General features: G+C 58.5%; 118 protein-coding genes and 4 tRNA genes (1 of these 122 running past the window's edge). 44 read left to right on the top strand and 78 right to left on the bottom strand.

Annotated features, from left to right (window positions below; genetic code table 11):
- The 13 genes from exaC to BK662_RS17380 all read left to right on the top strand — a co-directional run.
- Nucleotides 1–794, top strand: the 3' portion of a protein-coding gene (exaC, locus tag BK662_RS17445) for an acetaldehyde dehydrogenase ExaC (protein WP_123359079.1). Its footprint begins 727 nt before the window's first position; the window shows 794 of its 1,521 coding nt (coding positions 728–1,521); its start codon lies beyond the left edge, outside the window; it ends in the stop codon at nt 792–794.
- A 265-nt stretch (nt 795–1,059) separates the two neighbouring features.
- Nucleotides 1,060–2,430: an ethanolamine permease gene (gene eat, locus BK662_RS17440; protein WP_123359078.1), complete on the top strand. Its 1,371-nt coding sequence runs from the start codon at nt 1,060–1,062 to the stop codon at nt 2,428–2,430.
- 202 nt (nt 2,431–2,632) lie between these two features.
- The gene (locus BK662_RS17430; protein ID WP_123359076.1) at nt 2,633–4,027 is read left to right on the top strand and encodes an ethanolamine ammonia-lyase subunit EutB; all 1,395 of its coding nucleotides are present in this window, start codon (nt 2,633–2,635) and stop codon (nt 4,025–4,027) included.
- Nucleotides 4,028–4,035: 8 nt separating this feature from the next.
- Complete coding sequence (eutC, locus tag BK662_RS17425) at nt 4,036–4,860, top strand: ethanolamine ammonia-lyase subunit EutC (RefSeq protein ID WP_185047147.1); 825 nt, start codon at nt 4,036–4,038, stop codon at nt 4,858–4,860.
- 112 nt (nt 4,861–4,972) lie between these two features.
- A complete protein-coding gene (locus BK662_RS17420; RefSeq protein ID WP_095054599.1) occupies nt 4,973–5,434 on the top strand; it encodes a GNAT family N-acetyltransferase in 462 nt (153 codons plus the stop codon).
- Nucleotides 5,435–5,773: 339 nt separating this feature from the next.
- Nucleotides 5,774–6,430, top strand: a complete 657-nt coding sequence (locus tag BK662_RS17415; protein ID WP_123359074.1) for a DedA family protein — start codon at nt 5,774–5,776, stop codon at nt 6,428–6,430.
- A gap of 6 nt (nt 6,431–6,436) precedes the next feature.
- Nucleotides 6,437–7,249, top strand: a complete 813-nt coding sequence (locus BK662_RS17410; RefSeq protein WP_123359073.1) for a M90 family metallopeptidase — start codon at nt 6,437–6,439, stop codon at nt 7,247–7,249.
- A 113-nt stretch (nt 7,250–7,362) separates the two neighbouring features.
- Nucleotides 7,363–7,890, top strand: coding sequence for an inorganic diphosphatase (gene ppa, locus BK662_RS17405; RefSeq protein WP_007894323.1), 528 nt, complete (start codon nt 7,363–7,365; stop codon nt 7,888–7,890).
- Nucleotides 7,891–8,127: 237 nt separating this feature from the next.
- Entirely contained in the window at nt 8,128–8,874 is a 747-nt protein-coding gene (locus BK662_RS17400; protein ID WP_123359072.1) for a S24 family peptidase, read from the top strand.
- Between the two features lie 784 nt (nt 8,875–9,658).
- The gene (locus tag BK662_RS17395; protein WP_007894317.1) at nt 9,659–9,901 is read left to right on the top strand and encodes an exodeoxyribonuclease VII small subunit; all 243 of its coding nucleotides are present in this window, start codon (nt 9,659–9,661) and stop codon (nt 9,899–9,901) included.
- On the top strand, nt 9,898–10,785 hold the full coding sequence (gene ispA, locus BK662_RS17390; protein WP_123359071.1) for a (2E,6E)-farnesyl diphosphate synthase: 888 nt from the start codon (nt 9,898–9,900) through the stop codon (nt 10,783–10,785). Before BK662_RS17395 ends, ispA begins: the two co-directional genes overlap by 4 nt.
- A gap of 91 nt (nt 10,786–10,876) precedes the next feature.
- Nucleotides 10,877–12,775: a 1-deoxy-D-xylulose-5-phosphate synthase gene (dxs, locus tag BK662_RS17385; RefSeq protein ID WP_123359070.1), complete on the top strand. Its 1,899-nt coding sequence runs from the start codon at nt 10,877–10,879 to the stop codon at nt 12,773–12,775.
- A 152-nt stretch (nt 12,776–12,927) separates the two neighbouring features.
- Nucleotides 12,928–14,811: a TonB-dependent receptor domain-containing protein gene (locus BK662_RS17380; RefSeq protein ID WP_123359069.1), complete on the top strand. Its 1,884-nt coding sequence runs from the start codon at nt 12,928–12,930 to the stop codon at nt 14,809–14,811.
- A gap of 120 nt (nt 14,812–14,931) precedes the next feature.
- Here the strand turns inward: BK662_RS17380 and BK662_RS17375 are convergent, their stop codons facing one another.
- The 12 genes from BK662_RS17375 to nrdR all read right to left on the bottom strand — a co-directional run bounded on the left by BK662_RS17375 (nt 14,932) and on the right by nrdR (nt 23,892).
- The gene (locus BK662_RS17375) at nt 14,932–15,732 is read right to left on the bottom strand and encodes a cobalamin-binding protein (RefSeq protein ID WP_123359068.1); all 801 of its coding nucleotides are present in this window, start codon (nt 15,730–15,732) and stop codon (nt 14,932–14,934) included.
- Nucleotides 15,732–16,151 carry an MFS transporter gene (locus BK662_RS17370; RefSeq protein ID WP_123359067.1) on the bottom strand — a complete coding sequence of 140 codons (420 nt, stop codon included), beginning with the start codon at nt 16,149–16,151 and terminating at the stop codon, nt 15,732–15,734. Before BK662_RS17370 ends, BK662_RS17375 begins: the two co-directional genes overlap by 1 nt.
- Complete coding sequence (gene ribA / locus BK662_RS17365; RefSeq protein WP_027924335.1) at nt 16,148–16,765, bottom strand: GTP cyclohydrolase II; 618 nt, start codon at nt 16,763–16,765, stop codon at nt 16,148–16,150. The genes BK662_RS17370 and ribA overlap by 4 nt, the downstream gene beginning before the upstream one ends.
- A gap of 234 nt (nt 16,766–16,999) precedes the next feature.
- The gene (locus BK662_RS17360) at nt 17,000–17,737 is read right to left on the bottom strand and encodes a substrate-binding periplasmic protein (protein WP_123359066.1); all 738 of its coding nucleotides are present in this window, start codon (nt 17,735–17,737) and stop codon (nt 17,000–17,002) included.
- Between the two features lie 23 nt (nt 17,738–17,760).
- On the bottom strand, nt 17,761–18,264 hold the full coding sequence (locus BK662_RS17355) for a phosphatidylglycerophosphatase A family protein (protein ID WP_008073949.1): 504 nt from the start codon (nt 18,262–18,264) through the stop codon (nt 17,761–17,763).
- On the bottom strand, nt 18,261–19,226 hold the full coding sequence (gene thiL / locus BK662_RS17350; protein ID WP_123359065.1) for a thiamine-phosphate kinase: 966 nt from the start codon (nt 19,224–19,226) through the stop codon (nt 18,261–18,263). Before thiL ends, BK662_RS17355 begins: the two co-directional genes overlap by 4 nt.
- Nucleotides 19,227–19,408: 182 nt before the next feature.
- Complete coding sequence (gene nusB / locus BK662_RS17340; RefSeq protein WP_038981348.1) at nt 19,409–19,909, bottom strand: transcription antitermination factor NusB; 501 nt, start codon at nt 19,907–19,909, stop codon at nt 19,409–19,411.
- Nucleotides 19,906–20,382 (bottom strand): 6,7-dimethyl-8-ribityllumazine synthase, encoded by a 477-nt coding sequence (ribH, locus tag BK662_RS17335; RefSeq protein ID WP_003228649.1) that lies wholly within the window; start codon nt 20,380–20,382, stop codon nt 19,906–19,908. The genes nusB and ribH overlap by 4 nt, the downstream gene beginning before the upstream one ends.
- A 91-nt stretch (nt 20,383–20,473) precedes the next feature.
- Complete coding sequence (gene ribBA, locus BK662_RS17330; RefSeq protein WP_007906834.1) at nt 20,474–21,565, bottom strand: bifunctional 3,4-dihydroxy-2-butanone-4-phosphate synthase/GTP cyclohydrolase II; 1,092 nt, start codon at nt 21,563–21,565, stop codon at nt 20,474–20,476.
- 16 nt (nt 21,566–21,581) lie between these two features.
- The gene (locus tag BK662_RS17325; RefSeq protein ID WP_123359064.1) at nt 21,582–22,250 is read right to left on the bottom strand and encodes a riboflavin synthase; all 669 of its coding nucleotides are present in this window, start codon (nt 22,248–22,250) and stop codon (nt 21,582–21,584) included.
- A gap of 47 nt (nt 22,251–22,297) precedes the next feature.
- The gene (gene ribD, locus BK662_RS17320) at nt 22,298–23,431 is read right to left on the bottom strand and encodes a bifunctional diaminohydroxyphosphoribosylaminopyrimidine deaminase/5-amino-6-(5-phosphoribosylamino)uracil reductase RibD (protein WP_123359063.1); all 1,134 of its coding nucleotides are present in this window, start codon (nt 23,429–23,431) and stop codon (nt 22,298–22,300) included.
- Nucleotides 23,428–23,892, bottom strand: coding sequence for a transcriptional regulator NrdR (gene nrdR / locus BK662_RS17315; RefSeq protein WP_007906838.1), 465 nt, complete (start codon nt 23,890–23,892; stop codon nt 23,428–23,430). Before nrdR ends, ribD begins: the two co-directional genes overlap by 4 nt.
- Nucleotides 23,893–24,009: 117 nt before the next feature.
- On the opposite strand from nrdR, the gene BK662_RS17310 reads away from it, so the two are divergent.
- The 3 genes from BK662_RS17310 to trxA all read left to right on the top strand — a co-directional run bounded on the left by BK662_RS17310 (nt 24,010) and on the right by trxA (nt 26,191).
- Entirely contained in the window at nt 24,010–24,474 is a 465-nt protein-coding gene (locus BK662_RS17310; protein ID WP_123359061.1) for a YbaY family lipoprotein, read from the top strand.
- Nucleotides 24,471–25,127, top strand: a complete 657-nt coding sequence (locus tag BK662_RS17305) for a class I SAM-dependent methyltransferase (RefSeq protein WP_123359060.1) — start codon at nt 24,471–24,473, stop codon at nt 25,125–25,127. Before BK662_RS17310 ends, BK662_RS17305 begins: the two co-directional genes overlap by 4 nt.
- A gap of 191 nt (nt 25,128–25,318) precedes the next feature.
- Nucleotides 25,319–26,191 carry a thioredoxin gene (gene trxA / locus BK662_RS17300; RefSeq protein ID WP_007906841.1) on the top strand — a complete coding sequence of 291 codons (873 nt, stop codon included), beginning with the start codon at nt 25,319–25,321 and terminating at the stop codon, nt 26,189–26,191.
- A 143-nt stretch (nt 26,192–26,334) separates the two neighbouring features.
- Here trxA and BK662_RS17295 read toward each other — a convergent pair whose 3' ends face one another.
- Nucleotides 26,335–26,682, bottom strand: a complete 348-nt coding sequence (locus BK662_RS17295; RefSeq protein WP_050681906.1) for a hypothetical protein — start codon at nt 26,680–26,682, stop codon at nt 26,335–26,337.
- A 135-nt stretch (nt 26,683–26,817) separates the two neighbouring features.
- Here BK662_RS17295 and BK662_RS17290 point away from each other — a divergent pair, with 135 nt between their 5' ends.
- The 5 genes from BK662_RS17290 (at nt 26,818) to BK662_RS17270 (ending at nt 31,030) form a co-directional block, all read left to right on the top strand.
- Nucleotides 26,818–27,420: a DUF2796 domain-containing protein gene (locus BK662_RS17290; protein ID WP_123359059.1), complete on the top strand. Its 603-nt coding sequence runs from the start codon at nt 26,818–26,820 to the stop codon at nt 27,418–27,420.
- A 166-nt stretch (nt 27,421–27,586) separates the two neighbouring features.
- Entirely contained in the window at nt 27,587–28,297 is a 711-nt protein-coding gene (locus BK662_RS17285) for an ABC transporter ATP-binding protein (RefSeq protein WP_123359058.1), read from the top strand.
- Nucleotide 28,298: 1 nt separating this feature from the next.
- Nucleotides 28,299–29,564 carry an ABC transporter permease gene (locus tag BK662_RS17280; protein ID WP_123359057.1) on the top strand — a complete coding sequence of 422 codons (1,266 nt, stop codon included), beginning with the start codon at nt 28,299–28,301 and terminating at the stop codon, nt 29,562–29,564.
- 11 nt (nt 29,565–29,575) lie between these two features.
- Nucleotides 29,576–30,094, top strand: coding sequence for a DUF3299 domain-containing protein (locus BK662_RS17275; protein WP_123359150.1), 519 nt, complete (start codon nt 29,576–29,578; stop codon nt 30,092–30,094).
- Between the two features lie 237 nt (nt 30,095–30,331).
- Complete coding sequence (locus BK662_RS17270) at nt 30,332–31,030, top strand: OmpW/AlkL family protein (protein ID WP_123359056.1); 699 nt, start codon at nt 30,332–30,334, stop codon at nt 31,028–31,030.
- Between the two features lie 176 nt (nt 31,031–31,206).
- On the opposite strand, the gene pgnE is transcribed toward BK662_RS17270, so the two are convergent.
- Both pgnE and BK662_RS17255 read right to left on the bottom strand, forming a co-directional pair.
- On the bottom strand, nt 31,207–32,136 hold the full coding sequence (gene pgnE, locus BK662_RS17260; protein ID WP_123359055.1) for a UDP-N-acetylglucosamine epimerase PgnE: 930 nt from the start codon (nt 32,134–32,136) through the stop codon (nt 31,207–31,209).
- A complete protein-coding gene (locus BK662_RS17255) occupies nt 32,129–33,013 on the bottom strand; it encodes a sugar nucleotide-binding protein (RefSeq protein ID WP_123359054.1) in 885 nt (294 codons plus the stop codon). The genes pgnE and BK662_RS17255 overlap by 8 nt, the downstream gene beginning before the upstream one ends.
- A gap of 309 nt (nt 33,014–33,322) precedes the next feature.
- Here BK662_RS17255 and BK662_RS17245 point away from each other — a divergent pair, with 309 nt between their 5' ends.
- Nucleotides 33,323–37,639, top strand: coding sequence for a DEAD/DEAH box helicase (locus BK662_RS17245; protein WP_123359052.1), 4,317 nt, complete (start codon nt 33,323–33,325; stop codon nt 37,637–37,639).
- Nucleotides 37,640–37,775: 136 nt separating this feature from the next.
- Here the strand turns inward: BK662_RS17245 and BK662_RS17240 are convergent, their stop codons facing one another.
- Complete coding sequence (locus BK662_RS17240; protein WP_123359051.1) at nt 37,776–39,896, bottom strand: mechanosensitive ion channel family protein; 2,121 nt, start codon at nt 39,894–39,896, stop codon at nt 37,776–37,778.
- 274 nt (nt 39,897–40,170) lie between these two features.
- On the opposite strand from BK662_RS17240, the gene BK662_RS34835 reads away from it, so the two are divergent.
- From BK662_RS34835 to BK662_RS17215, 5 genes are all read left to right on the top strand, one after another.
- Entirely contained in the window at nt 40,171–40,332 is a 162-nt protein-coding gene (locus BK662_RS34835) for a hypothetical protein (protein ID WP_185047152.1), read from the top strand.
- 212 nt (nt 40,333–40,544) lie between these two features.
- A complete protein-coding gene (locus tag BK662_RS17230) occupies nt 40,545–41,471 on the top strand; it encodes a DUF72 domain-containing protein (RefSeq protein ID WP_123359050.1) in 927 nt (308 codons plus the stop codon).
- A complete protein-coding gene (locus tag BK662_RS17225; RefSeq protein WP_123359049.1) occupies nt 41,468–42,265 on the top strand; it encodes an endonuclease/exonuclease/phosphatase family protein in 798 nt (265 codons plus the stop codon). Before BK662_RS17230 ends, BK662_RS17225 begins: the two co-directional genes overlap by 4 nt.
- A complete protein-coding gene (clsB, locus tag BK662_RS17220; RefSeq protein ID WP_123359048.1) occupies nt 42,262–43,548 on the top strand; it encodes a cardiolipin synthase ClsB in 1,287 nt (428 codons plus the stop codon). Before BK662_RS17225 ends, clsB begins: the two co-directional genes overlap by 4 nt.
- Nucleotides 43,545–44,531 (top strand): lysylphosphatidylglycerol synthase domain-containing protein, encoded by a 987-nt coding sequence (locus BK662_RS17215; RefSeq protein WP_123359047.1) that lies wholly within the window; start codon nt 43,545–43,547, stop codon nt 44,529–44,531. Before clsB ends, BK662_RS17215 begins: the two co-directional genes overlap by 4 nt.
- A 123-nt stretch (nt 44,532–44,654) precedes the next feature.
- Here the strand turns inward: BK662_RS17215 and BK662_RS17205 are convergent, their stop codons facing one another.
- The 3 genes from BK662_RS17205 to BK662_RS17195 all read right to left on the bottom strand — a co-directional run bounded on the left by BK662_RS17205 (nt 44,655) and on the right by BK662_RS17195 (nt 47,815).
- Nucleotides 44,655–45,413: an alpha/beta hydrolase family protein gene (locus BK662_RS17205; RefSeq protein WP_123359045.1), complete on the bottom strand. Its 759-nt coding sequence runs from the start codon at nt 45,411–45,413 to the stop codon at nt 44,655–44,657.
- Nucleotides 45,403–46,512, bottom strand: a complete 1,110-nt coding sequence (locus BK662_RS17200; RefSeq protein ID WP_123359044.1) for a DUF3182 family protein — start codon at nt 46,510–46,512, stop codon at nt 45,403–45,405. The genes BK662_RS17205 and BK662_RS17200 overlap by 11 nt, the downstream gene beginning before the upstream one ends.
- A gap of 307 nt (nt 46,513–46,819) precedes the next feature.
- On the bottom strand, nt 46,820–47,815 hold the full coding sequence (locus tag BK662_RS17195; RefSeq protein WP_123359043.1) for a GlxA family transcriptional regulator: 996 nt from the start codon (nt 47,813–47,815) through the stop codon (nt 46,820–46,822).
- Between the two features lie 101 nt (nt 47,816–47,916).
- Here BK662_RS17195 and BK662_RS17190 point away from each other — a divergent pair, with 101 nt between their 5' ends.
- The 10 genes from BK662_RS17190 to BK662_RS17140 all read left to right on the top strand — a co-directional run bounded on the left by BK662_RS17190 (nt 47,917) and on the right by BK662_RS17140 (nt 57,272).
- Nucleotides 47,917–48,465: a cysteine hydrolase family protein gene (locus tag BK662_RS17190; protein WP_123359042.1), complete on the top strand. Its 549-nt coding sequence runs from the start codon at nt 47,917–47,919 to the stop codon at nt 48,463–48,465.
- Between the two features lie 333 nt (nt 48,466–48,798).
- A complete protein-coding gene (locus tag BK662_RS17180) occupies nt 48,799–49,380 on the top strand; it encodes a YjfI family protein (protein WP_123359041.1) in 582 nt (193 codons plus the stop codon).
- 24 nt (nt 49,381–49,404) lie between these two features.
- Nucleotides 49,405–50,103 (top strand): PspA/IM30 family protein, encoded by a 699-nt coding sequence (locus BK662_RS17175; protein WP_052967054.1) that lies wholly within the window; start codon nt 49,405–49,407, stop codon nt 50,101–50,103.
- 164 nt (nt 50,104–50,267) lie between these two features.
- Nucleotides 50,268–50,831 (top strand): rhomboid family intramembrane serine protease, encoded by a 564-nt coding sequence (locus BK662_RS17170; RefSeq protein ID WP_123359040.1) that lies wholly within the window; start codon nt 50,268–50,270, stop codon nt 50,829–50,831.
- A 71-nt stretch (nt 50,832–50,902) separates the two neighbouring features.
- Nucleotides 50,903–51,937: an ion channel gene (locus tag BK662_RS17165; protein ID WP_123359039.1), complete on the top strand. Its 1,035-nt coding sequence runs from the start codon at nt 50,903–50,905 to the stop codon at nt 51,935–51,937.
- A complete protein-coding gene (locus BK662_RS17160) occupies nt 51,924–52,598 on the top strand; it encodes a DUF2491 family protein (RefSeq protein ID WP_123359038.1) in 675 nt (224 codons plus the stop codon). Before BK662_RS17165 ends, BK662_RS17160 begins: the two co-directional genes overlap by 14 nt.
- A gap of 14 nt (nt 52,599–52,612) precedes the next feature.
- Complete coding sequence (locus BK662_RS17155; RefSeq protein WP_123359037.1) at nt 52,613–53,041, top strand: DUF350 domain-containing protein; 429 nt, start codon at nt 52,613–52,615, stop codon at nt 53,039–53,041.
- 19 nt (nt 53,042–53,060) lie between these two features.
- On the top strand, nt 53,061–53,789 hold the full coding sequence (locus BK662_RS17150) for a DUF1190 domain-containing protein (RefSeq protein ID WP_123359036.1): 729 nt from the start codon (nt 53,061–53,063) through the stop codon (nt 53,787–53,789).
- A 12-nt stretch (nt 53,790–53,801) separates the two neighbouring features.
- Entirely contained in the window at nt 53,802–54,959 is a 1,158-nt protein-coding gene (locus BK662_RS17145) for a glutathionylspermidine synthase family protein (RefSeq protein WP_123359035.1), read from the top strand.
- A 108-nt stretch (nt 54,960–55,067) separates the two neighbouring features.
- Nucleotides 55,068–57,272, top strand: a complete 2,205-nt coding sequence (locus BK662_RS17140; protein ID WP_123359034.1) for an OsmC domain/YcaO domain-containing protein — start codon at nt 55,068–55,070, stop codon at nt 57,270–57,272.
- A 147-nt stretch (nt 57,273–57,419) separates the two neighbouring features.
- Here BK662_RS17140 and glyA read toward each other — a convergent pair whose 3' ends face one another.
- From glyA to serC, 5 genes are all read right to left on the bottom strand, one after another.
- Nucleotides 57,420–58,685, bottom strand: coding sequence for a serine hydroxymethyltransferase (gene glyA / locus BK662_RS17135; RefSeq protein WP_123359033.1), 1,266 nt, complete (start codon nt 58,683–58,685; stop codon nt 57,420–57,422).
- 25 nt (nt 58,686–58,710) lie between these two features.
- The gene (locus BK662_RS17130; RefSeq protein ID WP_123359032.1) at nt 58,711–59,892 is read right to left on the bottom strand and encodes an aspartate aminotransferase family protein; all 1,182 of its coding nucleotides are present in this window, start codon (nt 59,890–59,892) and stop codon (nt 58,711–58,713) included.
- 24 nt (nt 59,893–59,916) lie between these two features.
- A complete protein-coding gene (locus BK662_RS17125; protein WP_123359031.1) occupies nt 59,917–60,762 on the bottom strand; it encodes a YggS family pyridoxal phosphate-dependent enzyme in 846 nt (281 codons plus the stop codon).
- Nucleotides 60,762–62,015, bottom strand: coding sequence for a benzoate/H(+) symporter BenE family transporter (locus tag BK662_RS17120; protein WP_123359030.1), 1,254 nt, complete (start codon nt 62,013–62,015; stop codon nt 60,762–60,764). The genes BK662_RS17125 and BK662_RS17120 overlap by 1 nt, the downstream gene beginning before the upstream one ends.
- A 123-nt stretch (nt 62,016–62,138) precedes the next feature.
- Nucleotides 62,139–63,221, bottom strand: a complete 1,083-nt coding sequence (gene serC, locus BK662_RS17115) for a 3-phosphoserine/phosphohydroxythreonine transaminase (RefSeq protein ID WP_123359029.1) — start codon at nt 63,219–63,221, stop codon at nt 62,139–62,141.
- Between the two features lie 135 nt (nt 63,222–63,356).
- On the opposite strand from serC, the gene pdxR reads away from it, so the two are divergent.
- Nucleotides 63,357–64,853: a MocR-like pyridoxine biosynthesis transcription factor PdxR gene (gene pdxR / locus BK662_RS17110; protein ID WP_123359028.1), complete on the top strand. Its 1,497-nt coding sequence runs from the start codon at nt 63,357–63,359 to the stop codon at nt 64,851–64,853.
- Here the strand turns inward: pdxR and BK662_RS34830 are convergent.
- Both BK662_RS34830 and BK662_RS17105 read right to left on the bottom strand, forming a co-directional pair.
- On the bottom strand, nt 64,850–65,026 hold the full coding sequence (locus BK662_RS34830; protein WP_185047146.1) for a hypothetical protein: 177 nt from the start codon (nt 65,024–65,026) through the stop codon (nt 64,850–64,852). The genes pdxR and BK662_RS34830 overlap by 4 nt on opposite strands.
- Before the next feature lie 31 nt (nt 65,027–65,057).
- Nucleotides 65,058–66,356 carry a serine hydroxymethyltransferase gene (locus BK662_RS17105; RefSeq protein ID WP_123359027.1) on the bottom strand — a complete coding sequence of 433 codons (1,299 nt, stop codon included), beginning with the start codon at nt 66,354–66,356 and terminating at the stop codon, nt 65,058–65,060.
- A 260-nt stretch (nt 66,357–66,616) separates the two neighbouring features.
- Between BK662_RS17105 and BK662_RS17100 the strand changes: the two genes are divergently transcribed.
- The 5 genes from BK662_RS17100 (at nt 66,617) to BK662_RS17080 (ending at nt 71,208) form a co-directional block, all read left to right on the top strand.
- Nucleotides 66,617–67,831, top strand: coding sequence for an MFS transporter (locus BK662_RS17100; protein WP_123359026.1), 1,215 nt, complete (start codon nt 66,617–66,619; stop codon nt 67,829–67,831).
- 160 nt (nt 67,832–67,991) lie between these two features.
- On the top strand, nt 67,992–68,954 hold the full coding sequence (locus BK662_RS17095) for an AurF N-oxygenase family protein (protein WP_123359025.1): 963 nt from the start codon (nt 67,992–67,994) through the stop codon (nt 68,952–68,954).
- The gene (locus tag BK662_RS17090; protein ID WP_123359024.1) at nt 68,951–70,012 is read left to right on the top strand and encodes a 2Fe-2S iron-sulfur cluster-binding protein; all 1,062 of its coding nucleotides are present in this window, start codon (nt 68,951–68,953) and stop codon (nt 70,010–70,012) included. The genes BK662_RS17095 and BK662_RS17090 overlap by 4 nt, the downstream gene beginning before the upstream one ends.
- Nucleotides 70,013–70,049: 37 nt before the next feature.
- Nucleotides 70,050–70,760: a glutamine amidotransferase gene (locus BK662_RS17085; RefSeq protein ID WP_123359023.1), complete on the top strand. Its 711-nt coding sequence runs from the start codon at nt 70,050–70,052 to the stop codon at nt 70,758–70,760.
- Nucleotides 70,761–70,839: 79 nt separating this feature from the next.
- Entirely contained in the window at nt 70,840–71,208 is a 369-nt protein-coding gene (locus tag BK662_RS17080) for an antibiotic biosynthesis monooxygenase family protein (RefSeq protein ID WP_123359022.1), read from the top strand.
- Nucleotides 71,209–71,757: 549 nt separating this feature from the next.
- On the opposite strand, the gene BK662_RS17070 is transcribed toward BK662_RS17080, so the two are convergent.
- Nucleotides 71,758–72,285: a single-stranded DNA-binding protein gene (locus BK662_RS17070; RefSeq protein ID WP_123359021.1), complete on the bottom strand. Its 528-nt coding sequence runs from the start codon at nt 72,283–72,285 to the stop codon at nt 71,758–71,760.
- A 9-nt stretch (nt 72,286–72,294) separates the two neighbouring features.
- Nucleotides 72,295–73,692 carry an MFS transporter gene (locus BK662_RS17065; protein ID WP_052967046.1) on the bottom strand — a complete coding sequence of 466 codons (1,398 nt, stop codon included), beginning with the start codon at nt 73,690–73,692 and terminating at the stop codon, nt 72,295–72,297.
- 191 nt (nt 73,693–73,883) lie between these two features.
- Between BK662_RS17065 and uvrA the strand changes: the two genes are divergently transcribed.
- Nucleotides 73,884–76,718 carry an excinuclease ABC subunit UvrA gene (uvrA, locus tag BK662_RS17060; RefSeq protein WP_123359020.1) on the top strand — a complete coding sequence of 945 codons (2,835 nt, stop codon included), beginning with the start codon at nt 73,884–73,886 and terminating at the stop codon, nt 76,716–76,718.
- Nucleotides 76,719–76,871: 153 nt separating this feature from the next.
- Here uvrA and bfr read toward each other — a convergent pair whose 3' ends face one another.
- From bfr to birA, 50 genes are all read right to left on the bottom strand, one after another.
- On the bottom strand, nt 76,872–77,336 hold the full coding sequence (gene bfr / locus BK662_RS17055; RefSeq protein WP_123359019.1) for a bacterioferritin: 465 nt from the start codon (nt 77,334–77,336) through the stop codon (nt 76,872–76,874).
- 155 nt (nt 77,337–77,491) lie between these two features.
- Nucleotides 77,492–78,940, bottom strand: a complete 1,449-nt coding sequence (locus BK662_RS17050) for a catalase (RefSeq protein ID WP_123359018.1) — start codon at nt 78,938–78,940, stop codon at nt 77,492–77,494.
- A gap of 238 nt (nt 78,941–79,178) precedes the next feature.
- Nucleotides 79,179–79,565, bottom strand: coding sequence for a 50S ribosomal protein L17 (gene rplQ, locus BK662_RS17045; RefSeq protein ID WP_007896790.1), 387 nt, complete (start codon nt 79,563–79,565; stop codon nt 79,179–79,181).
- A 42-nt stretch (nt 79,566–79,607) separates the two neighbouring features.
- Nucleotides 79,608–80,609 (bottom strand): DNA-directed RNA polymerase subunit alpha, encoded by a 1,002-nt coding sequence (locus tag BK662_RS17040; RefSeq protein ID WP_003186012.1) that lies wholly within the window; start codon nt 80,607–80,609, stop codon nt 79,608–79,610.
- Nucleotides 80,610–80,631: 22 nt separating this feature from the next.
- Nucleotides 80,632–81,252 (bottom strand): 30S ribosomal protein S4, encoded by a 621-nt coding sequence (gene rpsD / locus BK662_RS17035; protein WP_003176404.1) that lies wholly within the window; start codon nt 81,250–81,252, stop codon nt 80,632–80,634.
- 18 nt (nt 81,253–81,270) lie between these two features.
- Nucleotides 81,271–81,660 (bottom strand): 30S ribosomal protein S11, encoded by a 390-nt coding sequence (gene rpsK / locus BK662_RS17030; protein ID WP_002555466.1) that lies wholly within the window; start codon nt 81,658–81,660, stop codon nt 81,271–81,273.
- A gap of 30 nt (nt 81,661–81,690) precedes the next feature.
- The gene (gene rpsM, locus BK662_RS17025) at nt 81,691–82,047 is read right to left on the bottom strand and encodes a 30S ribosomal protein S13 (protein WP_003186020.1); all 357 of its coding nucleotides are present in this window, start codon (nt 82,045–82,047) and stop codon (nt 81,691–81,693) included.
- Nucleotides 82,048–82,177: 130 nt separating this feature from the next.
- Nucleotides 82,178–82,294 (bottom strand): 50S ribosomal protein L36, encoded by a 117-nt coding sequence (rpmJ, locus tag BK662_RS17020; protein ID WP_002555468.1) that lies wholly within the window; start codon nt 82,292–82,294, stop codon nt 82,178–82,180.
- Nucleotides 82,295–82,321: 27 nt separating this feature from the next.
- Nucleotides 82,322–83,650: a preprotein translocase subunit SecY gene (gene secY / locus BK662_RS17015; RefSeq protein ID WP_003228718.1), complete on the bottom strand. Its 1,329-nt coding sequence runs from the start codon at nt 83,648–83,650 to the stop codon at nt 82,322–82,324.
- Complete coding sequence (gene rplO, locus BK662_RS17010; RefSeq protein WP_007896782.1) at nt 83,651–84,088, bottom strand: 50S ribosomal protein L15; 438 nt, start codon at nt 84,086–84,088, stop codon at nt 83,651–83,653. It lies immediately after the preceding gene.
- A 3-nt stretch (nt 84,089–84,091) separates the two neighbouring features.
- Nucleotides 84,092–84,268, bottom strand: coding sequence for a 50S ribosomal protein L30 (gene rpmD / locus BK662_RS17005; protein WP_003186033.1), 177 nt, complete (start codon nt 84,266–84,268; stop codon nt 84,092–84,094).
- 2 nt (nt 84,269–84,270) lie between these two features.
- Nucleotides 84,271–84,771, bottom strand: coding sequence for a 30S ribosomal protein S5 (gene rpsE / locus BK662_RS17000; RefSeq protein ID WP_003186035.1), 501 nt, complete (start codon nt 84,769–84,771; stop codon nt 84,271–84,273).
- 3 nt (nt 84,772–84,774) lie between these two features.
- Nucleotides 84,775–85,125 (bottom strand): 50S ribosomal protein L18, encoded by a 351-nt coding sequence (gene rplR / locus BK662_RS16995; protein ID WP_003186037.1) that lies wholly within the window; start codon nt 85,123–85,125, stop codon nt 84,775–84,777.
- Nucleotides 85,126–85,135: 10 nt separating this feature from the next.
- Nucleotides 85,136–85,669 (bottom strand): 50S ribosomal protein L6, encoded by a 534-nt coding sequence (rplF, locus tag BK662_RS16990; RefSeq protein ID WP_123359017.1) that lies wholly within the window; start codon nt 85,667–85,669, stop codon nt 85,136–85,138.
- A 12-nt stretch (nt 85,670–85,681) separates the two neighbouring features.
- Nucleotides 85,682–86,074 carry a 30S ribosomal protein S8 gene (gene rpsH / locus BK662_RS16985; RefSeq protein WP_003186040.1) on the bottom strand — a complete coding sequence of 131 codons (393 nt, stop codon included), beginning with the start codon at nt 86,072–86,074 and terminating at the stop codon, nt 85,682–85,684.
- A gap of 210 nt (nt 86,075–86,284) precedes the next feature.
- On the bottom strand, nt 86,285–86,590 hold the full coding sequence (rpsN, locus tag BK662_RS16980) for a 30S ribosomal protein S14 (RefSeq protein WP_003176414.1): 306 nt from the start codon (nt 86,588–86,590) through the stop codon (nt 86,285–86,287).
- 13 nt (nt 86,591–86,603) lie between these two features.
- Entirely contained in the window at nt 86,604–87,143 is a 540-nt protein-coding gene (rplE, locus tag BK662_RS16975) for a 50S ribosomal protein L5 (protein ID WP_003176415.1), read from the bottom strand.
- 20 nt (nt 87,144–87,163) lie between these two features.
- Nucleotides 87,164–87,478, bottom strand: a complete 315-nt coding sequence (rplX, locus tag BK662_RS16970; RefSeq protein WP_003176416.1) for a 50S ribosomal protein L24 — start codon at nt 87,476–87,478, stop codon at nt 87,164–87,166.
- Nucleotides 87,479–87,489: 11 nt separating this feature from the next.
- Nucleotides 87,490–87,858 (bottom strand): 50S ribosomal protein L14, encoded by a 369-nt coding sequence (gene rplN / locus BK662_RS16965; protein WP_002555479.1) that lies wholly within the window; start codon nt 87,856–87,858, stop codon nt 87,490–87,492.
- 23 nt (nt 87,859–87,881) lie between these two features.
- Complete coding sequence (gene rpsQ, locus BK662_RS16960) at nt 87,882–88,148, bottom strand: 30S ribosomal protein S17 (RefSeq protein WP_003176419.1); 267 nt, start codon at nt 88,146–88,148, stop codon at nt 87,882–87,884.
- A gap of 2 nt (nt 88,149–88,150) precedes the next feature.
- Nucleotides 88,151–88,342 carry a 50S ribosomal protein L29 gene (rpmC, locus tag BK662_RS16955; protein ID WP_002555481.1) on the bottom strand — a complete coding sequence of 64 codons (192 nt, stop codon included), beginning with the start codon at nt 88,340–88,342 and terminating at the stop codon, nt 88,151–88,153.
- Complete coding sequence (gene rplP / locus BK662_RS16950) at nt 88,342–88,755, bottom strand: 50S ribosomal protein L16 (protein WP_007896757.1); 414 nt, start codon at nt 88,753–88,755, stop codon at nt 88,342–88,344. Before rplP ends, rpmC begins: the two co-directional genes overlap by 1 nt.
- 12 nt (nt 88,756–88,767) lie before the next feature.
- The gene (rpsC, locus tag BK662_RS16945; RefSeq protein ID WP_003176422.1) at nt 88,768–89,454 is read right to left on the bottom strand and encodes a 30S ribosomal protein S3; all 687 of its coding nucleotides are present in this window, start codon (nt 89,452–89,454) and stop codon (nt 88,768–88,770) included.
- A 13-nt stretch (nt 89,455–89,467) separates the two neighbouring features.
- Nucleotides 89,468–89,800, bottom strand: a complete 333-nt coding sequence (gene rplV, locus BK662_RS16940; RefSeq protein ID WP_003103908.1) for a 50S ribosomal protein L22 — start codon at nt 89,798–89,800, stop codon at nt 89,468–89,470.
- A 13-nt stretch (nt 89,801–89,813) separates the two neighbouring features.
- Complete coding sequence (gene rpsS / locus BK662_RS16935; RefSeq protein ID WP_002555486.1) at nt 89,814–90,089, bottom strand: 30S ribosomal protein S19; 276 nt, start codon at nt 90,087–90,089, stop codon at nt 89,814–89,816.
- 16 nt (nt 90,090–90,105) lie between these two features.
- Nucleotides 90,106–90,930: a 50S ribosomal protein L2 gene (gene rplB / locus BK662_RS16930; protein ID WP_003176423.1), complete on the bottom strand. Its 825-nt coding sequence runs from the start codon at nt 90,928–90,930 to the stop codon at nt 90,106–90,108.
- Nucleotides 90,931–90,944: 14 nt separating this feature from the next.
- Complete coding sequence (gene rplW, locus BK662_RS16925; protein ID WP_002555488.1) at nt 90,945–91,244, bottom strand: 50S ribosomal protein L23; 300 nt, start codon at nt 91,242–91,244, stop codon at nt 90,945–90,947.
- The gene (gene rplD, locus BK662_RS16920; protein ID WP_007896707.1) at nt 91,241–91,843 is read right to left on the bottom strand and encodes a 50S ribosomal protein L4; all 603 of its coding nucleotides are present in this window, start codon (nt 91,841–91,843) and stop codon (nt 91,241–91,243) included. The genes rplW and rplD overlap by 4 nt, the downstream gene beginning before the upstream one ends.
- 12 nt (nt 91,844–91,855) lie before the next feature.
- Nucleotides 91,856–92,491: a 50S ribosomal protein L3 gene (gene rplC, locus BK662_RS16915; RefSeq protein WP_003186059.1), complete on the bottom strand. Its 636-nt coding sequence runs from the start codon at nt 92,489–92,491 to the stop codon at nt 91,856–91,858.
- Between the two features lie 80 nt (nt 92,492–92,571).
- On the bottom strand, nt 92,572–92,883 hold the full coding sequence (rpsJ, locus tag BK662_RS16910; protein WP_003186070.1) for a 30S ribosomal protein S10: 312 nt from the start codon (nt 92,881–92,883) through the stop codon (nt 92,572–92,574).
- A gap of 157 nt (nt 92,884–93,040) precedes the next feature.
- Nucleotides 93,041–94,234 carry an elongation factor Tu gene (gene tuf / locus BK662_RS16905; protein ID WP_007896660.1) on the bottom strand — a complete coding sequence of 398 codons (1,194 nt, stop codon included), beginning with the start codon at nt 94,232–94,234 and terminating at the stop codon, nt 93,041–93,043.
- A 31-nt stretch (nt 94,235–94,265) separates the two neighbouring features.
- Nucleotides 94,266–96,371, bottom strand: a complete 2,106-nt coding sequence (fusA, locus tag BK662_RS16900; protein ID WP_038981309.1) for an elongation factor G — start codon at nt 96,369–96,371, stop codon at nt 94,266–94,268.
- Between the two features lie 30 nt (nt 96,372–96,401).
- Nucleotides 96,402–96,872 carry a 30S ribosomal protein S7 gene (rpsG, locus tag BK662_RS16895; protein WP_002555493.1) on the bottom strand — a complete coding sequence of 157 codons (471 nt, stop codon included), beginning with the start codon at nt 96,870–96,872 and terminating at the stop codon, nt 96,402–96,404.
- Nucleotides 96,873–96,990: 118 nt separating this feature from the next.
- On the bottom strand, nt 96,991–97,362 hold the full coding sequence (gene rpsL, locus BK662_RS16890) for a 30S ribosomal protein S12 (protein WP_002555494.1): 372 nt from the start codon (nt 97,360–97,362) through the stop codon (nt 96,991–96,993).
- 216 nt (nt 97,363–97,578) lie between these two features.
- Nucleotides 97,579–101,778, bottom strand: a complete 4,200-nt coding sequence (gene rpoC, locus BK662_RS16885) for a DNA-directed RNA polymerase subunit beta' (protein ID WP_007896632.1) — start codon at nt 101,776–101,778, stop codon at nt 97,579–97,581.
- Between the two features lie 64 nt (nt 101,779–101,842).
- Nucleotides 101,843–105,916: a DNA-directed RNA polymerase subunit beta gene (gene rpoB, locus BK662_RS16880; RefSeq protein ID WP_007896631.1), complete on the bottom strand. Its 4,074-nt coding sequence runs from the start codon at nt 105,914–105,916 to the stop codon at nt 101,843–101,845.
- 220 nt (nt 105,917–106,136) lie between these two features.
- Nucleotides 106,137–106,502, bottom strand: coding sequence for a 50S ribosomal protein L7/L12 (rplL, locus tag BK662_RS16875; RefSeq protein ID WP_007896630.1), 366 nt, complete (start codon nt 106,500–106,502; stop codon nt 106,137–106,139).
- Nucleotides 106,503–106,582: 80 nt separating this feature from the next.
- The gene (gene rplJ / locus BK662_RS16870) at nt 106,583–107,083 is read right to left on the bottom strand and encodes a 50S ribosomal protein L10 (RefSeq protein ID WP_007896629.1); all 501 of its coding nucleotides are present in this window, start codon (nt 107,081–107,083) and stop codon (nt 106,583–106,585) included.
- A 198-nt stretch (nt 107,084–107,281) separates the two neighbouring features.
- Nucleotides 107,282–107,977: a 50S ribosomal protein L1 gene (rplA, locus tag BK662_RS16865; RefSeq protein WP_007896626.1), complete on the bottom strand. Its 696-nt coding sequence runs from the start codon at nt 107,975–107,977 to the stop codon at nt 107,282–107,284.
- Nucleotides 107,977–108,408, bottom strand: a complete 432-nt coding sequence (gene rplK / locus BK662_RS16860) for a 50S ribosomal protein L11 (RefSeq protein WP_008008888.1) — start codon at nt 108,406–108,408, stop codon at nt 107,977–107,979. The genes rplA and rplK overlap by 1 nt, the downstream gene beginning before the upstream one ends.
- Before the next feature lie 117 nt (nt 108,409–108,525).
- Nucleotides 108,526–109,059 carry a transcription termination/antitermination protein NusG gene (gene nusG, locus BK662_RS16855; protein ID WP_007896622.1) on the bottom strand — a complete coding sequence of 178 codons (534 nt, stop codon included), beginning with the start codon at nt 109,057–109,059 and terminating at the stop codon, nt 108,526–108,528.
- A 9-nt stretch (nt 109,060–109,068) separates the two neighbouring features.
- The gene (gene secE, locus BK662_RS16850) at nt 109,069–109,437 is read right to left on the bottom strand and encodes a preprotein translocase subunit SecE (protein ID WP_007896620.1); all 369 of its coding nucleotides are present in this window, start codon (nt 109,435–109,437) and stop codon (nt 109,069–109,071) included.
- Nucleotides 109,438–109,482: 45 nt separating this feature from the next.
- A tRNA-Trp gene (locus BK662_RS16845) sits at nt 109,483–109,558 on the bottom strand.
- Between the two features lie 53 nt (nt 109,559–109,611).
- Nucleotides 109,612–110,805 carry an elongation factor Tu gene (tuf, locus tag BK662_RS16840; protein WP_007896619.1) on the bottom strand — a complete coding sequence of 398 codons (1,194 nt, stop codon included), beginning with the start codon at nt 110,803–110,805 and terminating at the stop codon, nt 109,612–109,614.
- Nucleotides 110,806–110,889: 84 nt separating this feature from the next.
- Nucleotides 110,890–110,965: transfer RNA gene (locus BK662_RS16835), tRNA-Thr, on the bottom strand.
- Nucleotides 110,966–110,991: 26 nt separating this feature from the next.
- Nucleotides 110,992–111,065: transfer RNA gene (locus tag BK662_RS16830), tRNA-Gly, on the bottom strand.
- 24 nt (nt 111,066–111,089) lie between these two features.
- Nucleotides 111,090–111,174: transfer RNA gene (locus tag BK662_RS16825), tRNA-Tyr, on the bottom strand.
- A 142-nt stretch (nt 111,175–111,316) separates the two neighbouring features.
- Nucleotides 111,317–111,757: a hypothetical protein gene (locus BK662_RS16820; RefSeq protein WP_123359016.1), complete on the bottom strand. Its 441-nt coding sequence runs from the start codon at nt 111,755–111,757 to the stop codon at nt 111,317–111,319.
- A gap of 7 nt (nt 111,758–111,764) precedes the next feature.
- The gene (locus BK662_RS16815) at nt 111,765–112,514 is read right to left on the bottom strand and encodes a pantothenate kinase (RefSeq protein ID WP_052967039.1); all 750 of its coding nucleotides are present in this window, start codon (nt 112,512–112,514) and stop codon (nt 111,765–111,767) included.
- The gene (gene birA / locus BK662_RS16810) at nt 112,504–113,463 is read right to left on the bottom strand and encodes a bifunctional biotin--[acetyl-CoA-carboxylase] ligase/biotin operon repressor BirA (protein ID WP_123359015.1); all 960 of its coding nucleotides are present in this window, start codon (nt 113,461–113,463) and stop codon (nt 112,504–112,506) included. Before birA ends, BK662_RS16815 begins: the two co-directional genes overlap by 11 nt.
- Nucleotides 113,464–113,597 lie beyond the last annotated feature (134 nt).

Raw genomic sequence — 113,597 nt, 5'->3', positions numbered from 1 at the left:
CGGTTGGCTCGCACATCATGAAATGCGCCGCCGAAAACATCATTCCGTCCACCGTGGAGCTGGGTGGCAAATCGCCGAACATCTTCTTCGAAGACATCATGCAAGCCGAACCGACTTTCATCGAGAAAGCCGCCGAAGGCCTGGTGCTGGCATTCTTCAACCAGGGCGAAGTCTGCACCTGCCCGTCCCGCGCCTTGGTGCAAGAGTCGATCTACGACGAGTTCATGAAAGTGGTCATGAACAAAGTCCTGCAAATCAAACGTGGCGACCCGCTGGACACCGACACCATGGTCGGCGCCCAGGCGTCCGAGCAGCAATTTGACAAAATCCTTTCGTACCTGGAAATCGCCAAGGGCGAAGGCGCCGAACTGCTGACCGGTGGCAAGGTGGAAAAACTCGAGGGCAGCCTGGCGACCGGGTATTACATCCAGCCGACCCTGCTCAAGGGCACCAACAAGATGCGCGTGTTCCAGGAAGAAATCTTTGGCCCGGTGGTGAGCATCACTACCTTCAAGGACGAAGCCGAAGCCCTGGCCATCGCCAACGACACCGAGTTCGGCCTGGGCGCCGGTCTCTGGACCCGCGACATCAACCGGGCCTACCGCATGGGCCGTGCCATCAAGGCCGGTCGCGTATGGACCAACTGCTACCACCTGTACCCGGCGCACGCCGCGTTCGGTGGCTACAAAAAGTCCGGCGTCGGTCGTGAAACCCACAAAATGATGCTCGACCACTATCAGCAGACCAAAAACCTGCTGGTGAGCTACGACATCAATCCGCTGGGCTTCTTCTAAAAACCGGGGGCGATACAGGTAGTTCTGTATCGCCCTTCAGATAGCCATCGCGAGCAGGCTCGCTCCCACATTGGATTTGGGTCAGCCCCCCAGAGTCGATTCACCACCTAACCCTGTGGGAGCGAGCCTGCTCGCGATGGCGCCCTCAATGACACACCAATCATTGCCCTGCTGGTCTGGCACGGGCTTTGCGTGCCCGCATCACTCGAAAACGCCATACCCGAAAGTCCAACAGATCAAACAATAAAAAAGACAGAGAGGACTTATGACTTCTACTACACAGCTCAAACCCACACTCGGCACCCTGCATCTATGGGGCATTGCCGTTGGCCTGGTAATTTCCGGCGAGTATTTCGGCTGGAGTTACGGCTGGGGCACCGCAGGGACCCTGGGTTTTCTCGTCACCGCCCTGATGGTGGCGACGATGTACACCTGCTTCATCTTCAGTTTCACCGAATTGACCACCGCGATTCCCCACGCTGGCGGGCCGTTTGCCTACAGCCGTCGGGCCTTCGGTGAAAAAGGCGGACTGATCGCCGGCATTGCCACCCTGATCGAATTCGTCTTTGCGCCACCGGCAATTGCCATGGCCATCGGCGCCTACCTCAATGTGCAATACCCGGAACTGGACCCGAAGATCGCCGCTGTTGGCGCCTATTTCGTGTTCATGGGCTTGAATATCCTCGGCGTGAGCATCGCAGCCACGTTCGAACTGGTGGTCACCGTGCTGGCGGTCGCCGAGTTGCTGGTGTTCATGGGCGTGGTCGCACCGGGCTTCAGCTTCAGCAATTTCGTGCTCAATGGCTGGTCAGGTTCCAACGAATTCACCATGGCCTCGATCCCCGGCATCTTTGCGGCGATACCTTTCGCGATCTGGTTCTTCCTCGCCATTGAAGGCGCAGCCATGGCCGCAGAAGAAGCCAAGGACCCGAAACGCACGATTCCCAAGGCTTACGTCAGTGGCATTCTGACCCTGGTGTTCCTGGCCATTGGCGTCATGGTGATGGCTGGCGGTGTTGGCGACTGGCGCCAACTGTCGAACATCAACGATCCGCTGCCTCAGGCGATGAAAGCCGTGGTCGGCAATAATTCGACCTGGATGCACATGCTGGTGTGGATCGGCTTGTTCGGCCTGGTGGCGAGTTTCCACGGGATCATTCTTGGCTACTCGCGACAGTTCTTCGCCCTGGCTCGCGCCGGTTACCTGCCCAAAGGGCTGGCCAAACTCTCGCGCTTCCAGACGCCGCACCGGGCGATTCTGGCGGGCGGCGTGATCGGCATCGCGGCGATCTACAGCGACGGTCTGGTCAACCTGCAAGGCATGACGCTGACGGCTGCGATGATCACCATGTCGGTATTCGGCGCCATCGTGATGTACATCATCAGTATGCTGAGCCTGTTCAAATTGCGTAAAACCGAGCCGAACCTGGAACGCACCTTCCGCGCCCCGGGTTACCCGATCGTACCGGGGATCGCGCTGTTTCTGGCCGTTGTGTGCCTGGTGGCGATGGCGTGGTTCAACACCTTGATCGGGTGTGTGTTCCTCGGGTTCATGGCGGCCGGTTACCTGTATTTCCAACTGACTGCCAAGCAGCGTTCCGACGCGCCGGCAGATGCGATGCTCGAAGGCGTCTGAGTTGCACCGGCGCCGGGCTGATTCCCGGCGCCTGCCATATTGAAGTGCATGCAGTTCTCATGTGGGAGCGAGCCTGCTCGCGATTGCGGTCTGACATCCAAAACATGTGTTGAATGACACACTGCAATCGCGAGCAGGCTCGCTCCCACAAGGGTTCGGCGGTGCATTTGAGTTATTTATTGAATCAGGAGGACACCGTCCCATGGCCGTATTTGCCCATACCGTCGGCGCCCAGACCTACCGCTTCGACAGTCTCAAAGACGTCATGGCCAAAGCCAGCCCTGCGCGATCCGGGGACTTTCTGGCCGGCGTTGCCGCCCTCAATGATGGCGAGCGAGTGGCTGCGCAGATGGCCCTGGCTGACATCCCGCTGACTCACTTCCTGCAGGAAGTACTGATTCCTTACGAGGCCGATGAAGTTACCCGGCTGATCATCGACACTCACGATAAACAGGCTTTTAAAGCGGTCAGCCACCTCACTGTCGGTGGCTTTCGCGATTGGCTGCTCAGCGACGCCGCCGACGAACAGAGCCTGCGAGCCCTCGCTCCGGGCCTGATCCCGGAAATGGCCGCCGCCGTGTCAAAGATCATGCGCGTGCAGGATCTGGTGCTGGTGGCGCAGAAAATCCGCGTGGTCACGAAATTCCGCGGCACTCTGGGCCTGCGCGGCCGGCTCTCGACACGCCTGCAACCCAATCACCCCACCGACGAACCGGCCGGCATCGCCGCGAGCATTCTCGACGGCCTGCTGTACGGCAATGGCGACGCAATGATCGGCATCAACCCGGCCACCGACAGCATCGCTTCGATCTGCGCCATGCTGGAAATGCTGGATGCGATCATCCAGCGTTACGAAATTCCTACACAAGCCTGCGTACTGACCCACGTCACCACCTCCATCGAGGCGGTGAATCGCGGCGTTCCGCTGGATCTGGTGTTCCAGTCGATCGCTGGCACTGAAGCGGCCAACGCCAGTTTCGGCATCAACCTCAACGTTTTGCAGGAAGGCTATGACGCGGGCTTGAGCCTGAATCGCGGCACGTTGGGCCAGAATCTGATGTATTTCGAGACTGGCCAGGGTAGCGCCTTGTCGGCTAACGCCCACCACGGCATCGATCAACAGACCTGCGAAACCCGCGCCTACGCCGTGGCACGCCATTTCAAACCGTTTCTGGTAAACACCGTTGTGGGCTTCATCGGCCCGGAATACCTCTACAACGGCAAACAGATCATCCGCGCCGGTCTCGAAGACCACTTCTGCGGCAAGCTGCTGGGCGTACCCATGGGTTGCGACATCTGTTACACCAATCACGCCGAGGCCGATCAGGACGACATGGACACCCTGCTGACCCTGTTGGGCGTGGCCGGGATCAACTTCATCATGGGCATTCCCGGCTCTGACGACATCATGCTCAATTACCAGACCACGTCGTTCCACGACGCCCTCTACGCCCGGAAAACCTTAGGCCTGAAGCCGGCACCGGAGTTTGAACAGTGGCTGGCGAACATGGGCATCTTCACCCAGGCAGACGGCAAAATTCACTTCGGCGACAACCTGCCGCCGGCCTTCCGTCAAGCCATGGCGCAACTGGGATGAGTATTGAGATGGATAAACCACCTGTCGATCCGCAAAACCCATTGCTGGAACTGCGTCGCCTGACCCCTGCACGTATTGCCCTCGGTCGTACAGGCACCAGTATGCCGACCAGCGCGCAGCTGGATTTTCAGTACGCCCATGCACAGGCCCGGGATGCGGTGCATCTGCCGTTCGACCACTTGGGGCTCAGTTCGCAACTGGCCGAGCGTGGACGGGAGAGTTTGTTGCTGCACAGCGCCGCCACGGACCGGAACAGCTATCTGCAGCGCCCCGATTTGGGGCGCAAGCTGAGTGATCAGTCGGCGCAGACCCTGCGCGACTACGCACTGAGCCATCCTGGCGGGGTGGATCTGGCCGTCGTGGTGGCCGATGGCCTCTCGGCATTGGCCGTTCATCGCCATACCTTACCGTTTCTGGCGCGCATGGAGGAACAGACAGCCGCTGAGGGCTGGTCCCTGTCGCCGGTGATTCTGGTGGAACAGGGCCGAGTCGCGGTGGCTGACGAGATTGGCGAGCTGCTGGGCGCGAAGATGGTGGTCATATTGATCGGCGAACGCCCCGGCTTGAGCTCGCCAGACAGCCTGGGGTTGTATTTCACCTATAATCCCAAGGTCGGACTGACAGATGCCTATCGCAACTGCATCTCGAATGTCCGGCTCGAAGGCTTGAGTTACGGCATGGCGGCACACCGTTTGCTGTATTTGATGCGCGAAGCCTGTCGGCGGCAGTTATCGGGGGTCAGTCTGAAGGACGAAGCCCAGGTGCAGACGCTGGAGTCGGACATTGGTGCAGATATGAAAGGTAATTTCCTACTGAGCCCGTCGGATGCCTGAACCGTTTCCGCATTGCGTTTCTATTCAGGTTTCAGGCAGGATCGATGCACGGCCGCCAGGGTTTCCCGTCGCCGTCACCATGTAAGACAGCCACTTGAAGACGAGACCTACCATGCGGATTATTCAAGCGACCCTCGAACACCTCGACCTGCTGACCCCGTTGTTCGTCAAATATCGTGAGTTTTACGGTTCCCTGCCGTATCCGGACTCGTCCCGGGCGTTCCTCGAGAAACGCCTGCGGCGCAAGGAGTCGGTGATCTACCTGGCCCTGGCCGATGACGACAACAACAAACTGATGGGTTTTTGTCAGTTGTACCCCAGCTTTTCGTCTCTTTCGCTTAAACGCGTGTGGATCCTCAACGACATCTACGTCGCCGAAGACGCCCGCCGCCAGTTGGTGGCCGACAACCTGATCCGCACCGCGAAAAAAATGGCCAAGGAAACCAATGCCGTGCGCATGCGCGTTTCCACCAGCAGTAACAACGATGTCGCACAAAAAACCTACGAATCCATCGGGTTCAAGGAAGACACCGAGTTCAAGAACTATGTGTTGCCGATCAGTGAGGAGCTGTAACGCACTGAAGCCTTTGTGGCGAGGGAGCTTGCTCCCGTTCGGCTGCGCAGCAGTCGTAAACCAACCAAAGTGATTATCCTGATACACCGCGTAGTCGGACCAGGAGCGCTTCGCACTCCCAGCGGGAGCAAGCTCCTTCGCCACAAGGATTGTGCAAAGCCAACAGACCTATGGTCGACCCATCGACATCCCCCGCTACAAACTCGACGCGTTTTTCACTTGTCCCCCCGTATAATGCCCATTCTTCCGGCTCGTAAGAAAAATCACACTTAGCTGTAGTCTTACGCGAAGCCATCCGCACAGGCCTGCCGAGTCAGGCCATCACCACAGGTGCTTTCCATGGATTTCAACCCGATCGACATTATCTTGCATCTCGATGTTTACCTCGACATGCTGGTGACTAACTACGGGGCATGGATCTACGCCATTCTGTTTCTGGTGATTTTCTGCGAAACCGGTCTGGTGGTGATGCCGTTCCTGCCGGGGGATTCCCTACTGTTCATCGCGGGAGCCGTGGCGGCCGGTGGCGGCATGGACCCGGTGTTGCTGGGTGGTCTGCTGATGCTGGCGGCGATTCTTGGCGACAGCACCAACTACCTGATTGGCCGAACTGTGGGCGAACGGCTGTTCAGCAACCCGGACTCGAAAATATTCCGTCGCGACTACCTGCAGCAAACCCATGACTTCTACGACAAGCACGGCGGCAAAACCGTGACCCTGGCGCGTTTCCTGCCAATCATCCGTACCTTTGCCCCGTTCGTCGCCGGCGTTGGCAAAATGCCTTACCCACGGTTCTTTGCCTTCAGCGTCCTCGGCACCATCCTCTGGGTGGGCGGGCTGGTGACCCTCGGTTACTTCTTCGGCAACGTACCGTTCATCAAGAAAAACCTGTCGCTGCTGGTGGTGGGTATCATCCTGGTTTCGCTGCTACCGATGATCATCGGCGTGATCCGCAGCCGCCTCGCTAATGCCGCATCCAAAGCCGAACCCCGCTGACTCACGATGTGGTCCCTTAGCGCCTGGCGACGCCAGCACACCCTGGCCAGGCATCCGATTGCCGACGACATGTGGCAACGGGTGCGCCATCACCTGAGCTTTCTCGATGGCATCAGCGCAGCCGAAGACCAGTGGCTGCGGGAAGCCTGCGTGCTGTTCCTGCAAGACAAACACCTGACCGCCCTGCCCGGCGTCGAGCTTCATCAGGAGCAACGCCTGCTGCTCGCCGCCCAGGCCCAATTGCCGCTGCTGCATCTGGGCGATTTGAACTGGTATCAAGGCTTTCACGAAATCATCCTCTACCCCGACGATTTCCTCAGCCCTCAGCGCCATCGCGATGCCAGCGGCGTCGAACACGAATGGGACGGAGAACACAGCGGCGAAGCCTGGCAGCAAGGCCCGATCATTCTCGCCTGGCCCGGCGTGATGGTCAGCGGTGGCTGGGAAGGCTACAACCTGGTGATCCACGAACTCGCGCACAAACTCGACATGCTCAACGGCGACGCCAATGGCCTGCCACCGCTGCATGCCGATATGCGCGTCAGCGACTGGGCCAGGATCATGCAAGAGGCCTACAACGACCTCGACCGCCAACTGGATCGCAACCCTGACGCGCAAACCGCCATCGACCCGTACGCAGCGGAAAACCCCGCCGAGTTCTTCGCGGTCACCAGCGAATATTTTTTCAGCGCCCCGGATTTGCTGCACGAGGCTTACCCACAGGTCTATGAGCAGCTGAAGCTGTTTTACCGTCAGGATCCTTTGAGCAGGTTGCGGCAACTTCAGGCCGGAGATCCGGTCTATCAGGCACACGACTAAGGTCTACACGACCTCTGGTCCATAGCGTCGAAGGCGGAATATGCCTATAATCGCCGCCACTTTTTGGTCAATCCGGCCAAGTGTTTTTGGTCAACTAACGGGGGCACCGCCCAATGAGCTACAGCAAGATTCCGGCTGGCAAAGACCTGCCGAACGACATCTACGTCGCGATCGAGATCCCGGCCAACCACGCGCCGATCAAATACGAAATCGACAAAGACAGCGACTGCCTGTTCGTTGACCGTTTCATGGCCACCCCGATGTTCTACCCGGCCAACTACGGTTACATCCCGAACACCCTGGCCGACGACGGTGATCCCCTCGACGTGCTGGTCGTGACCCCTTACCCGGTTGCTCCAGGTTCGGTGATCCGCGCGCGTCCAGTCGGCATCCTGAACATGACCGACGACGGCGGCGGCGATGCCAAAGTGATCGCGGTTCCACACGACAAGCTGTCCCAGCTGTACGTCGACGTGAAGGAATACACCGATTTGCCTGCGCTGCTGATTCAGCAGATCGAGCACTTCTTCGCGAACTACAAAGATCTCGAAAAAGGCAAGTGGGTGAAGATCGAAGGCTGGGCCGGCGCAGATGCCGCCCGCGACGCGATCACCAAGTCGGTTGCTGCTTATAAAGGCTGAGAAGCCGCGGTAAGCTTCTAGCTGCGACGTTTGAAGAAGAACCCCGGTTGATCCGGGGTTTTTTGTGGGCGCTCCGCTCAGACACTGACCTTTAACGGTAGGTGGAACGCTTCTTGGCTTAGGTTTTTTCCTGTTTAAATTCCACTAAAAGCGTCTTACATCCAGTCTTAAATTTCCCTCGAAATTTGAACAGGTCGTTTATTCAAACCCCCATCCTGCGCCAGTAAACTCGTGTTTATGAAAAAGAACACTAGCGGCCCACGGTTTAAAGCACTCCTCGAAGCAGCAAAAATCACAACCACAGGATTTGCCGCTTTCTTCGACACGGAAGCGCAAAATGTCCATAACTGGTACACCCGAGGTGTGCCCGCCTACCGCATGGAAGAGGTCGCCAGACTACTGTCTGTAAACAGCGACTGGCTAAAAACCGGCGAAGGCCCGAAAGAATCCTCACGCCTGCGCGTGCTCGACGAGTCCGGCAACACCTTCGACGCCCAGGCCATCCGCGGCATCTACACGGTGATCGAGCCCATCGACGTCGAGCTGCCCTTCTACAAAGAAACAACCACCGCCCCGGGCTCCAACAAAACCCACGTCGTCAAAGACCCCAGCCAATCCATCCGCCTGCCCCGCAGCCATCTGGACTCCCTGGAAATCAACCACGCCGACGCTATTTGTACCCACATGATCGGCAATAGCATGGGCGAAAAGATTGAAGACGGTTCGACGCTTGCGATCGACCGCGGGCTGACTCAGGTAATCGATGGGGAGATTTATGCGATCGAGCATGACGGTATGTTGCGGATCAAATACCTGCATCGAATGCCGGGGAATGCGCTGCGATTGCGCAGCTATAACAAAGCCGAGTATCCAGACGAGATCTTCAGTGCCGAGCAGATCGACAAGCAAAACATAAGGGTATTGGGGTGGGTATTCTGGTGGTCGACGCTCAATAGACGCAGACCTTCCGTGCCCTTCCTGTAAGCACGCAACCCTGTGATCCACTGTGGCGAGGGGGCTTGCCCCCGTTCGACTGCGCAGCAGTCGCAAACCATTCACTGCGGATTCCGCAGCTGCTACACCTCAGCGCAATCGCCCTACCCCGCATGCCAAGCTGGGAATTTCTCAAAAAAATCAGTATGCTGCGCCCCACATTTGCGCATCGCCCCTTCTTCAGGCTCAGATCGCACCGACAAGGCAGATCACTTTCTCGCCAAGTCCCACAGCCGGACGCAAGATCCGGGTGTACGTTTTGAAGGCTGGCGCGGTTTACCAAAAATAAACCAAGCCAGTCCCCGAGAAGCCGGCCACAAGCCGGCTTTTTAATGCCTGAAAGATATGCTTTGACCCGCAGCCCATTGCAAATGGGTCGAGTCCAGACCGCGATATTCCCGGACGTGGGGCGACACCCTGTCGATGGCTGGTCGGTGAGCCGAATAGCATTTTTAATCGGCTCATCCCAGTTCAACTATCCCGATGACTCAATACATTAATCATGATCGACACAGTCCTGTGGCGAGGGGGCTTGTCCGAACGCCGCATCGCCCCGTTCGGCTGCGAAGCAGTCGCCAATTGCTGAATGCGGTATGCCTGAAGAAACGCGCCGTCTGGTTCAGGGGTCGCTTCGCACCCCAACGGGGGCAAGCCTCCTCACCACACAGGTCGCATTCACTCCAAAACTCATTGGCCGAAACACCCCGCTCATTTGCCCATAACCCCTATGTCTGCTAGTGTCGCGCCGGTTTAACGTCAACCGGAAATAGCCGCCATGGCCCGCAAAAAAGCTGCACTGGATTTCGAACAATCTCTCGCTGACCTGCAAACGCTGGTGGAGCGTCTGGAGAACGGCGAATTGTCGCTGGAAGACTCGCTGACCGCTTTCGAGCAGGGCATTGGTCTGACCCGCGATTGCCAGGCGGCGCTGGCTCAGGCCGAGCAGAAGGTTCAAGTGCTGCTCGAGCGTGATGGTGAGCTGGCCGAGGAACCCTTCGACGCGGATCAGCCAGAATGATTGCGGCGTATTCGGCGACCAGCCAGGCCCGCGTCAATGCTGCACTGGAAACCCTGTTCAACGCGCCAGGCCCTGAACTTGCCCGCCTCTACGAAGCCATGCGCTACAGCGTGATGAACGGCGGTAAACGCGTTCGTCCGCTGCTGGCTTATGCCGCGTGTGAAGCGCTGGGCGGCAAGGCCGAGCAAGCCAACGGCGCGGCCTGTGCGGTGGAGCTGATCCACGCCTATTCGCTGGTGCATGATGACTTGCCGGCCATGGACGATGACGATCTGCGTCGAGGCCAGCCGACTACGCATAAAAAATTCGACGAAGCCTGTGCAATCCTCGCCGGAGACGGTTTGCAGAGTCTGGCCTTCAGCGCTCTGCTCGACCCGCGCCTGAGCAGTTGCGACGCCGAAACCCGTCTGCAAATGGTCAGCGCCCTGGCGTTGGCGGCGGGCCCGGCGGGCATGGTCGGCGGGCAAGCCATCGATCTCGGTTCGGTGGGCCTGAAGCTCGATCAAAAAGCCCTTGAGTACATGCATCGGCACAAGACCGGCGCGTTGATCGAAGTCAGCGTCAAGCTCGGTGCCCTGGCCAGCGGTAATGCCGCGAAGGACGAACTGAAGTCCCTGCAGAGTTATGCACAGGCCATTGGCCTGGCATTTCAGGTCCAGGACGACATTCTCGACGTCGAAAGTGACACCGAAACCCTCGGCAAACGCCAGGGCGCCGATATCGCCCGGGACAAGCCGACCTACCCGGCCCTGCTCGGTCTTGACGCGGCCAAGGCCTATGCCCTGGAACTGCGCGACCAGGCCCTGCACGCGCTGCGACCGTTTGACGCGGCGGCCGAGCCATTGCGCGATCTGGCCCGGTACATCGTCGATCGCCGCAGCTGACGGCGTATCCGCCAAAAAAAACCAACGCGTGGGCAGGGGGCGATGCATCAGGTAAACTGCCGCATCTTTTATACCTATAACGATTCGCCTGATGCCCACGACGTTTCATGAGATTCCCCGCAAGCGCCCGACCACGCCCCTGCTCGACCGTGCCAACACGCCGGACGGCCTGCGCCGGTTAGGCGAAGCCGAGCTGGAAACCCTGGCTGATGAGTTGCGCCTGGAATTGCTCTACACGGTCGGTCAGACCGGTGGGCATTTCGGTGCCGGCCTGGGCGTGATCGAGCTGACCATCGCGTTGCATTACGTCTTCGACACCCCGGATGACCGGCTGGTGTGGGACGTGGGTCATCAGGCCTACCCGCACAAAATCCTCACCGGCCGTCGCGAGCGCATGGGCACCCTGCGCCAGAAGGACGGCGTTGCCGCCTTCCCGCGTCGTTCCGAGAGCGAGTACGACACCTTTGGCGTCGGCCACTCCAGCACCTCGATCAGTGCAGCGCTGGGCATGGCGATTGCCGCCCGCCTGCAGCACAGTGATCGCAAGGCGATTGCAGTGATCGGCGACGGCGCACTGACCGCCGGCATGGCCTTCGAGGCGCTGAACCACGCGCCGGAAGTGGACGCCAACATGCTGGTGATCCTCAACGACAACGACATGTCGATCTCGCGCAACGTCGGCGGGCTGTCGAACTATCTGGCGAAAATCCTTTCCAGCCGCACTTACGCGAGCATGCGCGAAGGCAGCAAAAAGGTCCTGTCGCGTCTGCCCGGCGCCTGGGAAATCGCCCGTCGCACCGAAGAATACGCCAAAGGCATGCTGGTCCCCGGCACGCTGTTCGAAGAGCTGGGCTGGAACTACATCGGCCCGATCGATGGCCACGACCTGCCGACCCTGATCGCCACCCTGCGCAACATGCGCGATCTGAAAGGCCCGCAATTCCTGCACGTGGTCACCAAGAAAGGCAAAGGCTTCGCTCCGGCGGAAGTCGACCCGATCGGTTACCACGCCATCACCAAACTCGAACCTGTGGATGCTCCAGTCGCCGCGCCGAAGAAAGCCGGCGGGCCAAAGTATTCCGGTGTGTTCGGTGAATGGCTGTGCGACATGGCCACGGTCGATCCGCGTCTGGTCGGGATTACTCCGGCGATGAAGGAAGGCTCCGATCTGGTGGCGTTCAGCGAGCGCTTCCCGGAGCGTTATTTCGACGTGGCGATTGCCGAGCAACACGCCGTGACCCTCGCCGCCGGCATGGCCTGCGAAGGCGCCAAACCGGTGGTGGCGATCTATTCGACGTTCCTGCAACGCGCTTACGACCAACTGATTCATGACGTCGCGGTGCAGAACCTCGACGTGCTGTTCGCCATCGACCGCGCAGGTCTGGTGGGCGAAGACGGCCCGACGCACGCGGGCAGCTTTGACCTGTCGTTCCTGCGTTGCATCCCCGGCATGCTGGTGATGACCCCGAGCGACGAAAACGAACTGCGCAAAATGCTCAGCACCGGTCACCTCTACAACGGCCCGGCGGCGGTGCGTTATCCGCGCGGCACCGGCCCGAATGCGCCGATCGCAAAAGACCTCGAACCGATTGAAATCGGCAAGGGTGTCGTCCGCCGTCAGGGCAGCAAAGTCGCCCTGCTGGTGTTTGGCGTGCAACTGGCCGAGGCACTGAAAGTCGCCGAAAAGCTGGATGCGACCGTGGTCGACATGCGTTTCGTCAAACCGCTCGACGAAGCACTGGTTCGCGACATCGCCGGCAGCCACGAGTTGTTGGTGACCGTCGAAGAGAACGCAATCATGGGCGGTGCCGGTGGCGCGGTCAGCGAGTTTCTCGCCCGCGAAAACATCCTCAAGTCGGTGCTGCACCTGGGCTTGCCGGACACCTATGTGGAGCACGCCAAGCCTGCGCAAATGCTGGCGGAGTGTGGGCTGGATGAGGCTGGGATCGAAGAAGCGGTGCGTCAACGCCTGCAGCTGCTGAACATCTAATCCTCTGACTACATGCAAAACCCTGTGGGAGCGAGCCTGCTCGCGATAGCGGTGTGTCAGTCAATTTAGATACTGACTGACACACCGCTATCGCGAGCAGGCTCGCTCCCACATTTGATTTGTGTTTATCCCAAAGCGTCAACGGACTGCCCATGAAACTCCCCCGCCTCGCCCTGGCGCTGACCCTCCTGCCGGCCGGCCAACTCTTGGCCGACACCTTCGAACGCGACCAGGCCCTGAAACTGCCGGACGTGCTGATCAGCGCCAACCGTCAGGTCGAAGCGCGCAACGACAGCAGCGCTGCCAACACGGTGTTCACCCGCGAAGACATCGACCGTCTGCAACCGAGCAGTGTCCCGGATCTGCTGCGCCGCGTACCGGGCGTACAGGTCGGGCAAACCGGTGGGCGCGGCAGCCTGCCGGGGGTCTACATTCGTGGTACCAAGTCGGCGCAAAGTCTGGTGCTGGTCGACGGCCAGCGCATCGGCAACTCGACCTCCGGCGACAGCAACCTGCAACACATCAACATCGAACAGGTCGAGCGCGTGGAGGTGTTGCGTGGTTCGCGTTCAGTGATTTACGGCAGCGATGCGATTGGCGGGGTGATCCAGATCTTCACCCGCCGTGGCGCTGAACAGGGCCTGCAACCCCGTATGCACGTTGGGGTTGGCAGCAACCAGACCTGGGAGCGCAGCCTCGGATTATCCGGCGGTAACGCGCAGACCCACTTCAACCTCGGTGCCAGCCTCGACGAAACGGCAGGCATCAATCGCACCCACCAGTCCTATCCCAGTGATGATGATCACGATGAATACCGCAATAAATCGGTCAGCTTAAGCCTGAGCCACGCCCTCACCGATGACATCGAAGTCGGCGCCAATCTGCTGGACAACCAGGGCAAAAGTGCGTTCGACAACCCGTTCGGTCGCTTCGACATGAACACCTTCGAATCGGTCCAGCAGCAGCCCTACAGCGAGTTCTCTGTGAGCAGCGTCAGCAGTTATGTCGACGCGCGGATCAATGACCGATGGAAAACCCGCGTCGAGTTCGGCCACAGCGAAAACCGTGAGAAGACGCTCGACAAGCTCAGCGACGAGCGCAGCGTGTTCAACACTTACCGCGATTCGGTGAACTGGCAGAACGACCTGACCCTCGATGAGCGCAACAGCCTGATCCTCGGCGGCGACTGGTACGAAGACCGGATCAATAGCAGCACAGCGTTCGACGAAGACAGCCGCTGGAACCGTGCAGCGTTTATCCAGCATCGCTATCAGGCCGACAGCTTCTCTACCGAACTGGGCCTGCGTCGAGACCAGAACCAGCAGTTCGGCAGCCAGAACAGCTGGAGCGGCACGTTCACCCTGCCGCTGAACCCGGACAACGATGTGCTATTGACCTACAGCGAAGGCTTCCGCGCGCCGACCTTCAACGACTTGTACTACCCGGATTTCAGCAACCCGGACCTGAAACCCGAGACCTCGAAAAGTTATGAGCTGCAATGGCGCAGCCAGATGACACAGAGCAGTCGCCTGGAAGCCTCGCTGTACCGCACCGATCTGGAAGACGCGATTATTTTCGGCAGCAACAACCGCCCGGCGAACGTCGCTTCGGCGCGGATCAACGGTTTTGAAGCGGCGTTGAAACAAGAGCTGTTCGGCTGGCAGAGCAACCTCGGCGTGGCGATCATCGATCCACGGGATCGCGACAGCGGCCACACCCTCGCCCGCCGCGCCCGTCGGACCTTGAGCCTGGACCTTGATCGGCAATTTGATCAGCTCGGCCTCGGGGCCAGTTGGCAAGCGGTGAGCAGCAGTTATGACGACGAGAACAACCAGCAGCCGTTGGGCGGATATGCGTTGTTGGGGTTGCGCAGCAGTTGGGCGCTGAATCGCGAGATCAAGCTGGAATTGAAGGTCGATAACCTGCTGGACAAGGGCTACAGCCGGGCGTTGTATAGCCATGACGGCAGTCAGTATGGGTATCGCGAGGAAGGCCGGGCGTGGATGTTCGGGGTGACCTGGACGCCAGAGCTATAGCCACAGATTAGTGGTGTTTCGCCCGGCCCTATCGCGAGCAGGCTCGCTCCCACACTGGACCGTGTTCAGACACAGATCCAATGTGGGAGCGAGCCTGCTCGCGATGGCCGCGCCTCGGTCTTAATGGTCGGGCGCGATAATTTGGCACAACTTGGCAGTCGCTTCGATCATCTGCCCGCTCGGCCGCTCCAGTCCCTTATCCGTCACCAACAGCAATTGCCCCTGTGCCACCGCCGTCACTTGGGGCCAGCTCTTCCACGCATCGAGTTGCGCCTGATCACTGGCCAGAATCACCTCGGGATTGCGCTGCAGCACCGCCTCCACACTGACCTGCGGAGCAGGCTGCGTCAGGTCGGCAAATACATTGTGCGCTCCGCACACCTGCAGCGCATCGCTGATGATCTGCCCGCCACCCACGGTGTACAGCGGCCGATCCCAGACTTGATAAAACACCCGCAGCGGTTCATCCCGTCGATAGCGTTGGCGCAGGGAATCGAGTCGTTGACGCAGATTTTCGGCCAATGAAACGCCACGCTCCGCTCTGCCGAGTTGCGCAGCGATCACTTCAATCTGGGCGGTAAGTTGTTCGAGGTTGTGAGGTTCGGCGACAAAGGTGGGAATGTTCAGCCGTTTGAGCTGCTCACGCTGGGCCGGCCCCACACTGCCCGGCCAAAGCAGCAACAGATCGGGTTTGAGGCTGAGCAGTCGTTCCATGTCCAACTGGCCGTAGCTCCCCACGGAAGGAATATCTTTGAGTTCAGCGGGACGTTCGCCGGCATCCAGCACACCGACCAGAAGGTCAGCCGAGTTCAGCTCAACGACGATTTCAGAAAGCGACGGTGCCAGGCTGACAACCCGCTCGACCGCAGACGCCGAACCGCTGACGGCCAGCAGCAACACCGCCAGCCAGACGCTGTGCATCAGCCGAGTTGACGCGGGATACGATAGAGGTAGAACAGCACTGTGGTCGACAGCGCCAGCAGCACCAGCGGCACAGCTTCAAGCCCAACGAATACCGCCAGCGCACCAATCCAGGCGGGCAGGCCGGCGACCAGAAACGCGGCGCGGCGTTTCGCGGCCAAAGCAATCCAGGCGGCGGGTTCTTCAGGGGTGTCGAGGGCTTTCTGGGTAGCGATCAGCGCGTGCTTGTAGCCGCCAAAGAACTTCAGGCTGACAAACATCGAGGCCACACCGGCGATGAACAATGGCATGGCCAGCACCGGCAGAATCGCCTCGCTCTGGCCGAATATGCCATTGATCACGAACAGCGGCAGCAAGGCCAGCGCCAGATACTGCCACCAGTTGACTGACAGTCGCCGCCGTACCTGACCGCGGGTCACGCCCGGTCAGCCTCGCCCTGATGCTCGTTGCCCATCATGTGGTCGAGCTTGCTGGCCTTGGTCGCCAGGTAGAGTTTGTTATGCGGGTTGTGCCCGGTGTGCAACGGCACGCGCTCGGCAACCACGATGCCCATGTCGGTCAAGGCTTTGACCTTGCGTGGGTTGTTGGTCATCAGACGCAAGGACTTCACGCCCAGGTGCTCCAGCATCGGCAGGCACATGGCGTAGTCGCGCTGATCGGCGGCGAAACCCAGACGCTCGTTGGCTTCAACGGTGTCGGCGCCGCCATCCTGCAATTCATAGGCGCGGATCTTGTTCAACAGGCCAATGCCGCGACCTTCCTGACGCAGGTAGAGCAACACGCCACGGCCTTCACGGGCGATAGCCTGCAAGGCTGCCTCGAGTTGCGAACCGCAGTCGCAACGCTGGCTGAACAAGGCATCGCCGGTCAGGCATTCGGAGTGCAACCGGCCGAGTACCGGAGCACCGTCGGCGAATTCACCCAGGCTCAGTACTACGTGCTCGCGCCCGTTCTCTTCATCGAGAAAGCCATGCATGGTGAATTGCGCAAAAGGCGTTGGCAGCTTGGAAGCGGCGACAAAAACGACAGGCACCGGTGTGCTCCTGATCTATATGTACTGAAGATTCGCAGAGGCGGCATTGTAACAGCACGTTCCTGCAGACGCTTAGGCTGAATTATGGGGCATAACGATCAAAATGTTTGATCAAGAGGCCAAGCCAACAACCCTGTGGGAGCGGGCTTGCTCGCGAAAGCGGACTCACATTCAACAAATGAGTAGCCTGATATACCGCTTTCGCGAGCAAGCCCGCTCCCACATTGACTATGTTCAGTCTGTGCCGAACGGGTACGGCTGTTTCCACTTTGCGAAGATCGGTTTCAGCCGGCCGTTTTTTACCAGCACTTCCATGCGCTGATCGAACAGCGCCATCAACGTGCGGGCCCGAAGTGTATCGGCGAAGCACAGGTACAGTGGCAGGTCCGCGATGTGCGTGCGGCGAAACTGCGACGGGTCCTTGGCTTGATTAACGATGTAATCGACTTCGGTCAGCGCGTCGATGTAGTAGTCGGCGCGATTGTGGGTCAGCATCGACACAATTCCCGTGCGCCGTACGACTTCGTTATAGCGCTGCACATTGGGCAGATAAGCCTGGTACTTGTAGCCGCGCACCCAGGCCAATCGATAGTTGCCCAGGGTTTGCAAGGTCGGCACCGGATTGCTGGCCAGACCCAGTGCATAGATCGGATCGGTATCGAAACTCCAGCGCGGATAGAGCACGTCGCTGACTTCATCCCGATAGGCACCGACACAAGCATCCACTTCGCCGCGCTGAGCAAGGCCCGTGGCGCGTGTATACGGTTCGGTTCGAATATCCAGTTTGACGCCCGCCGGCTCGAACACTTCGCGTAACACGTCCCAGCCCAAACCATGGCCATCGGCGGCGGTAAAGTCTTCCCAGGCTTCGCTGGCGAGGTGAATCACGGACGGCGGCGTCGGTGCATCCCCCGCTTGGGCGAGCGAGCAAAACACCGTGAAAACCATCAGCAGCAACCCGCGTCGCGCCATCCCCAATTCTCTCACTTGACGCCTCAGACGAAAAACCACACCAGCCCTTGCATCGCCAACCACGCAAATACGCCTGCCAGTACGTCGTCGAGCATGATCCCGACGCCACCATGCACATGTCGGTCGATCCAGTGAATCGGCCAGGGCTTGAGGATGTCGAAGAAACGGAACATCAAGAACCCCGCCAGCAACCAATACCAACCTTCCGGTACCAGCCACAGGGTGATCCACATCCCGACCATTTCGTCCCAGACGATGCCTTCGTGGTCATGCACGCGCAAATCATCGGCGACCTTGCCGCACAGCCAGAAGCCGAACAGCATGGTGATGCCGAGCATCAGCCAGTAGCCCCAATCGGGCAGCATCTGCCACAACGGAATGAAGGGTAACGCCACTAACGAACCCCAGGTGCCTGGCGCTTTTGGCAGGGTGCCCGAGCCGAAGCCGAACGCCAGAAAATGCCATGGATTGCGCCAGACCGACGGCGGTACGAACTCCGCCGGGACCTGTTTGGGATGATCTGTCACGGTGTCTCCCGAAAATGTTGATAGCCCCGGATTGGCGGGGTGATGTCGTGTCCGTCGGCGTCCAGCAGTGTCACGCCCTGCCCTGCAACCACCTGCCCAAGCACATGGATCGGCCAGCCGTCCGCCAGCAACGATGGCAACTCGGCGGGCGGCAAGGTGAAGGCCAGCACGTAGTCGTCTCCACCACTTAGGGCGGCTTGCTCAGCGCCAGACTGACCGAGGAAGGCCAGCAACGCCTTCGACAGCGGCAGCTTACTGCGCTCTACCTGAATCCTGACGTTCGACGCCTGGGCAATGTGTCCACAGTCGGCGAGCAGGCCGTCGGAGATATCCAACGCCGCAGTGGCTCTGCCGCGCAACGCCATGCCCAGACCCAGCTGCGGTTGCGGTGACCAGTAATGGGCCCGCAACGGATCAGCGATGGCCGGGTCAGCCATCCGCTGGCCGAGCACCAGCGGCAATGCGCCCGCGCCGTTACCCAGCTCACCGCCCACGCAGAGCAAATCGCCCGGCTGTGCGCCGCTGCGGGTCAACGCCAGACCGGCCGGCAACCGACCGAACACGGTCATGGTCAGGCTCAACGGCCCGCGGGTGGTATCGCCACCCACCAGCGCCACACCGCAATTTTGCGCCATGAGGTTCAAACCACGGGCGAAGGCTTCCAGCCAATCGGTGGTCACCGTCGGCAAGGTCAGGGCAAGGGTAAAGGCAATGGGAGCGGCGCCCATGGCGGCCAGGTCACTGACGGCCACGGCCAGCGAACGCTGGCCGAGCAGAAACGGGTCGCAAGGGTCTGCGAAATGCACGCCGGCCACGAGCGTGTCGGTGGAAATCGCCAACTGCTCCCCGGGGGGAACAGCCAGCAAGGCGCAGTCGTCGCCGATCCCGAGGGCAACGCCTTCGCCGCCCTGCGCACAAGGCGCGGCGGCGAAGAAATTGCGGATCAGCTCAAACTCGCCCATAGCTTAGTGCCCTGTCTCACCAATATTGTTCTTTTTTTTGGCAGCGTCTGTTGTCGCCATACTGCGTAGCTGCTCCTCGCCATAGCACGCTATGACTCGTCGCGGCGCCTTGCCTGACGACAACAGCCACTCGCCAAAAAAGGAACGCATCGGCGAGACAGGACACTGGCTTCAAGCGCCGATCAGCGCTTGAACGCCTTCACTTCAGCTTCACGCAGACGCGGGGCCAGCTTGTCGAGCACGCCGTTGACGAACTTGTGGCCGTCAGTGGAACCGAAGACCTTGGCCAGTTCGATACCTTCGTTGATCACAACGCGGTACGGCACATCAACGCGCTCGAGCAGCTCCCAGGTGGACAGGCGCAGAACCGCCAGTTCAACCGGGTCCAGCTCTTCGATGGTGATGTCCAGGCATGGCGCCAGTGCGGCGTCGATCCGGTCCTTCTGTGCCGGAACCCCATGCAGGATTTCACGGAAGTAGGCGCCGTCGACATCGCTGAAATCGTTATCGACCCGAAACTGCGCTTCGATCTCGTTCAGCGATTGCTTGGCCATATGCCATTGGTACAGCGCCTGAGTCGCGAGCTGACGGGCTTCGCGACGCTTGACGCTTTTCGATGGCTTGCCGGCATCCGCAGGCTTTGGATCGCGCGGGTTGAAACGATCGCTATCGTCGCTAATCACTTGGCCTCCAACTGCGCCAGCAGGCTGACCATTTCCAGAGCGGACAGGGCAGCTTCAGCACCTTTGTTACCGGCCTTGGTGCCGGAACGTTCGATGGCTTGTTCGATGGAATCAACGGTCAGTACGCCGAAAGCGACCGGTACGCCGAACTCCATGGACACCTGGGCCAGGCCCTTGGTGCATTCGCCCGCCACGTATTCGAAGTGCGGAGTACCGCCACGAATGACTGCGCCCAGGGCGATGATTGCCGCGAACTCGCCCTTCTGAGCCACTTTCTGCGCAACCAGCGGGATTTCGAAGGCGCCAGGCGCACGGATGATGGTGATGTCGCTTTCGCTCACGCCATGGCGAACCAGGGCATCAACTGCACCGCTGACCAGGCTTTCAACGACGAAGCTGTTGAAACGGCCCACTACCAAAGCGTAGCGGCCTTTAGGGGCGATGAAGGTACCTTCGATGGTCTTCAGGGTCATTCGTTAGATCTCTTAAAGAGCCGGGACGCGTTTTCTACGCGCCCCTCAGTGATGTGTTAACCGCGAATACAGGCCCGCAAATTGCCGGTCATTATTCGGAGGGCACGTATTCTACAACTTCCAGATCGAAACCGGATATCGCATTAAATTTCATCGGCGCACTCATCAGACGCATTTTGCGCACACCCAGGTCGCGAAGGATCTGCGAACCGGCACCGACGATGCTGTAGGTGGTCGGTTTTTTCACTGCGCTGTGATCCGCGGTTTCGCGGATATGCGCCAGCAACACGTCGCCATCGAGCGGGTGACCGAGCAACAGCACCACGCCACTGCCAGCCTCGGCAACCGCAGCCATGGCGGCGCGCAGGCTCCAGCGGCCCGGTTGCTTGACCATCAGCAGGTCACGCAGCGGGTCCATGTTATGCACCCGGACCAGCGTCGGCTCTTCGGCGCACACGGTGCCCAGGGTCAGGGCCATATGCACATCGCCTTCCACCGAATCACGATAGGTCACCAGGTTGAACTGGCCCAATTCGCTGTCCAGCGGCTGCTCGGCAATCCGCTGAACGGTACGTTCATGGATCATCCGGTAGTGAATCAGGTCGGCGATGGTGCCGATCTTGATGTTGTGTTCGGCGGCAAAGGCTTCGAGTTCGGCGCGACGGGACATGGTGCCGTCGTCGTTCATCACTTCGCAGATCACACCGCTCGGCTCGAAACCGGCCATGCGCGCCAGGTCGCAGGCCGCTTCGGTGTGACCGGCGCGGGCCAGCGTACCGCCGGCCTGGGCCATCAGCGGGAAGATGTGGCCGGGGCTGACGATGTCTTCAGCCTTGGCGTCTTTGGCGGCAGCGGCTTGCACGGTGCGCGCACGGTCGGCCGCGGAGATGCCGGTGGTCACGCCTTCGGCGGCTTCGATGGACACAGTGAACTTGGTGCCGAAACCGGAACCGTTGCGTGGCGCCATCAACGGCAGCTTGAGCAGTTCGCAGCGCTCGCGACTCATCGGCATGCAGATCAGGCCACGGGCGTGCTTGGCCATGAAGTTGATGTGTTCAGGCTGGCAGCACTCGGCGGCCATGATCAGGTCGCCTTCGTTCTCGCGGTCTTCGTCATCCATGAGGATGACCATCTTGCCTTGGCGGATGTCTTCAACCAGTTCTTCGATGCTATTGAGCGCCACAAGGCACCCCCTTGGGTCAGGATTTGAGGTAGCCGTTGGCGGCCAGAAAGCTTTCAGTAATGGTGCTGCTGCCTGAGGTCGGCTCTGCGGCCTTATCGCCCAACAAAAGGCGCTCCAGATAACGTGCCAGCAAGTCGACTTCCAGATTCACCCGGCGACCCGGCTGGTACGACGCCATGATGGTTTCGCTCAGGGTGTGCGGAATGATGGTCAGCAAGAACTCGGCGCCATCGACCGCATTCACGGTCAGGCTGGTGCCGTCGACGGTGATCGAGCCTTTATGGGCGATGTACTTGGCCAGGTCTTTCGGGGCACGGATGCGAAATTCCACGGCGCGGGCATTTTCGGTGCGGGCAACCACTTCGCCCACGCCATCGACGTGACCGCTGACCAGATGCCCGCCGAGACGGGTGGTCGGGGTCAGGGCTTTTTCCAGGTTGACCGGGCTGCCACTTTTCAGGTCATTCATTGCGGTGCAGTCGAGGGTTTCGCGACTGACGTCCGCCGCAAAGCCATTGCCCGGCAATTCAACCGCCGTCAGGCACACGCCATTGACGGCAATGCTGTCGCCCAGCTTGACGTCGCTCAGGTCGAGCTTGCCGGTTTCTACGTAAACCCGCACATCTCCGCCTTTTGGGGTCAATGCGCGAATACTGCCGATGGATTCGATGATGCCGGTAAACATGGAGTCCTCCTCGAGAACAGAGCCAGCGCTAGAGCAATGGCCGGGAATTATACGCTCGCCGATGGCACAGGGATGGCAGTGACTCGCCAGTCATCGCCAACCGCACGAATATCGATGATTTTAAGCTCGGGCGCGTCTTTCATCTGCGCCAGTGGCCAGTCCAGTAGGGGGCGGGCCGAGGAGCCGAGAAACTTGCCGGCGATGAAGATCTGGAATTCGTCCACCAGCCCGAGCTGGGCAAACGCGCCAGCCAGTCGCGGGCCGGCCTCGACCAGCACATCATTGACGCCACGGTTGGCGAGTTCGACCAGTAACTGATGCAGATCGACCTGGCCATCGTCGCCCGGCACGATCAGGCATTCCGGGCCGTTGGCGTACTGTTCTTCCACCGCGACACACGTGGCGACCAATGCCGGACCGGCCTTGAAGAACGGTGCATTCAGCGGCACCCGCAGGCGACCGTCGATCAGCACGCGAAGCGGCGGACGGCTCATGGCCAAGGCGGTCTGTTCAGCGTCCAGACCCAACTCGTCGGCACGTACAGTCAAGCGCGCATTGTCCGCCAGTACCGTGTCGGCGCCGGTCAGCACCACGCTGGCCTCGGCGCGCAAACGCTGTACCGCCGAACGCGCCGCTGTACCTGTGATCCACTGGCTCTCGCCGCTTTCCATCGCCGTGCGACCGTCGAGGCTCATGGCCAACTTGACCCGCACGAACGGCAAGCCGTGTTCCATGCGTTTGAGGAAGCCTTGATTGAGCTTGCGCGCCTCGCCTTCCAGCACGCCGCTTTCAGTGGCGATACCGGCCTGGGCCAGGCGCTGCAGACCACGACCGGCGACTTCCGGGTTCGGATCCTGCATCGCCGCAACGACGCGCACCACACCGGCATTCACCAGCGCATCGGCGCAAGGCGGCGTACGGCCGTGGTGGCTGCAAGGTTCGAGGGTCACGTAAGCCGTGGCACCCCGCGCCTTGTCGCCAGCGGCGCGCAGGGCGTGGACTTCGGCGTGCGGTTCGCCGGTGCGCACATGCCAGCCTTCGCCGACAATCTGCCCGTCACGCACCACCACGCAGCCAACACGGGGGTTGGGATGCGTCGTGTAATGACCTTTGCGCGCCAGTTCCAGGGCCCGGGCCATGTAATGCGCGTCGAGGATGGTTTGTTCGGGAGGTGTGGTCATTCTTTCACCGGCTCACGGGCGAGGCGATCGATCTCTTCGCGGAACTCGTTGAGGTCCTGGAAGCGTCGGTACACCGAAGCGAAGCGGATATAGGCGACTTCATCAAGCTTCTTCAGCTCGGCCATCACCAGTTCGCCGACCACGAGGGATTTGACCTCACGTTCGCCGGTAGCGCGCAGCTTGTGTTTGATGTGTACCAGCGACGATTCGAGGCGCTCGACACTCACCGGGCGCTTCTCCAGCGCCCGCTGCATGCCGGCACGGAGTTTTTCTTCGTCGAACGGCTGGCGACTGCCGTCGGTTTTGATCAGGCGCGGCAACACCAGTTCAGCGGTTTCAAATGTCGTGAAACGTTCGCCGCAGGCCAGGCATTCACGCCGGCGGCGCACCTGTTCGCCCTCGGCGACCAGACGCGAGTCGATGACCTTGGTGTCGTTGGCACCGCAGAAGGGACAGTGCATGGTGGCAGGCAACAAAAAATGGGAGGGCCATGTTAGCGCATCCCCGTGGCAAGACAAGCCATAGGGTTTGCGGTATACAGACTGGCTGTATATGGATTTCGCTTGCTGGAGCCGCCAATGTCTTTACGACCCCTCATTTTGCTCAGTCTTTTCAGCCTGTTGGTGGCCTGTGGCAGCGATGCGCCCAAGCCCCAGCCGCCAACGCCCGGCCCTGCACCGCAACAGGCGCAGAAGAAAGCCAAGGCGTCGGCCGAGCTCGGCCCCCTGCCGGCTTATCAACGTGAATTGAGCGGCACCCTGCAGGGCGTGCCGGCCGGTGCCGAAGTCGAACTGGCGTTGCTGGTGATCGACGAAAAGGATCGTCCGCAACTATTGCTCGCCAGTTCCAACCTGATCGGTACCAATCAAGTGTTGCCGTTTCGCCTGCGCTTCAACCCCGAGTCCTTTCCGGCCGGTGCCCGCGTCGAGCTTCGCGGCCGCGCCAGCCAGTCCGGGCAGTTGATTCTGCATCTGCCGGCGCAAATGATCACACAGCCAACCACCCAGGCATTGGGTCAGCTGCAATTCGTCAAAGCGCCATGATTGCACCGCTCGATCTGCAACAGGCGTTAGGTGAACTGCTCGGCGATGCACAGCTTGTAGCCTGTGAGTTACCCGGCACCGAGCTGAAACTCTGGCTGATCGACGGCGACAACATGGACCGTGCCTTCAGCCCGGAAGAAACCCGGCGGATTCTCCACGAGCCGCCGTACTGGAGTTTCTGCTGGGCCAGTGGGCTGGCCGTGGCTCGTTATCTCGCCGAGCACCCGCACTGGGTCGAAGGTAAACGAGTGCTGGATTTCGGCGCCGGCTCAGGGGTAGCCGGGATTGCGGCGGTGAAAGCCGGAGCCCTGGAAGTGGTGGCCTGTGACCTGGACCCGCTGGCGATTGCCGCGTGTCGGGCGAATGCCGAACTCAATGGCGTGCAACTCAGCTACTCGACGGACTTTTTCGCCGAGGCCGATCGGTTTGATCTGATTCTGGTGGCCGATGTGTTGTACGACCGGGCAAACCTGCCGTTGCTCGACGAATTTCTCAACCGTGGCCGGGAAGCGTTGGTGGCGGATTCGCGGGTGAGGGATTTTCGCCATCCGTTGTATCGGCGCATTGAAATGCTGGAGGCAATGACCTTGCCGGATCTGGCCGAACCTGAAGAGTTTCGGTATGTGAGTCTTTATCACGCGCGGCGTGGCTAAGAGCATCGCGAGCAGGCTCGCTCCCACAGTGGTTTTGTAGGGAGCACAAATTTTACGGAGGACTTTGACCCGGAGCGAGCCTGCTCGCGATGGCGGCTTATCAGACACCAGAAGACTAACTGTCACCCCGCTTTCAGCCACCCCCCACCAAGCCTTATAGTGACCACATTCACGCTTTTACGAGATCCCCCATGAGTCAGGAAACGCCGTACATTTTCGACGCCACGACTGCCGATTTCGACCAGTCGGTGATCGAGAACTCTTTTCACAAACCGGTGCTGGTGGATTTCTGGGCCGAATGGTGTGCGCCGTGCAAGGCCTTGATGCCGATGCTGCAAACCATCGCCGAGAGCTACCAGGGCGAATTGCTGTTGGCCAAGGTCAACTGTGACATCGAGCAGGACATTGTTGCGCGCTTCGGCATTCGCAGCCTGCCGACTGTGGTGCTGTTCAAGGACGGTCAGCCGGTGGACGGTTTTGCCGGTGCGCAACCTGAATCCGCCGTCCGCACGATGCTCGAACCCCACGTGCAAATGCCGCCACCCGCTGCTGCCGACCCGTTCGAACAGGCTCAGGCGCTGTTCGATGACGGCCGTTACGCCGACGCCGAAGCCACGCTCAAAGTACTGCTGGCTGAAGACAACACCAACGCCAAGGCGCTGATCCTCTACGCCCGCTGCCTGACTGAGCGCGGCGAGTTGGGTGAAGCGCAAATCGTGCTCGACGCGGTCAAGACCGATGAGCACAAGGCCGCGCTGGCCGGCGCCAAGGCGCAGATCCAGTTCCTCGGTCAGGCCAGGGATTTGCCGGATGCGGCAGACCTGAAAGCGCGTCTGGCGAAAAATCCGCAGGACGATGAAGCGGTCTATCAACTGGCGATCCAGCAACTGGCCCGTCAGCAATACGACGCGGCGCTGGATGCCTTACTGAAACTGTTCATCCGCAATCGCAGCTACAGCGAAGGCTTGCCGCACAAGACCTTGCTGCAGGTGTTCGAACTGCTGGGCAACGATCACCCGCTGGTGACCACGTACCGTCGCAAGTTGTTTGCTGCGCTTTATTAAAATCAAAAGATCGCAGCTTTCGGCAGCGCCTACAGGGGAAATACAAATCCCGTGTAGGAGCTGCCGCAGGCTGCGATCTTTTGATCTTCCGGCCATTCCTGCGCGTAGAAGCAAGATCAAGGGATCGCAGCCTTCGGCAGCTCCTACGCTGGCTTGCGCCAGCTGTACAGCGGGGTATCCCCGCCGCTCACCACTTTGACGTTTGCGCAGTGGCGCAAGCGCACCAACAAGCGCTTGCCCGCCGCTGCGCTGCCGGTCAGCCCTTCCAGCTGCTCCAGCAAATCCGGCCCGCTCAATTGCCCGGCCTTGCGCAGCAGCTCTTGGGCGATCTGCCACAGCGCATCGTCCTGATTCACCGGTTTGGCGGGCGCAGCACTCGCCTCGGGTTTTGCTGCCTGCAACTGCGCCCCGAGCTGCGCCCAGTCGCCTTCATCCAGCTCCAGCGTCAAATCCACCGGCCAGTCGCCGATGCTTCCGCGTATTCGCAACATAAGTCTGCTCCTGCACATACCTGACTCGCATGCTCCCATGGGTCTTGCGCAACGCCAAGCAGACGGTCAAACTCTCGGCACTTTCGTTATAAGATTACATAACAAATTTTTCATTTTACTTTTCGGAGACCCACCATGCGCCGTCTGCTGCTCGCTTTGCCGTTTGCCTTGTTGCCGCTGGCTGTCGCCCATGCGGCGGTCGAGCATGATCACGATCATGATGAACATGGCAGCCTCAGCGCCCACGAACATGGCGTCGGTCGCCTGAACGCGGCGCTGGATGGCCAGACTCTGGAGCTTGAACTGGAAAGCCCGGCGATGAACCTGGTGGGTTTCGAACATGCCGCCACCACCGACGCCGACAAGGCCAAAGTCGCCGCCGTCCGCGCGCAGCTGGAAAAACCGCTGGTGCTGTTCAACCTGCCGAAAGCCGCCGGTTGCGTGGTCGCGACTCAGGAACTGGAAAGCCCGCTGTTCGGTAACAAACCGGATGCCGACGACCATGACGAAGATGATCACGAGGCGGCCAAGGACGGCCACGAACATCACCATGACCACAGCGAAATCCACGCCCATTACCAATTCAGCTGCTCGGCACCAGGCGCGCTGAAGACCCTGGACCTGGCTAATATCTTCAACACATTCCCGGCCACCCAGAAGATTCAGGTACAACTGATCAGCCCGAGCGGGCAGCAAGGGGTTGAAGTAACAGCCAAGGCTGCCGCCCTGAAATTCTGAATTCACCGAAGATCCCCTGTGGGAGCGAGCCTGCTCGCGATAGCGGCCGAACAGTCGACATCTATGTTGAAGGTGACGGCCTCATCGCGAGCAGGCTCGCTCCCACCGGGGGTTTGTGTTGAGTGTGACATTGAGACAAGTACCCAAAACCCATGAAATCGGCGCTATGACCCAAGCACTCATCGAACTGTCCGACCTGGGCTTCAGCTGGCCCGGTCATCCGCTGCTGCTGGACATCCCGGCGTTTCGCCTCATGCCAGGTGAAACCCTGTTCCTCAAAGGCCCCAGCGGCAGCGGCAAGACCACTTTGCTGGGCCTGCTCGGTGGCGTGCAAAAGCCTGATCGCGGCAGTATTCGCCTGCTCGGCCAGGAGCTGACCGAGCTCTCTGCCGGCGCTCGCGACCACTTCCGCGTCGATCACACCGGCTACATCTTCCAGCAGTTCAACTTACTGCCGTTCCTCTCGGTACGCGAGAACGTCGAATTGCCCTGCCACTTCTCCAAACTGCGCGCCGAACGGGCGAAACAGCGTCACGGCAGTGTCGATCAGGCCGCAGCTACCCTGCTCGCCCACCTGGGTTTGACCGATCAAAACCTGCTCAGCCGCCGCGCCGATTCGCTGTCCATCGGCCAGCAGCAACGAGTCGCCGCAGCGCGCGCGTTGATCGGTCAGCCGGAACTGGTGATCGCCGACGAACCGACGTCGGCGCTGGATTACGACGCCCGCGAGAACTTCATTCGCCTGCTGTTCGCCGAATGCCGCGAAGCCGGGTCGAGCCTGTTGTTTGTCAGCCATGACCAGAGTCTCGCGCCGCTGTTCGATCGCCACCTGTCGCTGGCCGATCTCAATCGCGCCGCCACCCCGTCCGAGGTCTGAGATGTATTTGTTTCGTCTAGCCATGGCCAGTCTGGCTAACCGTCGCTTCACCGCGATCCTCACCGCATTCGCCATCGCCCTGTCGGTCTGCCTGCTGCTGGCGGTGGAGCGGGTGCGCACCGAAGCCAAAGCCAGTTTCGCCAGCACCATCAGCGGCACCGACCTGATCGTCGGCGCGCGTTCCGGTTCGGTGAACCTGCTGTTGTATTCGGTGTTCCGCATCGGCAACGCCACCAACAACATTCGTTGGGACAGCTTTGAACATTTCGCTAACAACCCGAAAGTGAAGTGGGCGATCCCGATGTCCCTCGGCGATTCCCATCGCGGATATCGGGTGATGGGCACCACCGAGGCGTACTTCGAACATTACCAGTACGGCCATCAACAACACCTCGAACTCGCCGACGGCCGCGCCTTCGCCAGCGATCCGTTCGAAGTGGTGCTCGGCGCCGAAGTGGCCGATGCGCTGCATTACAAGCTCGGCGACAAACTGGTGTTGGCCCATGGCGTGGCGGTGATCAGCCTGGTCAAACACGACGACAAACCATTCACCGTGGTCGGCATTCTCAAACGTACCGGCACCCCGGTGGACCGCACGCTGCACATCAGCCTCGGCGGAATGGAAGCCATCCACATCGACTGGCACAACGGCGTGCCGGCACGCGGTAACGGCCGGATCAGTGCCGACCAGGCGCGCAACATGGACCTGACGCCGCAAGCGATCACCGCGTTCATGCTCGGCCTCAACAGCAAGATTTCGACGTTTGCGCTGCAACGGGAGATCAACGAATTCCGTGGCGAACCGATGCTGGCGATCCTGCCGGGTGTGGCATTGCAGGAGCTGTGGAGTTTGATGAGCACGGCGGAAAAAGCCTTGTTCGTCGTCTCGCTGTTCGTGGTGCTCACCGGGTTGATCGGCATGCTCACGGCGATCCTCACCAGCCTCAACGAGCGGCGCCGCGAGATGGCGATTCTGCGCTCGGTCGGCGCGCGGCCGTGGCACATCGCGACTTTGCTGGTGCTGGAAGCCTTTGCCCTGGCGTTGTCCGGAGTGATTGCCGGTGTGGCGCTGCTGTATGTGTGCATCGCCGCAGCTCAGGGTTACGTGCAGGCGAATTATGGCTTGTACTTGCCGCTGGCCTGGCCGAGTGAATATGAATGGACGCTGCTCGGTGGCATCCTGATCGCCGCGCTGCTGATGGGCAGCGTGCCGGCCTGGCGCGCTTATCGCCAATCCTTGGCCGATGGCCTGTCGATCCGACTATGAGGACATTAATGATGCCCCGCGCTGTGCTTGCGCTATTGATGCTGGTTGCCCTTCCGTTGTGGGCGGGCGAGCCGAAGGACCTGACCTGGTCGGAAATGATCCCGCCGGATGCTGCGCCAGAAGTGCCGAACATGACGCCGCTGCATGACCTGTCGAAGATGAGCGATGCGTTGTCCGCAGAATCGGCCCCGGCCGCCAAGCAGGACATGCCGAACGCGCCGGTGGTGAAGAGCCTCGACGGCCAGAATATTCGTTTACCGGGGTACATCGTGCCGCTGGAAGTCAGTGAAGAAGGCCGCACTACGGAGTTTCTGCTGGTGCCGTATTTCGGCGCCTGCATCCACGTACCGCCTCCACCGTCGAACCAGATCGTGCATGTCAAAAGCGAAGTCGGCGTGAAGCTTGATGAGCTGTATCAGCCGTACTGGATCGAAGGTGCGTTGCAGGTAAAGGCGTCCACCAGCGAGTTGGCGGATGCCGGGTATCAGATGGAGGCGGACAAGATTTATGTGTATGAATTGCCGGAGTGAATCCGGTGGTTGTGTGTGATCTGACAGATAGCTATCGCGAGCAGGCTCGCTCCCACAAGGGATGGTGTTGATACGCAACTATCATGAAACACCACGATCTATTGTGGGAGCGAGCCTGCTCGCGATGAGGCCATCGAAACCAACCCATCACTGTTTCATTGAGCTGAATCAAAAGACCGTATCAGTTGGATCACTACCATTGGACATCGAACATTTTTAACGTCCTTTGGAGCCCCCATGCACAAGTCCAAGCTCTGCGCTTCGCTGTTCGCCCTCGCGCTCGCCGCCCCGCTCGCCCATGCTCACACTGCCGGTGACATCATCGTTCGGGCCGGTGCGATCACCGTCAACCCGGAAGCCGACAGCTCCAGCGTCAAGGTCGATCAGGGCCCGCTGAAGGGCGCCGATCTGGGTGGCAAGGCCACCATGAGCAGCGACACGCAACTGGGTTTGAACTTCGCCTACATGATCACCAACAATCTGGGGATCGAACTGCTGGCGGCCTCGCCGTTCGAGCATGACGTGAAGCTCAAAGGCACCGCCCTCGGCGCCGCCAACGGCAAACTCGGCACCCTGAAACACCTGCCGCCAACCCTGAGCCTGGTCTACTATCCGCTGGACGCCAAGTCCGCGTTCCAGCCGTACATCGGCGGCGGCATCAACTATACCTGGATCTACGACGAACACGTCGGCAGCGAAGCCGCCGCCAATGGCTTCAGCAACTTCAAGGCGGATAACTCCTGGGGGCTGGCCTGGCAGGTCGGTGCCGACTACATGCTGACCGACAACGTAATGATCAACGCGCAGGTGCGCTACATCGACATCGACACCACCGCGACCGTGGAAAACAACGCCGTCGCACCGGGCACCCGGGCCAAGGTCGACGTTGATGTGGACCCGTTCATTTACATGGTTGGTTTGGGTTACAAGTTCTAAGAAACACTTGTCCGGCGTTTGTGGCGAGGGAGCTTGCTCCCGCTGGGCTGCGAAGCAGACCCAATAATGATGGCGACTGCTGCGCCGTCGAACGGGAGCAGCTCCCTCGCCACGAGTATTGCATCGGCCACAAAAAAGGCGCCTTAAAGGCGCCTTTTTCATGGCTGTGTAAAACTTCAGTGACCCAGCAACCGCGCCAGGCCAACACTCATTGGTGTCTGCTCCGGGTATGTAAAACGCTCCAGCAAACGTCGGTTGTTCGCTCGTGAATGACGGATATCACCGGAACGCGCCGGGCCGTAGCTCACGGGCGGCAGCTTGCCGACCACCGCTTCAAGGGCTGCCAGCATTTGTTTGAGGGTTGTAGCCTGATTCCAGCCGACATTCACCGGGCCGACTTCGACCTGAGGTTTCTCGATAGCTTGCACCAACACGTCCACCAGATCCTCGACATAGACAAAATCCCGAGTCTGCTCGCCATCGCCGAACACGGTGATCGGCAAGCCTTTCTGTGCGCGCTCGCTGAAAATACTGATCACCCCGGAATACGGCGAGGATGGATCCTGGCGCGGGCCGAAGATGTTGAAGAAGCGGAAAATCACCGGCTCCAGACCGTGCTGGCGACGATAGAAATCGAAGTAATGCTCGCTCGCCAATTTGTCCGCCGCGTATGGCGTCAACGGTGCCTTGGGTGTGTCTTCATCAATCGACTCACCTTCGCCATTATTGCCGTAGACCGCTGCGCTGGACGCGTACAGCACCCGTTTGACACCGGCCTGACGCATGGCTTCGCAGACATTCAGCGAGCCGATGAAATTGCTCTGGTGAGTCTTCACCGGATCATCCACCGAAGCCTGCACCGAGGCCACCGCGGCCAGGTGCGCAACAGCGCTGCAACCGACCATCGCCTGCGCCACCAATGCGGCATCGGCGACGTCGCCCACGATCAGTTCGACGAGGGGATTGTCCAGCGGCAGGTTGCTGCGTTTGCCGGTAGAGAGGTCATCGAGAATACGCACCGAATGCCCTTTGGCAAGCAAGGCGTCGGTCAAATGCGAACCGATGAAACCGGCGCCGCCGGTGATTAAAACAGGGCTGTCAGCCATGGCGATAAAACCTATCCAGTAAGCCCGGGAGTGCCGCGCGCCAGGCGCGAGGCTTGATCCCGAAAGTGTGCAGAATTTTCTTGCAGGCCAGCACCGCGTGCTGCGGTTCTTCGACGGCGTCGGGCCGCGCGGCATGAGCCTGGGCGGTCGGCGCTTCGATGGCCAGCGGGTGTAAGGCGCGTGCTTCGGTAAGAATCGCCTGCCCCAGCGCCAGCGGCGTGGTCGCTTCATGTCCGGCGTAGTGGTAAGTGCCCCACAGCGGCGCGGAGCAATCGAGTTGCTTGAGCACCGAAATGATCACCCGGGCGGCATCGTCCACCGGCGTCGGATTGCCGCGACGATCATCGGCCATCAGCAGTTCTTCAGCTTTCTCGGCCCGGGCCAGGAATCGCCCGAGGGTGCCGTCGGGGCTGTCATCGAGCAGCCAGCCGAAACGCAGCAACACATGCTGCGGACAGGTGGCGCGCACGCTTTGCTCGATTCGCCACAAGGCCTGGCCACGCAGGCCCAGCGGTACCGGTTCGTCTTTTTCGCTGTAGGCGGTTGCCCGGGAGCCATCGAACACGCGATAACTCGACGGTTGCAGCAGCACAATGTTGTGATGCTGGCACAGCTCGGCCAGCCGTTCGATGGCTCGCTCCTGCCCGGCCAGACGCTGCTCGCTGACGGTTTCCGCCTGGAACCAGTCAAAGTAGTAGGCGAGATTGATCAACGCATCCGGACGGGTATCGTCGAGCAGTTGCGTCAGGCTCGCGGCGTCCCAGCCGTCTTGCGGGGGGCGGGGGGCGAGGAAACCGATGTCTTCCTCCGCACCGAGGCGAATCAGCGCCTGCCCAAGGGCATTTCCGCCGCCCAGTAACATAAGGCGCATTCGCATAGAGTCAGCAGGCCCAGTCTGATTGGAACGATGGCTTTATCGACAGCGCCCACAGGCGATGTCCTCAATAATTGCCGGAATCGTTGCATTTTGCGGGTTTAGTGCGCAACCGTCATCCGTAAAGTGTAGATCTACCGGATTTACGGTGCTGCAACCGGCCCCATCGCGAGCAGGCTCGCTCCCACAAGGGATGTGTGGCGCATACAAATCCAATGTGGGAGCGAGCCTGCTCGCGATGGGGCCATAAGGATCGACACAGATCCTGAGCGGTACTTGCATCTTCCCGCCCCCACCCGCATAAATTACTCCATGAATCTGCCCATCCCCACGGACGCTGCCCTGGCAGGCTTTCACCCCGCCGTCAGCGCCTGGTTCAGCAACACCTTCGCGACGGCCACCGCCGCCCAGGCCCGGGCGTGGCCGTTGATCCGCCAGCGCCGCTCGACTCTGATCGCCGCGCCCACCGGCTCCGGCAAAACCCTCACCGCGTTTCTGGCCGTGCTCGATGATCTGATCCATCGCGGCCTGGAGAGCCCGGACGGCCTGCCAGACGAAACCCTGGTGGTCTACGTTTCGCCGCTCAAGGCGTTGTCCAACGACATCCAGATCAACCTGCAAAACCCGCTGGCCGGCATTACCGAACAGTTGCGCGTGATGGGCTTGCCCGATGTGCCGATCAGCACCGCCGTGCGCACCGGCGATACGCCGCAAAAAGATCGCTCGGCCATGCGCAAAACCGCGCCGCACATTCTGGTGACCACCCCGGAATCCCTTTACGTGCTGCTCGGCTCCGACTCCGGCCGGCAAATGCTAGGCACCACCCACACGGTAATCGTCGACGAAATCCACGCCATTGCCGCCAGCAAACGCGGTAGCCACCTGGCCCTGAGCCTGGAACGTCTGCAGGCGCTTTGCTCGCAACCACTGGTGAGGATCGGCCTGTCTGCCACGCAAAAACCCATCGAAGCGGTCTCGCGCTTTTTGGTCGGCCGTGATCGCGACTGCGACATCATCGACATCGGCCACGCCCGCCCACGGGATCTCGATATAGAGGTGCCGCCCGTGCCGTTGTCGGCGGTGATGGCCAATGACGTCTGGGAACTGGTCTATGACCGACTCGCCGCCCTCGCCCGTGAACACCGGACCACGCTGATTTTCGTCAACACCCGACGCCTGGCCGAACGCCTGAGTCGACACTTGAGCGAGCGCCTCGGCAAGGACGCGGTAGCGGCCCACCATGGCAGCCTGGCCAAAGAGTTTCGTCTCGACGCCGAACAACGGCTTAAGCGCGGCGAGCTGCAAGTGCTGATCGCCACTGCTTCGCTGGAATTGGGGATCGATATCGGCGACGTCGACCTGGTGTGCCAGATCGCTTCGCCACGCTCGATTGCCGGGTTTCTGCAACGGGTCGGCCGCTCCGGGCACCAGGTCGGCGGCACGCCCAAGGGCCGGTTATTCGCCACCACCCGCGACGACCTGATCGAATGCGCCGCCCTGCTCGATTGCGTCCGCCGTGGTGAACTCGACACGTTGCAAATCCCAGAAGCGCCGCTGGACGTGCTGGCCCAGCAGATCATCGCCGAGGTCAGCTGCCAGGAATGGCAGGAACAGGCGCTGCTGGAAATGCTGCGCAACGCCTCGCCTTACGCCACGCTCGACGAAAAGCACTATCAGGCACTGCTGCAGATGCTCGCCGAGGGCTATAACGGGCGCCTGGGTGTTCGCAGCGCTTATCTGCACCGGGACGCCGTAAGCCGCACCCTGCGCGGCCGTCGAGGCGCCAAGCTGACCGCCGTGACCAGCGGCGGGACGATTCCCGACAACGCCGACTACAGCGTGTTGCTGGAGCCTCAAGGGCTGAACATCGGCAGCGTCAACGAAGACTTCGCGGTGGAAAGCATTGCCGGGGATATCTTTCAGCTGGGCAATACGTCGTATCGAATCCTGCGGGTCGAAACCGGCAAGGTCCGGGTTGAAGACGCTCAGGGTCAACCGCCGACCATTCCGTTCTGGCTCGGTGAAGCCCCCGGGCGCAGTGATGAACTGTCGTTCGCCGTGGCCCGCCTGCAAGCGCAACTCGATGAGCGGCTCGGTGCCACACCCGGCAACTTGCAGCCAGCCGTCGACTGGCTGACCGACGTACTCGGCTTGAACCTCGCCAGTGCCGAGCAACTGGTGGATTACCTGGCCCGGGCACGGCAGGCCCTCGGCGCCTTACCATCGCAAGACACGCTGCTGATGGAGCGGTTTTTCGATGAGTCCGGCGGTACGCAACTGATCATCCATTCACCGTTCGGCAGCCGCATCAACCGCGCCTGGGGCCTGGCCCTGCGCAAGCGTTTCTGCCGCACTTTCAACTTCGAATTGCAGGCCGCCGCCAGCGAGGACGCCATCGTGCTGTCGCTGTCCACCGGTCACAGCTTCGAGCTGGAGGACGTCTGGCGTTATCTGCACAGCAACAGTGCCGAACACACCTTGATTCAAGCGGTACTCGAGGCGCCGCTGTTCGGCGTGCGCTGGCGCTGGAACGCAGGGGTCGCTTTGGCGCTTCCGCGTTACAGCGGCGGACGCAAAGTACCACCACAGATTCAGCGGATGAAAAGCGAAGACCTGATCGCCAGCGTGTTTCCCGATCAAATCGCCTGCGTGGAAAACCTCGCCGGCGAGCGCGAAATTCACGATCATCCGCTGGTGGAACAAACCCTCGACGATTGCCTGCACGAAGCCATGGACAGCGAAGGCTGGCTGACGTTGTTACGGCGCATGGAACAGGGCGACATCCGCCTGATCAGCCGTGATTTGCCTGCGCCTTCGCCACTGGCGGCGGAGATTCTCAGCGCCCGCCCCTACACCTTTCTCGACGATGCTCCGCTGGAAGAGCGCCGCACTCAGGCAGTGCTCAACCGCCGCTGGAGTGATCCGCAATCCACCGATGATCTGGGTGCGCTGGACGCCGAGGCGATTACCGCGGTGCGTGATGAAGCCTGGCCAACGCCCACCGGCGTTGATGAAATGCATGAAGCACTGATGAGCCTGGCGTGTATCGCCGATGCCGAGGCCCAGGCCAACCCGAATTGGCTCGAGTGGCTGAATACCTTGGCCGACACTGGCCGGGCCAGCCGTTTGCAGCTCAACGCCGAGCAATCGCTGTGGTTGGCGCTGGAACGGCTGACCTGCCTACGGGCAATTTATCCACAAGCCATATTGGTTCCACCGTTGGAGGCATTGCCCGGTTTCGATGAAACCTGGGAGCCGGACGAAGCAGTGCTGGAACTGATTCGTGCACGGCTCAGCGCGTTTGGTCCGTTGCCGCTAAAAGCGATTGCCGAACCGCTCGGTCTGCCGGCTATTCAAGTCAGTCAGGCCCTGACGCAACTGGAGCGCGAAGGCTATGTACTGCGCGGGCGATTCACCCCAGGCGCCCCTGAAGAAGAATGGTGTGAACGGCATCTGCTGGCGCGGATTCATCGCTACACCGTCAAACGGCTGCGACGGGAAATCGAGCCGGTGGCGTTGCAGGATTTCATGCGTTTTCTGTTCGACTGGCAGCATCTTTCCGCCGCGAGCCAAGGTCAGGGCCGCGCGGTGTTGCCGGCGATCATCAGCCAGTTCGAAGGCTACCCCGCCGCTGCTTCGGCGTGGGACAGCGACATTCTGCCAGCGCGGCTCAAAGACTATTCGGCGACCTGGCTGGATGATTTGTGCCGCAGCGGCAAACTGGTGTGGACCCGCCTGACCACGCGCAACAAGAGCACCAGCACGGCATTGCGCAGCACGCCGATTCTATTGCTGCCGCGCAGTCAGGTCGGGTTGTGGAGTGGCTTGACCGAGCAGACACCGGTCAGCGAGCTGTCGCCCAAAACACAAAAAGTCCACGAAGCATTCTGCCAACACGGCGCACTGTTTTTCGATGAGCTGATTCATGAAGCCCATCTGCTGCGCTCGGAACTGGAAATCGCCTTGCAGGAACTGGTCGGTGCCGGGCTGGTAAACGCCGACAGCTTCGCCGGACTGCGAGCGCTGATTACCCCGGCCAGCAAACGCCAGAATCGCAGCAGCCGACGCGGTCGCGGAGCGTTTGTCGGCGGCATGGACGATGCCGGACGCTGGGCGTTGCTGCGCCGCGGTGCTGCCGCCCCGGTTGTGGATAAACAACGGCCGGCGCCCACACCCAACGAAACCCTGGAACACATTGCCATGACCTTGCTGCGCCGCTACGGCGTGGTGTTCTGGCGTTTGCTGGAGCGTGAGGCGGACTGGTTGCCGAGTTGGCGAGAATTGCTGCGCACGTTCCATCGACTCGAGGCCCGGGGCGAGATTCGTGGCGGACGGTTTGTCAGTGGCTTGGCGGGGGAACAATTTGCACTCCCTGAGGCGATTGCGTTGCTGCGCGAAGTCAGGCGGCGCCCCCATGACGGGAGTCTGATCGCGGTGTGTGGGGTGGATCCGCTGAACCTCGCTGGCACCCTGTTGCCAGGCGCGAAAGTGCCGGCGCTGGCGAGCAATCGACTGGTGTATCGCGACGGCATACCGGCCGCCGCCGAGATCGCCGGCAAGCAGCAGTTCTGGCTGGAGCTGGATCAGCAGGCCAGTGGCGAGGTGCGTAGCAAACTGATCCGGCATTGATGTTGTCCGGACCGGCCCCATCGCGAGCAGGCTCGCTCCCACAGGGGATTTGCATGATGCTGAAATTCCTGACACAGCACCGGCCAATGTGGGAGCGAGCCTGCTCGCGATGAGGCCCTTACAGTCACCAAGTCTGCTATTGGGTACGCGGCTGATCCGGCAACAACACCGGCGAATCATCCCGCGTCGCCCCATCATCCTCCGGCTCATCCACATGCCTATTGGGAATCAAAACCTGCTGTGGGTAAGTCTGCGCGAAATGCACCCATGGGCTGTTATCCACAAGCTTTTTCAAACGCTGATTGAACGCCCGGCTCACCGCATATTGCCCACCCGACACGGTACGAAACTGCGCCGTCAACACCACGCCGTTCAGGTCCATTTTGTCGACACCGAACACATCCAGCGGCCCTTGCAGGTTGTACTTGAGAAACGCATCGTCACGAATCGAATCCCCGGCCTCGCGGATCAGTTCTATGGCCTTGTCGACATCGGTGTCGTAGGTGAACTGCACCGAGAAAAACGCAAATGCAAACTGCCGCGATTGATTGGTCACGGCCTTGATCTGGCCGAACGGCACCGAGTGTACAAAGCCCTTGCCGTCGCGCAGGCGCAGGGTGCGAATGGTCAGGCCTTCGACAGTGCCGGCGTGGCCAGAATCGAGCACCACCCAATCGCCGATCGACAAAGTGTCTTCGATGATGATGAACAACCCGGTGATCACGTCCTGCACCAGTTGCTGGGAGCCGAAACCGATCGCCAGGCCGACCACCCCGGCACCGGCCAACAGCGGCGCGACGTTGATCCCCAGGTTGGCCATGGTGGTGATCGCGCAAATCACCACCAGGATGATTTTGATCGCGTTGCGCAGCAGCGGCAGGATGGTTTTCACCCGCGTGCTCGGCTGGCGCGCCGAGCGTTTGCTGACCGGCGGTTTCAAGGCTTCCTGAATCGCGGTGTCGAGCACTACCCAGAGCAACCACGTCACCAGAAAGATCATGCCGATACTGCTTAACGAATTACTGATCGCTCGGCCCAAGGAGTTGCGCTCAGCAAACTCGAACAGCGACACGCCCCAGATTCGCCCGAGGATTTCGATGAATGCCACGGCCATGACGATCCGCAGCAAGGCGTGAAGCAAGCTGAGAAAACGTTCCTTGTAAGCGCTGCTGCGCTGGATCGTCTCGGCCCGGCGCGACTTGAACACGTGCTGGAAAATCGTGCTGAGAAACACCATTGCGATCAGCAGAACGGTGGTGAGTAACGCACAGCGCAGGGCCTTTTGATTGTCCTCGCCGACGCCGATCAGGTTGATCGCCGACACCAGCACCATCAGCAGGATCGGCCAGTACCAGAGCCCCGAAAAGATTCGCAGGGACTCCTGCAACGAGGGCTGTTTGAGGCGCTGGGCCAATGGGCGGTTACGGATCAGATGCGCCACCGGACGACGCAGGCGAATCACCAATAAACCGAAGATGATCGACGCGAACAGCCCCGTGAAGACCGCGATACTGCTGGTGATGTTGCCGCCCAATTGCCGGGCGATCTGCGGGCTGGTCAAGGCATCGCTCAGCGCCGCAAGAAAGCCGATCATGAACAGCGGTCTGGGGCAGTAGTCACGGATGATCTGCACCGCCCGGCGCTTATGACCGGTGTTGAACATGACGATCACGCAGAGCAGCATCGAGGTCGAGAAAATGCCGCTGCTGGTGGCGTAGGCGAAACACAGCGCCAGGGCGCGCCCCACCGAAGCTTGCAGAAAATGGCTGACGTAGAGGGTCAGCGGCAGACAGATCACGGCGGGCAAGGTGAAAGGCATCAAATACTTGAGCAGGTCCTGGCTGCGCTCGCGCGTTCGCAACCAACGGCCCAGATTCAAATGCCTGGCCAGAATGCCGCCGAGCACCGTGAGCAAGGCAAACGTGCCGAGCCACACACCGGACAACAACAGGAAGTCAGCGGCCACGCCCCAGGAAGAACGGGACGATGGCTGATTCATCAGTTTGTCCACTTCATCCGCCGCCCGGTCGGCGCGCAGACGCCAGGCGTCCACCAGATTTTGGTTGAGATCAAGTTTGTCCTGAACGTCGTCGATGCCGGAGCTGATAGCCCCGAGCAGGCCGCCCTGGACCAGCGGCTCAGCCTTGGCGGGCTCTTCGGCTACAGCGGGAAGGCCTGGCAACGTGGCGGCTTCCAGTTCGTTGCTGCCCAGAAACAGCAACGCCCCCAGTAGTATCGCGGTCTTGAACTTGAACAAAACGCGGAGCTCCTTCACAAGGGTCTGTAAGGAACTGATTGGCAAATGGCGTCCAAGTTCGGTTTTGGTCGCAAGATAGCCCGCCGATGCGGTTCACTGTGGCGAGGGAGCTTGCTCCCGCTGGGGTGCGAAGCGCCCCAAAACCTGCAAACCGATTATCCCGGATGCACCGCGTTGTATGGCTTTGCGACTGCTTCGCAGTCGAGCGGGAGCAAGCTCCCTCGCCACAGGGTTTCATTCGCCACTCGATATTTGACCTACGCGCAAATATCAGATGCCAATCCCTGTATTTTTCCGCACGACCCAACCCTCGACACTGCGTTCGGTGGTCTTGGTCGCACCGGCACTGACCGCCTGGAGTGGGCGTCTTGACCGGTTGGGTCCGGTGTATGCCGAACCGGCTGAAGGCTCGGCCCGTATCGTCGTCGGGCATTGATCAACCTGTGGGAGCGGGCTTGCTCGCAAAAGCGGTGTGTCAGCGACATCAATACTGGATGTGCCGCCGCTTTCGCGAGCAAGCCCGCTCCCACATGTGATTTGTGGTGGATTTTGAGTTTTACCGTCCGTAGCCCCGTCGAAACTTTCTCGTACGCCCGGCAGTCATCAAAAGACAGAGGCTGTCCGAGGGCTACATTGACGGGAGGCGACATGGCGGCGATTCATATCGGAATTTCAGGCTGGCGCTACACGCCTTGGCGGGGGGAGTTCTACCCGAAGGGGCTGACCCAGAAGCGCGAATTGCAATTCGCTTCACGGGCAGTGAACAGCATCGAAATCAATGGATCGTTTTACGCCCTGCAACGGCCCGAACGTTATGCCCAGTGGCACGACGAAACCCCGGCGGGCTTCGTGTTCAGCGTCAAGGCGCCGCGTTTTATCACCCACATCAAACGCCTGCGGGACATCCATAAACCCTTGGCGAATTTCTTCGCCTCCGGGGTGCTGGAACTCAAGGAAAAACTCGGCCCGATCCTCTGGCAGTTTCCACCCAACTTCAAATTCGACCCGGAATTATTCGAAAGCTTTCTCGAGCAATTACCCCACGACACGGAACAGGCCGCCGCCCTCGCCCGCCAGCATGAGCCGCGCTTGAACGGTCACGCCAGCATGAAGGCCTACGGCAAAAAACCGCTGCGCCATGCCGTGGAAATTCGCCACGAAAGTTTCGTCGATCCCGCCTTCGTCCGCCTGCTCAAACGCTACAACACCGCACTGGTCATTGCCGACACCGCCGGTAAATGGCCGTACCGCGAAGACCTCACCAGTGACTTCGTCTATCTGCGCCTGCACGGTGCCGAAGAGCTCTACGCCAGCGGTTACACCCCACAAGCGCTGCAACGCTGGGGCGACCGGATCGAAGCCTGGTATCACGGACAGCAACCGCCAGATCCGCAATTGATCGCGCCCCGGCAAAAACCCAAGACACGCAAATCCCGGGAAGTGTTCTGCTATTTCGATAACGACATCAAAGTCCGTGCGCCCTTCGACGCCCGCCGCTTGCTTGAGCGCTTGCATCTCGACAAAGACCTTGCCACCGCCCCCGGTGAGCCAGTTGCCGAAGGAGTGCTGCCATGAGCGTTCCCGAACCGGTCGGTACTACGGATGAACAGCAACCCATCATCAGCGCCGTGAGCCGTTTCACCGTGCTGACGGTCAACACCCACAAGGGTTTCACCGCGCTCAACCGACGCTTCATCCTGCCCGAACTGCGTGAGGCGGTGCGCAGTGTGTCCGCCGACGTGGTGTTTTTGCAGGAGGTCCATGGCACCCACGAACATCATCCACAGCGCTACCTCAATTGGCCGGCGATGCCCCAGTACGAATTCCTTGCCGATACCCTGTGGCCGCAATTTGCCTATGGGCGCAACGCGGTCTATCCGGCGGGCGATCACGGCAATGCGCTGTTGTCGAAGTTTCAGATTATTCGTCACGACAACCTCGACGTTTCCATCAGCGGCCATGAGAACCGCGGAATTCTGCATTGCGTGCTGCGGATGCCCGGCGATGGCCGGGAAGTGCATGCCATTTGTGTCCATCTGGGGCTGCGCGAAAGTCACCGGACGGCACAACTCAAGCTGCTGAGCCAACGTTTGGAAGAGTTGCCGGAGGATGCCCCGGTGGTGGTCGCCGGCGACTTCAACGACTGGCGCCTGCGCGCCGATGCGCTGCTCAAGCCCTGCGGTTTGCGTGAGGTATTCGCTGAGCTGCATGGCAAACCAGCGCGCAGTTTCCCGGCGCGTTTGCCGGCGTTGCGCCTGGACCGCATCTACGTGCGCAACCTCAAGGCCAGCCATCCGCAAGTACTGGCGGCACGGCCCTGGTCACACCTTTCCGACCATGCACCGCTATCGGTGGAGATCGAGCTATGACCGGCCCATTGATGGAAAAAACCGCGATCGAACACGTTTCCGCACCTCCGCCGGTGCGTGAGCCGGCGGTAGTTAACATTGAATACGGCTGGCACGGTAATAACCGGGTCGAATTGCTAGAGAACGGCGAGGAATACTTTCCACGGGTGTTTGAAGCGCTGCGCCAGGCCCAGAGTGAAATCCTGCTGGAGACCTTCATTGTGTTCGAGGACAAGGTCGGCAATGAGCTGCAAAAAATTCTGATTGAAGCGGCTCAACGCGGCGTGCGCATCACCGTCAGCCTCGACGGTTTTGGCTGTGGCGAACTGAGCACGGAGTACCTCGCGGCGCTGAGCAATGCAGGTGTGCGCCTGCAAATATTCGACCCCGCCCCGCGTCATCTGGGCATCCGCACCAACTGGTTTCGCCGTCTGCACCGCAAGATTGTGGTGGTCGACGGCAAGATTGCATTCCTCGGTGGAATCAACTTTTCCGCCGACCATTTGGCCGACTTCGGCCCCGAGGCCAAACAGGATTATTCGATTGAAGTGCAAGGCCCGGCGGTGGCCGATATTCATCATTTCGCCTTGCTGCAAAGCGGTCGCCCGGCCCGGGCCAAATACTGGTGGCAACGCCGCAGACAAAGGCGCGCGGAACTGGCGGTCAGCGATCACGATGGTCAGGTGCGGCTGGTGTATCGCGACAACGGAGAACACCCCAGCGATATCGAGGAAGTGTACTTGCGGGTAGTACGCAGCGCCCGGCGTCGCGTGGTGATCGCCAACGCCTACTTCTTTCCAGGCTATCGGCTGCTGCGCGAAATCCGCAATGCGGCGCGTCGAGGGGTCGAGGTGCGCCTGATTCTTCAGGGGCAGCCGGACTTGCGGGTGGCCAGGCTCGCCGCGCGCATGACCTATGACTACCTGCTGCGGGCCGGGGTAGTGATTTATGAATATTGCGACCGTCCCTTGCATGGCAAAGTCGCCCTGGTCGACGAGGACTGGAGCACGGTCGGCTCAAGTAACCTCGACCCGCTGAGCCTGTCCCTGAACCTGGAGGCCAATGTGTTGATCCGCGACCGTGCCTTCAATCGCGACCTGTTCGAGCGTCTCGACGAATTGAGCAGCAACCACTGCAAGGTCATGTCGGCGGACAAAGCGCCTCGCGGCCGGGTCTGGCACATGACCATCGGCTTTCTGGTGTTTCACTTCCTGCGGCATTTCCCGGCGTGGGCCGGTTGGTTGCCGGCGCATAAACCGCGCCTGAAACCCTTTATTCATCCGACCGGGAGCGATAAGGCATGAGGCATTCTGATGCGCAGCCTGCCGCTCACTCCGACACGCCGCGAAAATCCCACTGGCATCGCTGGAAAAAGCCGCTGACGATGCTGTTTTTTCTGGCGTTGATCGTACTGTTCACGATGCTCGCCCAACGCATCGAATGGGGTGAAGTGTTCGATACCCTGGCCGATTTCAAAGTGCGCACACTGATCATCGCGTCCGGGGTGACGCTGATGAGTTTTCTGGTGTACGCCTGCTTCGACCTGATCGGCCGCACGTACATCCGGCAGGACCTGACGTGGCGGCAAATCCTCCCGGTGGGGATCATCAGCTATGCCTTCAACCTTAACCTGAGCGCCTGGGTCGGCGGCATCGCCATGCGTTATCGGCTGTATTCGCGGCTCGGCGTGAGCAAAAGCAACATCGCGAAAATCCTCGGGCTGAGCCTGGCGACCAACTGGTTCGGCTACATGGTGATTGCCGGCACAGTGTTCAGCAGCGGACTGGTGCGAATGCCGCCAGGCTGGAAGCTGAGCAGCGGTGCCCTGCAAGGCGTGGGCGTGTTGTTGCTGCTATTGAGTGCGGGATATCTGGCGGCCTGCCGGTTTTCCAGACGGCGGGAGTGGTCGATTCGCGGCGTGGAAATCAACCTGCCGTCGCTGCACATGGCGATCCTGCAACTGGCCCTCGGCGCGCTGAACTGGGCGCTGATGGCGGCGGTGATTTTCACCCTGCTGCCGAGCAAGCTGGACTATCCGCTGGTGCTTGGCGTGTTGCTGATCAGCGCCATTGCCGGGGTCATCACCCACATTCCGGCCGGGCTCGGGGTGCTGGAGGCGGTGTTCGTGGCGCTGCTGCAACACGAGGTCTCGCGGGGAAGCCTGGTGGCGGGGTTGCTCGCTTATCGGGCGATCTATTTCCTCCTGCCGCTGCTGATTACGGTGGTGATGTACCTGGTGGTGGAAGCCAAGGCGAAGTCGTTGCGGATCCAGAAGAAACCTTCTTGAGGATTGTGGTGAGGCGGCTGCCGCCATCGCGAGCAGGCTCGCTCCCACATTGGATTTGTGTGCGCCGCCGATCCCTTGTGGGAGCGAGCCTGCTCGCGAATAATCGCAAGAACACTGCAAATCTCAACTCGACTGAATAATGCTCAACCGCTCGCCCACCACCATTTCCGTGATCCAGCCAACGAGGATTGAGGTGTACGCCTGTTGTGAGACAGGCTCGCTCAAGGCGTGATCGGCACCATCGATGATCCGGTGAGTCAGCGAGTGGGTCTGCTGACACGCTGCGCGGTAACTCATGATGGTCGCATGGGGCACATAGGCGTCTGTCTCGGACTCCACCAGCAACACATCCCCGGTAAATTGCGAACAGGCATGCAGTGCGCGATTGCTGTCGGCGCGGACCCGCGTGCTGCGGTAATCGCGCAAATCGAGCTTGTCCAGCTCACGCTTGGGTGTGTGCCAAAAGTCGTCGCGATACAACGCCGGCACCCGCAACGCCAACCAGCGCACCGGGCGCAACGACGTCAGGATCGACGCCAGATAACCGCCATAACTGGTGCCGACCACGGCGATCGCTGAGGTGTCGAGCGCCGGATGGGCGAGCAAGCGGTCGTAGGCCGCCAGCAGGTCACGCAGGTTGTCTTCGCGGGTTACCCGGGACAACGGAATACCGGTCCCGCCGGTGTGGCCGCGCAAGTCGAATGTCAGGCACACGCAACCCAACCCGGCAATGCCTTTGGCGCGCTCCAGGTCGCGCTCCTGACTACCGCCCCAGCCATGAACGAAAAGCACACCCGGGACTTTCGATTTGGGGCTGAGGAAGGTTCCGCTCATCTGTTCATCGTCGATGTCGATCTGAATGGTTTCGCTTCTAGCCGTCATAGGATTTGACCGTTACGTACTTGAGAAGAAAGTCACTGTGTTCCGCTGGCCCGCGGTAGACCTCGATGGCGTCGGTCGGCAGCGGTTGATCGGTATAGGTTTCGACCGACGACACGCGAATCGCGCGCAAGCCGGGGTTGTTGACGAAGCTCTGCAGCGCCGCGACTTCAGCACTGCTGGCACCGCCCAGGCGCCAGGATTGTTCGAGCACGCCGCTGCATTGTTTGCCATCGCAATCCAGCCCTTGGGCGATGTCGTAGTTGCGCCGCGAGGCATAGAAACCGGGGTAGGCTTCATCGGCCGCGCTGTCGAATACCTGCGCTTGCTGGATCGCCAGCCTCATGTCGTCCGGTAGTTCCAGCGCCAGCAGGTCCTCGTAATAACCCTGCACCACCAACAGATTGGACCCTCCATAAACCTGCTCGCCCTGACCGTCTTCGGTCAAGTATTGATCACCGCAATAACTCAGCACTTTGTCGCCGATAAAACTCTGACCGACGCTATGGGTGACCACCTCGGTCAAGTCTTGTTCCAGCACCACACCTTCGGTGAACAAAGTTTCGGCATCGGGGCGAGCGAGGATGGCGTCGAACTGGTCGAGGCTTTTGATCACTTCCTGACCGCGTCCGGCGCAGGCATGAATAGGCTTCATGCGGATCGGACCGCTGTAGAGCAGATGCTCCGCTGCCGGGCGAGCATCGTCCAGGGAGAACACGCTGAGGCCATCGAGCACGACGCTGCGTACCCGGTCGGAAAACAACGACGACCAGCCTTCGGGCGCGAACGCATAGCGGTTCAGCAACCCATGGCTGATGGCTTTGGTGCAGATGAAATCGTGGTCGACGTAACCGCCCCACAAATCCTCCGGCCCTTTGACGCCCAGCTGCCGGGCGGCAGCAACGCCCACCAGTGTCTGGGTCGGCAACAGATAAACATCACGGCCGCCATGCAGGTCCAAGTCATAACTGCCGCCGTATTCGAGCCCGACGACATGCGCCAGCCAACGGGCCAGCGCGCGGTTGGTTTCGACTTCGTGCAGCGAGGCGTCGGGGCGCACCGAATGGGCGAGCACCAGTTTCTTGCGGTTTGTTGGGGTCATGCGTTCCCCTTCAATCTGCGCTTGATAAATGTAGCTGAAGGAAGTGCAGAGATCAGGCCAACGGCGGCTGGGGAGAAACGGCTTTCAAATCAGCCGTTTGCGAAATACGCGATAGCACAAGGCCTGTTTTATTCTGCACGACACCTTTCAATACTCCCGGCATTTTGCACGATTCAAGCCTGCCGCCGACCCCATGTGGGAGCGAGCCTGCTCGCGATTGGGGCCTGACATTCGATACTCATGTTGATGACACACCGCTATCGCGAGCAGGCTCGCTCCCACATTTTTAGATTTGTGCCGATGCTTGCTATCGAGCCGCAACTGCGCTCGGCGTCACACCAAACCGCTCCCGGTAATCACTCGGCGCCAGCCCGGTAATCTTTTTGAACGTTGCCCGAAACGCACTCGGGTCCTGATAACCCACGGTCCAGGCAATGTGATCAATGGTGCCGTTGGTGAATTCGAGCATTTCCCGCGCCTTGCCGACTCGCAGGTGCTGGCAGTACTCGGTGGGTTTCAACCCGGCCGCCGCACGAAAGCGCCGCAAGAATGTGCGCTCTTCCAGCCCCGCTCGCTCGGCCATCGCCGCCACCGAGACATCGGTCGCCCCAGTGCTTTGCAACCAGTGCTGGACCTTGAGAATCGACGCATCGCCATGGCTGAGAATCGGTGAAAAATTACTGCCGCACTCGCTCGCGCTGTCGCTGTGCTCCACCACCAGAAAGCGCGCTGTGCCGGTGGCGATGCTCGGCCCGAGAAAACGGTCCACTAGCCGTAAACCCAGCTCTGCCCAAGCCATCAGCCCGGCAGTAGTGATCAAGTCGCCATCATCCACAATAGGTGTGTCGGCCTTGAGTTTGATCGCCGGATAACGCTCGGCGAAGAACTTGGCCGAAGTCCAGTGGGTGGTCGCGCTACGGCCGTCGAGCAGACCGCTTTCGGCCAATAGAATAGAACCCACGCAGACTCCGCCGAGGGTCGCGCCGCTGGCGTGTTGCTGGCGAATCCAGCGAATCAGCTCGTGGGGTGCCTGCCTCTCGGAAAAACCGCCGATCGAGGGCGGAATCAACACGGCGACCAACGCGTCAATCGGGCCGGGATGACTGTCGTAGACCCGCTCGGGCACCTGATCGCCCTCGACCTGCCAATGACTGATCCGCAGCAAAGGTAATTGTGTCGCCTGATGCTCGGCGGCGATCCGGTTGGCCACGCCGAACAGGTCCGTCAGCCCATGCACCGCCGCCATCTGCGCACCGGGATAAATCAATACCCCCAGTTCGGCGATTGCCCTTTCCACGCCCATGTCAGTTTTCCCCCTTTTATTGTCGGTATGGCCAATCCTCGAACGAACGGCCAGCACCAATACTTGATTCCACACCCAATACCCACTTCGAGGAAACAGTCATGGCCAAGCAAGCACTTATCGTAGTCGATATCCAGAACGACTACTTCCCCCAGGGCAAGTGGCCGCTGGTGGGCGCCGACGCCGCAGCAGACAACGCCGCACGGTTGATTCAGGCATTTCGCGAGGCCGCTGATCCGGTGGTGCATATCCGCCACGAATTCACCTCCGACGCCGCGCCGTTCTTCACACCGGGCTCCGACGGCGCGAAGTTGCATCCCAAAGTTCTCAACCGCGCCGACGAGCCGGTGGTGCTCAAACACTTCGTCAACTCGTTCCGCGAGACCGAACTGGAGGCCATCCTCGACCAGCAAGGCATCGAGCACCTGGTGGTGGTCGGGAGCATGAGCCACATGTGCATCGACGGCATCACCCGCGCCGCCGCCGACCTGGGTTACACCGTCACGGTGATTCACGACGCCTGTGCCACCCGTGACCTGGAATTCAACGGCGTCACCGTCCCGGCCGCCCACGTTCACGCCGCCTTCATGTCGGCCTTGGGTTTTGCTTATGCAAGTGTGGTGTCCACTGACGATTTTCTGGCTGATTAAGATGAGGAACCTGTGGGAGCGGGCTTGCTCGCGAAAGCGGTGTATCAGGCAACATCAATGTTGACTGTCTCGCCGCCTTCGCGAGCAAGCCCGCTCCCACATGACTTTCTATTGCCATACGCCTGTGCAACAGTCGAAAAAATCTCACGCGTGAGCTATTGAGGTCCGCAAAAATTGCCTGTAGTGTTTCTCACGCGTGAGTTTTTTCACAACGAGGTCAGCATCATGAAAAGCAGCTCTCCATCAGATCCGCCCACCGGATCTGTTACCGATCCAGCGAGCCAAAAGGGAGAGCGCTCGAAACCGTCCGCGAAAAAACCATCCAGCTTCTACATGAAGCAGATGCGCGCGGGCCTGGGTGCCGCCGGTTATGTGAAACACGAGACTTGGGTGCTTCCCGAAAACCGAAGCCTGCTCAAGCAGATGGAGAAACAGCTACGCCAACCGATTCTGGCTGGCTCATTCATGTCGGAGAATTACATGAGCGCAGGTACTAACTGGAACATCGACCGCCTCTTCAGCGCCCTTCAGGCCCTTGATGACGTGGTTTCCAACGACATCACCCTTTCCCTCGTTCAAGGCTCCGAGTCCAGCATCAAGCTGGAAATGAACGATTTCGGTGGTTTGCCGATTTACATCGCGGTGGTTGGCGAGCAGATCATCGTCGACACCGTGCTGGTGGACATCGAGTCGATCAAGGACGTACCGGCCTTCAACGATGCCGTTCTGCGCAGCCGGGAAATGTTCCCGCTGTCCTCGATCGGCATCGAGTCCATGCCCAATGGGCAGATCGTTTACAACATGTTCGGCGCGCTGAGCTCCGACTCCAGCCTGACCAACGTCGTGACCGAGGTCAAAACCCTCGTCGACAACGTCCAGCGCGCCAGCGAAGCCTTTGAACGTTTCTTCATCTAATTTTTCGGGAACAGGAAATATCCAATGACTCAGTCCATCTGGAGCAAATTGTTCACCGCGTTGCGTGGCGGTGCCAACGAAGTCGGCGAATCGATCGTCGACCAACAGGCCCTGCGCATCCTCGACCAGGAAATTCGCGATGCTGACAGCGCGCTGGCCAACGCCAAGCGCGAGCTGGTCACCATCATGGCCAAGCACAAATTGTCGGCTGATCGCGTCAGCGAGTACAACGCCAAGATCAAGGATCTGGAATCCAAGGCCCTGGCCGCGATCCAGGCCAACCGCGAAGACCTGGCACTGGAAGTGGCCGAAGCCATTTCGACCCTGACCAACGAACTGGATGTCGAGCAAAAGCAGGCCACCGAATTCGGCGGTTACGCGGACAACATGCGCAAAGACATCACCAAGGCTGAAAGCCGCATCAAAAGCCTGCGTCAGCAAGTGGACATGGCCAAGGCCCGTGAAAGCGTACAGAAAGCCCAGGTCAGTGCTTCGATCGCCAGTGGCGGCGCCAACGGCAAGCTGGAAACCGCCGTCGGTACGCTGAACCGCCTGCAAGCCAAGCAGCAGCAACGCGCCGCTGAACTGGAAGCCCAGGACCAACTGGCCGATGCGTCGACCGGCACCGACCTGGAGCGCAAGCTGCGCGAAGCCGGCATCACGCCGAACGAAGGCAGCGCCAATGCGATTCTGGAACGCCTGAAGAAAAAATCGGCCGAGTAACCGACTCAAGTGCCGGATGCGTAACCTGTGGGAGCGGGCTTGCTCGCGAAGAGGGAGTGTCAGTCGACATTAATGTTGCCTGACAAAACGCTTCGCGAGCAGGCTCGCTCCCACAATGGATTGCGTTTCAATTTTCGTTGAGTCGAGTTGAGTCGAGGTCACGGATGGATGCCCTGAAGGGTTTCAAGACAATCGCAGGCGTGGCCATCTTCATGGTTGTGCTGCAACTGCTCAATGTTGCGACCGGCTACAGCCTTATTGCCTTCGGCCTGGTGCCGAGAACACTGCAGGGACTGGTCGGCATCATCACCTCGCCTTTCTTGCACGGGTCCTTTGCGCACCTGAGCACCAACCTGATTGCCTTTTTGATCCTCGGTACCCTGGTCATTATCGAAGGGCTCAACCGGTTCATGGCCGTCAGCGCCATCATTATTCTGTTGGGCGGTTCGCTGGTCTGGCTGTTCGGATTTTCAGGCGTACACATCGGTGCCAGCGGATGGGTATTCGGGCTGTGGGCGTACCTCCTGTCGCGCGCCTGGTTCCAGAGGAGCTGGAGCAACCTGATAACGGCCAGTGTCGTGGTCCTGCTCTATGGCGGCCTGATTTTTGGCTTCCTTCCCCGCCAGGGCATGTCCTTCGAAGGGCATATCTTTGGTGCGATCGCCGGATTTATTGCAGCCAAGGTACTGTTATCTACGCCACGCAGCAGGTTTAATGCCGCCCGGTAACCGCATTTGAGCACTCAGACGCCAGAGCGATTACGTCGCCAGGAATGAGCCCCCATGGAGTCAGGGATGTAATGTCGATTTTCCTTTTATTGCGCACGTACGCCTCGTCCTTCTTCCATCGGTTCGGCTGGGCAGGCCTGGCCATTGCGCTGGGCATACACCTGAGCACGGCCTATATCGGTCTGGTGCTTCTGGGCGAACAACACCTCACCGCCCCCGCCACGTTTACCTACTTCTATCTCACCACCACGCTCACCGTCGGCTATGGCGATCTCGCACCGCAGACATCGGCGGGACGAATTTTCGTGGCTACCTGGGTCATGCTCGGGGGCATTGCGCTGCTGACGGCAGCCATCGGTAAAACCACCAGCAGTGTCATCGATGTATGGAGAAAAGGCATGAAGGGCAAAGGCGATTTCACCGGCAAGGTCGGCCACACCGTTCTCATCGGCTGGGAAGGCGCGTCCAGCGAGCGGGTCATAGAATTGTTGCTGCAGGACGAAACCTCCAATGACAACCTGATCGTCATTTGCGATTGCGACCTCGAAGAAAATCCCATGCCGGGCAAAACGTCCTTTATCAAAGGCGAAAGCCTGTCCTCTGCCGCGCTTTTGCTGCGTGCTGGCGTGCCCGGTGCCGAACGCGTCCTGGTGCGCACCCACTCAGACGATCTGACCCTGGCCACCGTGCTGGCGGTCAATCAACTGAACCCTGTCGGGCATGTGGTCGCCCATTTCAATGAAAGTGAAATCGCTGCGCTCGCCAGCGCCTACGCGCCCAGCCTCGAATGCACCTCGAGCATGGCCATCGAGATGTTGGTGCGCGCCTCTCAGGACCCGGGCTCGTCAGTGGTCATCAATGAATTGCTGTGCGTGGGTCAAGGTGCCACCCAGTACCTGATGAGACTGCCCGAGACCTTTGAAGCAACGTTCGGTGACCTGTACGCGCAGATGAAAGAGCGCCACAACGCTACCCTTATCGGCTACCGCGCCAAAGGTGCCCGACAGCCTTCGATCAACCCGCCCGGCGCCACTCGCGTTGAGGGCGGCGAACTCTTCTACATCGCCTCCACTCGCCTCAAGGAAATCACCAATGGGATGGTTTAAACAGTTGATGGGGCTTGAGGCCCCGAAAGCGAATACAGAATCGAAATGGACAGCCAACGAAACCCTGGCCGCCATCGGTCCGCTGGGCCTGGCATTGGGCAAAGAGGTGATGTTCGACACCACCCTGAAGTTGTTGCTCGACGGTAACACCACCGTGGTCATCCCTGGCTCCCAGCAGATCTGGAGCGCTGGCACTGTTGATCTCGGGCAGTCGAACTGGCTGTCACGCTATTACATGAATGACGAAGACTACTGGCTGCAGGTGCATACCACCGGCGATATTGCCGGACAGGTCGAGTCGGTGATCCTGTTCAATTACCTCAGTTACGTCACCATCAACAGTGAAGCAGAGCTGAGTCGGCTGGCCGGCCCTCAAAGCCTGATCGGGCTGCCGACCTACACCCATAACGGCGTCGAATACACCCGCGAATGGGGCACCGAGAGTGGCCAGACAGAACTGGTGACGCTGAGCGAACACCTGAAAAACCCGGATGAGTCCTACAGCATCGAGCACCGTTCGATGCTGTACGCCCGCGAAACCGGCCTGACCGATCGCCGGGAATTCCTGCTGTTTTCCGTCGAGGAAGACGCCGAAGGCACCATCAGCTTGAGCACTTCGCTGGGCATTTCGCTGTACACCACTGACCTGAACACTTTTTAAAAAGGAAGAAGTCCATGCTTGAAGCGCTCTCCATCTCCCTGAATAAAGCCGCGGTGCTCGGGTTTGTTTCGTACATCCTCGGTGCCGCCGTGCTGTTCGCATTGTTCCAGTTCATCTACACCCGAATCACACCGCACAGAGAGTTCGAACTGATCCGTTCGGGCAACGTTGCGGCCGCGATCGCGCTGGGTGGCGCCATCATCGGTTTCGCCATTCCGGCCAGCAATGTGATTGCCTACTCGATCAGCATTCTGGACTTCGTCGTCTGGGCAGTGATCGCCGCTTTCGTACAACTGCTGGCGTTTCTGGTGACCAGCCTGGTGCTCAAAGGCGCCTCTGAACGCATTAAAAAAGGCGAAATCGCTGCGGGTATCTATGTTGCGGCAGTGGCCATCAGCGTCGGCATGTTGAACGCCGCGTGCATGACCCCTTCCCAGAACTGATTGCGCCACGGAGATCCCGATGAAACGAAGCAAGTACGTTCAGCTCTCGCTGGCAGCGTCGGTCGCCATGGCGATATCAGGCTGCGGGCCGACGGAAAAAACCTACGAGATACACAAAAAGTACAACTTCCAGTCCGTCCAGCAGTGCGCCGATGAAAAGCTCCCGGTCGACATCTGTTCTGACGCCTATATGAAGGCCATGGCCCAGCATCGAAGCATTGCGCCGGTGTACGACAACCAGGCTGATTGCGACGCCGACTTTGTCGTCGACTGGTGTCAGCAGGATTCCGCCGGCAAGTTCATCCCCAAGCTCGGCGGTTTCGAGCTGAGTGCCGATGGCGAAGTGACGCAATCCGAAGTAGACGCAGCCAAGTCAAAATTACCCGCTTCGGAAGCGACTGCCGCTGGGTCGGGATTCTCCGGCAGCAGCCTGCTGACCGGGCTGTTGATCGGCAACATGCTCAGCAGCAACCGCAACAGCTACTACTCCGAGCCGGTCTACCGCTATCGTGATGATCGCGGCAGCTACTCGTCCTCGACACTCAGCCAGCGGGTATCGTCAGGTTCAACCTTCAACAGGTCCAATCAGGCGCGCTACGGCAGCAGTAGCAGTTACACCGACACCATCACCCGCAGTAAGCCGGTGTCTGTTGCGGCCTCCACTTCCCGCGGCGGCTTCGGCAGCCAGGCCAGCGCACGCAGCGGCTGGGGCGGATCGAGCAAGAGTTTTGGCGGGTCGAGCAGTTAAGGAAACAGGGCCATGAAGAAAATCCTCTGCGCAGAGCGTCATGACTGGAAACAGACCGCCGAAAGTCTCGGCTTTCTGTTCCATACCATCGACGACGAACCCTATTGGGACGAGAGCGCGTATTACCAGTTCACGCTCAAACAGATCGAGAACGATCTCGAAGACCCGACCACCGAGATTCATGAGATGTGCATGGACCTGGTGGCCCGCGTGGTTCAGAGCGAGGAACTGCTGGAGCGCCTGAGCATTCCCGCGCCATTCTTCGACATGGTTCGCACTTCATGGCTCGAAGGCCACCCGCACCTGTATGGACGCATGGATTTCTCCTACAACGGCAACGGGCCGGCCAAGTTGCTGGAACTCAACTACGACACGCCGACCAGCCTGTATGAGGCCGCGGCATTTCAGTGGGGCTGGCTGGAGCAATGCATCGAACGCGGCTTGCTGCCCAAGCATGCCGACCAGTTCAACAGCATCGACACCAAGCTGCATCAGGCCTTTGCCCAGCTGCAGCTCAAACAGCCCTTCTATTTCGCCTCGATGAAAGACTCGGTCGAAGACAAAGGCACCACCGACTACTTGCGCCTGATCGCGGAAAAGGTCGGCATCGAATCGCGACACATCGATATCGAGGACATCGGCCTCACCAACGAAGGACGTTTCGTCGATTTAGAAGATCGCTGGATTCCTCACCTGTTCAAGCTGCATGCCTGGGAATTCATCTTCCACGAGCCCTTTGGTGCAGCGATTGCTCAGAGTGATACACAGTTTTTCGAGCCGGCCTGGAAGTCGATCATTTCCAACAAGGGCATCCTGCCGCTGCTGTGGGAGTTCAATAAAGGTCACCCGAACCTGCTTGCGGCGCACCTGGATACAGACCCGGGCAAAGCGGTACCCAAAGGTTGGGTGCGCAAACCATTCTTTTCTCGGGAAGGCGCCAACATCGAGCTGCAAACGGCTGACGGTCTGATCGTGAAAGAGGACGGACCCTACACCGACGCACCTTTTATCCTTCAGGAGTTCGCCCCGCTGCCGAAGTTTGGCGACAGTTTTACGCTGATTGGCTCTTGGGTGATCGCCGACCAGGCAGCAGGGATCGGCGTGCGGGAAGACAACAGTTTGATCACCAAGGATTCGAGCCGGTTTTTGCCACACCTGATACTCGACTGACCCATCCATCGCCGGTGTGGACATAAGTACGATGCCCGCAAGACTTACGGCTGAAATACCGGATAATGGCGGCCAAATCGTCTAGCCCGTTATTCTGGTAATCCCCCCATGGAAATCAAGGTCAACTTTCTCGACAACCTTCGGCTTGAAGCCAAGTTCGATGACTTCACGGTGGTGGCCGATCAACCTATCCGCTATAAGGGCGATGGCTCGGCACCTGGTCCATTCGACTACTTCCTGGCTTCGTCGGCGTTGTGTGCGGCGTATTTTGTGAAGTTGTACTGCAGCACGCGCAATATCCCCACGGATAACATCCGTCTGTCACAGAACAATATTGTTGATCCGGAAAACCGCTACAACCAGATTTTCAAGATCCAGGTCGAGTTGCCGGCAGACATCTCCGACAAGGATCGCCAGGGCATCCTGCGTTCCATCGACCGTTGCACCGTGAAAAAAGTGGTGCAAGCCGGGCCTGAGTTTGTGATCGAAGAAGTCGAAAACCTCGACGCCGATGCCCAGGCGTTGCTGATGCCCGCTTCTAATTCAGAGGCGCACACCTATATCGCGGGCAAGGATCTGCCGCTGGAGCAAACCATCGCCAATATGTCGGCCATTCTGGCGGACCTGGGCATGAAGATTGAAATCGCCTCATGGCGCAACATCGTACCCAATGTGTGGTCGCTGCATATCCGCGATGCGCACTCGCCGCTGTGCTTTACCAACGGCAAGGGTGCGACCAAGGAAGGCGCGTTGGCATCGGCGTTGGGCGAGTTTATCGAGCGACTCAACTGCAACTTCTTCTACAACGACCAGTTCTGGGGCGAAGACATCGCCAACGCGGCATTTGTACACTACCCGGACGAACGCTGGTTCAAGCCTGGTCGTAAAGATGAGCTGCCAACTGAAATTCTCGACGAGTACTGCCTGAAGATTTACAACCGCGACGGCGAGCTGCGTGGTTCCCATCTGATCGATACCAACTCGGGCAACGAAGAGCGCGGCATCTGCTCGCTGCCGTACGTGCGCCAGTCGGATGGCGAGGTGGTGTATTTCCCGTCCAACCTGATTGAAAACCTTTTCCTGAGCAACGGCATGAGTGCCGGTAACACGCTGGCCGAAGCCCAGGTGCAGTGCCTGTCGGAGATCTTTGAGCGCGCGGTAAAACGCGAAATCATCGAAGGTGAATTTGCACTGCCGGATGTGCCGGCCCACGTGCTGGCGAAGTACCCCGGGATACTGGCCGGCATTCAGGCGCTGGAAGAACAGGGATTCCCCGTGTTGGTGAAGGATGCGTCCCTGGGTGGTGAATTCCCGGTGATGTGTGTCACGTTGATGAACCCGCGTACCGGCGGCGTGTTCGCCTCGTTCGGCGCGCATCCGAGCCTGGAAGTGGCGCTGGAACGCAGCCTGACCGAATTGTTGCAGGGCCGCAGCTTCGAAGGCCTCAACGACTTGCCCCAGCCGACTTTCGAAGGTCACGCAGTGACCGAGCCAAATAACTTCGTCGAGCACTTTATCGACTCCAGCGGCGTGGTGTCGTGGCGATTCTTCAGTGCCAAGTCGGATTACGAATTCGTGGAATGGGACTTCTCCGGCCAGGGTGAAAACTCGAATGCCGAGGAAGCCGCGACCTTGTTCGGCATTCTCGAAGGCATGGGCAAAGAAGTGTACATGGCGGTCTACGAGCATATCGGTGCGACGGCGTGCCGCATCCTGGTGCCGAACTATTCGGAAATCTATCCCGTGGACGATCTGATCTGGGATAACACCAACAAAGCGCTGTTTTTCCGCGCCGATATCCTGAACCTGCATCGCCTGGACGAAGACGAACTGCAAGCGCTGGTTGAGCGCTTGGTGGAAAGTGAGCTGGACGACTACACCGACATCACCTCCTTGATCGGCATCGAATTTGACGATAATACGGCTTGGGGTCAGCTGACGATCCTGGAGTTGAAGCTGCTGATTTATCTCGCCTTGCAACAGTTTGAAGAGGCGAAAGAGGCGGTGGAAATGTTCCTGCAGTACAACGACAACACGGTTGAGCGTGGCTTGTTCTACCAGGCCGTCAATGTGGTGCTGGAGATGAAGCTGGACGAAGACCTGGAACTGGAAGACTACGAGGCCAATTTCCGCCGGATGTTTGGCAACGAGCGGATGGATGCAGCAATCGGATCGGTGGACGGCAGCGTGCGCTTCCATGGCTTGACGCCGACCAGCATGAAACTGGAGGGGCTCGACAGGCACCTGCGGTTGATCGATAGCTACAAGAAACTGCACTCGGCACGGGCCAATGTGACCACTTTATTCAGTTAACAGCGTCCACAAAAAAGCGAAGCCAGATCACTGGCTTCGCTTTTTTTTATTACTTACTGGATAGCAGCTTTTTAAAAGGGTAGTTCACGCCTGATAAAACAGTTGAACACCCGGCCACCACCCGATCACGCAATGGCCGGGCCAGACTCAGCGATAGACCGGAAAACGACGGCACAACGCGACAACCTGTTCGCGCACGTGGTGCCCGACCTTGTCGCTGCCACCGTTTTCCAGGGCGTCCAGTACGTCGCACAACCAGCCGGCCACTTGCTCGCAAGCCTCCACACCAAACCCGCGGGTGGTCACCGCCGGGGTACCGATACGAAGGCCGGATGTCACAAACGGTGAGCGCGGGTCATTCGGCACCGAGTTTTTGTTGGCGGTGATATAGGCACTGCTCAGGGCCGCGTCGGCCTCCTTGCCGGTGTAGGGCTTGTCGGACAGGTCGATCAGCATCATATGGTTGTCGGTGCCGCCCGAGACGATCTTGTACCCGCGCTTTTGCAACACCCCGGCCATGGCCCGGGCGTTGATGACCACTTGGGTCTGGTAGATGCTGAACTCCGGCGCAAGCGCTTCCTTGAACGCCACGGCCTTGGCCGCGATCTGGTGCATCAGCGGCCCGCCCTGCACGCCGGGAAACACAGCGGAATCGAGCTTTTTGTAGAAGGCTTCATCCTGTCCCTTGGACAAAATCAAACCGCCGCGTGGCCCGCGCAGGGTTTTGTGCGTGGTGCTGGTGACCACATGCGCATGGGGAAGCGGGTCCGGGTATTCGCCCGCGGCGACCAGCCCGGCAACGTGGGCCATATCGACCCAGAAGATAGCCCCGACCTTGTCGGCAATGCTGCGCATGCGTGCCCAGTCCTTGTACCGCGAATACGCGGAAAAACCACCGATCAACATTTTGGGGCGTGTCTGCAGTGCGATTCGCTCCATCTCATCATAGTCAAGAAAGCCGGTTTTCGGGTCCAGTCCGTAAGGCACGATGGTGTAGTGACGCCCCGAAAAGTTGGCCGGGTTGCCGTGGGTCAGGTGACCGCCCTGGGCCAGGTTCATGCCCATCACCGTATCGCCGGGGTTGATCAGTGCCAGAAAGACCGCCGCGTTGGCCTGGGCGCCCGCATGGGGTTGCACGTTGGCGTAGTCGCAGTCGAACAGGGCCTTGACCCGCTTGATGGCCAGCCGCTCGGCCACATCGACGTATTCGCAGCCGCTGTAATAGCGCTTGCCAGAGTAGCCTTCGGCGTACTTATTGGTGAGCACCGTGCTCTGGGTTTTCATCACCAGCGGGCTGGCATAGTTTTCCGAGGCGATCAGCTCGATATGATCTTCCTGGCGATGCTCTTCGTTGTGAATCGATTCATACAGCTCAGGGTCGAAAGCGTTGAGGGTCAGCGTCGAGTCGTACATGTGCAAAGTGTCCTTGGTCAAGAATTCAAGCGGCGGGTGACAGCAGGCGCGTGATGCGCGCGGCGATGTCGTCGATCTGTGCGTCATCGCAGATCAGCGGCGGCAACAGGCGCACGGTGGTGCCCCGTGTGACGGTGATCAGCAGACGTTGTTCTTCACGGGCCCGGCCGACCAGTTCGGCGCACGGGCCATTGAGTTCAATGCCGATCATCAAGCCGATGCCGCGAACGGACACCACCTCAGGATGGTTGCCCAGCGCCAGCTTCAAGGCCGCCAACAAGCGGCGGCCCGAGGCGGCAGCCCGTTGCGGGATGTGATCGCGCTGCATGATGTCGAGCACTGTGCAGCCCACGCGGCACGCCAACGGGTTACCGCCGAACGTGGACGCATGGTGGCCGGGGGAAAACAGCTCGGCGGCCTTGCCCCGCGCCAGGCACGCGCCGATCGGGAAACCGTTGCCCAGCGCTTTGGCCAGGGTAATGACGTCCGGCTCGATGCCCGCATGCTCAAAGCCAAACCAGGTACCGGTGCGGCCCAGCCCGGTCTGCACTTCATCGATCATCATCAGCCAGTCGTGCTCATCACACAGTTGGCGCAGGGCCTGCAGGTAGCCGGCAGAGGCGGCGTGCACGCCTCCCTCACCCTGCACCGGCTCGACGAGCACCGCAACGATATCGGGTGACTGCGCCGCGACCTGGCGAATCGCCTCGATGTTGTCGTAAGGCACTCGCACAAAGCCCGGCATCAGGGGCTCGAAGCCGCGATGCACGGCGGGGTTGCCGGTAGCGGCGAGAGTGGCCAGGGTGCGCCCGTGAAAACTGTTGTCCATCACCAACACTTGCGGCTGGGTCACCTGCCGGGCGTTGGCGTGCAGGCGGGCCAGTTTGAGCGCCGCTTCGTTGGCCTCTGCTCCGGAGTTGCAGAAAAACGCCCGTTGCATGCCCGAGAGCAGGCACAGTCGTTCGCCCAATTGCTCCTGCCATGGGATACGGAACAGGTTGGTCGTGTGCAGTAACACCGTGGCCTGTTCGGCGATGGCCGCGGCAATTTCGGGGTTGGCATGCCCCAGGCTCGTCACCGCCACACCGGCGATGGCATCCAGGTATTCAACACCCTCGGTGTCCCACAACGAGGCGCCCTGGCCTCGGCTGAACGAAACCGGTTGTCGGGCTGAGGTGTGCATGAGGTAAGCGGGTGCAGCGGACATTGCGGGCCTTCCTGTAGAGGGGGATCAACGGCTGGGAGTGATCGACAACAACGTGTCTTCACTGAGGGGGCGGGCATCGGCGGTCGGCCAGTAGTACGCATCCGGCATGGCTCGGGCACCGAAGATCGCCTGTCCGACGCGCACCACGGTCGCGCCCTCTTCAATGGCGATTTCAAAGTCACCCGACATGCCCATCGACAGCTCTTGCAGCGACACCCCATCAGGGGCGCAATGACGCAAGCGGTCGCGCAATTCACGCAGCCGGACGAAGCATGGGCGCACCCGCATCGCGTCAGCCGAGAACAGCGCCAGCGTCATCAACCCGCGAACCCGCAGTGTCGGGAACGCTGGCATAGCCTCCAGGAAAGCCGCCACGTCATCGGGCGCCAGCCCGTACTTGCTGGCTTCGCCGGAGGTATTGACCTGGACGAACACGTCCATCTGCCGACCTTCAATGTGCAGGCGACGGTCCAGCGCCTCGGCCACCCGCAGGCTGTCCAGGGCCTGGAACTCGCTGGCGAAGCGTGCGACCTGCTTGGCCTTGTTGGTCTGCAAATGGCCGATCACCGACCATTGCAGGTCTTGCAGGTCGGTCATGGCTTCCCACTTGCGCTGTGCTTCCTGCACCTTGTTCTCGCCCAGCAGGCGGCAACCGGCGGCATAGGCCAGACGCAGATGAGCTTCATCAAAGGTTTTGCTGACCGGCAGCAAGCGCACACCGGCCGGGTCCCGCCCTACCCGACGGCACGCCTCGACAATGCGTTGCTGCACGGCGGCCAGGTTGCGGCGAAAGTCTTCGACACTGTCGGCCTGTGGGTAACGACCATGGCGCGCATGCAGGATGTTGAGGTCTTCGGTTTGATCAGGCATCAGTTGGCCGCTCCTTTGGTGGGCACTGCAACCGGTTCGGCCTGTGGGACAGCAGCCTTTTCACGACGCGGCAACTGCCCATTGAGCACGGCGTAGGCCGCCAGGCCGATGACCAGGCCCCAGAACGCGCCGCCGATGCCCAGCAGGGTGATATTGGCCGCGCAGGCCAGAAAGGTGATCAGCGACGCTTCCCGCGATTTCACGTCTGCCATGGCATTGGCCAGGCTCGCGCCGAGGGTGCCCAACAGGGCCAGCCCGGCCAGGGTGGTAATGAAGGTCGCCGGGAAGGCCATGAACACCGCCGCCAGGGTCACGCCGAAAATCCCCACCAAGATGTAGAAGATGCCCGCGGCCACGCCTGCGATCCAGCGCTTGGACGGATCTTCAGACGCTTCCTTGCCAGTGCAGATGGCGGCCGTGATGGCCGCGATATTGAAGGCATGGGAACCGAACGGCGCCATCAGCAAAGAACCCAGCCCGGTCACGCTGAGGATCGGGTTGGCACTGGTGTTGAACCCGTCATTGCGCAGCACCAGCATGCCCGGCATATACTGCCCCGTGAGGGTGATCAGAAACAGCGGCAACGCCACGCTCAACAACGCATTGACCGAGAACTCAGGCCGTGTGAACACCGGTGTCGCAAACTCCAGCGCCAGCCCCATGAAATCCACGCGCCCCTGCATCAGCAGAAAGCCAAGCCCCAGCACCAGAATGCCGACCACCGCATAGCGCGCACTCAAGCGCTTGAACACGATGTAGGCGCCGATCAACACCCCGACCAATAACGGGTCGACGCTCATGCTGGCGAACGCACCGATGCCGAATTGCAGCAGGATGCCGCCCAACAAGCCCGCAGCCACACCGGGCGGGGTCAGGCGAACGGCTTTTTCAAAGTAGCCGGACACGCCCAGCAGCACGAACGCTGCAGCCGAAATCATGTACGCCCCGATGGCCTCGGCGTAGGGTGTGGTCGCCAAGGCGACGATCAAAAAAGCCGCCGCCGGGGTTGACCAGGCGGTGATGATCGGTTCGCGGCGCACCCAACTGAGGAACAGCCCGGTCACCCCTACCCCGATCGACACCGACCAAACCCACGACGCCGTCAACTCAGGGCTGAGCCCTGCGACCTTGGCGGCCTGAAACACCAGGATGAAGGTGCCGCCGTAATTGACGATCACCGAAATCAGCCCGGCAACCACCGGGTGCAGCAGGTCCCGCAGACGCAGGGACGAGAGGGATTGAGTAGATGACATAGGTCTTGGCTCCTTGCTGGACGATGTATCCGGTCGCTGGTAAGCGGTCATTTATAGCCGTTGAATGGCAGGTTTTACCCCTACGCTTTAACGCAGCAGACCAGACCACTTTGCGCGGTCGGCTCAGCCATGCTCGCGCGCAAACACGTTCATGAAATCGCACAGCGCCTCGACCGCCGGCACTGAAACGGCGTTGTAGAGGCTGGCGCGCAGGCCGCCGACGCTGGCGTGGCCTTTGAGGCCATTGAGGCCGGCCTGCTCGGCGCTCCGCAAAAAGACCTTCTCCAGAGCCGCCTCGGCCAGCCGGAAGGGCACGTTGTTGATGGAGCGATACGGTAACTGCACAGGGTTGCGATAAAACCCGTCACTCCCATCGATGGCGCGGTACAGCATTCCCGCCTTAGTCTGGTTGCGCTGATGCAGGGCCTGCAGACCGCCGCTGTGCTTGATCCACTTGAGCGTCAAGCCGGTGAGGTACCAGGGGAAGGTCGCCGGGGTATTGAGCATCGACTGCGCGTCGCTGATGCGCGCGTAGTTGAGAATGTCCGGGGTAAAGGCATGGGAACGCTCCAGCAACGCCGGGTCCACGATGACCACCGTCAACCCGGCCACGCCCATGTTTTTCTGCGCGGCGGCATACACCAGCCCATGCCTGGCGATGTCGATCGGCTTGGACAGCAGGCTTGAACAAGCATCGCACACCAGCGGCGCGTCGCTCGCGGGCGTGTCGATGAACTGCACGCCGTGCACCGTCTCATTCTCGGTGTAGTGCAAGTAGGCGGCGTCGGCGTTAAGGCGCCACTCCGAGCCGTGGGGGACGCGGTCGAAACCGGACGCGTGGGTACTGGCAACCACGCGCACATCGCAGTAGCGCCGTGCAGCCTCGATCGCCTTGCCCGACCAGAGGCCGGTGTGCAGGTAATCCGCTGTGCCTTTATCGCCTATCAGGTTCATCGGCACTTGAGCGAACTGCAACGAGGCGCCCCCTTGCAGGAACAGCACTTTGTAGGCGGGCGGCACCCCGAGGATATCGCGCAGGTCCCGTTCGGCCTCGCGGGCCACCGTCATGAACACCTGCGAACGATGGCTGATTTCCATCACGGACATGCCGGTGCTGGCAAAATCGAAAAACTCCTCGTGCGCCTGAGTGAGGACGTCCAACGGCACCGCGGTGGGGCCTGCGCTGAAGTTGTGTGACCGAGCCATGGTTGAGTAACTCCTGTTCAAGAACGCTTGCCCTGTGCGTAATCACCGAGGTAAAGCCTGGGGTGGCGAGGGCCAGAGTCTACGGATAAACTGGCCTGCCTTTACCTGCCAGTTCATAGAAAGAGAGCAGACCACATGGCAAAGACCTTCGAGCTGGAAACTCTGAAGATGCGCCTCAACGACGCTGAGTTTCAGCTGCTGGATTTGCACCAGCGGATCCAGCGTGCGTTGCGTGCGCTGATACTCGACGGCGCTCTCGGCCCCGGCTTGAAACTGCCCGCCACGCGGGTGCTGTCCAAGTCACTGGGCTGCGCCCGCGACACCGTTGAGAACGCCTATGTGCAGTTGCATCGGGACGGGTTTATCGTGCGCCGCGAAGGCGCCGGCAGTTACGTCTGCGACACGGTGGGCGTCGAATTGCGCGGTGCCGGCCGCCGACGCCTCAAGGCTCAGGAAGTCAGGAGCAGCGTCGCCGCACCGGGCGCCGAACTCAGCCAACGCGGGCGGATGATCTTCGACACCGGCGGTGTGCGCGATCAGCAAGTCATCAAGGCATTCGCCACCGGCCTGCCGGAAACCCGCAGCTTCCCGACGGATGTCTGGGAGCGTTTGCAGCGCCAGGTCATGAAGGACTATCGCGCGAACGTGCTGCTGCATGGCGATCCACAAGGGGCCGAGCCCCTGCGCAAAGCGATTGCCACCTACCTGAACCTCGAACGCGGCGCCAAATGCTCCCCCGACCAGGTGCTGGTATTGAGCAGTACGCGTCAGGCGTTGTATCTGTGCGCACAGTTGCTGGTGGACGCCGGCAAGCCGATTCTGCTGGAAAACCCCGGCTATTACGGCGCCCGCAAGGCCTTCGAAATCGCCGAAACCCAGGTGCTGCCCATTGATGTCGATGAACGGGGCATCCGCACCGACCTGCTGTACGCCGACCGCAGCGGCGCCAATTGCGTGTATGTCACGCCCTCGCACCAATACCCCACCGGCGCGACGTTGCCGCTGGAGCGGCGTCTTGAGTTGATCAATTGGGCGGCGCAAAAAGGCAAGTGGATCATCGAAGATGACTACGACAGCGAGTTCCATTACGACGGGCAACCCACAGCGTGCGTGCAGGGCCTGGACAAGTATCAGCGCACGCTCTACATCGGCACGTTCAGCAAGACCCTCTACCCCGGCCTGCGCATGGGGTATATGGTGCTGCCCTCCGAGCTGGTCAAGCCCTTTGCCTATGCGCGCAGCATGATGGACGGCCACACTCCGCAAACGCTGCAACTGACGCTTGCGCGTTTTATGGAAGACGGCCATTACAACGCGCATGTCCGGGCCATGCGCAAGCTGTATGCCGGACGCCGGTCGATCATGCACGATGCCATCGGCAAGTACTTGAGCACGGTGGTCACCGCCGAACTGCCGCCGGGCGGGTTGCAAATCCCCTGCTTGCTGAAAGCCGGATGGTCCGAGGAAAAAACCATCCGCCAGGCCGCCACTGCCGGCGTGCAACTGTCCGGCCTCAGCGGCTTGTACGCGGGCGACCCGAAGCAACAGGGCTGGCTGCTGGGCTACTCCTCCCTGACCGCGTATGAAATCGAAGCCGCCATGTTGCGCCTGGCCAACGCCCTGAAAATCTAATGGCCCAGCGCATAGTTCATCAGCAGCTGCTGGGCCTGGTCGGCCATCCGCGCACGCCTGGGCAGCTTGGGGCATTCAACCGCGATGACGGGTTGAGGCTTGGCGGTGGTGAACAATCTGAACCGTGACGTGCGGGTGGCCGCTAGACGGCCGGTGGGGATGATGCCGGGCATTGGAATTCCTTTTCAAAAAAGCGCAGGCGGTTTAATACGGCAACCTGAAACGCTTGGTCAGGTCGCTGATGCCTTCACGAATCGAGCGTTCAGTGCGGCCGTCGAGGGCACCGCTGCGCAAGCCACCGAGCATGGCCAGAATCATGTCGCCGATCTCCCTGAATTCATCGACCCCCATGCCACGCGAAGTGCACGCCGCACTGCCGAGACGAATGCCGGACGTCACGGTGGGCTTGACCTCATCGCCGGGCACGACATTTTTGTTCACGGTAATGCCGATTGCCTCCAACGCACGCTCGGCGACATTCCCCACCAGGCCCCAGGGCCGCAGGTCAATCACCCCCAAGTGACAGTCGGTGCCGCCCGACACGACCAACAGCCCACCTTCAGCCAATCGGCCGCACAAGGCCTGGGCATTGGCGACCACGGCGTGGGCATAAGCGCCGAAGGCCGGTTGCAATGCCTCGCCCAGCGCCACGGCCTTGGCCGCTACGGTGTGCATCAGTGCCGCGCCCTGTAGGCCGGGGAATACAGCCGCATTGATCTTCTGCGCAATGGCCTGCTCATTGCACAGGATCATCCCGCCACGCGGACCGCGCAACGTGGCGTGGGTGCTGAGGGTGGTGACGTGGGCGAACGGCACTGGAGACGGATACGCACCACCCGCGACCAGGCCGGCGACGTGGGCGATGTCGGCCATCAGGAACGCACCCACCTCGTCGGCAATCGCACGAAACCGGGCGAAATCCAGCGCCCGTGAATACGCCGAGGCCCCTGCGATGATCAGGCGTGGGCGTTCTTGTCGGGCGATCTGCTCGACCTGATCCATGTCGACCCTATGGGTCACCGAGTGCACCCCATAGCTGAGGGCCTGAAACCAGCGCCCGGACAAGTTGAACGCAGCACCATGGGACAGGTGCCCACCGGACTTGAGGTCCAGGCCCAGGATCTTGTCCCCCGGCGCCAGCAGAGCCAGAAACACAGCCTGGTTGGCTTGGCTGACCGAATGGGGTTGCAGGTTGGCATAGGCACAGCTGAACAGTTGCCTGGCCCGATCGATGGCGAGTTCTTCAATTGCATCGACATTGCAGCAACCGGCGTAATAGCGGCGCCCTGGGTAGCCCTCGGCATATTTGTTGGTCAGCACCGACCCTTGGGCCTCGAGCACCGCACGACTGACCACGTTTTCGGCGGCGATCAGCTCGATTGACTGCACCTGGCGCTGACGCTCGGCGTCGATGGCGCGCCACACCTCCCCGTCCACCTGGGTCAGCGCAATGCCACTGACCCCTGGCAGCGCGTGGCCCTCCCGATAAGCGAAATGCGGCATGGTCACTCCCTGTGTAAACGTCCGATAACACGCCGCATTACCCTAGCCGCCCACGGACCGGCCAGCCATACCAGTTCGTGCCGACGTTACAGACCACCGCGCTCAATGCCGCTGCCACACGTCTACGCAGGGGCAGGCGTCGCGAAATCGCAGCCATTCAAAGTGGTCTGATGGACTCATCGGTAATGGACTATCGCGCAAGACCATCGCCTCATTAAGCTCTGCGCCGGTTTTGCCATGCTCATCACATAGGTTTCGCCATGACGATTCGTATCGGGTTGTTGCCTCAGGTCGCCGCAGCGCACTTTGTCAGTCATTTGCACATCATGGTGCTGGCGGCGCTGTTCCCCCTGCTTCCGGCTTTTTTCAACGTGGATTATGTCGAGCTGGGTCTGGCTTTCAGCCTGTTCAATATCGTCACGGCGCTGGTACAGGCGCCCATGGGGTTTGCCGTGGACCGCCACGGTGCCAGGCGCTTGCTGTTGGTCGCGCTGGCACTGGGCAGCAGCAGTTTCCTGCTGATTGCACTCCTGCCCGGCTACACCTGTTTGTTGATCGGCATGGCGCTGGCCGGCGTCGCCAACGCCATTTATCACCCGGCCGACTACGCCCTGCTGTCCCGACACATTGACCCCGCCCACATCGGCAAGGCGTTCTCCGTGCATACCTTTGCCGGTTTCCTTGGCGCGGCCGTGGCCCCTGTGTTTTTGCTGGGTATCGCGGTGTCGAGCAACCCGGCCATGGCCTTCGCGGCGGCGGCACTGGTGGGGTTTTTCGCGCTGGCGCTGTTGTTGATCCCTGGCTCCGCACTGGCCCGGGTCAGTCGCGTGCATCCCGCCGCCGACCCGACACCCCTCGGCACCCGTCGCCTGTCACTGCTCTCGCCTATGGTGCTAAGCCTGACCCTGTTGTTCGTGCTGCTGAACCTGAGCACCGGCGCGATTGAGAAGTTCTCGGTCGCCGCCCTGATGCAAGGCCAGGGCGTGGCCTTGACCTGGGCCAACTCGGCGTTGACCGCCTTCCTCTTTGCCAGCGCCTTCGGCGTGCTGGCAGGGGGAGCCTTGGCCGACCGGACCCGCCGCCATGGCGTAGTGGCAGCCAGCGCGTTTGCCTTGGCCACCGTGCTGATGCTGCTGGTCGCCACGGCACGCTTGAGCGAGCCGGCGCTGCTGGTCGTGCTGGGGACAGCGGGTTTCCTGACCGGGGTGATCGCACCGTCCCGCGACATGCTGGTACGTGCGGCCGCCCCGAAGGATGCCGAAGGCAAAACCTTCGGCATCGTCTCTACAGGTTTCAATATCGGTGGCGCCATCGGTCCCGTCGGGTTCGGCTCGCTGCTCGACCAAGGCCACCCCGACGCAATTTTCTGGGCCAGCGCCGCCTTCATGGGCCTGACCGTTGTACTGACCCTGATGCAGGAGCGGTCCTTGGCCAGGACCCGAAAAATGATGGCACTGCAAGTGGCATTCAAGTGACCTGGGTCAATAGCCCCAGTGTGTTTTTGCCGCAGACTTGGAGGGCACCGTCCCGCATTGATTGCGCTGCCCCCCCCCCCCGCTTGTGCGGACCCGTTATTTTTGCAAGGACTGCACGGTAAACCCGAACACCAATAGTCGATTTCCTTGGAGTTAAAACATGGAACGTTTGAATTGTGGTACCGATGACGTGGTAAAAAACATGCTGGCCAAACTATCCACGCTCTGGAAAACCCGCGCCGCCGTCAACAACCCGCAACCGAACTACTGGGGCCTCGCCTTTGATGTCGACAAGCACGACTTCAGTCTGTCGCTGCTGCCGTTTCGTTATCACCAGGCCTGGCTCGAAGCCCCCCAGGACTTGCAATCCAAATGCCTGTCCTACGCGTGGGGCATCTACAACCTCAAGACCATCTACATCGAATGCAATGTGGTCGTGCCTGCCTGCGAGGACATTATCAAGACCCCGCCGCCGAGCAACAACCGCGCCCTGCTGCAGGACGTGATGTCTCAGGCACTGCTCGACGAAGCCCTGCACACGCGCATGTCCATCATGGCCTGCAACTATATCTATGACATGCGCAAACTCACCCCGCTGGATTTCAGCGCCTTCAACCTGGTGACCTGGCGCGAGGCCCTTCTGGCAAACTGCACCGCCGAATGGGAGCGACGCCTGACCCGCTTCGGCGTCGCGTGCGCCAGCGAAACACTGATCACCGACTACCTCAAGACCATGGCCGAGGACGCCAGCATTCAGGCGGTGTGCCATGAGGTCACGCGCACCCATGCTATGGACGAGTGGAGCCATTCCAGCGTCTTCAGCTTCGTCGCTTCCGACATCGTCAATGGCCTGAGCCGCAAGGAACGCGAGTACCTGCGCTTGATCATCCTGCGCACGGTGCAGATGTTCGCCAATAACGAAATGGGCGCATGGTCCACCGTGTTTTCGATGCTGGATTTCCCCCATGCCGGCGAGATCCTGCATGACGTGGGCGACAACAACGAAATCAGCGTCTACACCGACTCGCTCGAAGCCCTGATAGACCGGATCGGTTTGACCGGCAACGGCCTCAGCAGTGCCGAGCATGCCATTGAAACCTTAGGCGAGAAGGCCCGCGCATGAACGCCATGACGTCCCTCCAGGCCCTGTGCGAACACGTGACCATTGAAACGGCCAACGTAAAAGTCTTCACCCTGCGCGCGGTGGACGCAACCGCCGAATTCCTCGACAGCCTGGAAGCAGGAAAACACGTGGCCCTGCACGCCGCTGACATGGCGGGCACCCATCACCAGCGGTTGTATTCGATCACGCGCAAGCGCGGCGCCGACCGGTTCGACATTGCAGTCAAGCGCGAAGGCCATGGCGGGGTTTCGGACCAGTTGCACGCTACGCTGCAAGCCGGCTCGACCACCTCGGTGCAGTTTGTGGCGGGTGATATTTCGCTGGAGTCGGTTCTGGGTTGCCGACAAGTCGGCATGCTCGCCGGCGGCATCGGCATCACCTTACCGATTGCGTTGCTGCGCGGCCTGGTCGAGCGCGCGCGACGCGGACTGGCGGTGCCCGATGTGAGCCTGCTGCTGTGTGTGCCGACCATCGCCGAGATTCCGTTTCTACATGAGTTGCTGGAGCTTGAGCTGACCACATCGTGGTTCTCCTTGCAGGTGTTCGTCACCCGCGAAGCGGTCAACAACAACGGGCACTTCAGCGCCGGTCGTCCCCAAGGCCAGGACCTGCGCCGGCTGGGTAACCCCGAGAGTGTGGTTATCTGCGGGAGCCATGGCTTCGCCCAGGGCATGCGCGAACACACGCTGGCCATGTTCCCCGCCAGCCGCTTGCTGATCGAGTCATTCACGCCACCGGCCGCGCCGGTCACTGCCGCACAGACCGAGGCTCAGACCGACGCGACGCTGCGCCTGTACTTGAACCACAACGATCAGGTGCTGGAGCCACCCGCCGGCAAGAGTTTGCTGGATATGCTCGAAACCAGCGGTATTACGGTGCGCAGCCTTTGCCGCGCCGGCATCTGCGGTCACTGCCGGCTGAAGGTGTCGGAGGGTCACTACACCCTTGAGCCCGACTTTTGCCTGACGGACAAGGACAAGGACGAAGGCTACGCCCTCGCCTGCTGCACCTTCCCCCAATCCGGGACGATCAAGGTCGACCTCACCACCACGGCATGAACCGTTACCGTGCTTACTTCAACAACTGGGTTTTTCCATGAAAACTGCCATTGCATTGCGCCACATTCACTTCGAAGACGTAGGCACCCTGGATGCCGTTCTGGCCGAAGAAGGCTATACGCTGATTTACCTGGACCCCACGGTCGACGCCATTTACAGCGAGCAGGTGTTGCAGGCCGACTTGCTGATCGTACTCGGCGGCCCTATCGGGGCCCATGACGAGCAGCTGTATCCGTTTTTGCACGACGAATTGAAGCTGGTGCGCCAGCGCGTTGCGTCCGGTAATCCCCTGCTGGGCATCTGCCTCGGTGCGCAATTGATCGCCCGGGCCATGCATGCCGACGTCTACCCGATGGGGGTCAAGGAGATCGGTTTTTCACCGCTGACCCTGACCGCGGCCGGTCAAGACTCGCCGCTCGCCGCGCTGATGGACACCCCCGTGCTGCACTGGCACGGCGACCAGTTCGATGTGCCGGAAGGCGCTGTGCTGCTGGCCAGTACCCAGGTAGGTGCTCATCAGGCGTTTGCCGTGGGCAACACGATTCTCGGCCTGCAATTTCACCTCGAAGCCGATACCGCCAACATCGAGCAATGGCTGGTTGGCCATGCAAGCGAACTGGCTCAAACCGGCATCGATCCTGTTGCGTTGCGGAGCGAGGCCATTAACCTCGGCGACCGCCTGAGCCGCGCTGCGGGCCACGTCATGCGGGCCTGGCTGAACAACTTGGGCACCCCGATAAAACACTAAAGGCGGTCGGGCAACCTCCCACCGCATTTACACCGTGTAAAACCACCTGAAAAATACCGTCAAGGATGAGGAGTCAAAAATGATCGTAGTTTTGTTTGAGTTGCAGGCACTGCCAGGCCAGGGCGAGACCTATGTTGACCTGGTCAACAAGCTGACCCCGCTTCTTGAACCCATGAACGGGTTTATCTCCGTCGAGTGCTTTCAAAGCACGCTGAACCCCAAGAAGGTGATGTCGGTCACCACCTGGCGCGATGAGGAAGCCGTGGTGCAGTGGCGCAACGTGACAGCCCACCTGTCGGCCCAGCGCGCCGGGCGGGACAAAATCTTCGATGACTATCGCGTGCGCGTGACATCGGTGATTCGTGATTACGGCCTGCGTGATCGCGAACAGGCACCGTACAACGTAGTGGTCGACGGTGAACCCGCCACGGCTGCCGCGGTGGTATAACGCCGTATTCTCGTCAGCTGCACAGGGGCGAGATTTATTGTCGGTGGTTGTGGTGAGCGGGCTCACCACAACCCGCTCTTCGACATCAGTAATCCCAGAACGCCGCCACCCAGCGAAATGCATCGCCATCGATCACCACTCGCCCCACCGAAGGAAACGGCACGTGTAGTGGCGACAAACAGCTCCCTGCTTCGCGCCGCCTCGCCAAATGAACGATGACTCCGCAACGGCGCCGCTTCTCCTTGCCTCCCGAACCAAAATTACGCCATCGAATTGCTTTCCCTTCGCCTTGTGGATGTTCATAACTTGCAAAAAGGGCGAATCCTCAGCTCCATCCAATATCTGTTCTTGCGCTAAGGCTTGATCAAGCGCCAAACGAGCATTTATTTTTACATTCTTTGATTGTGGAGCAAATTGTAGGTCAGCTTTACACGTGGCGAAAAAAAACCCTCCCAGCTTTACAGCAAAGAGGGCTTTTGTTTACTCACGTAAGGCTATGATTTAACCGCTTAACTGATCAATCACCTTTACGTTTTGATCTTATGTAGGTTAGAACGGGATATCGTCATCAAAGCTGTCGAAATCCGGAGCCGGCTGCGGAGCGGCCTGCTGTGGAGCTGGTGCCGGGCGCGACTGTTGCGGTGCCGACTGCTGCGGACGCGGAGCCTGTTGGCGTGGGGCCGGGGCGGACTGCTGGTAGTTATTGCCCCCGCCTTGTTGGTCGCCCTGCTGTGGACGGCCGCCCAGCAGTTGCATGGTGCCTTGCATGTCGACCACGATTTCAGTGGTGTAACGCTTGATACCGTCTTTTTCCCACTCGCGGGTCTGCAGCTTGCCTTCGATGTACACTTGCGAACCTTTGCGCAGGTATTCGCCGGCAATTTCGGCAACCTTGCCGAACATCGAAACACGGTGCCATTCGGTCTTCTCGACCTTCTGACCGGTTTGCTTGTCGGTCCACTGTTCGCTGGTCGCCAGACTCAGGTTGGTCACGGCGTTACCGTTAGGCAAGTAGCGAACTTCGGGATCCTGGCCGCAAGTGCCGACCAATATGACTTTGTTAACCCCACGGGCCATAACGTTCTCCTAGGCTACGCACGCTGCCCCGGCCGGGTTGTTCACCAGGCGCTCAAGGGTGGTGCGATCCAATAGTTCTGTGTCCAATTTGATGTAAATCGCCGCTTCATCTTCGACGATCACTGCATCTGTTACCCCTACGACGGCCTTCAGGCGCTCGACCAGACCCGCTTCGCGGATCGCCTCGGGCGACAACGGCAAGCGCAGGCTCGTGACGTAAGGTGGTTCGCGCATGGTAACAGCAAAGGCCAGCCAGAGGGCAGCCAGGCCGGCGCATCCGAGGAATACAACCGACAAACCGCCGTGCTGGAACATCCAGCCGCCGAGGATCCCGCCCAGCGCCGAACCGAGGAACTGGCTGGTGGAATAAACCCCCATTGCCGTGCCCTTGCCGCCTGCCGGTGAAACCTTGCTGATCAGCGATGGCAAAGAGGCTTCCAGCAGATTGAACGCGGTGAAGAACACCACCGTCCCGATTACCAGAGCCCGCAGGCTATCGCCGAACTGCCAGAAGAATAGCTCAGTGAGCATCAGCGTCAGCACTGCGCCCAATAAAACTCGTTTCATTTTGCGTTTCTTCTCGCCGTAGATGATGAACGGGATCATGGCGAAGAAGGAGATCAGCAGCGCGGTCAAGTACACCCACCAGTGCTGCTCTTTGGGCAGCCCGGCTTTTTCGACCAGGGCCAGGGGCAATGCAACGAAGCTCGACATCAACATCGCGTGCAACACAAAAATGCCCAGGTCCAGGCGCAGCAGGTCCGGGTGTTTGAGCGTCGGTATCAGCGCCTGACGGGCGACGCCGGACTCGCGGTGCTGCAACGGCCCGGTCGCGCGCGGCACCATGAACATCACGATGACGATGCCGACCAGCGCCATGCCACCGGTGGCGAAGAACAACCCGGACAGGCCAAAGACACGGGTCAGCAACGGTCCTACAACCATGGCGACAGCGAACGACAGACCAATCGTCATGCCGATCATGGCCATGGCTTTGGTCCGATGCTGTTCCCGGGTCAGGTCCGACAGCAATGCCATGACCGCCGCGGAAATCGCCCCGGCGCCTTGCAGGATGCGTCCGGCGATGACACCCCAGATCGAATCGGCATTGGCCGCCAGCACACTCCCCAGGGCGAAGATGATCAGCCCCAGGTAAATCACCGGACGTCGACCGATGCGGTCGGAAATGAAGCCGAAAGGAATCTGAAAGATCGCCTGGGTCAGGCCGTAAGCGCCAATCGCCAACCCGATGAGGGCCGGGGTCGCTCCTGCCAGGTCCATCCCATAGGTCGCCAGAACCGGCAACACCATGAACATGCCAAGCATACGGAAGGCGAACACCAGGGCCAGACCGCTTGCTGCGCGGGTCTCACTGCCACTCATGCGTTCGCTGTGGGGATCGTGCATGGAAAAACCTCATGTGAACCGGCGGCGATTCTACCAGTCCCATCGATTGACGGGGTATATCGCGACGCTATGACGCGCACAGATGACGCAGTCTTCATCTAAGGCTGCGCGCCCCGCATTTGATAGTGTGCATCCATCCAGTATTTGGCCGTATACTCCTACGTTTTCGACGCCCGCCGAGCGAGGCCACTTTGGACAAGATCCTGATTCGTGGGGCCCGAACCCACAACCTGAAGAACATCGACCTGACCCTGCCACGGGACAAACTGATCGTCATCACCGGCCTGTCCGGATCCGGCAAGTCGTCCCTGGCCTTTGACACGCTGTACGCCGAAGGCCAGCGCCGTTATGTCGAATCGCTGTCGGCCTACGCCCGGCAGTTCCTGTCGATGATGGAAAAACCTGACGTAGACACCATTGAAGGTCTGTCGCCAGCGATCTCCATCGAACAGAAGTCGACCTCGCACAACCCGCGCTCGACGGTTGGCACTATTACCGAAATCTACGATTACTTGCGCCTGCTCTACGCTCGCGTCGGTATTCCACGTTGCCCGGACCACGACATTCCACTGGAAGCCCAGACCGTCAGCCAGATGGTCGACCTGGTGCTGGCACAACCGGAGGGCAGCAAACTGATGCTGCTGGCTCCGGTGATCCGCGAGCGCAAGGGCGAGCACCTCTCCGTCTTCGAAGAACTGCGCGCCCAGGGTTTTGTGCGGGCCCGGGTCAACGGCAGGCTCTGCGAGCTGGACGAGTTGCCGAAGCTGGATAAGCAGAAGAAGCACTCGATCGACGTCGTGGTCGACCGCTTCAAGGTCCGCGCCGATCTGCAACAGCGTTTGGCTGAGTCGTTCGAGACTGCGTTGAAACTGGCGGACGGCATTGCACTGGTCGCGCCGATGGACGACGAGCCCGGCGAAGAAATCATCTTCTCCGCTCGCTTCGCCTGCCCGATCTGCGGCCATGCCATCAGCGAGCTGGAACCCAAGCTGTTTTCCTTCAACAACCCGGCCGGCGCTTGCCCGACGTGCGATGGCTTGGGTGTTAAGCAGTTTTTCGACATCAAGCGATTGGTGAATGGCGAACTGACGCTGGCGGAAGGCGCTATTCGCGGCTGGGACAGGCGCAACGTCTATTACTTCCAGATGCTTGGCTCGCTGGCCTCGCACTACAAGTTCAGCCTTGAAGTGCCATTCAACGACCTGCCGGCCGATCAGCAGAAGTTCATCCTGCATGGCAGTGGCTCGCAGAACGTCGACTTCAAATACCTGAACGACCGTGGCGATATCGTCAAACGTTCGCACCCGTTCGAAGGCATCGTGCCGAACCTGGAACGCCGCTACCGCGAAACCGAATCGGCTTCCGTCCGTGAAGAACTGGCCAAGTTCCTCAGCACCCAACCCTGCCCGGATTGCCGCGGCACTCGTCTGCGTCGCGAGGCGCGGCACGTATGGGTTGGCGAGAAGACTTTGCCGGCGGTGACTAATCTGCCGATCGGCGACGCCTGTGAATATTTCGGCGTGCTGAAACTGACCGGTCGCCGTGGCGAGATTGCCGACAAGATTCTCAAGGAAATCCGCGAGCGGCTGCAGTTTCTGGTCAACGTCGGCCTCGACTATCTGTCACTGGATCGCAGTGCCGACACGCTGTCCGGCGGTGAGGCTCAGCGGATTCGTCTGGCCAGTCAGATTGGTGCCGGCCTGGTGGGGGTTCTGTACATCCTCGATGAGCCGTCGATCGGTCTGCATCAACGGGACAATGACCGGTTGCTGGGCACCCTCAAGCACCTGCGCGACATCGGCAACACGGTGATCGTGGTCGAGCACGACGAAGACGCGATTCGTCTGGCCGATTATGTGGTGGATATCGGCCCGGGCGCGGGTGTGCATGGTGGGCATATCGTCGCCGAAGGTACGCCGGCCGAGGTCATGGCTCACCCTGATTCGCTGACCGGCAAGTACTTGTCGGGCCGGGTGAAGATCGCAGTGCCAGCCAAACGCACGCCGCGTAACAAGAAGTTGTCGCTGGCCCTCAAAGGCGCTCGCGGCAACAATTTGCGCGATGTAGATCTGGAGATTCCGATTGGCCTGCTGACTTGCGTCACCGGCGTGTCCGGCTCGGGCAAATCGACGCTGATCAACAACACGCTGTTTCCTTTGAGCGCTACGGCACTCAATGGCGCAACGACGCTTGAGGCTGCCGCACATGACAGCATCAAGGGCCTTGAGCATCTGGACAAGGTCGTCGACATCGATCAGAGCCCGATCGGTCGCACGCCGCGCTCTAACCCGGCGACCTACACCGGTCTGTTCACGCCGATTCGAGAGTTATTCGCCGGTGTGCCGGAATCCCGCTCCCGCGGTTACGGACCAGGGCGTTTCTCCTTCAACGTGAAGGGCGGACGCTGCGAAGCCTGTCAGGGCGATGGCCTGATCAAGGTGGAAATGCACTTCCTGCCAGACATCTATGTCCCCTGCGACGTCTGCAAGAGCAAGCGCTACAACCGCGAGACGCTGGAGATCAAGTACAAGGGCAAGAGCATCCACGAAACCCTCGAGATGACCATCGAGGAAGCCCGGGTGTTCTTCGACGCCGTTCCAGCCTTGGCGCGCAAGCTTCAGACGTTGATGGACGTAGGTCTTTCCTATATCAAGCTGGGGCAATCGGCGACGACGCTGTCCGGCGGTGAAGCCCAGCGGGTGAAGCTGTCCCGCGAGCTGTCCAAGCGCGATACCGGCAAGACCCTGTACATCCTCGATGAGCCGACCACCGGCCTGCACTTTGCGGATATCCAGCAACTGCTCGACGTACTGCATCGCCTGCGCGACCACGGCAATACCGTGGTAGTGATCGAGCACAACCTGGACGTGATCAAGACCGCTGATTGGTTGGTGGACCTGGGGCCGGAAGGTGGTTCCAAAGGCGGCCAGATCATTGCCGTCGGTACGCCAGAGGAAGTGTCGGAAATGAAGCAGTCTCACACTGGTTTCTATCTCAAACCATTGCTGGCTCGCGACAGGGCCTGAATCAGGGCCACGAAAAAGCCCCTGTCACTTCATCAGTGACAGGGGCTTTTGTTTGTATGGCCTGCTAAAAGATCGCAGCCTTCGGCAGCTCCTACATAGAAATGCGTACATCTGCAGGAGCTGCCGAAGGCTGCGATCTTTGCGCTTTAAAGATCAGAACTGCGATTGCAGATAGTTTTCCAGGCCAATCAGCTTGATCAGACCCAACTGCTTCTCGAGCCAGTAGGTGTGATCTTCTTCGGTATCGGCCAGCTGAATACGCAGGATCTCGCGGCTGACGTAATCCTTGTGCAGCTCGCAAAGCTCGATGCCTTTGCAGAGCGCTGCGCGAACTTTGTATTCCAGACGCAGGTCAGCGGCGAGCATGTCAGGCACAGTGGTGCCGACATCCAGATCGTCCGGACGCATACGCGGGGTGCCTTCGAGCATGAGGATCCGACGCATCAGGGCATCAGCGTGTTGCGCCTCTTCTTCCATCTCGTGGTTGATACGTTCGTAGAGCTCGGTGAAACCCCAGTCCTCGTACATCCGCGAATGGATGAAATATTGATCACGGGCTGCCAGTTCGCCTGTCAGCAACGTGTTGAGGTAATCGATTACGTCTGGGTGACCTTGCATCGCCCTACATCTCCCTGCTTTAAAGTCTGTAGTTTGAACCAACCTGACCGGAAGGTCACTCGCCCGACGCAATAAAAGCGAAGATATTCTGAGAAAAGCGGTTTAAATAACGCAAAAACCGCCCAAATGAGGGCGGTTCTGCTTATCGTTTAGACTTAGTTAAGCTGTACGTTGAGTGCCTTTGCGACTGCTTCTCCATACGCCGGGTCGGCCTTGAAGAAATGCTGCAATTGACGATCAACCACATCGCTGGAAACACCAGCCATTGCGCCGGCAATGTTGTTGACCAGCAGGTTTTTCTGCTCATCACTCATCAGGCGGAACAGCGCACCAGCGTGGCTGTAGTAATCGGTGTCTTCGCGATGATCGTAACGATCAGCCGCGCCGCTCAAGGCCAAAGCAGGTTCCGCGTAGCGCGGTGCCTGTTTCGGTGATTCTACGTAGCTGTTCGGCTCGTAGTTCGGTGCTGCACCACCATTGGCGCCAAACGCCATGGAGCCGTCGCGCTGGTAAGTATTGACCGGGCTGCGAGGCGCGTTCACCGGCAGTTGCTGGTGATTGGTCCCCACACGGTAGCGGTGAGCGTCAGCGTAAGCGAACACGCGACCTTGCAGCATGCGGTCAGGCGACAGACCGACACCCGGGACCATGTTGCTCGGACCGAACGCCGCCTGCTCGACTTCAGCGAAGTAGTTCAGCGGATTGCGATTGAGTTCAAGCTCACCCACCTCGATCAATGGGAACTCTTTCTGCGACCAGGTCTTGGTCACGTCGAACGGGTTCTCGTAATGAGCCTCGGCTTGGGCCTCGGTCATGATCTGGATATTGACACTCCACTTCGGGAAATCACCGCGCTCAATCGCGCCGAACAGGTCACGCTGCGCGTAATCCGGATCGGTACCCGCCAGGCGTGCCGCTTCTGCCGGAGCGAGGTTCTTGATCCCTTGCCTGGTTTTGTAGTGCCATTTCACCCAGTGACGCTCGCCATTGGCGTTGATCAGGCTGTAGGTGTGGCTGCCGAAGCCATGCATGTGGCGATAGCCGTCAGGGATGCCGCGGTCCGAGAACAGAATGGTGACTTGGTGCAACGCCTCAGGCGAGTGCGACCAGAAATCCCACATCATCTGCGCGCTTTTCAGGTTGCTTTGCGGCAGGCGCTTCTGGGTATGGATAAAGTCGGGGAATTTCAGCGGATCACGGATGAAAAACACCGGCGTGTTGTTACCGACGATGTCCCAGTTGCCTTCCTCTGTGTAGAACTTCAGGGCGAAACCACGTGGATCACGCTCGGTATCGGCCGAACCGCGCTCACCACCCACAGTGGAGAATCGCAAGAATGTCGGGGTTTGTTTACCGACAGACTCAAACAGCTTGGCACTGGTGTACTGAGTGATATCGCGAGTTACGGTGAACGTACCGTAGGCACCCGAACCTTTGGCGTGTACACGACGCTCAGGGATGTTTTCACGATTGAAGTGCGCAAGCTTCTCGATCAGGTGGAAATCGTCGAGCAGCAAAGGACCACGAGGGCCTGCGGAGCGGGAATTCTGGTTGTCGGCGACAGGAGCGCCACTGGCGGTCGTAAGCGTGCTGTTTTGGCTCATGCGATCTCATCCTCTGTCAGTTTTGGAACTGCCGGCTAATTGGCGTGGGAGGGAGTATTGACCATCAATCATGACATCTACAAATTCATTAATTTGCAGACATCAATAGAAAAATACTACCAACAATCCCGTTCATATACTGAAGGTATGAACTGCAAGGAAGCTTGTACAAATAGCGCGTTTCTTACACGCACAAAAAACCGGGCACTAGGCCCGGTTCTTTGTTCAGACTGACGTCTTACTCAGCGGATACAGCTTCACCGCCGACAGGACGATCAACCAACTCGACGTACGCCATAGGCGCGTTGTCGCCAGTGCGGAAGCCGCACTTGAGGATGCGCAGGTAGCCACCCTCACGGGTAGCGTAACGCTTGCCCAGGTCGTTGAAGAGCTTACCAACGATAGCTTTCGAACGAGTACGGTCGAAAGCCAGACGGCGGTTAGCCAGGCTGTCTGTCTTGGCCAAAGTGATCAGCGGCTCAGCAACGCGGCGCAGTTCTTTGGCTTTTGGCAGTGTAGTTTTGATCAGCTCGTGCTCGAACAGCGACACCGCCATGTTTTGAAACATGGCCTTGCGGTGCGAGCTGGTGCGGCTCAGGTGACGACCACTTTTACGATGACGCATGGTTCATTCCTTACCAAACACAACGTTCGGTGATTACGACGATCAGGCAGTCGCCTTGTCGTCCTTCTTAAGACTTGCAGGCGGCCAGTTGTCGAGGCGCATGCCGAGGGACAGACCGCGGGAGGCCAGAACGTCCTTGATTTCAGTCAAGGATTTCTTGCCAAGGTTCGGAGTCTTCAACAGCTCTACTTCGGTACGCTGAATCAGGTCACCGATGTAGTAGATGTTTTCCGCCTTAAGGCAGTTAGCCGAACGTACAGTCAGTTCCAGATCGTCAACCGGGCGAAGCAGGATCGGATCGATCTCGTCTTCCTGCTCGACAACCACTGGCTCACTGTCACCTTTGAGATCGACGAACGCAGCCAACTGCTGTTGCAGAATGGTTGCAGCACGGCGGATAGCCTCTTCAGGATCCAGAGTACCGTTGGTTTCCAGATCAATAACCAGCTTGTCCAGGTTAGTACGCTGCTCGACACGGGCGTTTTCCACCACGTATGCGATACGGCGAACCGGGCTGAACGAAGAGTCAAGCTGCAAGCGACCGATGCTGCGGCTTTCGTCTTCATCGCTCTGACGCGAGTCTGCCGGTTCATAACCACGACCACGAGCTACGGTGAGCTTCATGTTCAGGGCGCCGTTAGACGCCAGGTTAGCGATTACGTGATCGGGGTTAACGATCTCGACATCATGATCCAGCTGAATATCGGCAGCGGTAACCACCCCCGAACCCTTCTTCGACAAGGTCAGCGTAACTTCGTCTCGACCGTGCAGCTTGATAGCCAGACCTTTAAGGTTCAACAGGATTTCAATTACGTCTTCCTGTACACCTTCGATGGCGCTGTACTCGTGGAGCACACCGTCAATCTCGGCCTCGACTACTGCACAGCCGGGCATTGAGGACAACAGGATGCGGCGCAGCGCGTTGCCCAGGGTGTGGCCGAAACCACGCTCGAGAGGCTCGAGAGTGATCTTGGCGCGGGTTGGACTGACAACCTGCACATCAATATGGCGGGGTGTCAGGAACTCATTTACCGAAATCTGCATGGATGCACCTATTTTCTAGCCCTTACTTGGAGTAGAGCTCGACAATCAGGCTTTCGTTGATGTCGGCGGACAGATCACTGCGAGCAGGAACGTTCTTGAAAACGCCCGACTTCTTCTCAGTGTCTACTTCTACCCATTCTACGCGGCCACGTTGGGCACACAGATCGAGAGCTTGGACAATGCGAAGTTGGTTCTTTGCTTTCTCGCGAACTGCGACCACGTCACCAGCACGAACCTGGTAAGACGGAACGTTTACGGTCTGACCGTTAACGCTGATCGACTTGTGCGATACCAGCTGACGGGATTCGGCACGAGTAGAGCCAAAACCCATACGGTATACAACGTTGTCCAGGCGGCATTCGAGCAGCTGCAACAGGTTTTCGCCAGTTGCGCCTTTCTTGCCAGCAGCTTCTTTGTAGTAGCCGCTGAATTGACGCTCGAGAACGCCGTAGATACGACGGACCTTCTGCTTTTCACGCAGTTGGGTGCCGTAATCGGACTGGCGACCGCGGCGTTGGCCGTGGATACCAGGTGCTGCTTCGATGTTGCACTTCGATTCGATCGCGCGCACGCCGCTCTTCAGAAAGAGATCGGTGCCTTCGCGACGAGCGAGTTTGCATTTTGGACCAATGTAACGAGCCATTCTTTACAATCTCCTGGATTACACGCGGCGCTTCTTCGGCGGACGGCACCCGTTGTGCGGGATTGGCGTCACGTCGGTGATGCTGGCGATCTTGTAGCCACAGCCGTTCAAAGCGCGGACTGCAGATTCACGACCTGGGCCTGGACCTTTGACGTTAACGTCGAGGTTTTTCAGGCCGTATTCCAGCGCAGCTTGACCAGCACGTTCAGCAGCTACTTGAGCAGCAAACGGGGTGGACTTGCGGGAACCGCGGAAACCCGAACCACCGGAGGTAGCCCAGGAAAGAGCGTTGCCTTGACGGTCGGTGATGGTCACGATTGTGTTGTTAAAAGAAGCATGGATGTGGGCGATGCCATCAACCACTGTCTTTTTAACTTTTTTACGAGGACGAGCAGCAGGTTTAGCCATGATTAATTTCCTGTCGATTCGCTGGGGCGATTACTTGCGGATCGGCTTACGCGGACCTTTACGGGTACGCGCGTTAGTCTTGGTACGCTGACCGCGCACTGGAAGACCACGACGATGACGCAGACCGCGATAGCAACCGAGGTCCATCAAACGCTTGATTTTCATGTTGATTTCGCGACGCAGGTCACCTTCAGTGGTGAACTTCGCCACTTCGCCACGCAGCTGTTCAATCTGCTCGTCGCTCAGATCTTTGATCTTTGCGGCTGGGTTTACCCCAGTCACTGCACAAATTTTCTGTGCAGTAGTGCGACCAACACCATAGATGTAGGTCAGCGAGATAACAGTATGCTTGTTATCTGGAATGTTAACGCCTGCAATACGGGCCATTCAGTGGGACTCCAATTGACAGCTACCTACGCCCCGGAAGCCAAGAAATAGGGCGCGAGATAATATCGCTGTAATAACAAATAATCAACCCGGCAGCGCACTAGCTGCCGGGCTTGAAGCACAATCACACTCAGCCTTGGCGCTGTTTGTGACGCGGTTCCGCGCTGCAAATTACTCGAACAACACCTTCGCGGCGAATAATCTTGCAGTTACGGCACAGCTTTTTCACCGATGCACGAACTTTCATCACCAACTCCTCGAACCTTATGGGTACTCAGCGCAACATGCCGCTGCCGTAACCCTTCAGGTTGGCTTTCTTCATCAGGGATTCGTACTGGTGCGAAACGAGGTGCGATTGTACTTGAGACATGAAGTCCATCACAACCACGACCACGATCAGCAACGAGGTCCCGCCAAGGTAGAACGGTACGTTTGCTGCAACCACCAGGAACTGGGGCAACAGGCAGACGGCCGTCATGTAAAGAGCACCGAACATGGTCAAGCGAGTCAGAACGCCATCAATGTAGCGCGCAGACTGCTCACCTGGACGGATGCCCGGAATAAAGGCACCGGACTTCTTCAGGTTTTCCGCTACGTCTTTCGGATTGAACATCAACGCCGTATAGAAGAAGCAGAAGAAAATAATCCCTGCACTAAACAGCAGAATATTCAACGGCTGACCAGGAGCGATCGACTGCGAGATGTCCTGCAACCAGCCCATACCTTCAGACTGACCGAACCAGGCACCCAACGAAGCCGGGAACAGCAAAATGCTGCTCGCGAAAATAGCCGGAATAACACCGGCCATGTTCACCTTCAGCGGCAAGTGGCTGGTCTGCGCAGCGAAGACCTTACGGCCCTGCTGACGCTTGGCGTAGTGAACAGCAATACGACGCTGACCACGCTCAATGAACACCACGAAACCGATAATCGCTACTGCCAGCAAACCGATGGCAACCAGGGCGAAGATGTTGATATCACCCTGACGTGCAGACTCGAAAGACTGCCCGATCGCTCTCGGAAGACCGGCGACGATACCCGAAAAAATCAACATCGAGATACCGTTGCCAACACCACGCTCAGTAATCTGCTCACCCAGCCACATCATGAACATCGCACCAGCCACAAAAGTGGATACCGCGACGAAATGGAAGCCAAAGTCACCAGTGAACGCAACGCCCTGCCCCGCCAGACCAATGGACATGCCAATTGCCTGAACAAGAGCGAGGACGACAGTGCCGTAGCGGGTGTACTGGCTGATCTTGCGACGGCCAGCTTCACCTTCCTTCTTCAACTGCTCCAGCTGCGGGCTGACGGCGGTCATCAGTTGCATGATGATCGATGCCGAAATGTACGGCATGATCCCCAACGCAAAGATGCTCATCCGCTCCAGCGCGCCGCCGGAAAACATGTTGAACAAGCTAAGAATGGTCCCCTCATTCTGTCGAAACAGGTCCGCGAGTCGGTCCGGGTTGATACCTGGAACCGGGATGTGTGCGCCTATTCGGTAGACGATAATCGCCAAGAATAGAAAACGCAGACGAGCCCAGAGTTCAGACATACCGCCTTTGCCGAGCGCAGAGAGAGCACCTTGCTTAGCCATTTATTCCTCGAACTTGCCGCCAGCTGCTTCGATAGCCGCACGCGCACCTTTGGTGGCGCCGATTCCCTTTCCGATGGTAACAGCGCGAGTAACTTCGCCGGACAGCATGATTTTCACACGCTGTACGTTGACGTTGATCACGTTGGCATCTTTCAGGGACTGCACGGTGACGATGTCGCCTTCCACTTTAGCCAGCTCGGACAAACGCACTTCTGCGCGATCCATGGCTTTCAGGGAAACGAAACCGAACTTCGGCAGGCGACGATGCAGCGGCTGTTGACCGCCTTCAAAGCCTGGAGCAATGGTGCCACCGGAGCGGGAGGACTGACCTTTGTGGCCACGGCCACCGGTCTTGCCCAAACCACTACCGATACCACGGCCCGGACGATGCTTTTCGCGACGGGAACCCGGCGCTGGACTCAGATCATTGAGTTTCATCGATTAACCCTCGACACGCAGCATGTAGTAAGCCTTGTTGATCATCCCGCGATTCTCGGGAGTATCAAGTACTTCTACAGTGTGACCGATGCGACGCAGACCCAGACCCTTAACGCACAGTTTGTGGTTAGGGATGCGGCCGGTCATGCTTTTGATCAGCGTAACTTTAACGGTAGCCATGATCAGAAGATCTCCTTGACGCTTTTGCCACGCTTGGCGGCAATGGATTCAGGAGACTGCATAGCTTTCAAACCTTTGAAAGTGGCGTGAACCACGTTTACCGGGTTAGTCGAGCCGTAGCACTTGGCCAGAACGTTCTGAACGCCAGCAACTTCGAGGACAGCACGCATAGCGCCGCCAGCGATGATACCGGTACCTTCAGAAGCAGGCTGCATGTACACCTTCGAAGCGCCATGGGCGGACTTCATTGCGTACTGCAGAGTGGTGCCGTTCAGATCAACTTGGATCATGTTGCGGCGAGCAGCTTCCATTGCCTTCTGGATCGCAGCAGGCACTTCACGCGACTTGCCACGGCCGAAGCCAACACGCCCTTTACCATCACCAACCACGGTCAACGCGGTGAAAGTGAAGATACGGCCGCCTTTAACGGTTTTGGCTACGCGGTTAACTTGAACCAGCTTCTCGATGTAGCCTTCGTCGCGCTTTTGGTCGTTATTTGACATAACTTAGAACTCCAGCCCAGCTTCACGAGCAGCATCAGCCAGCGCCTTGACGCGACCGTGGTACTTGAAGCCAGAGCGGTCGAAAGCCACCTGCGAGACGCCAGCGGCTTTAGCACGCGTAGCGACCAGCTGGCCAACCTTAGTGGCCGCGTCGATGTTGCCAGTGGCCCCATCACGCAGTTCTTTATCCAAAGTCGAGGCACTTGCCAGGACTTTGTTGCCGTCGGCCGAAATGACCTGGGCGTAGATGTGCTGCGACGAGCGGAACACGCAGAGACGCACGACTTCGAGTTCGTGCATTTTCAGGCGTGCTTTGCGAGCGCGACGCAGTCGAGTAACTTTTTTGTCGGTCATTTGCTATGCCCTACTTCTTCTTGGCTTCTTTACGACGGACGACTTCGTCCGCGTAGCGCACACCTTTGCCTTTGTACGGCTCTGGTGGACGGAAGTCGCGGATCTCGGCGGCCACTTGACCTACCAGCTGCTTATCGATGCCCTTGATCAGGATATCGGTCTGGCTAGGAGTCTCAGCGGTGATGCCTTCCGGCAGTTCATAATCCACTGGGTGCGAGAAGCCAAGAGCCAGGTTCAGCAATGTGCCTTTTGCTTGCGCTTTGTAACCAACACCGACCAGCTGGAGCTTGCGCTCGAAGCCTTGGCTTACGCCTTGGACCATGTTGTTAACCAACGCACGAGTGGTACCAGCCATTGCGCGAGTCTGTTGATCGCCATTGCGAGCAGCAAAACGCAGCTCACCAGCTTCTTCAACAATCTCAACGGACGAATGGATGTTCAGTTCGAGAGTACCCTTGGCACCCTTCACCGAAAGCTGTTGGCCTGCGAATTTGACTTCGACACCGGCTGGCAGCTTAACGGGGTTCTTAGCGACGCGTGACATGCTTATCCCCCCTTAGAACACAGTGCAAAGAACTTCGCCGCCGACACCGGCAGCGCGCGCAGCACGATCCGTCATCACACCTTTGTTGGTGGAGACGATAGACACACCGAGACCGCCACGAACTTTTGGCAGATCATCGACGGACTTGTACTGACGCAGGCCTGGACGGCTAACGCGCTTCACTTCCTCGATGACCGGACGGCCTTCGAAGTACTTCAGCTCGATGGACAGCAGTGGTTTGATTTCGCTGCTGATCTGATAACCCGCAATGTAACCTTCGTCCTTCAGGACTTTGGCAACAGCTACCTTCAAAGTAGAAGATGGCATGCTTACGACGGACTTTTCAGCCATCTGGGCATTACGGATTCGAGTTAGCATGTCCGCTAACGGGTCCTGCATACTCATGGGCTAGACGCTCCTAATACACAAAAAATTAGCCTTGCGGCTACTACGTGTCGCCGAGTGCATCCGCGCGAAAAAAGCACGGGCTCAGGCGAGCCGGGTATTCTAGACACACCCCACAAATGAATCAAGCCCCAATAGGGGCTTGATTCAAGTTCAAGGTCACCGATGGTCAGGATCTTGCGATCCCGAACACCGAGACTTTGATAGTGCTTACCAGCTGGCTTTAACCAGACCAGGTACGTCACCACGCATAGCAGCTTCACGCAGTTTGTTACGGCCGAGGCCGAACTTGCGGTAAACGCCGTGTGGACGACCGGTCAGGCGGCAGCGGTTACGCATGCGCGAGGCGCTTGCGTCACGTGGCTGCTTCTGCAGAGCTACTGTAGCTTCCCAACGCGCTTCTGGACTTGCGTTCAGATCAACGATGATAGCTTTCAGTGCTGCACGCTTTTTGGCGTACTTGGCAACCGTGAGCTGACGCTTCAGCTCGCGGTTTTTCATGCTCATCTTGGCCATTTTCCTACTCCAATCAGTTGCGGAACGGGAATTTGAAAGCGCGCAGCAGAGCGCGACCTTCATCATCGTTCTTGGCAGTGGTGGTCAGGGTAATGTCCAGACCGCGGAGAGCATCGATCTTGTCGTAGTCGATTTCCGGGAAGATGATCTGCTCTTTAACGCCCATGCTGTAGTTACCACGACCATCGAAGGACTTGGCATTCAGGCCGCGGAAGTCGCGAACCCGAGGCAGGGAGATCGACAGCAGACGATCCAGGAATTCATACATACGCTCACGGCGCAGAGTCACTTTGACGCCGATCGGCCAACCTTCACGGACTTTAAAGCCAGCGATGGATTTCCGAGCGTAAGTCACAACGACTTTCTGACCGGTGATCTTTTCCAGGTCGGCAACAGCGTGCTCGATGACTTTTTTGTCACCGACCGCTTCGCCCAGACCCATGTTCAGGGTGATTTTGGTAACGCGTGGAACTTCCATCACGTTCGAAAGCTTAAGTTCTTCCTTAAGCTTCGGTGCGATTTCCTTCCAGTAAATCTCTTTTAGTCGTGCCATGGTCTTCTACCTAGCAGTGTTCAAGCATCAACCGCTTTTTGGGTCGACTTGAAGACACGAATTTTCTTGCCGTCTTCTACTTTAAAACCAACGCGGTCAGCCTTGTTGGTTTCGCCGTTGAAAATGGCGACGTTAGAAGCATCCAGCGGAGCTTCTTTTTCGACGATACCGCCCTGCACGCCCGACATCGGGTTAGGCTTGGTATGACGCTTAACCAGGTTCAGACCGCCAATAACCAAACGGTTGTTAGCGAGAACCTTAAGCACCTTACCGCGCTTACCTTTGTCTTTGCCGGCGATCACGATGATCTCGTCGTCACGACGAATCTTTTGCATGTCGGATCTCCTTACAGCACTTCTGGGGCGAGCGAGACGATCTTCATGAACTTCTCAGTACGAAGTTCACGGGTCACTGGCCCAAAGATACGGGTGCCGATCGGCTCTTGCTTGTTGTTCAGAAGAACAGCAGCGTTGCCATCAAAGCGGATAATGGAGCCATCAGCACGGCGAACGCCGTGACGAGTGCGGACTACTACAGCAGTCATCACTTGGCCTTTTTTCACTTTACCGCGAGGAATTGCTTCCTTCACGGTAACTTTGATGATGTCACCGATACCAGCGTAACGACGATGGGAGCCACCCAGCACCTTGATGCACATAACACGGCGAGCGCCACTGTTATCGGCCACATCGAGCATGGATTGAGTCTGAATCATATAATTTCTCCGACCCCTAGTCCTTAGACTTCCACAGCGCGTTCGAGAACATCAACCAGCGCCCAAGACTTGGTCTTGGCCAAAGGACGAGTTTCACGAATAGTGACTTTGTCGCCGATGTGGCACTGATTGGTTTCGTCGTGCGCGTGCAGCTTAGTCGAACGCTTAACGTATTTACCGTAGATCGGGTGCTTAACGCGACGCTCGATCAGAACGGTGATGGTTTTGTCCATCTTGTCGCTGACAACACGGCCAGTCAGCGTACGGACAGTTTTTTCGGCTTCAGCCATGATTACTTACCTGCCTGCTGGTTGAGCACAGTCTTCACGCGAGCGATGTCACGCTTAACTTGCGAGAGCAGATGAGACTGCCCCAACTGGCCAGTTGCTTTCTGCATACGCAGATTGAACTGGTCGCGCAGCAAGCCGAGCAGTTGCTCGTTCAGCTGCTGTGCGGATTTTTCACGAAGTTCATTCGCTTTCATCACATCACCGTCCGTTTAACAAAGGCGGTGGCGAGCGGCAGCTTTGCAGCAGCCAGGGCAAAAGCCTCACGCGCCAGCTCTTCAGAAACACCCTCGATTTCATACAGGACTTTGCCTGGCTGAATCTGGGCAACCCAGTACTCCACACTACCCTTACCTTTACCCATCCGAACTTCGAGTGGCTTTTTGGAAATAGGCTTGTCCGGGAATACACGGATCCAGATCTTGCCGCCACGTTTAACGTGACGGGTCAGAGCACGACGCGCTGACTCGATCTGACGAGCGGTGAGACGACCACGAGCTACAGACTTCAGCGCGAACTCGCCGAAGCTGACTTTGCTACCGCGCTGAGCCAGACCACGGTTGTGGCCTGTCATCTGCTTGCGGAACTTCGTACGCTTTGGTTGCAACATTTGGCGTACCCCTTACTTAGCAGCTTTTTTACGAGGCGCTGGTGCTTGTGGTTTCAGTTCTTCTTGGCGACCACCAATTACTTCGCCTTTGAAGATCCAAACCTTTACACCGATCACACCGTAAGTGGTGTGAGCTTCGTAGTTGGCATAGTCGATGTCGGCACGCAGGGTGTGCAGTGGCACACGACCTTCGCGATACCATTCAGTACGTGCGATTTCAGCACCGCCGAGACGACCGCTCACTTGGATTTTGATGCCTTTGGCACCAATGCGCATGGCGTTCTGAACAGCGCGCTTCATAGCGCGACGGAACATTACGCGACGCTCCAGCTGCTGAGCTACGCTCTGCGCAACCAGCATACCGTCGAGCTCCGGCTTGCGGATCTCTTCGATATTGATGTGCACAGGCACACCCATTTGCTTGGTCAGGTCCTGACGCAGCTTCTCAACATCTTCACCTTTCTTCCCGATAACGATACCTGGACGAGCGGTGTGGATGGTGATACGTGCAGTCTGAGCCGGACGATGGATATCGATACGGCTTACGGACGCGCTTTTTAGTTTGTCTTGGAGATACTCACGCACCTTCAGATCAGCGAACAAATAGTCCGCATAAGTCCGACCGTCTGCGTACCAGACGGAGGTGTGCTCCTTGACGATTCCCAGGCGAATGCCAATGGGATGTACTTTCTGACCCATCTCTTCGACTCCGTTACTTGTCAGCAACCTTGACAGTGATATGGCAAGACCGCTTGACGATGCGATCAGCACGGCCTTTGGCACGTGGCATGATTCGCTTCAGCGAACGCCCTTCGTTGACGAAAACGGTGCTGACCTTCAGGTCATCAACGTCTGCGCCTTCGTTATGCTCGGCGTTGGCTACGGCCGACTCCAGCACTTTCTTCATGATCTCGGCGGCTTTCTTACTGCTGAAAGCCAACAGGTTGAGCGCTTCGCCCACCTTCTTCCCGCGGATCTGGTCGGCGACCAAGCGGGCTTTCTGGGCGGAGATTCGAGCGCCCGACAACTTAGCGGCTACTTCCATCGTTCCTTACCCCTTAACGCTTGGCTTTCTTGTCTGCCACGTGCCCACGATATGTGCGGGTACCGGCAAACTCGCCTAGTTTGTGACCGACCATGTCTTCGTTCACGAGAACTGGAACATGTTGACGACCGTTATGCACAGCAATGGTCAAACCGACCATTTGTGGCAGGATCATGGAACGGCGCGACCAGGTCTTAACTGGTTTGCGATCGTTCTTTTCCGCCGCCACTTCGATCTTCTTCAGTAGGTGAAGATCAATAAAAGGACCTTTTTTCAGAGAACGTGGCACTGTCGTATCCCTCTATTTACTTGCGACGACGGACGATCATTTTGTCGGTACGCTTATTACCACGAGTCTTCGCGCCCTTAGTCGGGAAGCCCCATGGCGATACCGGATGACGACCACCAGAGGTACGACCTTCACCACCACCATGTGGGTGGTCAACCGGGTTCATGGCAACACCACGAACGGTTGGGCGAACGCCACGCCAGCGTTTGGCACCAGCTTTACCCAGCGAACGCAGGCTGTGCTCGGAGTTCGAGACTTCACCCAGGGTCGCGCGGCATTCAGCCAGCACTTTACGCATCTCACCAGAACGCAGACGCAGGGTCACGTAGACACCTTCACGAGCGATCAGCTGAGCCGAAGCACCAGCGGAACGAGCGATTTGCGCGCCTTTACCTGGCTTCAATTCGATGCCGTGTACGGTGCTACCAACTGGAATGTTACGCAGTTGCAGAGCGTTGCCCGGCTTGATCGGTGCCAAAGCACCTGCGATCAGCTGGTCACCAGCACTCACGCCTTTAGGGGCGATGATGTAGCGACGCTCGCCATCTGCGTACAGCAGCAGAGCGATGTGAGCAGTACGGTTTGGATCGTATTCAATACGCTCGACAGTGGCAGAGATGCCATCTTTGTCGTTGCGACGGAAATCGACCAGACGATAATGCTGCTTATGGCCACCACCGATGTGACGAGTGGTAATACGACCATTGTTGTTACGACCACCAGTCTTCGATTTTTTCTCGAGCAGCGGTGCGTGAGGAGCGCCTTTATGCAGCTCCTGGTTGACCACCTTGACCACAAAACGGCGGCCAGGGGAAGTCGGTTTGCATTTAACGATTGCCATGATGCACCCCTTCCTTACTCAGCACTGCTGCTGAAATCGAGATCTTGGCCTGGCTGAAGGGAGATAACTGCCTTCTTCCAGTCATTACGCTTGCCCAGACCGCGAGCAGTGCGCTTGCTCTTACCCAGAACATTCAGGGTAGTAACACGCTCTACTTTCACGCTGAACAGGCTTTCGACGGCCTTCTTGATTTCCAGCTTGGTTGCGTCAGTCGCAACCTTGAAAACGAACTGGCCTTTCTTGTCAGCCAGAACCGTAGCCTTCTCGGAAACGTGCGGGCCAAGCAGAACTTTAAATACGCGTTCCTGGTTCATCCCAGCAGCTCCTCGAATTTCTTCACGGCCGACACGGTGATCAACACCTTGTCGTATGCGATCAGACTAACTGGATCGGAACCTTGCACGTCACGTACATCAACGTGTGGCAGGTTGCGAGCAGCCAGGTACAGGTTCTGATCAACCACTTCAGACACGATCAAGACGTCAGTCAGGCCCATGCCGGTCAGTTTGTTCAGCAGATCTTTGGTCTTCGGTGCATCAACAGCGAAGTCCTGAACCACAACCAGACGATCAGTACGCACCAGCTCAGCAAGGATGGAACGCATTGCTGCGCGATACATCTTCTTGTTCAGCTTCTGGGTGTGATCCTGAGGACGAGCTGCGAAAGTGGTACCGCCGCCACGCCAGATTGGGCTACGGATAGTACCGGCACGAGCACGGCCAGTACCTTTCTGACGCCATGGGCGCTTACCGCCACCACGAACGTCGGAACGGGTCTTTTGCTGCTTGCTACCTTGACGGCCGCCGGCCATGTAGGCCACGACTGCTTGGTGAACCAGCGTCTCGTTGAATTCGCCGCCAAATGTCAGTTCGGAAACTTCGATCGCTTGAGCGTCATTTACATTTAATTGCATGTCAGCTTCCCCTTAACCGCGAGCCTTGGCTGCTGGACGTACAACCAAGTTGCCGCCAGTAGCGCCAGGAACAGCACCCTTGACCAACAACAGATTGCGTTCAGCGTCCACGCGCACTACTTCGAGGGACTGCACGGTCACGCGCTCAGCGCCCATATGACCGGACATTTTTTTGCCCTTGAATACACGACCAGGAGTCTGGCACTGGCCGATAGAGCCTGGAACGCGGTGGGACACGGAGTTACCGTGGGTATTATCTTGCCCGCGGAAGTTCCAACGCTTGATCGTACCCTGGAAGCCTTTACCTTTGGACTGACCGGTTACATCAACCAGTTGACCAGCAGCGAAGATTTCAGCGTTGATCAGATCGCCGGCCTGGTACTCGCCTTCTTCAAGGCGGAATTCCATTACGGTACGACCAGCGGCAACGTTCGCTTTAGCGAAGTGGCCAGCCTGAGCAGCTGTAACACGCGAAGCACGACGCTCGCCTACAGTGACTTGCACTGCACGATAGCCATCGGTCTCTTCAGTTTTGAACTGGGTGACGCGATTCGGCTCGATCTCAATGACCGTGACCGGAATGGAGACACCTTCTTCGGTGAAAATACGGGTCATACCGCATTTACGACCGACTACACCAATAGTCATGTTGTAAACCTCATGAGTGTACGGGGCTTTCACCCGCTATGGCCGCCCATTTCAGAGCGTTACACGACTAAGACCGAGTCTTAGCCGAGGCTGATCTGCACTTCCACACCGGCCGCAAGATCAAGCTTCATAAGTGCATCAACGGTTTTATCCGTTGGCTGGACGATGTCCAGAACGCGCTTATGAGTACGGATCTCGTACTGGTCACGCGCGTCTTTGTTGACGTGCGGGGAGACCAGAACGGTGAACCGTTCTTTACGGGTAGGCAGTGGAATTGGACCACGCACTTGAGCACCAGTACGTTTCGCGGTTTCCACGATTTCCTGGGTGGATTGGTCGATCAGGCGATGGTCAAAAGCCTTCAACCTGATACGGATTTGCTGATTTTGCATTGGATTTCAGACTCCGGCTGCTATTCCCACCGAGCGCAATACGCCCGTTAAAAGGAGGCGCAATTCTATAGACGCCCCATATAGGTGTCAACCCAATAAAAAAGCCCCCGCTAAGCGGAGGCTTTTTCAACTCATCGAAGCTAGCTCAAAAAAGAGCTTACTCGATGATTTTGGCTACGACGCCAGCGCCGACGGTACGACCGCCTTCACGGATAGCGAAACGCAGACCGTCTTCCATTGCGATGGTCTTGATCAGGGTGACAACCATTTTGATGTTGTCGCCTGGCATTACCATTTCAACGCCTTCCGGCAGTTCGCAGTTACCAGTCACGTCAGTAGTACGGAAGTAGAACTGTGGACGGTAGCCTTTGAAGAACGGAGTGTGACGACCGCCTTCTTCTTTGCTCAGAACGTAGACTTCAGCTTCGAACTTGGTGTGCGGCTTAACCGAACCCGGCTTAACCAGAACCTGGCCACGCTCAACGTCGTCACGCTTGGTACCACGCAGCAGAACGCCGCAGTTCTCGCCAGCACGACCTTCGTCGAGCAGCTTACGGAACATTTCAACACCGGTGCAGGTGGTGACGGTAGTGTCACGCAGACCAACGATTTCCAGTGGATCCTGAACCTTGACGATACCGCGCTCGATACGGCCAGTTACAACAGTACCGCGACCGGAGATCGAGAATACGTCTTCGATTGGCATCAGGAACGGCTTGTCGATAACACGGACTGGATCTGGGATGTAGCTGTCCAGAGTCTCAACCAGTTTACGAACGGCAGTGGTGCCCATTTCGTTGTCGTCTTGGCCGTTCAGAGCCATCAGAGCCGAACCGATGATGATCGGAGTGTCGTCACCTGGGAAGTCGTAAGTGCTCAGCAGATCGCGCACTTCCATCTCAACCAGTTCCAGCAGCTCAGCGTCGTCAACCATGTCAGCCTTGTTCAGGAAGACAACGATGTACGGAACGCCAACCTGACGGGACAGCAGGATGTGCTCACGGGTTTGTGGCATCGGACCATCAGCGGCCGAGCAAACCAGGATAGCGCCGTCCATCTGAGCAGCACCGGTGATCATGTTCTTCACATAGTCAGCGTGACCTGGGCAGTCAACGTGAGCGTAGTGACGGATCAGCGAGTTGTATTCAACGTGCGCGGTGTTGATGGTGATACCACGAGCCTTTTCTTCCGGAGCGCTGTCGATCTTGTCGAAAGCAACAACGGCCGAACCGAAAACTTCGGAGCAGACGCGAGTCAGAGCAGCGGTCAGCGTGGTTTTACCGTGGTCGACGTGACCGATGGTGCCAACGTTGACGTGCGGGAGGGTACGGTCAAATTTTTCTTTAGCCACGACAATTAACTCCTAGCCTAAAGGGGCTGAATCAGCCTTGTTTTTTGGTAACAGTTTCGACGATATGCGACGGAGCTGTATTGTATTTTTTGAATTCCATAGAGTAGCTTGCGCGACCTTGGGACATGGAACGGACGTCGGTCGCATAACCGAACATCTCACCCAGCGGAACTTCGGCGCGAATCACTTTGCCGGAGACCGTGTCTTCCATACCCAGGATCATGCCGCGACGACGGTTAAGGTCGCCCATCACGTCACCCATATAGTCTTCAGGCGTAACAACCTCTACCGCCATGATCGGCTCAAGCAACTCACCACCGCCCTTCTGGGCCAGTTGCTTGGTTGCCATGGAAGCAGCCACTTTAAACGCCATCTCGTTGGAGTCGACGTCGTGGTAGGAACCATCAAACACGGTAGCCTTCAGGCCGATCAGCGGATAGCCGGCAACAACGCCGTTCTTCATCTGCTCTTCGATACCCTTCTGGATAGCCGGGATGTATTCCTTAGGAACCACACCACCCACTACTTCGTTCACGAATTGCAGACCTTCCTGACCTTCATCAGCCGGCGCAAAACGAATCCAGCAGTGACCAAACTGGCCACGACCGCCGGATTGACGAACGAACTTACCTTCGATTTCACAGTTCTTCGTGATGCGCTCACGATAGGAAACCTGAGGCTTACCGATGTTGGCTTCGACGTTGAACTCACGGCGCATCCGGTCAACCAGGATGTCCAGGTGCAACTCGCCCATGCCGGAGATGATCGTTTGACCAGTCTCTTCATCAGTCTTGACGCGGAAAGACGGGTCTTCCTGAGCAAGTTTGCCCAGAGCGATACCCATTTTTTCCTGGTCGTCCTTGGTCTTAGGCTCTACGGCAACCGAAATAACCGGCTCCGGGAAGTCCATGCGAACCAGGATGATTGGCTTGTCAGCGTTGCACAAAGTTTCACCAGTGGTGACGTCCTTCATGCCGATCAAGGCCGCGATGTCACCAGCGCGTACTTCCTTGATCTCTTCACGGGCGTTTGCGTGCATTTGCACCATACGACCCACGCGCTCTTTCTTGCCTTTAACCGAGTTGATCACACCGTCGCCGGAGGCCAACACGCCCGAGTAAACTCGAACGAAGGTCAAGGTACCCACGAATGGGTCGGTAGCGATCTTGAACGCCAGGGCCGAGAACGGCTCGCTGTCGTCTGCGTGACGCTCCATTTCCTTGGTCTCGTCATCCGGGTCAGTACCCTTGATGGCAGGAATGTCGGTAGGAGCAGGCAGGTAGTCGATAACGGCGTCGAGAACCAGGGGAACACCCTTGTTCTTGAAGGAAGAACCGCAAACAGCCAGAACGATCTCACCAGCGATAGTACGCTGACGCAGAGCGGCCTTGATTTCCGCGTTGGTGAGTTCTTCACCTTCGAGGTACTTGTTCATCAGCTCTTCGCTGGCTTCGGCCGCAGCCTCAACCATGTTGCCGCGCCACTCGTCAGCCAGTTCCTGCAGCTCAGCAGGGATAGGCTTACGAACTGGAACCATGCCTTTGTCAGAGTCATTCCAGTAAACAGCTTCCATGGCCATCAGATCGATCTGACCCTGGAAGTTGTCTTCGGAACCGATGGCCAACTGGATTGGCACCGGAGTGTGACCCAAACGCTGCTTGATCTGACCGATCACGCGCAGGAAGTTGGCACCAGCACGGTCCATCTTGTTTACGTAAACAAGACGTGGAACGCCGTACTTGTTGGCTTGACGCCATACGGTTTCCGACTGAGGCTCAACACCCGAGGTGCCGCAGAACACAACGACCGCGCCGTCGAGAACACGCAGGGAACGCTCAACTTCAATAGTGAAGTCAACGTGGCCCGGGGTGTCGATGACGTTGAAGCGGTATTGGTCTTTGTGCTGCTTCTCGGAACCCTGCCAGAAGGCGGTAATAGCAGCAGAAGTAATGGTAATACCACGCTCCTGCTCCTGCACCATCCAGTCTGTGGTCGCGGCGCCGTCATGCACCTCGCCCATTTTGTGACTTTTGCCAGTGTAAAAAAGGACGCGCTCGGTGGTGGTGGTTTTACCAGCATCCACGTGAGCAACGATACCAATGTTACGGTAGCGGTTAATCGGTGTAGTACGAGCCATAAAGCCCTCGCAAAATTAGTGACGCTAAAATTAGAAGCGGTAGTGCGAGAAAGCCTTGTTGGCTTCAGCCATACGGTGCACGTCTTCACGCTTCTTAACTGCAGCACCTTTGCCTTCGGCAGCGTCCAACAGTTCGCCAGCCAAACGCAGAGCCATAGACTTCTCGCCGCGCTTACGGGCGAAGTCTACCAACCAGCGCATTGCCAGAGCGTTACGACGGGACGGACGAACTTCGACCGGAACCTGGTAAGTAGCACCGCCTACACGGCGCGACTTCACTTCGACCAGCGGAGCGATGGCGTCGAGAGCTTTCTCGAAGATTTCCAGGGGATCGCTGTTCTTGCGTTCTTTAACCTTTTCCAGCGCGCCATAAACGATACGCTCGGCAACGGCTTTCTTGCCGCTTTCCATTACGTGGTTCATGAACTTGGCCAGAATCTGGCTGCCGTATTTTGGATCGTCAAGCACTTCGCGCTTGGCTGCTACGCGTCTTCTTGGCATGGATAAGCCCTCAAACGGTCTTCAGGTTCGCTCGGAATCGGTGCCCTTTCGGGACGCCTCCGACCTTACTCTTATCGACTCAGAAAAATAGAAAATCAGTTTTTACAAAAAGCCACTACTACTTAGGCTTCTTGGTACCGTACTTCGAACGACCCTGGTTACGACCTTTAACGCCGGAAGTATCCAAAGAACCGCGTACGGTGTGGTAACGAACACCTGGCAAGTCTTTTACACGACCGCCGCGGATCAGTACCACGCTGTGCTCTTGCAGGTTGTGGCCTTCACCGCCGATGTACGAGGAAACCTCGAAACCGTTGGTCAGACGCACACGGCATACTTTACGCAGTGCCGAGTTAGGTTTTTTCGGCGTGGTGGTATACACACGGGTGCATACGCCACGACGTTGCGGGCAGTTCTGCAGCGCAGGCACGTCGGATTTCTCGACGATACGCTTACGCGGCTGACGTACCAGCTGGTTGATAGTTGCCATCTACTAGCTCCACTGTTGTCTTGCGACGCTATTGTCTTGCAAGAAAAGCAAAATGGCAGGAACGAATTCCCGCCAAATTTAGGGGTACAAGAGTCTAAAGAGGATCTTGCCCCCAGTCAAGGCAAGGCCCCGACCTCCCCGCTCATCCAACCTCGACAAATTGTCTCGATTCGATGAACGGAACGGCCAGGGCCTTACGCTCATTTATCGCAGAACTCAGTTACCGCTTGAGTTCAGCGCTTCGGTCAGTGCAGCTTCCACTTCACTGGCGCTTACGCGCAACGGTTTGTCAGCATCACGGCGGCGCTTGCGCTCGCTGTGGTAAGCCAGACCGGTACCCGCCGGGATCAAACGACCCACGACTACGTTTTCTTTCAGGCCGCGCAGGTAATCGCGCTTGCCGGTTACCGCCGCTTCGGTCAGTACGCGAGTGGTTTCCTGGAAGGAAGCCGCCGAGATGAACGATTCGGTGGACAACGACGCCTTGGTGATACCCAGCAGTACGCGAGTGAACTTGGAAACGAATTTCTCGTCGCCTGCCAGACGCTCGTTCTCTACCAGAACGTGAGTCAATTCCATCTGGTCGCCCTTGATGAAACTGGAATCGCCGGATTCAGCGATTTCAACTTTACGCAGCATCTGACGCAGGATGGTCTCGATGTGCTTATCGTTGATCTTCACGCCTTGCAGACGGTAAACGTCCTGGATCTCGTTCACGATGTACTTGGCCAGCGCACTCACACCCAGCAGACGCAGGATGTCGTGTGGATCGCTCGGGCCGTCGGAGATAACTTCGCCGCGGTTTACCTGTTCGCCTTCGAAGACGTTCAGGTGACGCCACTTCGGAATCAGCTCTTCGTACGGATCGCTACCGTCGTTCGGGGTGATAACCAGACGGCGCTTGCCTTTGGTCTCTTTACCGAACGCGATGGTGCCGCTGACTTCAGCCAGAATCGAGGCTTCTTTCGGACGACGGGCTTCGAACAAGTCGGCAACACGCGGCAGACCACCGGTGATGTCACGGGTCTTCGAAGTCTCTTGCGGAATACGAGCGATAACATCACCGATCGCGATTTTCGCACCGTCCGCTACACCGACCAGAGCGTTAGCAGGCAGGAAGTACTGAGCAATTACGTCGGTACCCGGCAGCAAGAGATCCTTGCCGTTGTCATCAACCATCTTCACAGCAGGACGGATATCTTTACCGGCAGCTGGACGGTCTTTGGCGTCGAGTACTTCAATGTTGGTCATACCGGTCAATTCGTCAGTCTGACGCTTGATCGTGATGCCTTCTTCCATGCCCACGTAGGTCACGGTACCTTTCATTTCGGTAACGATTGGGTGAGTGTGCGGATCCCACTTGGCCACGATTGCGCCAGCGTCGACCTTGTCACCTTCTTTAACCGAAATCACAGCACCGTACGGCAGCTTGTAACGCTCGCGCTCACGACCGAAGTCATCAGCGATCGCCAGCTCACCGGAACGGGACACAGCAACCAGGCAACCATCCACTCGCTCAACGTGCTTCAGGTTATGCAGACGGACGGTACCGCCATTCTTCACCTGAACGCTGTCGGCTGCGGAGGTCCGGCTTGCCGCACCACCGATGTGGAACGTACGCATGGTCAGCTGGGTACCCGGCTCACCGATGGACTGGGCAGCGATAACGCCGACCGCTTCACCGATGTTCACCTGGTGACCACGAGCCAAGTCACGGCCGTAGCACTTGGCGCAAATGCCGTAGCGGGTTTCGCAGCTGATCGGCGAACGCACGATCACTTCGTCGATGCTGTTCAGCTCGATGAACTCGACCCACTTCTCGTCTACCAGAGTGCCGGCAGGAACGATGATTTCCTCGGTACCTGGCTTGAATACGTCACGGGCAATGACACGACCCAATACGCGCTCACCCAACGGCTCAACAACGTCACCGCCTTCAATGTGCGGAGTCATTACCAGGCCATGTTCGGTGCCGCAATCGATCTCGGTCACAACCAGATCCTGCGCCACGTCTACCAGACGACGAGTCAGGTAACCGGAGTTCGCAGTTTTCAACGCGGTATCCGCCAAACCTTTACGAGCACCGTGAGTGGAGATGAAGTACTGAAGTACGCTCAAACCTTCACGGAAGTTCGCAGTAATCGGCGTTTCGATGATGGAACCGTCCGGCTTGGCCATCAGGCCACGCATACCGGCGAGCTGACGGATCTGCGCAGCAGAACCCCGTGCGCCCGAGTCGGCCATCATGTACATCGAGTTGAAGGACTCTTGGTCGACTTCGACGCCATGACGGTCGATGACTTTCTCTTTCGAGAGGTTGGCCATCATCGCCTTGGAAACTTCGTCGTTCGCCTTGGACCAAAGGTCGATCACTTTGTTGTACTTCTCGCCCTGGGTTACCAGGCCGGAGGCGTACTGACTTTCGATCTCTTTCACTTCGTCGGTGGCTGCACCGATGATGCGGGCTTTTTCATCCGGGATAACGAAGTCGTTAACACCGATGGAAACGCCGGAGATGGTCGAATAAGCAAAACCGGTGTACATCAACTGGTCAGCGAAGATCACGGTCTCTTTCAAACCAACCACGCGATAGCACTGGTTGATCAGCTTGGAGATCGCCTTTTTCTTCATCGGCTGGTTGACGACGTCGTACGACAGGCCAGGTGGAACAACCTGGAACAACAGCGCACGGCCGACAGTGGTGTCGACAATACGGGTGTTCTTGACGCTGCCACCATCACGATCGTTGACGGTTTCGTTGATCCGCACTTTGACCTTGGCGTGCAGCGCGGCTTCGCCGGCACGGAACACACGGTCAACTTCCTGCAGATCCGCGAACACACGACCTTCGCCCTTGGCGTTGATCGCTTCACGAGTCATGTAGTACAGACCCAATACAACGTCCTGCGACGGAACGATGATTGGCTCACCGTTGGCTGGCGACAGAATGTTGTTGGTCGACATCATCAACGCACGCGCTTCCAACTGGGCTTCCAGTGTCAGCGGTACGTGCACGGCCATTTGGTCGCCGTCGAAGTCGGCGTTGTACGCAGCACAGACCAGAGGGTGCAGCTGGATAGCCTTACCTTCGATCAGTACCGGTTCAAACGCCTGGATACCCAGACGGTGAAGGGTCGGTGCACGGTTGAGGAGAACCGGGTGTTCGCGAATCACTTCAGCGAGAACGTCCCAAACCTCTGGCAGCTCGCGCTCGACCATCTTCTTGGCAGCTTTGATGGTGGTAGCAAGACCACGCATTTCCAGCTTGCCGAAAATGAACGGTTTGAACAGCTCGAGAGCCATCTTCTTCGGCAGACCGCACTGGTGCAGACGCAGGGTCGGGCCAACGGTAATTACCGAACGACCGGAGTAGTCAACACGCTTACCGAGCAAGTTCTGACGGAAACGACCCTGTTTACCCTTGATCATGTCAGCCAGGGATTTCAGAGGACGCTTGTTGGAACCGGTGATAGCGCGACCACGACGACCGTTGTCGAGCAGAGCATCGACAGCTTCCTGCAACATACGCTTTTCGTTGCGCACGATGATGTCCGGAGCGGACAGATCGAGCAGACGCTTCAAGCGGTTGTTACGGTTGATCACTCGACGATACAGATCGTTGAGGTCGGAAGTCGCGAAGCGACCGCCATCCAGCGGGACCAGTGGACGCAGATCTGGCGGCAGAACCGGCAGGACGGTCAGCACCATCCACTCTGGCAGGTTGCCGGAACCCTGGAAGGCTTCCATCAACTTCAGACGCTTGGACAGCTTCTTGATCTTGGTTTCGGAGTTGGTTTGCGGAATTTCTTCACGCAGGCGGCCAATCTCGTGTTCCAGGTCGATAGCGTGCAGCAGTTCACGGACAGCTTCGGCACCCATGCGGGCATCGAAATCGTCGCCGAACTCTTCCAGCGCTTCGAAGTACTGCTCGTCGTTGAGCAGCTGCCCCTTTTCAAGGGTGGTCATGCCTGGATCGATAACGACATAGCTCTCGAAGTAGAGAACACGTTCGATATCACGCAGGGTCATGTCCATCAGCAAGCCGATACGCGACGGCAGCGATTTCAGGAACCAGATGTGGGCAACTGGCGAGGCCAGTTCGATGTGCGCCATGCGCTCACGACGAACTTTTGCCAGCGCGACTTCAACGCCGCACTTCTCGCAGATCACACCACGGTGCTTCAAGCGCTTGTACTTACCGCACAGGCACTCGTAATCCTTTACCGGGCCAAAGATCTTGGCGCAGAACAGGCCGTCACGCTCAGGTTTGAACGTACGGTAGTTGATGGTTTCCGGCTTTTTAACTTCACCGAACGACCACGAACGGATCATCTCAGGCGATGCCAATCCAATACGGATGGCGTCGAACTCTTCGACTTGACCCTGGTTTTTCAGCAAATTCAGTAGGTCTTTCAAGGCCTTTCCTCCTGGCGGAGCAGAGAGCGGGCAGTCCTGCCCCGCTCTCGATTCGCGTCACGTGTTATTCGGTTTCCAGATCGATATCGATGCCGAGGGAACGAATTTCTTTGATCAACACGTTGAAAGACTCGGGCATGCCCGGCTCCATACGGTGATCGCCGTCCACGATGTTTTTGTACATCTTGGTCCGACCGTTCACATCGTCCGACTTCACTGTGAGCATTTCTTGCAGAGTGTAAGCAGCACCGTATGCTTCCAGTGCCCAGACCTCCATCTCCCCGAAACGCTGACCACCGAACTGTGCCTTACCACCCAGCGGCTGCTGGGTAACCAGGCTGTACGAACCGGTAGAACGAGCGTGCATCTTGTCGTCTACCAAGTGGTTCAGCTTCAGCATGTACATGTAGCCAACAGTAACCGGGCGCTCGAACTTGTTGCCGGTACGGCCGTCGGTCAGCTGCATCTGGCCGCTTTCTGGCAGGTCTGCCAGTTTCAGCATGGCCTTGATTTCGCTTTCCTTGGCGCCGTCGAACACTGGAGTGGCCATTGGTACGCCGCCACGCAGGTTCTTCGCCAGATCCAGGATTTCCTGGTCGGAGAAGCTATCCAGATCTTCGTTACGACCGCCGATCTGGTTGTAGATCTCGTCCAGGAAGGTGCGAAGTTCAGCAACTTTACGCTGCTCTTCTACCATCCGGTTGATCTTCTCGCCCAGACCTTTGGCCGCGAGGCCCAGGTGGGTTTCAAGGATCTGACCAACGTTCATACGCGAAGGTACGCCCAACGGGTTGAGGACGACGTCGACCGGGGTGCCATTGGCATCGTGCGGCATGTCTTCAACCGGCATGATCACGGAGACCACACCTTTGTTACCGTGACGACCGGCCATCTTGTCGCCCGGCTGGATGCGACGACGGATTGCCAGGTAAACCTTGACGATTTTCAGCACGCCTGGAGCCAGGTCATCGCCCTGCTGCAGTTTGCGCTTCTTGTCTTCGAACTTGTCGTCCAGCAGACGGCGGCGATCAACGATATAGGCCTGAGCCTTCTCGAGCTGCTCGTTCAGAGCATCCTCAGCCATGCGCAGTTTGAACCACTGACCATGCTCAAGACCGTCGAGAACTTCGTCAGTGATTTCCTGACCTTTCTTCAGACCGGCGCCGCCTTCGGCTTTGTGGCCGACCAGAGCGGAACGCAGACGTTCGAAAGTGGCGCCTTCGACGATACGGAACTCTTCGTTCAGATCCTTGCGGATCTCGTCGAGTTGAGTCTTCTCGATCGACAGTGCACGAGCATCACGCTCAACGCCGTCACGGGTGAAGACCTGCACGTCGATGACAGTACCCTTGGTGCCGGTAGGCACACGCAGGGAAGTGTCTTTAACGTCGCTGGCTTTTTCACCGAAGATGGCACGCAGCAGTTTTTCTTCCGGAGTCAGTTGGGTCTCGCCTTTCGGAGTGACCTTACCAACCAGGATGTCGCCTGCGCCAACTTCAGCACCTACGTAAACGATACCGGCTTCGTCCAGCTTGTTCAGTGCAGCCTCACCCACGTTCGGGATGTCTGCAGTGATTTCCTCTGGCCCAAGCTTGGTGTCACGTGCCACACAGGTCAGTTCCTGAATGTGGATCGTGGTGAAACGGTCTTCCTGAACAACACGCTCGGACAGGCAGATGGAGTCTTCGAAGTTGAAGCCGTTCCATGCCATGAACGCGATACGCATGTTCTGACCCAGAGCCAATTCACCCATATCGGTGGACGGACCGTCGGCCATGATGTCGCTGCGCTGAACCCGATCACCCTTGCTCACCAGCGGACGCTGGTTGATGCAGGTGTTCTGGTTGGAGCGGGTGTACTTGGTCAGGTTGTAGATGTCGACACCAGCTTCGCCGGTTTCAACTTCATCATCAGCAACACGAACCACAATACGGCTGGCGTCGACGGAATCGATCACGCCGCCACGACGAGCCACGACGCAAACGCCGGAGTCACGAGCTACGTTACGCTCCATGCCGGTACCGACCAGCGGCTTGTCAGCGCGCAGGGTTGGTACAGCTTGACGCTGCATGTTCGAACCCATCAACGCACGGTTGGCGTCGTCGTGCTCGAGGAACGGGATCAGCGACGCTGCAACCGAAACTACCTGCTTCGGCGAAACGTCCATCAAGGTGACGTCTTCCGGCGCCTTGACGGTGAACTCGTTCAAGTGACGAACAGCTACCAGCTCGTCGATCAGGACTTTCTTGTCATTCATCGTGGCCGAAGCCTGAGCGATCACGTGATCAGCTTCTTCGATGGCGGACAGGAACACGATCTCGTCGGTGACCAGAGCGTCTTTCACCACACGGTACGGGCTCTCGAGGAAGCCGTACTGGTTGGTGCGCGCATAGGCAGCCAGGGAGTTGATCAGACCGATGTTCGGACCTTCCGGCGTTTCAATCGGGCATACACGACCGTAGTGAGTCGGGTGTACGTCACGCACTTCAAAGCCGGCACGCTCACGAGTCAAACCGCCAGGGCCGAGTGCAGAGACACGACGCTTGTGGGTGATCTCGGACAGCGGGTTGTTCTGGTCCATGAACTGGGAGAGCTGGCTGGAACCGAAGAACTCTTTCACCGCTGCAGCCACTGGCTTGGCGTTGATCAGGTCTTGCGGCATCAGGCCTTCGCTTTCAGCCATCGACAGACGCTCTTTGACCGCACGCTCAACACGTACCAGGCCAACGCGGAACTGGTTCTCGGCCATTTCGCCTACGCAGCGAACACGACGGTTACCCAGGTGGTCGATGTCATCGACGATGCCTTTACCGTTACGGATGTCGACCAGAGTCTTCAGTACCGCGACGATGTCTTCTTTGCACAACACGCCCGAACCTTCGATCTCGGTACGACCGATACGACGGTTGAACTTCATCCGGCCGACCGCAGACAGGTCATAGCGCTCAGGGCTGAAGAACAGGTTGTTGAACAGAGTTTCGGCAGCGTCTTTGGTTGGCGGCTCGCCAGGACGCATCATGCGATAGATCTCGACCAGCGCTTCCAATTGGTTGCTGGTGGAGTCGATCTTCAGAGTGTCGGAGACGAACGGACCGCAGTCGATATCGTTGGTGTACAGAGTTTCGATGCGAACAACCTGAGCCTTGGCGATTTTTGCCAGGATTTCGGTGTTCAGCTCGGTGTTGCACTCTGCCAGGATTTCGCCGGTTGCCGGATGCACGATGACCTTGGCGGTAGTGCGACCCAGGACGTAGTCCAGAGGCACTTGCAGCTCTTTGATCCCTGCCTTTTCCAGCTGATTGATGTGGCGAGCAGTAATACGACGACCTTGCTCGACAATAACCTTGCCTTTGTCATCCAGGATATCCAGGACAGCAATTTCACCACGCAGGCGCTGAGGCACCAGTTCCAGGCTGAGGTTTTCACCTTGCACGTGGAAGACGTTGGTGGTGTAGAACGCGTCCAGCACTTCTTCAGTGGTATAGCCCAGCGCGCGCAGCAGTACCGATGCAGGCAGCTTGCGACGACGGTCGATACGCACGAACACGCAGTCTTTCGGGTCGAACTCGAAGTCCAGCCACGAACCGCGGTAAGGAATGATGCGCGCGGAGTACAGCAGTTTGCCGGAGCTGTGCGTCTTGCCACGGTCGTGGTCGAAGAACACGCCCGGGGAACGGTGCAGCTGGGAAACGATTACACGCTCGGTACCGTTGATTACGAAGGTACCGTTTTCAGTCATCAGGGGGATTTCACCCATGTAGACTTCTTGCTCTTTGATGTCCTTGATCGCTTTGTTCGACGATTCTTTGTCGAAAATGATCAGGCGCACTTTTACCCGCAAAGGTACGGCGTAAGTTACACCGCGCAATACGCATTCTTTGACATCAAATGCCGGTTCGCCCAGGCGATAACCGACGTACTCCAGCGCAGCATTGCCGGAGTAGCTGATGATCGGGAAAACGGATTTGAAGGCCGCATGCAGGCCCACGTCGCGGAACTGATCTTTAGTCGCTCCCGCTTGCAAGAATTCACGATACGAATCCAGCTGGATGGCCAGGAGGTACGGCACATCCATGACGTCCGGCAACTTGCTAAAGTCCTTGCGGATACGTTTTTTCTCAGTATATGAGTAAGCCATCAGCGTTCCCCAGCTTGGTCACCTGCTTGTTTGGCCCCTCCCGACGGGAGCAGCCAGAAAATCGTGCAAACCCCATGGTTTGCGCCACCGCATCGGGTGGTTACAGCTCGTTACCAGCACCGACCCAGTCGGCTGCCAATAACGGAAAAAGGCCGGTGGCAAGAGCCACCAGCCATCAGCCTTTCGCTTAACGCTCGGGCTGGAGGTGCAAAGTCGATGCTTACTTCAGCTCGACTTTAGCGCCTGCTTCTTCCAGAGTGGCTTTTGCTTTGTCAGCTGCGTCTTTCGAAACAGCTTCCAGAACGATGCCAGGAGCGCCGTCAACTACTGCCTTGGCTTCTTTCAGGCCCAGACCGGTCAGTTCACGTACTGCCTTGATCACGTTAACTTTCTTCTCGCCAGCTTCGGTCAGCATGACGTTGAATTCAGTTTGTTCTTCAACAACGGCAGCAACAGCAGCTGGACCAGCGGAAGCAGCGGCAGCGGAAACGCCGAACTTCTCTTCCATGGCCTTGATCAGCTCAACGATTTCCAGAACGGATTTTTCGCCGATTGCTTCGATGATTTGGTCGTTAGTCAGAGACATGACTATAAATTCCTGTATTGGGGTGACAGCCTACGCGGCCATCGAAATAAACAATAAACGCTGAAAGGAGTCGCTCAGCCTTAGGCCGCGGCGGCTTCTTTCTGGTCGCGAAGGGCCGCCAGAGTACGAGCCAATTTGCTGGTTGCGCCTTGAATCACGCTCATCAGCTGAGAAATTGCTTCGTCACGGGTCGGCAGACTTGCCAGTACGTCGATCTGATTAGCTGCGAGGAACTTGCCCTCGAACGCAGCTGCCTTGATCTCGAACTTATCCTGACCTTTTGCGAATTCTTTGAAGATACGAGCAGCAGCGCCCGGATGTTCTTTCGAAAATGCAATCAAGGTCGGGCCGGTGAACACGTCGTTGAGCACGTCATATTGAGTGCCAGCAACGGCGCGCTTGAGCAGGGTGTTACGTACAACACGTACGTAAACGCCAGCTTCACGAGCCTCTTTACGGAGTCCGGTCATAGCGCCAACTGTCACGCCGCGGGCATCAGCCACAACAGCAGACAGGGCAACATTGGCAGCCTCGTTGACTTCAGCGACGATGGCCTTCTTGTCTTCGAGTTTAATTGCCACGGGTTTAACTCCTGCTTGTTACCGTTTCATCCAACCGAAGCCGGATGTCGTTTTGGTGTCTGATTCGGTAAGGAACCGGGAGCACCATCTGCGTAGGCTTGAGGTTTAAGACTTGCGTCGCCTACGGTCTTGGATAGCCCCCGCCAGGCAGGGACCCCAATCTTTCAATTGGCGCAATCGCTTGCGCCAACCTGTGTCTTACGCGTCGAGCGAGCCTTGGTCGATGACCAGACCTGGACCCATGGTGGTGCTCAGGGTAACGCGCTTGACGTAAATACCTTTCGAGGAAGCTGGCTTGATACGCTTCAGATCAGCGATCAGGGCTTCAACGTTTTCCTTCAGCTTGACGGCATCGAAGCCGACTTTGCCAACGGAGGTGTGGATGATGCCGTTCTTGTCGGTGCGATAACGAACCTGACCAGCCTTGGCGTTTTTAACCGCGGTAGCTACGTCTGGAGTTACAGTGCCGACTTTAGGGTTAGGCATCAGGCCGCGTGGGCCCAGGATCTGACCCAACTGACCAACAACGCGCATGGCATCCGGGGATGCGATAACTACGTCATAGTTCAGGTCGCCGCCTTTCATTTCAGCAGCCAGGTCGTCCATACCTACACGGTCAGCGCCGGCAGCCAGAGCAGCCTCGGCAGCTGGACCCTGGGTGAACACAGCAACGCGAACAGTCTTGCCAGTGCCGTGTGGCAGCACGGTAGCGCTACGAACGACCTGGTCGGATTTACGCGGGTCAACACCCAGGTTCACAGCAACGTCGAACGACTCGCTGAACTTGACAGTCGACAGCTCAGCCAGCAGAGCAGCAGCGTCTACAAAGTTGTAGGACTTGCCTGCTTCGATTTTGCCGGCGATAGCCTTTTGACGCTTGGTCAACTTAGCCATTACACACCCTCCACGTTAAGGCCCATGCTACGAGCAGAACCGGCGATAGTACGCACGGCTGCTTCCATATCAGCTGCAGTCAGATCCGCGTTTTTGGTTTTCGCGATTTCTTCCAGCTGAGCACGGGTCACGGTGCCAACCTTAACGGTGTTCGGACGAGCGGAACCGCTAGTCAGACCAGCAGCCTTCTTCAGCAGAACCGAAGCAGGTGTGGATTTGGTTTCGAAAGTGAAGCTACGGTCGCTGTAGACAGTGATGATCACTGGAGTCGGCAGACCTGGCTCAATACCCTGAGTACGGGCGTTGAAAGCCTTGCAGAATTCCATGATGTTCACGCCGTGCTGACCCAGAGCAGGACCAACAGGTGGGCTTGGGTTAGCCTGAGCGGCCTTCACTTGCAGCTTGATGTAAGCGGTAATCTTCTTGGCCATGAGGCACTCCAATTACGGGTTCGAACGCCTCGAAAGGCTCCCCGGTTACTTGCGCGTTTATCCCAGTGACGACAAAACCCCACAGCCTAGGGCTGCGGGGTTGGGATGCTTGCTCAACTAGACCTTTTCGACCTGGCTGAACTCTAGCTCTACCGGAGTAGAGCGACCGAAAATGAGCACTGCCACTTGGATCCGGCTCTTCTCGTAGTTAACTTCTTCGACCGTGCCAGTAAAATCGGCAAACGGCCCGTCATTGACACGTACCGACTCGCCCGGCTCGAACAACGTCTTCGGCTTCGGCTTGTCGCTACCATCAGCAACGCGACGCAGAATCGCTTCTGCCTCTTTATCAGTGATCGGCGCAGGCTTATCAGCAGTACCGCCGATGAAACCCATCACCCGAGGAGTATCCTTGACCAAGTGCCAAGTACCCTCGTTCATGTCCATCTGGACCAGCACATAACCTGGGAAGAACTTGCGCTCGCTTTTGCGTTTCTGGCCATTACGCATTTCAACCACTTCTTCAGTGGGAACCAGAATTTCGCCAAAGCCATCTTCCATGCCAGCCAGCTTTACGCGCTCTACCAACGAGCGCATGACATGCTTCTCGTAACCGGAGTAAGCATGCACAACGTACCAACGCTTAGCCACGGGACACCCTTAGCCGACAATCAAGGAAACAAGCCAGCCGAGCAGGGAATCAAGCCCCCACAACAGCAACGCCATAACCAGAACAACAGCCACAACAATCAGCGTGGTCTGCGTGGTTTCTTGGCGAGTTGGCCATACGACTTTACGAATCTCGGTGCGAGCTTCCTTAACCAGTACAAAGAAAGACTTGCCCTTGACTGTCTGCAGGCCTACAAAGGCAGCTACAGCAGCAATGACAAGCAAAGCGAGTACGCGGTACAGGATCGGCGAAGCAGAGTAATACTGATTGCCAACAACGCCAACAACCACCAAAGCGACTACTACTAGCCACTTGAGCAGATCGAAGCGAGAGCCTTGAGCTTCAGCTTTAGGAGTCATCTATGAAGATCCTGTGAAAAGAAAGCCAGACACACCAAGTGAATCTGGCAGGTCAGGAGGGAATCGAACCCCCAACCTACGGTTTTGGAGACCGTCGCTCTGCCAATTGAGCTACTGACCTAAAACAAAATCAGGCCGACCATTATGCCGGCCCGAAAAAGACATTACAACAACTTACTCGATGACTTTTGCTACGACACCAGCGCCGACGGTACGACCGCCCTCACGGATAGCGAAACGCAGACCATCTTCCATCGCGATGGTTTTGATCAGGGTAACGGTCATTTGAACGTTATCACCTGGCATCACCATTTCAACACCTTCTGGCAGCTCGCAGTTACCAGTCACGTCAGTTGTACGGAAGTAGAACTGTGGACGGTAGCCCTTGAAGAATGGCGTATGACGACCACCCTCTTCCTTGCTCAGAACGTAAACCTCAGCAGTGAACTTGGTATGCGGCTTGACAGTGCCAGGCTTGACCAGAACCTGGCCACGCTCAACGTCATCACGCTTGGTACCGCGCAGCAGAACGCCGCAGTTCTCACCTGCACGACCTTCGTCGAGCAGCTTGCGGAACATTTCAACACCAGTGCAAGTAGTTTTGACAGTGTCACGAAGACCAACAATCTCAACTTCTTCCTGAATGCGGACAATGCCACGCTCAACACGACCAGTCACAACAGTACCGCGACCGGAGATCGAGAACACATCCTCGATCGGCATCAGGAACGGCTTATCGATAGCACGCTCAGGCTGCGGAATATAGCTATCCAGAGTCTCGACCAACTTCTTGACGGCCGTAGTGCCCATCTCGTTGTCGTCTTGACCATTCAGCGCCATCAGCGCCGAACCAATGATGATCGGTGTGTCATCACCTGGGAAATCGTAAGTGCTCAGCAGATCGCGCACTTCCATCTCAACCAGCTCCAGCAACTCAGCATCGTCAACCATGTCAGCCTTATTCAGGAAGACAACGATGTACGGAACGCCAACCTGACGAGACAACAGGATGTGCTCACGGGTTTGCGGCATCGGACCATCAGCGGCCGAGCAAACCAGAATCGCACCATCCATCTGCGCAGCACCGGTAATCATGTTTTTTACGTAGTCGGCGTGACCTGGACAGTCAACGTGTGCGTAGTGACGCACAGCCGAATCGTACTCAACGTGAGCAGTGTTAATGGTGATACCACGAGCTTTTTCTTCTGGGGCGCTATCGATCTTGTCGAAGTCAACCTTTGCCGAACCGAACACTTCGGAGCAGACGCGGGTCAAAGCGGCGGTCAGAGTTGTCTTGCCATGGTCTACGTGACCAATGGTTCCAACGTTGACGTGCGGCTTGTTACGTTCGAACTTTTCCTTAGCCATCGAAATCACCCCTAGCAGAAGAATTAAGCAAGTACTATCAGCCATTAAAACAAAGGCAGATATTTTCATATCTGCCTTGTTATATGGAGCTCTTGAGCGGATTTGAACCGCTGACCTCACCCTTACCAAGGGTGTGCTCTACCAACTGAGCTACAAGAGCGTAACACTTTGCAGGACCTGCAAACTTGGAGCGGGTAGCGGGAATCGAACCCGCATCATCAGCTTGGAAGGCTGAGGTTCTACCACTAAACTATACCCGCGGAGCTTGCAGCTCTCGCTAAAAATGGTGGAGGGGGAAGGATTCGAACCTTCGAAGTCGTAGACGTCAGATTTACAGTCTGATCCCTTTGGCCGCTCGGGAACCCCTCCTAAGCGAGCCGGCATTCTATATCATGCCAGCCTTCTGTCAAGCATTTTCTCATTAAAAACCTGAGGTTAGCTGCGTTGACCTCGCTTCACACTGCTGACTGTTAAAGGTCTTCACTGCGAAGCGGGCGCCATTCTATGCAAACTATTCGACGGGTGCAACCCCCCCGCACGGCATTATTTTATGTTTTAACTCATTGAATTCTTTAGAAAGGTTTTGCAACTGCGAGTCACCCAGCAAACGCCGGCTTTCTGGTGCCACACGCACCCAGTAACCATCAGACTCGGCGGGGGCCCTCAGCAAGGACTCGAACTTGATTTCCATGCCACTCAATCGCCGCTCGACCGCCTGAGCCGCTTCCTGACGAGCAAAGCCGCCAAGATAGAGGCATCCATCGTCTGCCTGGGCAGGCTTTCCTTTATCACGAGCCGCGTCAGTCGTTTCACTCAACAAGCGAATGTCCTGCTGCGAACCCCGATACAAACTCAAAGGGGTTACATCCTTTGCGCGCAGAGGAGCCTCTTGTTGGTGCCAGATGTAATAGAACACATTGAGAACAAGCAGCAGCAGAAACAACCAACGCATAAAAACCTCAGGACAAGGGACACGCCATCGCCAAACCTACAAATACCAGGTCTGGAACCACCCTGGCTTCGGGCACAATCTCAGAGACCAGATCAGCATCCCCGCCAGTCAGGAAGACTGCGAAATCATCTCCCCAATAGCTGCGCGCCAACTCTAGCTGAGTCAGGACAAACCCTCTCAACATTAGCAAACAACCACGCTCGACCGCCTCGACGGTTGTGCGCCCAGGAACAAGACTCTCCAAAGCGCGCTCGGCAGCAAGATCTCCATAGCGAATTCTACGGGTATGGGTACGCAGCTGGTTGCGCATCAAAGGCATCCCCGGACAGATAAATCCTCCGAGATGCTCACCATCCCCTGCAATAAAGTCAGCTGTAACCGCCGTACCAAAGTCGAGCACCAGACAAGCACCCGAAGCCAGATGAAATCCTCCGAGCATTGCAAGCCAGCGATCAAGCCCTAGCCGCTCGAACTCCTCATAGCCATTTCGAACCCCGGACATCTCCCGAGCCGGTGTCGCGCACACTACGGAAACGCCAAAAGCCTCGGTCAGCAGAGAAATCAGCGCACTAGTTTCTTCGGCGGTTCTGACACTGACTAAGCGACAATGCATGAGAGCGAGCCCCTTGAGGCCTTTCAAGCTCTCCAGCAATGCGAGATCTGAATCAACGACCCCCTCGCCAATCACCCGCCTGACATCCTCGCCGAGCACACGCCACTTGATGAAACTGTTTCCACAATCGAGCTCAAGAATCATCACGCAACCTCAGACTGAGCTCGCCACCACTAAAGACCTTCTCCACACCATTCACCTTCAAGCGCAAGGCACCCTGGCCATCGATACCCAGCACCTCACCATCTATCTGACTAACACCGGCAATCAACGATACCGCCCGCCCCTGCCATAGATGATTTTGCTCCCACTCCGTCTGGATCGCCGGAAATCCGCCGGCCTGGTGGCGATTTAAATAGGTCTTAAGCATCAACCCTAACTCCGCAACCAGATGATTGCGATCAACAGCCTTACCCGACTCGAGGCGCATGGACGTCCATTGCTGATCAACCTCATCGGTCATCTGCATGTTCACATTTATTCCGACACCGATCACCACGTGACACACATCAGCAGGATCCCCCACCAATTCAAGCAGTATTCCTGCAATCTTTTGCTGACCCACCAGAACATCATTCGGCCACTTCAACCCCACACCTGAAATACCAAGCCCTCGCAAGGCTTGCATTACGGCAAGCCCGACAACAAGACTCAAGCCTTCCAGCTGCCGCATCCCACCATCAATGCGCAGTACCAGGCTGTAATAGATGTTTTCCGCGAACGGGCTCACCCATTTGCGTCCACGCCGCCCACGACCAGCCGTCTGCCGCTCAGCGAGCACCAGAAATGGCGCAGGCTGGCCACGCTCGATAGCTCGCAAGGCTTCAGCGTTGGTAGAGTCAATTGAATCGAAGATTAGAATGGGCCACTCGCAAGAAGGCGCCCGCGCGCTTATTTCAGCAGGATCAAGCAGTGTCAACGGCGCAGCCAGTTGATAGCCGCGACCGCGCACTTTATGAATGGATAAACCGAGCTCAGCTTCCAAGTGCTGAAGCTGCTTCCATACAGCGCTACGACTGACGCCCAAGGCAGCACCCAGGGCTTGGCCCGAATGGAATCGACCATCCTTAAGAAGCTTTAACAACGTCAGCATGCAAGTCTCGCCTCACAATGAGGCCCGCATGATAGCCATGCCCCGGGCTGTTGCATAGAAACCCTACAAGCGAGATTTTCTTGCGGACAAAACAAAACCCCTACCTGCATACGCAGATAGGGGTTTCGGAATTT

Origin of the sequence: Pseudomonas frederiksbergensis (genome assembly GCF_003732275.1) — a bacterium.
GTDB lineage: Bacteria > Pseudomonadota > Gammaproteobacteria > Pseudomonadales > Pseudomonadaceae > Aquipseudomonas > Aquipseudomonas frederiksbergensis_H.
This window is presented reverse-complemented; position numbering and strand designations above follow the sequence as displayed.

Bases quoted from the DNA above. Each gene is read 5' to 3' on its own strand.
- BK662_RS17285 (WP_123359058.1), top strand. From the start codon at position 27,587: ATGACCCAAGCACTCATCGAACTGTCCGACCTGGGCTTCAGCTGGCCC.
- BK662_RS17230 (WP_123359050.1), top strand. From the start codon at position 40,545: ATGGCGGCGATTCATATCGGAATTTCAGGCTGGCGCTACACGCCTTGG.
- ribH (WP_003228649.1), bottom strand. From the start codon at position 20,382: ATGACCCTGAAGACCATCGAAGGTACCTTCATCGCCCCTAAAGGCCGC.
- rplD (WP_007896707.1), bottom strand. From the start codon at position 91,843: ATGCAATTAAATGTAAATGACGCTCAAGCGATCGAAGTTTCCGAACTG.
- ispA (WP_123359071.1), top strand. From the start codon at position 9,898: ATGATTGCGGCGTATTCGGCGACCAGCCAGGCCCGCGTCAATGCTGCA.
- rpsG (WP_002555493.1), bottom strand. From the start codon at position 96,872: ATGCCAAGAAGACGCGTAGCAGCCAAGCGCGAAGTGCTTGACGATCCA.
- BK662_RS17270 (WP_123359056.1), top strand. From the start codon at position 30,332: ATGCACAAGTCCAAGCTCTGCGCTTCGCTGTTCGCCCTCGCGCTCGCC.
- rpsH (WP_003186040.1), bottom strand. From the start codon at position 86,074: ATGAGTATGCAGGACCCGTTAGCGGACATGCTAACTCGAATCCGTAAT.
- BK662_RS17125 (WP_123359031.1), bottom strand. From the start codon at position 60,762: ATGCCTGATCAAACCGAAGACCTCAACATCCTGCATGCGCGCCATGGT.
- BK662_RS17090 (WP_123359024.1), top strand. From the start codon at position 68,951: ATGAACGCCATGACGTCCCTCCAGGCCCTGTGCGAACACGTGACCATT.
- BK662_RS17040 (WP_003186012.1), bottom strand. From the start codon at position 80,609: ATGCAGATTTCGGTAAATGAGTTCCTGACACCCCGCCATATTGATGTG.
- rplL (WP_007896630.1), bottom strand. From the start codon at position 106,502: ATGTCTCTGACTAACGACCAAATCATCGAAGCAATCGGCGAAAAATCC.
- BK662_RS17145 (WP_123359035.1), top strand. From the start codon at position 53,802: ATGAAGAAAATCCTCTGCGCAGAGCGTCATGACTGGAAACAGACCGCC.
- BK662_RS34835 (WP_185047152.1), top strand. From the start codon at position 40,171: ATGCCAATCCCTGTATTTTTCCGCACGACCCAACCCTCGACACTGCGT.
- secE (WP_007896620.1), bottom strand. From the start codon at position 109,437: ATGACTCCTAAAGCTGAAGCTCAAGGCTCTCGCTTCGATCTGCTCAAG.
- birA (WP_123359015.1), bottom strand. From the start codon at position 113,463: ATGCTGACGTTGTTAAAGCTTCTTAAGGATGGTCGATTCCATTCGGGC.
- BK662_RS17100 (WP_123359026.1), top strand. From the start codon at position 66,617: ATGACGATTCGTATCGGGTTGTTGCCTCAGGTCGCCGCAGCGCACTTT.
- BK662_RS17430 (WP_123359076.1), top strand. From the start codon at position 2,633: ATGGCCGTATTTGCCCATACCGTCGGCGCCCAGACCTACCGCTTCGAC.
- eutC (WP_185047147.1), top strand. From the start codon at position 4,036: ATGGATAAACCACCTGTCGATCCGCAAAACCCATTGCTGGAACTGCGT.
- BK662_RS17200 (WP_123359044.1), bottom strand. From the start codon at position 46,512: ATGACCCCAACAAACCGCAAGAAACTGGTGCTCGCCCATTCGGTGCGC.
- BK662_RS17225 (WP_123359049.1), top strand. From the start codon at position 41,468: ATGAGCGTTCCCGAACCGGTCGGTACTACGGATGAACAGCAACCCATC.
- rpsL (WP_002555494.1), bottom strand. From the start codon at position 97,362: ATGGCAACTATCAACCAGCTGGTACGTCAGCCGCGTAAGCGTATCGTC.
- BK662_RS16820 (WP_123359016.1), bottom strand. From the start codon at position 111,757: ATGCGTTGGTTGTTTCTGCTGCTGCTTGTTCTCAATGTGTTCTATTAC.
- ribD (WP_123359063.1), bottom strand. From the start codon at position 23,431: ATGACCACACCTCCCGAACAAACCATCCTCGACGCGCATTACATGGCC.
- BK662_RS17290 (WP_123359059.1), top strand. From the start codon at position 26,818: ATGCGCCGTCTGCTGCTCGCTTTGCCGTTTGCCTTGTTGCCGCTGGCT.
- rplP (WP_007896757.1), bottom strand. From the start codon at position 88,755: ATGTTGCAACCAAAGCGTACGAAGTTCCGCAAGCAGATGACAGGCCAC.
- BK662_RS17245 (WP_123359052.1), top strand. From the start codon at position 33,323: ATGAATCTGCCCATCCCCACGGACGCTGCCCTGGCAGGCTTTCACCCC.
- BK662_RS17105 (WP_123359027.1), bottom strand. From the start codon at position 66,356: ATGCCGCATTTCGCTTATCGGGAGGGCCACGCGCTGCCAGGGGTCAGT.
- BK662_RS17195 (WP_123359043.1), bottom strand. From the start codon at position 47,815: ATGGGCGTGGAAAGGGCAATCGCCGAACTGGGGGTATTGATTTATCCC.
- eat (WP_123359078.1), top strand. From the start codon at position 1,060: ATGACTTCTACTACACAGCTCAAACCCACACTCGGCACCCTGCATCTA.
- BK662_RS17325 (WP_123359064.1), bottom strand. From the start codon at position 22,250: ATGTTTACCGGCATCATCGAATCCATCGGCAGTATTCGCGCATTGACC.
- BK662_RS17130 (WP_123359032.1), bottom strand. From the start codon at position 59,892: ATGTCCGCTGCACCCGCTTACCTCATGCACACCTCAGCCCGACAACCG.
- rplX (WP_003176416.1), bottom strand. From the start codon at position 87,478: ATGCAAAAGATTCGTCGTGACGACGAGATCATCGTGATCGCCGGCAAA.
- BK662_RS17420 (WP_095054599.1), top strand. From the start codon at position 4,973: ATGCGGATTATTCAAGCGACCCTCGAACACCTCGACCTGCTGACCCCG.
- BK662_RS17120 (WP_123359030.1), bottom strand. From the start codon at position 62,015: ATGTCATCTACTCAATCCCTCTCGTCCCTGCGTCTGCGGGACCTGCTG.
- pdxR (WP_123359028.1), top strand. From the start codon at position 63,357: ATGGCAAAGACCTTCGAGCTGGAAACTCTGAAGATGCGCCTCAACGAC.
- glyA (WP_123359033.1), bottom strand. From the start codon at position 58,685: ATGTACGACTCGACGCTGACCCTCAACGCTTTCGACCCTGAGCTGTAT.
- fusA (WP_038981309.1), bottom strand. From the start codon at position 96,371: ATGGCTCGTACTACACCGATTAACCGCTACCGTAACATTGGTATCGTT.
- trxA (WP_007906841.1), top strand. From the start codon at position 25,319: ATGAGTCAGGAAACGCCGTACATTTTCGACGCCACGACTGCCGATTTC.
- BK662_RS17400 (WP_123359072.1), top strand. From the start codon at position 8,128: ATGAAAAAGAACACTAGCGGCCCACGGTTTAAAGCACTCCTCGAAGCA.
- rplK (WP_008008888.1), bottom strand. From the start codon at position 108,408: ATGGCCAAGAAGATTACCGCTTACATCAAGCTGCAAGTGAAGGCCGCT.
- dxs (WP_123359070.1), top strand. From the start codon at position 10,877: ATGCCCACGACGTTTCATGAGATTCCCCGCAAGCGCCCGACCACGCCC.
- BK662_RS17280 (WP_123359057.1), top strand. From the start codon at position 28,299: ATGTATTTGTTTCGTCTAGCCATGGCCAGTCTGGCTAACCGTCGCTTC.
- rplF (WP_123359017.1), bottom strand. From the start codon at position 85,669: ATGTCACGCGTCGCTAAGAACCCCGTTAAGCTGCCAGCCGGTGTCGAA.
- BK662_RS34830 (WP_185047146.1), bottom strand. From the start codon at position 65,026: ATGCCCGGCATCATCCCCACCGGCCGTCTAGCGGCCACCCGCACGTCA.
- rpsC (WP_003176422.1), bottom strand. From the start codon at position 89,454: ATGGGTCAGAAAGTACATCCCATTGGCATTCGCCTGGGAATCGTCAAG.
- rplR (WP_003186037.1), bottom strand. From the start codon at position 85,125: ATGACCGACAAAAAAGTTACTCGACTGCGTCGCGCTCGCAAAGCACGC.
- BK662_RS17415 (WP_123359074.1), top strand. From the start codon at position 5,774: ATGGATTTCAACCCGATCGACATTATCTTGCATCTCGATGTTTACCTC.
- clsB (WP_123359048.1), top strand. From the start codon at position 42,262: ATGACCGGCCCATTGATGGAAAAAACCGCGATCGAACACGTTTCCGCA.
- rpmC (WP_002555481.1), bottom strand. From the start codon at position 88,342: ATGAAAGCGAATGAACTTCGTGAAAAATCCGCACAGCAGCTGAACGAG.
- BK662_RS17310 (WP_123359061.1), top strand. From the start codon at position 24,010: ATGTCTTTACGACCCCTCATTTTGCTCAGTCTTTTCAGCCTGTTGGTG.
- rplB (WP_003176423.1), bottom strand. From the start codon at position 90,930: ATGGCAATCGTTAAATGCAAACCGACTTCCCCTGGCCGCCGTTTTGTG.
- rpsD (WP_003176404.1), bottom strand. From the start codon at position 81,252: ATGGCTCGTTACATTGGTCCAAAATGCAAACTCGCTCGTCGCGAAGGC.
- BK662_RS17160 (WP_123359038.1), top strand. From the start codon at position 51,924: ATGGGATGGTTTAAACAGTTGATGGGGCTTGAGGCCCCGAAAGCGAAT.
- BK662_RS17170 (WP_123359040.1), top strand. From the start codon at position 50,268: ATGGATGCCCTGAAGGGTTTCAAGACAATCGCAGGCGTGGCCATCTTC.
- BK662_RS17150 (WP_123359036.1), top strand. From the start codon at position 53,061: ATGAAACGAAGCAAGTACGTTCAGCTCTCGCTGGCAGCGTCGGTCGCC.
- BK662_RS17360 (WP_123359066.1), bottom strand. From the start codon at position 17,737: ATGGCGCGACGCGGGTTGCTGCTGATGGTTTTCACGGTGTTTTGCTCG.
- BK662_RS17380 (WP_123359069.1), top strand. From the start codon at position 12,928: ATGAAACTCCCCCGCCTCGCCCTGGCGCTGACCCTCCTGCCGGCCGGC.
- rpmJ (WP_002555468.1), bottom strand. From the start codon at position 82,294: ATGAAAGTTCGTGCATCGGTGAAAAAGCTGTGCCGTAACTGCAAGATT.
- rpsE (WP_003186035.1), bottom strand. From the start codon at position 84,771: ATGTCAAATAACGACCAAAAGCGCGACGAAGGCTACATCGAGAAGCTG.
- BK662_RS17375 (WP_123359068.1), bottom strand. From the start codon at position 15,732: ATGCACAGCGTCTGGCTGGCGGTGTTGCTGCTGGCCGTCAGCGGTTCG.
- bfr (WP_123359019.1), bottom strand. From the start codon at position 77,336: ATGCAAGGTCACCCAGACGTAATCGATTACCTCAACACGTTGCTGACA.
- BK662_RS17410 (WP_123359073.1), top strand. From the start codon at position 6,437: ATGTGGTCCCTTAGCGCCTGGCGACGCCAGCACACCCTGGCCAGGCAT.
- BK662_RS17050 (WP_123359018.1), bottom strand. From the start codon at position 78,940: ATGAGCCAAAACAGCACGCTTACGACCGCCAGTGGCGCTCCTGTCGCC.
- BK662_RS17165 (WP_123359039.1), top strand. From the start codon at position 50,903: ATGTCGATTTTCCTTTTATTGCGCACGTACGCCTCGTCCTTCTTCCAT.
- rpsN (WP_003176414.1), bottom strand. From the start codon at position 86,590: ATGGCCAAGATGAGCATGAAAAACCGCGAGCTGAAGCGTCAGCTCACG.
- BK662_RS17155 (WP_123359037.1), top strand. From the start codon at position 52,613: ATGCTTGAAGCGCTCTCCATCTCCCTGAATAAAGCCGCGGTGCTCGGG.
- BK662_RS17305 (WP_123359060.1), top strand. From the start codon at position 24,471: ATGATTGCACCGCTCGATCTGCAACAGGCGTTAGGTGAACTGCTCGGC.
- BK662_RS17175 (WP_052967054.1), top strand. From the start codon at position 49,405: ATGACTCAGTCCATCTGGAGCAAATTGTTCACCGCGTTGCGTGGCGGT.
- thiL (WP_123359065.1), bottom strand. From the start codon at position 19,226: ATGGGCGAGTTTGAGCTGATCCGCAATTTCTTCGCCGCCGCGCCTTGT.
- BK662_RS17395 (WP_007894317.1), top strand. From the start codon at position 9,659: ATGGCCCGCAAAAAAGCTGCACTGGATTTCGAACAATCTCTCGCTGAC.
- BK662_RS17215 (WP_123359047.1), top strand. From the start codon at position 43,545: ATGAGGCATTCTGATGCGCAGCCTGCCGCTCACTCCGACACGCCGCGA.
- BK662_RS17295 (WP_050681906.1), bottom strand. From the start codon at position 26,682: ATGTTGCGAATACGCGGAAGCATCGGCGACTGGCCGGTGGATTTGACG.
- BK662_RS16815 (WP_052967039.1), bottom strand. From the start codon at position 112,514: ATGATTCTTGAGCTCGATTGTGGAAACAGTTTCATCAAGTGGCGTGTG.
- BK662_RS17255 (WP_123359054.1), bottom strand. From the start codon at position 33,013: ATGCGAATGCGCCTTATGTTACTGGGCGGCGGAAATGCCCTTGGGCAG.
- rplO (WP_007896782.1), bottom strand. From the start codon at position 84,088: ATGAAACTCAATGATCTGAGTCCAGCGCCGGGTTCCCGTCGCGAAAAG.
- tuf (WP_007896619.1), bottom strand. From the start codon at position 110,805: ATGGCTAAGGAAAAGTTCGAACGTAACAAGCCGCACGTCAACGTTGGA.
- rplW (WP_002555488.1), bottom strand. From the start codon at position 91,244: ATGAACCAGGAACGCGTATTTAAAGTTCTGCTTGGCCCGCACGTTTCC.
- rpsJ (WP_003186070.1), bottom strand. From the start codon at position 92,883: ATGCAAAATCAGCAAATCCGTATCAGGTTGAAGGCTTTTGACCATCGC.
- rplE (WP_003176415.1), bottom strand. From the start codon at position 87,143: ATGGCACGACTAAAAGAGATTTACTGGAAGGAAATCGCACCGAAGCTT.
- rpsM (WP_003186020.1), bottom strand. From the start codon at position 82,047: ATGGCCCGTATTGCAGGCGTTAACATTCCAGATAACAAGCATACTGTT.
- nrdR (WP_007906838.1), bottom strand. From the start codon at position 23,892: ATGCACTGTCCCTTCTGCGGTGCCAACGACACCAAGGTCATCGACTCG.
- BK662_RS17085 (WP_123359023.1), top strand. From the start codon at position 70,050: ATGAAAACTGCCATTGCATTGCGCCACATTCACTTCGAAGACGTAGGC.
- rplC (WP_003186059.1), bottom strand. From the start codon at position 92,491: ATGACTATTGGTGTAGTCGGTCGTAAATGCGGTATGACCCGTATTTTC.
- rplQ (WP_007896790.1), bottom strand. From the start codon at position 79,565: ATGCGTCATCGTAAAAGTGGTCGTCACCTGAGCCGCACCAGCTCGCAC.
- BK662_RS17065 (WP_052967046.1), bottom strand. From the start codon at position 73,692: ATGCACGATCCCCACAGCGAACGCATGAGTGGCAGTGAGACCCGCGCA.
- rplV (WP_003103908.1), bottom strand. From the start codon at position 89,800: ATGGAAGTAGCCGCTAAGTTGTCGGGCGCTCGAATCTCCGCCCAGAAA.
- BK662_RS17275 (WP_123359150.1), top strand. From the start codon at position 29,576: ATGCCCCGCGCTGTGCTTGCGCTATTGATGCTGGTTGCCCTTCCGTTG.
- rpmD (WP_003186033.1), bottom strand. From the start codon at position 84,268: ATGGCTACCGTTAAAGTTACGCTGATCAAAAGCATGACCGGCCGCATC.
- BK662_RS17140 (WP_123359034.1), top strand. From the start codon at position 55,068: ATGGAAATCAAGGTCAACTTTCTCGACAACCTTCGGCTTGAAGCCAAG.
- rpsQ (WP_003176419.1), bottom strand. From the start codon at position 88,148: ATGGCTGAAGCCGAAAAAACTGTCCGTACGCTGACTGGCCGTGTTGTC.
- BK662_RS17190 (WP_123359042.1), top strand. From the start codon at position 47,917: ATGGCCAAGCAAGCACTTATCGTAGTCGATATCCAGAACGACTACTTC.
- BK662_RS17180 (WP_123359041.1), top strand. From the start codon at position 48,799: ATGAAGCAGATGCGCGCGGGCCTGGGTGCCGCCGGTTATGTGAAACAC.
- BK662_RS17070 (WP_123359021.1), bottom strand. From the start codon at position 72,285: ATGGCCCGTGGGGTTAACAAAGTCATATTGGTCGGCACTTGCGGCCAG.
- serC (WP_123359029.1), bottom strand. From the start codon at position 63,221: ATGGCTCGGTCACACAACTTCAGCGCAGGCCCCACCGCGGTGCCGTTG.
- ppa (WP_007894323.1), top strand. From the start codon at position 7,363: ATGAGCTACAGCAAGATTCCGGCTGGCAAAGACCTGCCGAACGACATC.
- rplN (WP_002555479.1), bottom strand. From the start codon at position 87,858: ATGATTCAGACTCAATCCATGCTCGATGTGGCCGATAACAGTGGCGCT.
- secY (WP_003228718.1), bottom strand. From the start codon at position 83,650: ATGGCTAAGCAAGGTGCTCTCTCTGCGCTCGGCAAAGGCGGTATGTCT.
- BK662_RS17095 (WP_123359025.1), top strand. From the start codon at position 67,992: ATGGAACGTTTGAATTGTGGTACCGATGACGTGGTAAAAAACATGCTG.
- pgnE (WP_123359055.1), bottom strand. From the start codon at position 32,136: ATGGCTGACAGCCCTGTTTTAATCACCGGCGGCGCCGGTTTCATCGGT.
- BK662_RS17205 (WP_123359045.1), bottom strand. From the start codon at position 45,413: ATGACGGCTAGAAGCGAAACCATTCAGATCGACATCGACGATGAACAG.
- rpsK (WP_002555466.1), bottom strand. From the start codon at position 81,660: ATGGCTAAACCTGCTGCTCGTCCTCGTAAAAAAGTTAAAAAGACAGTG.
- rplA (WP_007896626.1), bottom strand. From the start codon at position 107,977: ATGGCTAAGTTGACCAAGCGTCAAAAGGCTATCGCCGGCAAAATCGAA.
- BK662_RS17080 (WP_123359022.1), top strand. From the start codon at position 70,840: ATGATCGTAGTTTTGTTTGAGTTGCAGGCACTGCCAGGCCAGGGCGAG.
- rpoB (WP_007896631.1), bottom strand. From the start codon at position 105,916: ATGGCTTACTCATATACTGAGAAAAAACGTATCCGCAAGGACTTTAGC.